General features: G+C 73.5%; 110 protein-coding genes, 1 tRNA gene and 1 riboswitch (1 of these 112 running past the window's edge). Of the genes, 51 read left to right on the forward strand and 60 right to left on the reverse strand.

The features are described from left to right. Positions 1–130: 130 nt before the first annotated feature. The 5 genes from ACIA8F_RS15770 to ACIA8F_RS15790 all read left to right on the forward strand — a co-directional run bounded on the left by ACIA8F_RS15770 (position 131) and on the right by ACIA8F_RS15790 (position 5,439). Entirely contained in the window at positions 131–649 is a 519-nt protein-coding gene (locus ACIA8F_RS15770; RefSeq protein WP_399379132.1) for a MerR family transcriptional regulator, read from the forward strand. 449 nt (positions 650–1,098) lie between these two features. Next, a complete protein-coding gene (locus tag ACIA8F_RS15775) occupies positions 1,099–2,298 on the forward strand; it encodes a sensor histidine kinase (RefSeq protein WP_399379133.1) in 1,200 nt (399 codons plus the stop codon). Beyond that, the gene (locus ACIA8F_RS15780; protein ID WP_389688257.1) at positions 2,295–2,975 is read left to right on the forward strand and encodes a response regulator; all 681 of its coding nucleotides are present in this window, start codon (positions 2,295–2,297) and stop codon (positions 2,973–2,975) included. The genes ACIA8F_RS15775 and ACIA8F_RS15780 overlap by 4 nt, the downstream gene beginning before the upstream one ends. A gap of 191 nt (positions 2,976–3,166) precedes the next feature. Further along, a complete protein-coding gene (locus tag ACIA8F_RS15785; protein ID WP_399379135.1) occupies positions 3,167–4,210 on the forward strand; it encodes an alpha/beta hydrolase in 1,044 nt (347 codons plus the stop codon). Then, positions 4,207–5,439 carry an acyltransferase gene (locus ACIA8F_RS15790; protein WP_399379137.1) on the forward strand — a complete coding sequence of 411 codons (1,233 nt, stop codon included), beginning with the start codon at positions 4,207–4,209 and terminating at the stop codon, positions 5,437–5,439. The genes ACIA8F_RS15785 and ACIA8F_RS15790 overlap by 4 nt, the downstream gene beginning before the upstream one ends. 92 nt (positions 5,440–5,531) lie before the next feature. Here ACIA8F_RS15790 and ACIA8F_RS15795 read toward each other — a convergent pair whose 3' ends face one another. Beyond that, positions 5,532–5,954, reverse strand: a complete 423-nt coding sequence (locus ACIA8F_RS15795; RefSeq protein ID WP_389688251.1) for a DUF350 domain-containing protein — start codon at positions 5,952–5,954, stop codon at positions 5,532–5,534. A 105-nt stretch (positions 5,955–6,059) separates the two neighbouring features. Here ACIA8F_RS15795 and ACIA8F_RS15800 point away from each other — a divergent pair, with 105 nt between their 5' ends. Then, on the forward strand, positions 6,060–7,922 hold the full coding sequence (locus tag ACIA8F_RS15800) for a GNAT family N-acetyltransferase (protein ID WP_399379139.1): 1,863 nt from the start codon (positions 6,060–6,062) through the stop codon (positions 7,920–7,922). A 62-nt stretch (positions 7,923–7,984) separates the two neighbouring features. Here the strand turns inward: ACIA8F_RS15800 and ACIA8F_RS15805 are convergent, their stop codons facing one another. Continuing rightward, entirely contained in the window at positions 7,985–10,171 is a 2,187-nt protein-coding gene (locus ACIA8F_RS15805; RefSeq protein WP_399379141.1) for an AMP-binding protein, read from the reverse strand. A 135-nt stretch (positions 10,172–10,306) separates the two neighbouring features. Between ACIA8F_RS15805 and ACIA8F_RS15810 the strand changes: the two genes are divergently transcribed. The 3 genes from ACIA8F_RS15810 to ACIA8F_RS15820 all read left to right on the forward strand — a co-directional run bounded on the left by ACIA8F_RS15810 (position 10,307) and on the right by ACIA8F_RS15820 (position 13,160). Next, the gene (locus ACIA8F_RS15810; protein ID WP_399379143.1) at positions 10,307–10,693 is read left to right on the forward strand and encodes a VOC family protein; all 387 of its coding nucleotides are present in this window, start codon (positions 10,307–10,309) and stop codon (positions 10,691–10,693) included. Positions 10,694–10,783: 90 nt separating this feature from the next. After that, a complete protein-coding gene (locus ACIA8F_RS15815; protein ID WP_399379145.1) occupies positions 10,784–12,712 on the forward strand; it encodes an ABC transporter ATP-binding protein in 1,929 nt (642 codons plus the stop codon). A gap of 64 nt (positions 12,713–12,776) precedes the next feature. Next, positions 12,777–13,160, forward strand: coding sequence for a VOC family protein (locus ACIA8F_RS15820; RefSeq protein WP_399379147.1), 384 nt, complete (start codon positions 12,777–12,779; stop codon positions 13,158–13,160). 21 nt (positions 13,161–13,181) lie between these two features. Here ACIA8F_RS15820 and ACIA8F_RS15825 read toward each other — a convergent pair whose 3' ends face one another. Further along, positions 13,182–13,526: an STAS domain-containing protein gene (locus ACIA8F_RS15825; protein ID WP_399379149.1), complete on the reverse strand. Its 345-nt coding sequence runs from the start codon at positions 13,524–13,526 to the stop codon at positions 13,182–13,184. 221 nt (positions 13,527–13,747) lie between these two features. On the opposite strand from ACIA8F_RS15825, the gene ACIA8F_RS15830 reads away from it, so the two are divergent. From ACIA8F_RS15830 to ACIA8F_RS15850, 5 genes are all read left to right on the forward strand, one after another. Continuing rightward, positions 13,748–14,671 (forward strand): SigB/SigF/SigG family RNA polymerase sigma factor, encoded by a 924-nt coding sequence (locus ACIA8F_RS15830; RefSeq protein ID WP_399379151.1) that lies wholly within the window; start codon positions 13,748–13,750, stop codon positions 14,669–14,671. Between the two features lie 167 nt (positions 14,672–14,838). Next, complete coding sequence (locus ACIA8F_RS15835) at positions 14,839–15,795, forward strand: anti-sigma factor RsbA family regulatory protein (RefSeq protein WP_399379152.1); 957 nt, start codon at positions 14,839–14,841, stop codon at positions 15,793–15,795. Between the two features lie 129 nt (positions 15,796–15,924). Then, a complete protein-coding gene (locus ACIA8F_RS15840) occupies positions 15,925–16,356 on the forward strand; it encodes an ATP-binding protein (protein ID WP_399379154.1) in 432 nt (143 codons plus the stop codon). A gap of 189 nt (positions 16,357–16,545) precedes the next feature. Further along, complete coding sequence (locus tag ACIA8F_RS15845) at positions 16,546–16,725, forward strand: hypothetical protein (RefSeq protein WP_399379155.1); 180 nt, start codon at positions 16,546–16,548, stop codon at positions 16,723–16,725. Positions 16,726–16,845: 120 nt separating this feature from the next. After that, complete coding sequence (locus ACIA8F_RS15850; RefSeq protein ID WP_399379157.1) at positions 16,846–17,235, forward strand: ATP-binding protein; 390 nt, start codon at positions 16,846–16,848, stop codon at positions 17,233–17,235. Between the two features lie 79 nt (positions 17,236–17,314). On the opposite strand, the gene ACIA8F_RS15855 is transcribed toward ACIA8F_RS15850, so the two are convergent. The 3 genes from ACIA8F_RS15855 to ACIA8F_RS15865 form a co-directional block, all read right to left on the reverse strand. Continuing rightward, a complete protein-coding gene (locus ACIA8F_RS15855) occupies positions 17,315–17,938 on the reverse strand; it encodes a GPP34 family phosphoprotein (protein ID WP_399379159.1) in 624 nt (207 codons plus the stop codon). 255 nt (positions 17,939–18,193) lie between these two features. Further along, positions 18,194–18,460, reverse strand: a complete 267-nt coding sequence (locus tag ACIA8F_RS15860) for a DUF4235 domain-containing protein (protein ID WP_399379160.1) — start codon at positions 18,458–18,460, stop codon at positions 18,194–18,196. Beyond that, positions 18,457–18,867: a DUF3618 domain-containing protein gene (locus ACIA8F_RS15865; protein WP_399379162.1), complete on the reverse strand. Its 411-nt coding sequence runs from the start codon at positions 18,865–18,867 to the stop codon at positions 18,457–18,459. The genes ACIA8F_RS15860 and ACIA8F_RS15865 overlap by 4 nt, the downstream gene beginning before the upstream one ends. 525 nt (positions 18,868–19,392) lie before the next feature. On the opposite strand from ACIA8F_RS15865, the gene ACIA8F_RS15870 reads away from it, so the two are divergent. From ACIA8F_RS15870 to ACIA8F_RS15885, 4 genes are all read left to right on the forward strand, one after another. Next, positions 19,393–19,764, forward strand: coding sequence for a hypothetical protein (locus ACIA8F_RS15870; RefSeq protein ID WP_399379164.1), 372 nt, complete (start codon positions 19,393–19,395; stop codon positions 19,762–19,764). A 103-nt stretch (positions 19,765–19,867) separates the two neighbouring features. Then, positions 19,868–20,155 carry a hypothetical protein gene (locus tag ACIA8F_RS15875; protein ID WP_399379166.1) on the forward strand — a complete coding sequence of 96 codons (288 nt, stop codon included), beginning with the start codon at positions 19,868–19,870 and terminating at the stop codon, positions 20,153–20,155. 107 nt (positions 20,156–20,262) lie between these two features. Beyond that, positions 20,263–20,520: a hypothetical protein gene (locus ACIA8F_RS15880; protein WP_399379168.1), complete on the forward strand. Its 258-nt coding sequence runs from the start codon at positions 20,263–20,265 to the stop codon at positions 20,518–20,520. Further along, the gene (locus tag ACIA8F_RS15885; protein WP_399379170.1) at positions 20,517–20,933 is read left to right on the forward strand and encodes a hypothetical protein; all 417 of its coding nucleotides are present in this window, start codon (positions 20,517–20,519) and stop codon (positions 20,931–20,933) included. Before ACIA8F_RS15880 ends, ACIA8F_RS15885 begins: the two co-directional genes overlap by 4 nt. 50 nt (positions 20,934–20,983) lie before the next feature. Here the strand turns inward: ACIA8F_RS15885 and ACIA8F_RS15890 are convergent, their stop codons facing one another. From ACIA8F_RS15890 to ACIA8F_RS15910, 5 genes are all read right to left on the reverse strand, one after another. Further along, positions 20,984–21,340 carry an SsgA family sporulation/cell division regulator gene (locus tag ACIA8F_RS15890; RefSeq protein ID WP_399379172.1) on the reverse strand — a complete coding sequence of 119 codons (357 nt, stop codon included), beginning with the start codon at positions 21,338–21,340 and terminating at the stop codon, positions 20,984–20,986. Positions 21,341–21,511: 171 nt separating this feature from the next. Next, a complete protein-coding gene (locus ACIA8F_RS15895; RefSeq protein ID WP_399379174.1) occupies positions 21,512–21,754 on the reverse strand; it encodes a protealysin inhibitor emfourin in 243 nt (80 codons plus the stop codon). Positions 21,755–22,030: 276 nt separating this feature from the next. Further along, positions 22,031–22,459, reverse strand: coding sequence for a hypothetical protein (locus ACIA8F_RS15900; RefSeq protein WP_399379176.1), 429 nt, complete (start codon positions 22,457–22,459; stop codon positions 22,031–22,033). Positions 22,460–22,501: 42 nt separating this feature from the next. Next, entirely contained in the window at positions 22,502–22,741 is a 240-nt protein-coding gene (locus ACIA8F_RS15905) for a hypothetical protein (RefSeq protein ID WP_399379178.1), read from the reverse strand. Between the two features lie 122 nt (positions 22,742–22,863). Next, positions 22,864–23,094, reverse strand: coding sequence for a DUF6479 family protein (locus tag ACIA8F_RS15910; protein WP_399379180.1), 231 nt, complete (start codon positions 23,092–23,094; stop codon positions 22,864–22,866). A 111-nt stretch (positions 23,095–23,205) separates the two neighbouring features. Between ACIA8F_RS15910 and ACIA8F_RS15915 the strand changes: the two genes are divergently transcribed. Continuing rightward, positions 23,206–24,201: a magnesium and cobalt transport protein CorA gene (locus ACIA8F_RS15915; RefSeq protein ID WP_399379182.1), complete on the forward strand. Its 996-nt coding sequence runs from the start codon at positions 23,206–23,208 to the stop codon at positions 24,199–24,201. A gap of 18 nt (positions 24,202–24,219) precedes the next feature. Here ACIA8F_RS15915 and ACIA8F_RS15920 read toward each other — a convergent pair whose 3' ends face one another. After that, positions 24,220–24,651, reverse strand: coding sequence for an ATP-binding protein (locus ACIA8F_RS15920; RefSeq protein WP_399379184.1), 432 nt, complete (start codon positions 24,649–24,651; stop codon positions 24,220–24,222). A gap of 393 nt (positions 24,652–25,044) precedes the next feature. Between ACIA8F_RS15920 and ACIA8F_RS15925 the strand changes: the two genes are divergently transcribed. After that, positions 25,045–25,827 (forward strand): ribonuclease BN, encoded by a 783-nt coding sequence (locus ACIA8F_RS15925; RefSeq protein ID WP_399379488.1) that lies wholly within the window; start codon positions 25,045–25,047, stop codon positions 25,825–25,827. 297 nt (positions 25,828–26,124) lie between these two features. Continuing rightward, positions 26,125–27,825 carry a SpoIIE family protein phosphatase gene (locus tag ACIA8F_RS15930; RefSeq protein WP_399379186.1) on the forward strand — a complete coding sequence of 567 codons (1,701 nt, stop codon included), beginning with the start codon at positions 26,125–26,127 and terminating at the stop codon, positions 27,823–27,825. A 19-nt stretch (positions 27,826–27,844) separates the two neighbouring features. Here ACIA8F_RS15930 and ACIA8F_RS15935 read toward each other — a convergent pair whose 3' ends face one another. Together ACIA8F_RS15935 and ACIA8F_RS15940 are read right to left on the reverse strand one after the other, a co-directional pair. Then, complete coding sequence (locus ACIA8F_RS15935) at positions 27,845–28,159, reverse strand: DUF6296 family protein (protein ID WP_399379187.1); 315 nt, start codon at positions 28,157–28,159, stop codon at positions 27,845–27,847. Positions 28,160–28,255: 96 nt separating this feature from the next. Next, positions 28,256–28,759 carry a hemerythrin domain-containing protein gene (locus ACIA8F_RS15940; RefSeq protein ID WP_399379189.1) on the reverse strand — a complete coding sequence of 168 codons (504 nt, stop codon included), beginning with the start codon at positions 28,757–28,759 and terminating at the stop codon, positions 28,256–28,258. Between the two features lie 170 nt (positions 28,760–28,929). Here ACIA8F_RS15940 and ACIA8F_RS15945 point away from each other — a divergent pair, with 170 nt between their 5' ends. Both ACIA8F_RS15945 and ACIA8F_RS15950 read left to right on the forward strand, forming a co-directional pair. Then, positions 28,930–29,472 (forward strand): hypothetical protein, encoded by a 543-nt coding sequence (locus ACIA8F_RS15945; RefSeq protein WP_399379191.1) that lies wholly within the window; start codon positions 28,930–28,932, stop codon positions 29,470–29,472. A gap of 1 nt (position 29,473) precedes the next feature. Then, entirely contained in the window at positions 29,474–30,133 is a 660-nt protein-coding gene (locus tag ACIA8F_RS15950) for a hypothetical protein (protein WP_399379193.1), read from the forward strand. 95 nt (positions 30,134–30,228) lie between these two features. Here the strand turns inward: ACIA8F_RS15950 and ACIA8F_RS15955 are convergent, their stop codons facing one another. From ACIA8F_RS15955 to ACIA8F_RS15985, 7 genes are all read right to left on the reverse strand, one after another. After that, the gene (locus ACIA8F_RS15955; RefSeq protein ID WP_399379195.1) at positions 30,229–31,605 is read right to left on the reverse strand and encodes a mycothione reductase; all 1,377 of its coding nucleotides are present in this window, start codon (positions 31,603–31,605) and stop codon (positions 30,229–30,231) included. 62 nt (positions 31,606–31,667) lie between these two features. Continuing rightward, positions 31,668–31,823: a DUF6131 family protein gene (locus ACIA8F_RS15960; protein WP_399379197.1), complete on the reverse strand. Its 156-nt coding sequence runs from the start codon at positions 31,821–31,823 to the stop codon at positions 31,668–31,670. Between the two features lie 133 nt (positions 31,824–31,956). Next, positions 31,957–32,259: a WhiB family transcriptional regulator gene (locus tag ACIA8F_RS15965; RefSeq protein WP_399379199.1), complete on the reverse strand. Its 303-nt coding sequence runs from the start codon at positions 32,257–32,259 to the stop codon at positions 31,957–31,959. Positions 32,260–32,414: 155 nt separating this feature from the next. After that, positions 32,415–33,614 (reverse strand): anhydro-N-acetylmuramic acid kinase, encoded by a 1,200-nt coding sequence (locus tag ACIA8F_RS15970; RefSeq protein ID WP_399379489.1) that lies wholly within the window; start codon positions 33,612–33,614, stop codon positions 32,415–32,417. A 50-nt stretch (positions 33,615–33,664) separates the two neighbouring features. Then, the gene (locus tag ACIA8F_RS15975; RefSeq protein ID WP_399379201.1) at positions 33,665–35,017 is read right to left on the reverse strand and encodes an MFS transporter; all 1,353 of its coding nucleotides are present in this window, start codon (positions 35,015–35,017) and stop codon (positions 33,665–33,667) included. A gap of 84 nt (positions 35,018–35,101) precedes the next feature. Then, complete coding sequence (locus ACIA8F_RS15980; RefSeq protein WP_399379202.1) at positions 35,102–35,950, reverse strand: restriction endonuclease; 849 nt, start codon at positions 35,948–35,950, stop codon at positions 35,102–35,104. Between the two features lie 293 nt (positions 35,951–36,243). Then, positions 36,244–36,417, reverse strand: coding sequence for a CsbD family protein (locus tag ACIA8F_RS15985; protein ID WP_399379204.1), 174 nt, complete (start codon positions 36,415–36,417; stop codon positions 36,244–36,246). Positions 36,418–36,611: 194 nt separating this feature from the next. Between ACIA8F_RS15985 and ACIA8F_RS15990 the strand changes: the two genes are divergently transcribed. Next, on the forward strand, positions 36,612–37,745 hold the full coding sequence (locus tag ACIA8F_RS15990; RefSeq protein ID WP_399379206.1) for a glutamate--cysteine ligase: 1,134 nt from the start codon (positions 36,612–36,614) through the stop codon (positions 37,743–37,745). Between the two features lie 27 nt (positions 37,746–37,772). Here the strand turns inward: ACIA8F_RS15990 and ACIA8F_RS15995 are convergent, their stop codons facing one another. The 5 genes from ACIA8F_RS15995 to ACIA8F_RS16015 all read right to left on the reverse strand — a co-directional run bounded on the left by ACIA8F_RS15995 (position 37,773) and on the right by ACIA8F_RS16015 (position 40,688). Continuing rightward, a complete protein-coding gene (locus ACIA8F_RS15995) occupies positions 37,773–38,873 on the reverse strand; it encodes an iron-containing redox enzyme family protein (protein ID WP_399379208.1) in 1,101 nt (366 codons plus the stop codon). Then, a complete protein-coding gene (locus ACIA8F_RS16000; RefSeq protein ID WP_399379491.1) occupies positions 38,870–39,085 on the reverse strand; it encodes a CDGSH iron-sulfur domain-containing protein in 216 nt (71 codons plus the stop codon). The genes ACIA8F_RS15995 and ACIA8F_RS16000 overlap by 4 nt, the downstream gene beginning before the upstream one ends. Positions 39,086–39,170: 85 nt before the next feature. Next, complete coding sequence (locus ACIA8F_RS16005) at positions 39,171–39,857, reverse strand: HemK2/MTQ2 family protein methyltransferase (RefSeq protein WP_399379209.1); 687 nt, start codon at positions 39,855–39,857, stop codon at positions 39,171–39,173. 228 nt (positions 39,858–40,085) lie between these two features. After that, positions 40,086–40,355, reverse strand: coding sequence for a GlsB/YeaQ/YmgE family stress response membrane protein (locus ACIA8F_RS16010; protein WP_399379211.1), 270 nt, complete (start codon positions 40,353–40,355; stop codon positions 40,086–40,088). Positions 40,356–40,496: 141 nt separating this feature from the next. Next, a complete protein-coding gene (locus ACIA8F_RS16015; RefSeq protein WP_399379214.1) occupies positions 40,497–40,688 on the reverse strand; it encodes a DUF4236 domain-containing protein in 192 nt (63 codons plus the stop codon). A gap of 349 nt (positions 40,689–41,037) precedes the next feature. Here ACIA8F_RS16015 and ACIA8F_RS16020 point away from each other — a divergent pair, with 349 nt between their 5' ends. Beyond that, positions 41,038–41,367, forward strand: a complete 330-nt coding sequence (locus ACIA8F_RS16020) for an STAS domain-containing protein (protein WP_399379215.1) — start codon at positions 41,038–41,040, stop codon at positions 41,365–41,367. A gap of 21 nt (positions 41,368–41,388) precedes the next feature. Here ACIA8F_RS16020 and ACIA8F_RS16025 read toward each other — a convergent pair whose 3' ends face one another. After that, the gene (locus ACIA8F_RS16025) at positions 41,389–41,766 is read right to left on the reverse strand and encodes an ATP-binding protein (RefSeq protein ID WP_399379217.1); all 378 of its coding nucleotides are present in this window, start codon (positions 41,764–41,766) and stop codon (positions 41,389–41,391) included. A gap of 128 nt (positions 41,767–41,894) precedes the next feature. On the opposite strand from ACIA8F_RS16025, the gene ACIA8F_RS16030 reads away from it, so the two are divergent. The 3 genes from ACIA8F_RS16030 to ACIA8F_RS16040 are packed head-to-tail and all read left to right on the forward strand — an operon-like array spanning position 41,895 to position 44,343. Next, positions 41,895–42,713, forward strand: coding sequence for an alpha/beta fold hydrolase (locus ACIA8F_RS16030; protein WP_399379218.1), 819 nt, complete (start codon positions 41,895–41,897; stop codon positions 42,711–42,713). Then, positions 42,713–43,990: a PP2C family protein-serine/threonine phosphatase gene (locus ACIA8F_RS16035; protein WP_399379220.1), complete on the forward strand. Its 1,278-nt coding sequence runs from the start codon at positions 42,713–42,715 to the stop codon at positions 43,988–43,990. The genes ACIA8F_RS16030 and ACIA8F_RS16035 overlap by 1 nt, the downstream gene beginning before the upstream one ends. Next, complete coding sequence (locus ACIA8F_RS16040; protein ID WP_399379222.1) at positions 43,987–44,343, forward strand: STAS domain-containing protein; 357 nt, start codon at positions 43,987–43,989, stop codon at positions 44,341–44,343. The genes ACIA8F_RS16035 and ACIA8F_RS16040 overlap by 4 nt, the downstream gene beginning before the upstream one ends. Positions 44,344–44,355: 12 nt before the next feature. Here ACIA8F_RS16040 and ACIA8F_RS16045 read toward each other — a convergent pair whose 3' ends face one another. The 3 genes from ACIA8F_RS16045 to ACIA8F_RS16055 all read right to left on the reverse strand — a co-directional run bounded on the left by ACIA8F_RS16045 (position 44,356) and on the right by ACIA8F_RS16055 (position 46,821). After that, a complete protein-coding gene (locus ACIA8F_RS16045; RefSeq protein WP_399379224.1) occupies positions 44,356–45,399 on the reverse strand; it encodes a hypothetical protein in 1,044 nt (347 codons plus the stop codon). Positions 45,400–45,426: 27 nt separating this feature from the next. Then, positions 45,427–45,972 carry a polyprenyl synthetase family protein gene (locus ACIA8F_RS16050; protein ID WP_399379225.1) on the reverse strand — a complete coding sequence of 182 codons (546 nt, stop codon included), beginning with the start codon at positions 45,970–45,972 and terminating at the stop codon, positions 45,427–45,429. Positions 45,973–46,107: 135 nt separating this feature from the next. After that, entirely contained in the window at positions 46,108–46,821 is a 714-nt protein-coding gene (locus ACIA8F_RS16055) for an SDR family oxidoreductase (protein ID WP_399379227.1), read from the reverse strand. A 150-nt stretch (positions 46,822–46,971) separates the two neighbouring features. On the opposite strand from ACIA8F_RS16055, the gene ACIA8F_RS16060 reads away from it, so the two are divergent. Both ACIA8F_RS16060 and ACIA8F_RS16065 read left to right on the forward strand, forming a co-directional pair. Beyond that, a complete protein-coding gene (locus ACIA8F_RS16060) occupies positions 46,972–47,286 on the forward strand; it encodes an ArsR/SmtB family transcription factor (RefSeq protein ID WP_399379228.1) in 315 nt (104 codons plus the stop codon). An 85-nt stretch (positions 47,287–47,371) separates the two neighbouring features. Continuing rightward, positions 47,372–48,232, forward strand: a complete 861-nt coding sequence (locus ACIA8F_RS16065) for an NAD(P)-dependent oxidoreductase (protein ID WP_399379230.1) — start codon at positions 47,372–47,374, stop codon at positions 48,230–48,232. A gap of 86 nt (positions 48,233–48,318) precedes the next feature. Here ACIA8F_RS16065 and ACIA8F_RS16070 read toward each other — a convergent pair whose 3' ends face one another. The 3 genes from ACIA8F_RS16070 to ACIA8F_RS16080 form a co-directional block, all read right to left on the reverse strand. After that, positions 48,319–50,400 carry an ATP-binding protein gene (locus tag ACIA8F_RS16070; protein WP_399379231.1) on the reverse strand — a complete coding sequence of 694 codons (2,082 nt, stop codon included), beginning with the start codon at positions 50,398–50,400 and terminating at the stop codon, positions 48,319–48,321. A gap of 64 nt (positions 50,401–50,464) precedes the next feature. Continuing rightward, positions 50,465–51,508, reverse strand: a complete 1,044-nt coding sequence (locus ACIA8F_RS16075) for a hypothetical protein (protein ID WP_399379233.1) — start codon at positions 51,506–51,508, stop codon at positions 50,465–50,467. Positions 51,509–53,679: 2,171 nt separating this feature from the next. Then, on the reverse strand, positions 53,680–54,456 hold the full coding sequence (locus ACIA8F_RS16080; protein ID WP_399379235.1) for an NAD(P)H-dependent oxidoreductase: 777 nt from the start codon (positions 54,454–54,456) through the stop codon (positions 53,680–53,682). Between the two features lie 149 nt (positions 54,457–54,605). Here ACIA8F_RS16080 and ACIA8F_RS16085 point away from each other — a divergent pair, with 149 nt between their 5' ends. Then, positions 54,606–55,460: a helix-turn-helix transcriptional regulator gene (locus ACIA8F_RS16085; RefSeq protein WP_399379236.1), complete on the forward strand. Its 855-nt coding sequence runs from the start codon at positions 54,606–54,608 to the stop codon at positions 55,458–55,460. On the opposite strand, the gene ACIA8F_RS16090 is transcribed toward ACIA8F_RS16085, so the two are convergent. Continuing rightward, on the reverse strand, positions 55,457–56,194 hold the full coding sequence (locus ACIA8F_RS16090; protein WP_399379237.1) for a FadR/GntR family transcriptional regulator: 738 nt from the start codon (positions 56,192–56,194) through the stop codon (positions 55,457–55,459). The two genes, ACIA8F_RS16085 and ACIA8F_RS16090, sit on opposite strands and share 4 nt — an antisense overlap. A 151-nt stretch (positions 56,195–56,345) precedes the next feature. Here ACIA8F_RS16090 and ACIA8F_RS16095 point away from each other — a divergent pair, with 151 nt between their 5' ends. Together ACIA8F_RS16095 and ACIA8F_RS16100 are read left to right on the forward strand one after the other, a co-directional pair. Beyond that, the gene (locus ACIA8F_RS16095; RefSeq protein ID WP_399379239.1) at positions 56,346–56,861 is read left to right on the forward strand and encodes a gluconokinase; all 516 of its coding nucleotides are present in this window, start codon (positions 56,346–56,348) and stop codon (positions 56,859–56,861) included. Between the two features lie 125 nt (positions 56,862–56,986). Next, positions 56,987–58,384, forward strand: a complete 1,398-nt coding sequence (locus ACIA8F_RS16100; protein ID WP_399379241.1) for a gluconate:H+ symporter — start codon at positions 56,987–56,989, stop codon at positions 58,382–58,384. A 25-nt stretch (positions 58,385–58,409) separates the two neighbouring features. Here ACIA8F_RS16100 and ACIA8F_RS16105 read toward each other — a convergent pair whose 3' ends face one another. From ACIA8F_RS16105 to ACIA8F_RS16135, 7 genes are all read right to left on the reverse strand, one after another. Then, positions 58,410–58,712 carry a hypothetical protein gene (locus ACIA8F_RS16105; RefSeq protein WP_399379242.1) on the reverse strand — a complete coding sequence of 101 codons (303 nt, stop codon included), beginning with the start codon at positions 58,710–58,712 and terminating at the stop codon, positions 58,410–58,412. Beyond that, the gene (locus ACIA8F_RS16110) at positions 58,709–59,884 is read right to left on the reverse strand and encodes a hypothetical protein (RefSeq protein WP_399379244.1); all 1,176 of its coding nucleotides are present in this window, start codon (positions 59,882–59,884) and stop codon (positions 58,709–58,711) included. Before ACIA8F_RS16110 ends, ACIA8F_RS16105 begins: the two co-directional genes overlap by 4 nt. Before the next feature lie 114 nt (positions 59,885–59,998). Further along, positions 59,999–61,273: a cytochrome P450 gene (locus ACIA8F_RS16115; protein WP_399379246.1), complete on the reverse strand. Its 1,275-nt coding sequence runs from the start codon at positions 61,271–61,273 to the stop codon at positions 59,999–60,001. 396 nt (positions 61,274–61,669) lie between these two features. After that, the gene (locus tag ACIA8F_RS16120) at positions 61,670–62,296 is read right to left on the reverse strand and encodes a hypothetical protein (protein ID WP_399379493.1); all 627 of its coding nucleotides are present in this window, start codon (positions 62,294–62,296) and stop codon (positions 61,670–61,672) included. Between the two features lie 78 nt (positions 62,297–62,374). Continuing rightward, positions 62,375–63,190 carry a hypothetical protein gene (locus ACIA8F_RS16125; protein WP_399379248.1) on the reverse strand — a complete coding sequence of 272 codons (816 nt, stop codon included), beginning with the start codon at positions 63,188–63,190 and terminating at the stop codon, positions 62,375–62,377. A 202-nt stretch (positions 63,191–63,392) separates the two neighbouring features. Next, complete coding sequence (locus ACIA8F_RS16130; protein ID WP_399379250.1) at positions 63,393–64,280, reverse strand: DUF4436 family protein; 888 nt, start codon at positions 64,278–64,280, stop codon at positions 63,393–63,395. Continuing rightward, positions 64,277–65,440: an agmatine deiminase family protein gene (locus tag ACIA8F_RS16135; RefSeq protein ID WP_399379252.1), complete on the reverse strand. Its 1,164-nt coding sequence runs from the start codon at positions 65,438–65,440 to the stop codon at positions 64,277–64,279. The genes ACIA8F_RS16130 and ACIA8F_RS16135 overlap by 4 nt, the downstream gene beginning before the upstream one ends. A gap of 278 nt (positions 65,441–65,718) precedes the next feature. On the opposite strand from ACIA8F_RS16135, the gene ACIA8F_RS16140 reads away from it, so the two are divergent. Together ACIA8F_RS16140 and ACIA8F_RS16145 are read left to right on the forward strand one after the other, a co-directional pair. Beyond that, complete coding sequence (locus ACIA8F_RS16140) at positions 65,719–67,347, forward strand: protein kinase (RefSeq protein ID WP_399379253.1); 1,629 nt, start codon at positions 65,719–65,721, stop codon at positions 67,345–67,347. A gap of 60 nt (positions 67,348–67,407) precedes the next feature. Then, on the forward strand, positions 67,408–68,139 hold the full coding sequence (locus tag ACIA8F_RS16145) for an ATP-grasp domain-containing protein (protein WP_399379255.1): 732 nt from the start codon (positions 67,408–67,410) through the stop codon (positions 68,137–68,139). A 68-nt stretch (positions 68,140–68,207) separates the two neighbouring features. Here ACIA8F_RS16145 and ACIA8F_RS16150 read toward each other — a convergent pair whose 3' ends face one another. Continuing rightward, positions 68,208–71,792, reverse strand: a complete 3,585-nt coding sequence (locus tag ACIA8F_RS16150) for a S8 family serine peptidase (RefSeq protein ID WP_399379257.1) — start codon at positions 71,790–71,792, stop codon at positions 68,208–68,210. Between the two features lie 153 nt (positions 71,793–71,945). On the opposite strand from ACIA8F_RS16150, the gene ACIA8F_RS16155 reads away from it, so the two are divergent. After that, positions 71,946–73,442, forward strand: coding sequence for an MFS transporter (locus ACIA8F_RS16155; RefSeq protein WP_399379258.1), 1,497 nt, complete (start codon positions 71,946–71,948; stop codon positions 73,440–73,442). A gap of 11 nt (positions 73,443–73,453) precedes the next feature. Here the strand turns inward: ACIA8F_RS16155 and ACIA8F_RS16160 are convergent, their stop codons facing one another. Then, positions 73,454–75,499 carry a glycosyl hydrolase family 28-related protein gene (locus ACIA8F_RS16160; protein ID WP_399379260.1) on the reverse strand — a complete coding sequence of 682 codons (2,046 nt, stop codon included), beginning with the start codon at positions 75,497–75,499 and terminating at the stop codon, positions 73,454–73,456. A gap of 137 nt (positions 75,500–75,636) precedes the next feature. Here ACIA8F_RS16160 and ACIA8F_RS16165 point away from each other — a divergent pair, with 137 nt between their 5' ends. Together ACIA8F_RS16165 and ACIA8F_RS16170 are read left to right on the forward strand one after the other, a co-directional pair. After that, entirely contained in the window at positions 75,637–76,293 is a 657-nt protein-coding gene (locus ACIA8F_RS16165) for a DUF6629 family protein (protein WP_399379262.1), read from the forward strand. A gap of 449 nt (positions 76,294–76,742) precedes the next feature. Further along, on the forward strand, positions 76,743–78,398 hold the full coding sequence (locus ACIA8F_RS16170; protein ID WP_399379263.1) for a GMC oxidoreductase: 1,656 nt from the start codon (positions 76,743–76,745) through the stop codon (positions 78,396–78,398). A 107-nt stretch (positions 78,399–78,505) separates the two neighbouring features. Here the strand turns inward: ACIA8F_RS16170 and ACIA8F_RS16175 are convergent, their stop codons facing one another. The 5 genes from ACIA8F_RS16175 to ACIA8F_RS16195 form a co-directional block, all read right to left on the reverse strand. Then, a complete protein-coding gene (locus tag ACIA8F_RS16175) occupies positions 78,506–78,985 on the reverse strand; it encodes a carboxymuconolactone decarboxylase family protein (protein WP_399379265.1) in 480 nt (159 codons plus the stop codon). Continuing rightward, positions 78,982–80,064, reverse strand: coding sequence for a dihydrodipicolinate reductase (locus ACIA8F_RS16180; protein ID WP_399379267.1), 1,083 nt, complete (start codon positions 80,062–80,064; stop codon positions 78,982–78,984). The genes ACIA8F_RS16175 and ACIA8F_RS16180 overlap by 4 nt, the downstream gene beginning before the upstream one ends. Positions 80,065–80,128: 64 nt before the next feature. After that, positions 80,129–80,284 carry a DUF6126 family protein gene (locus ACIA8F_RS16185; protein WP_399379269.1) on the reverse strand — a complete coding sequence of 52 codons (156 nt, stop codon included), beginning with the start codon at positions 80,282–80,284 and terminating at the stop codon, positions 80,129–80,131. Between the two features lie 16 nt (positions 80,285–80,300). Further along, on the reverse strand, positions 80,301–80,966 hold the full coding sequence (locus ACIA8F_RS16190) for a helix-turn-helix domain-containing protein (RefSeq protein WP_399379271.1): 666 nt from the start codon (positions 80,964–80,966) through the stop codon (positions 80,301–80,303). A 63-nt stretch (positions 80,967–81,029) separates the two neighbouring features. Continuing rightward, positions 81,030–82,598 carry an ATP-dependent DNA ligase gene (locus ACIA8F_RS16195; protein ID WP_399379273.1) on the reverse strand — a complete coding sequence of 523 codons (1,569 nt, stop codon included), beginning with the start codon at positions 82,596–82,598 and terminating at the stop codon, positions 81,030–81,032. An 879-nt stretch (positions 82,599–83,477) separates the two neighbouring features. Here ACIA8F_RS16195 and ACIA8F_RS16200 point away from each other — a divergent pair. Further along, positions 83,478–86,207, forward strand: coding sequence for an alpha/beta fold hydrolase (locus ACIA8F_RS16200; protein ID WP_399379275.1), 2,730 nt, complete (start codon positions 83,478–83,480; stop codon positions 86,205–86,207). Then, complete coding sequence (locus ACIA8F_RS16205) at positions 86,204–87,136, forward strand: ABC transporter permease (RefSeq protein WP_399379276.1); 933 nt, start codon at positions 86,204–86,206, stop codon at positions 87,134–87,136. Before ACIA8F_RS16200 ends, ACIA8F_RS16205 begins: the two co-directional genes overlap by 4 nt. A 190-nt stretch (positions 87,137–87,326) precedes the next feature. Here ACIA8F_RS16205 and ACIA8F_RS16210 read toward each other — a convergent pair whose 3' ends face one another. Next, a complete protein-coding gene (locus ACIA8F_RS16210; RefSeq protein ID WP_399379277.1) occupies positions 87,327–88,277 on the reverse strand; it encodes an aldo/keto reductase in 951 nt (316 codons plus the stop codon). Positions 88,278–88,650: 373 nt separating this feature from the next. On the opposite strand from ACIA8F_RS16210, the gene ACIA8F_RS16215 reads away from it, so the two are divergent. Together ACIA8F_RS16215 and ACIA8F_RS16220 are read left to right on the forward strand one after the other, a co-directional pair. Further along, positions 88,651–89,817, forward strand: coding sequence for a substrate-binding domain-containing protein (locus tag ACIA8F_RS16215; protein WP_399379279.1), 1,167 nt, complete (start codon positions 88,651–88,653; stop codon positions 89,815–89,817). Between the two features lie 330 nt (positions 89,818–90,147). Next, a complete protein-coding gene (locus ACIA8F_RS16220) occupies positions 90,148–91,140 on the forward strand; it encodes a hydroxyacid dehydrogenase (RefSeq protein ID WP_399379280.1) in 993 nt (330 codons plus the stop codon). 143 nt (positions 91,141–91,283) lie between these two features. Here the strand turns inward: ACIA8F_RS16220 and ACIA8F_RS16225 are convergent, their stop codons facing one another. Both ACIA8F_RS16225 and ACIA8F_RS16230 read right to left on the reverse strand, forming a co-directional pair. After that, on the reverse strand, positions 91,284–92,075 hold the full coding sequence (locus ACIA8F_RS16225; protein WP_399379281.1) for a sugar phosphate isomerase/epimerase family protein: 792 nt from the start codon (positions 92,073–92,075) through the stop codon (positions 91,284–91,286). Next, entirely contained in the window at positions 92,072–93,169 is a 1,098-nt protein-coding gene (locus tag ACIA8F_RS16230; RefSeq protein WP_399379283.1) for a LacI family DNA-binding transcriptional regulator, read from the reverse strand. Before ACIA8F_RS16230 ends, ACIA8F_RS16225 begins: the two co-directional genes overlap by 4 nt. A 240-nt stretch (positions 93,170–93,409) precedes the next feature. Between ACIA8F_RS16230 and ACIA8F_RS16235 the strand changes: the two genes are divergently transcribed. The 6 genes from ACIA8F_RS16235 to ACIA8F_RS16260 all read left to right on the forward strand — a co-directional run bounded on the left by ACIA8F_RS16235 (position 93,410) and on the right by ACIA8F_RS16260 (position 101,291). After that, entirely contained in the window at positions 93,410–94,534 is a 1,125-nt protein-coding gene (locus tag ACIA8F_RS16235) for a Gfo/Idh/MocA family protein (RefSeq protein ID WP_399379495.1), read from the forward strand. Beyond that, complete coding sequence (locus tag ACIA8F_RS16240) at positions 94,531–95,688, forward strand: dihydrodipicolinate synthase family protein (protein ID WP_399379285.1); 1,158 nt, start codon at positions 94,531–94,533, stop codon at positions 95,686–95,688. Before ACIA8F_RS16235 ends, ACIA8F_RS16240 begins: the two co-directional genes overlap by 4 nt. Continuing rightward, positions 95,685–96,524 carry a sugar phosphate isomerase/epimerase family protein gene (locus tag ACIA8F_RS16245; protein WP_399379287.1) on the forward strand — a complete coding sequence of 280 codons (840 nt, stop codon included), beginning with the start codon at positions 95,685–95,687 and terminating at the stop codon, positions 96,522–96,524. The genes ACIA8F_RS16240 and ACIA8F_RS16245 overlap by 4 nt, the downstream gene beginning before the upstream one ends. Positions 96,525–96,654: 130 nt before the next feature. After that, positions 96,655–99,048 (forward strand): polysaccharide lyase 8 family protein, encoded by a 2,394-nt coding sequence (locus ACIA8F_RS16250; RefSeq protein WP_399379288.1) that lies wholly within the window; start codon positions 96,655–96,657, stop codon positions 99,046–99,048. Positions 99,049–99,124: 76 nt separating this feature from the next. Beyond that, positions 99,125–100,750, forward strand: a complete 1,626-nt coding sequence (locus ACIA8F_RS16255) for a N,N-dimethylformamidase beta subunit family domain-containing protein (protein WP_399379289.1) — start codon at positions 99,125–99,127, stop codon at positions 100,748–100,750. A gap of 151 nt (positions 100,751–100,901) precedes the next feature. Then, a complete protein-coding gene (locus ACIA8F_RS16260; RefSeq protein ID WP_399379291.1) occupies positions 100,902–101,291 on the forward strand; it encodes a VOC family protein in 390 nt (129 codons plus the stop codon). A 45-nt stretch (positions 101,292–101,336) separates the two neighbouring features. On the opposite strand, the gene ACIA8F_RS16265 is transcribed toward ACIA8F_RS16260, so the two are convergent. The 4 genes from ACIA8F_RS16265 to ACIA8F_RS16280 all read right to left on the reverse strand — a co-directional run bounded on the left by ACIA8F_RS16265 (position 101,337) and on the right by ACIA8F_RS16280 (position 105,373). Then, positions 101,337–102,173, reverse strand: a complete 837-nt coding sequence (locus tag ACIA8F_RS16265) for an ABC transporter ATP-binding protein (protein ID WP_399379496.1) — start codon at positions 102,171–102,173, stop codon at positions 101,337–101,339. Between the two features lie 38 nt (positions 102,174–102,211). Then, positions 102,212–103,267: a FecCD family ABC transporter permease gene (locus tag ACIA8F_RS16270; RefSeq protein WP_399379292.1), complete on the reverse strand. Its 1,056-nt coding sequence runs from the start codon at positions 103,265–103,267 to the stop codon at positions 102,212–102,214. Next, positions 103,264–104,256: an ABC transporter substrate-binding protein gene (locus ACIA8F_RS16275; RefSeq protein WP_399379294.1), complete on the reverse strand. Its 993-nt coding sequence runs from the start codon at positions 104,254–104,256 to the stop codon at positions 103,264–103,266. The genes ACIA8F_RS16270 and ACIA8F_RS16275 overlap by 4 nt, the downstream gene beginning before the upstream one ends. Positions 104,257–104,313: 57 nt before the next feature. Next, positions 104,314–104,394, reverse strand: a riboswitch (cobalamin riboswitch). A gap of 46 nt (positions 104,395–104,440) precedes the next feature. Then, the gene (locus ACIA8F_RS16280) at positions 104,441–105,373 is read right to left on the reverse strand and encodes a helix-turn-helix domain-containing protein (RefSeq protein WP_399379296.1); all 933 of its coding nucleotides are present in this window, start codon (positions 105,371–105,373) and stop codon (positions 104,441–104,443) included. A gap of 220 nt (positions 105,374–105,593) precedes the next feature. On the opposite strand from ACIA8F_RS16280, the gene ACIA8F_RS16285 reads away from it, so the two are divergent. Then, entirely contained in the window at positions 105,594–106,040 is a 447-nt protein-coding gene (locus tag ACIA8F_RS16285; protein WP_399379297.1) for a hypothetical protein, read from the forward strand. Positions 106,041–106,259: 219 nt separating this feature from the next. Here the strand turns inward: ACIA8F_RS16285 and ACIA8F_RS16290 are convergent, their stop codons facing one another. From ACIA8F_RS16290 to ACIA8F_RS16310, 5 genes are all read right to left on the reverse strand, one after another. Next, on the reverse strand, positions 106,260–106,586 hold the full coding sequence (locus ACIA8F_RS16290; RefSeq protein WP_399379298.1) for a hypothetical protein: 327 nt from the start codon (positions 106,584–106,586) through the stop codon (positions 106,260–106,262). Positions 106,587–106,604: 18 nt separating this feature from the next. Further along, entirely contained in the window at positions 106,605–106,787 is a 183-nt protein-coding gene (locus ACIA8F_RS16295; protein ID WP_399379299.1) for a hypothetical protein, read from the reverse strand. 312 nt (positions 106,788–107,099) lie between these two features. Continuing rightward, positions 107,100–107,378, reverse strand: coding sequence for a hypothetical protein (locus tag ACIA8F_RS16300; RefSeq protein WP_399379301.1), 279 nt, complete (start codon positions 107,376–107,378; stop codon positions 107,100–107,102). 172 nt (positions 107,379–107,550) lie between these two features. Further along, positions 107,551–107,623 (reverse strand) — tRNA-Trp (locus ACIA8F_RS16305). Between the two features lie 54 nt (positions 107,624–107,677). After that, the gene (locus ACIA8F_RS16310) at positions 107,678–108,412 is read right to left on the reverse strand and encodes an ankyrin repeat domain-containing protein (RefSeq protein ID WP_399379303.1); all 735 of its coding nucleotides are present in this window, start codon (positions 108,410–108,412) and stop codon (positions 107,678–107,680) included. Positions 108,413–108,498: 86 nt separating this feature from the next. On the opposite strand from ACIA8F_RS16310, the gene ACIA8F_RS16315 reads away from it, so the two are divergent. Beyond that, positions 108,499–109,098 (forward strand): hypothetical protein, encoded by a 600-nt coding sequence (locus ACIA8F_RS16315; RefSeq protein ID WP_399379305.1) that lies wholly within the window; start codon positions 108,499–108,501, stop codon positions 109,096–109,098. A 176-nt stretch (positions 109,099–109,274) separates the two neighbouring features. Continuing rightward, positions 109,275–109,481, forward strand: partial view of a glycoside hydrolase family 18 protein gene (locus ACIA8F_RS16320; RefSeq protein ID WP_399379306.1) — the 5' portion only. It continues 1,125 nt past the right edge of the window; 207 of the gene's 1,332 nt are visible here — the first part of the coding sequence; the start codon lies at positions 109,275–109,277; the stop codon falls past the right edge of the window.

Here is a 109,481-nt window from a genome sequence, read left to right on the forward strand (position 1 = left end):
GTACACGGGCTTCCGCCCGGCACACCGAGAGCACGCACCGAACGCCGCGAGGGCGCCCTCCGGGCGCCCGGCGCCACTTTGCGGACACCCCCTAGCCTGCGGCGCGGGGAGACGAGGGGGGCCGCACGGGATGCGGATCGGTGACGCGGCGGCGGCAGCGGGAACCACACCAAGGGCGCTGCGGTTCTACGAACAGCGCGGACTGCTCACCCCCCAGGGCCGCAGCCCCTCCGGCCAGCGCGAGTACGGCCCTGCGGACGTGACCCGGATCCGGATCATCCGTGACCTGCTGGCCCACGGCTTCACCGTCGAGGACCTCCGCGGCGTGGCCGACCGCCTCCACCTCCTGGCGGCGACCCCACCACCGACCTGCGGCTCCGGCGGCGGCGTGGTCGCACACCGCCTCTCCGCCCTGGACTCGGAAATAGCCCGCCTCACCCACCTGCGCCAAGCCCTGGCCCACCGCACGGGCATCACCACCCCGGCCGCCGCCCAGGCGGCCGAGGAGGCGGCCGAGGCCAAACCGGAGCCGGGCCCGGACCCGCAGGCCGAGCCGGAGCCGGACAGGGCGGCGAAGGCCGGGCGGTCGTCGGTGGGCGCCGTCCGCGGCGCGGGCGGGGCGCGGACGCATACGCTGGACCGATCATGAGCGAGCGCGCCCGATCCCGATTCCGATCCCTCTTCCGAGCCAGGCCCGGATCCGGGGCCGAGGCCCGGCACGGATCTCCGCATGGGGCCCTCCCTGAATCTGCCTCCGGCTCCGAGTCCGAGTCCGAGTCCGAAGGGGCCCCGCCCGAGTCCCGGCCCGCTTCTCCGCCCGGGTCTCCGCCCGGCGACCTGCCCGAATCCGGGTCCCTGCCCGGCGATGTGCCCGGGGACCTGACCGAGTCCGGGTCTCCGCCCGGGGCCCGGCCCAAAGCGCCGTCCCGGGGCGCGGCCGAGCGACCGGGGGGCGGGGACGACCGCCCTCGTCGCCCGGGCGGCCGCCCGGGTCGCGCAGCCGGCGGCACAGACGGCCGTGCCGGATCCCGGGGGGCCCGGGGGGCCGGGCGGTTGGCCGTGGCGTTGCGGACGCCCGCTCGGGCTGCCGAGCCGTTGTTGGCGCAGGCGCCCGAGGCCTGGCAGCGGATGCTGCCGTACGCCGTGACCGCGATGTGCGTGCTGACGCTGATGCCGGTGACGATCGCGGTGCTGACCAACGACTACAAGGCGGGCGGCGGCTGGGCCGGGGCGCTGGGCGTGGCCCAGACGCTGCCGCTGCTGCTCGCCGTGACCCGGCCGGTGCCCGCCTGGGGCATGGTGCTGGTCGCCGACGTCGTGGGGGCGGCCGTCCTGACCCAGGCCGACCGGGTGGCCGGGCACGCCTGGCCCTGGACCCCGATGGTGATCATCGGCTACCTGGTGCTGATGGCCTGCCTGGGGCTGCGCGAGTCGATCCGGACCCTGGTCGGGGTGTGGCTGGCGACCGGGGTGGCCGGGGCGCTGCTGAGCGCCTTCCAGCCGGACGGGGCGACGAACACGGTCGCCCTGCTGTTCGTCCTGGCCGGGGTGGTGCTCGCGCTGACGGGAGCCCTGCGCGGGCTCGGTGACGCCCGCCAGGAGATCGCCGAGCAGGAGAGCATCAGCGAGGCCGAGCGGTCCCGGCGCACCCTGCTGGAGGAACGGGCCCGGATCGCAAGGGAGTTGCACGATGTGGTGGCCCACCACATGTCGGTCATCACGGTGCAGGCGGATTCGGCGCCGTACCGGCTGCCCGGCATGGCGGAGCCGGTGCGCGAGGAGTTCGCCGCCATCGCGTCGAGCGCGCGCGAATCGCTGGGCGAGATGCGGCGGCTGCTGACGGTGCTGCGCGGCGACGAGGCGAACGGCGCCGTCCGGACCCCGCAGCCGGGGCTCGGCCGGTTGCAGCAGCTGGTGGAGGCGACCGTACGGGCCGGGCAGCCGGTGGAGTTGGCGCTGGCCGCGGGTGCGGCCGGGGCGGCGCCGCCGGCCGTGGACCTGTCGGCGTACCGGATCGTCCAGGAGGCGCTGGCCAATGTGGTGCGGCACGCTCCGGGTGCACCGACGCGGGTCTCGGTGACCTTCGACGAGGAGGAGCTCCTCGTGCTCGTGGTCAACGGCCCGGCGCGGGACGCGGTGGTGGCGGTGGAGACCTCGGGCACCGGGCACGGACTGGTGGGGATGCGGGAGCGCGTACGGTTGACGGGCGGGACGCTGGACACCGGTCCGCTGCCCGACGGCGGCTTCCGGGTCGCCGCCCGCATGCCCATCAACACCGCTCCCGAGGAACCAAGTTGACCATCCGCGTGATCATCGTCGACGACCAGGCCATGGTGCGGGCGGGTTTCGCCGCGCTGTTGTCGGCGCAGGCCGACATCGACGTGGTGGGCGAGGCGCCCGACGGACGCCAGGGGATCCAGGTCTCCCGCACCGTCCACCCCGACGTGGTGCTGATGGACGTCCGGATGCCGGAGATGGACGGGCTGAGCGCCGCCCGCGAGCTCCTCGACCCCCCGCCGGGGGTGGTGCACCGGCCGAAGGTGCTGATGCTGACCACCTTCGACATCGACGACTACGTGTACGAGGCCCTGCGCGCGGGGGCTTCCGGGTTCCTGCTGAAGGACGCCCCGCCGGCGGACCTGATCGCGGCGGTCCGGGTGGTCGCCTCGGGCGAGGCGCTGCTGGCTCCGTCGGTGACCCGGCGGCTGATCGCGGACTTCGTCGAGCGGCGGCCCGCGCCCCGCCGCGATCCCGCGCTGCGGCTCAACGGGCTGACCCCGCGGGAGACCGAGGTGCTGGAGCTGATCGCGCGCGGGCTGTCGAACCAGGAGATCGCCGGTCACCTGGTGCTCGCCGAGCAGACGGTCAAGACGCACATCGGGCGGGTGCTGGGCAAGCTGGACCTGCGGGACCGGGCCCAGGCCGTGATCTTCGCCTACGAGGCGGGGCTGGTGCGGCCGGGCGACGGCGGCTGACCGACGCCGGCCGATCCGCGGCGGCCGATCGACAACAGCCGATCCGCGGCGGCTCGTCCAAGGCGCCGCGTCCCGCCGCGTCTCCTCCACCCCCTACCGGGGTATGACACCCGACTTGGCTCCACGGTGCGACGCCCGCTTCGGCACCTCCTTCTTACCTTCCTCCTCGTCACGAGGAGAGGAGAAGGGGCATGCGCCGCTTCGCAAGGACACTGGTCACGGCCGCACTGGCGGCGACCGTCGTCGCCGGCACGGCGGGATGGGCCTCCGCGGACGCCCAGACGGCGGTCACCGGCCCGCCGCCGGGCACCGCCGCCTGGCGGGCCGACACGGTGTCCGGGCGGCCGCTGCCGGATCCGGCGCGGGCGGAGCCGTCCGAGGTCGCGCGGTTCTTCGCCGGGCTGGACGGGCAACGGGTACGGGACCTCGTACGGGCCCACCCGCTGGTGGTGGGCAATCTGGACGGGGCTCCGCTCCCGCTCCGGTACGAGGCCAACCGGCTGGCCGTACTGGCGGGCGGCGAGGCCCGCTTCGCCTCCCTGGCCGCACCCGGCCGCCGGATCCTGGCCTTCGACCCGCGCGGCCGGGGCACGGTCGCCGAGGTGTTCGGGGACCTGGAGCGGTCCGCGCATGTGGCGGTGATCGTGCCGGGCTCCGACAACGACGCCACCACCTACGACCGGGCGCGGGCCGCCCACACCGGCCCGGCGGGCATGGCCCGTTCCCTGCGGTCCGCGACCGGGGAGAAGGCCGCCGTCATCGCGTGGACCGGTTACACCACCCCCGTCGGGGTGGGGCTGGACACCGCCCGGGGGCGGCTGGCGCAGGCGGGCGCGGTCCGCCTCGCCCGGTTCACCGAGGGACTCGACGCGGTCGGCGCACCCGACCCGGTGCTGTTCTGCCACAGCTACGGCTCGGTGGTCTGCGGGCTGGCGGCCCGGCACACGGACGCCAGCGACATCGTCGCCTTCGGCTCCCCCGGAATGCGCGCCGGCAGCGTCGCGGACCTGGGGACCGGGGCCCGGGTGTGGGCGGCCCGCGGACCCTCCGACTGGATCTCCGACGTGCCCAACGTGGAGTTCGCGGGGCTCGGCCACGGAGCCGATCCCACCTCGGCGGCCTTCGGCGCCCGCCGGATCGACGCCGCCGACGTGGCGGGCCACACCGGCTACTTCACCCCCGGCACCCGGTCCCTGAGGGCCTTCGCCGCGATCGCGACGGGAGCGGCCCGATGAGTACGGCGAGCCTCCTCACCACGGCACGCGCGGCCGCCGGCCGGATCGACTCGAAGACCCCCGCCCACCGGGACCGGGCCGTCGACGGGCTGCGGGCGCTGGCCCTGCTGGCCGTTCCGACCGGGCACTGGCTGCTCGGCGGCTTCACCCTCGACTCCGACGGGGCCCTGCACAACGCGAGCCCCCTCTCCGCCTTCGGCGGCCTGGCCCCAGCCAGTTGGGTGCTCCAGATGCTCGGCGTGTTCTTCCTGGTCGGCGGCTACGCCTCCGCGCTCTCCTTCCGGCGGCACACCGGATCGGCCGGGGCCTGGCTGAAGGGCAGGATCGCCCGGCTGGGGCGGCCGGTGCTCGGGGTCACGGCGGTGTGGGCGCTGGCCGCGCCCGTGCTGTACGCGGCCGGGGTGCCCGAGGCCACCTTGCGGACCGGGGCGAAGCTGGTGATCCAGCCGCTGTGGTTCGTCGGGGTGTACGTGGTGGTCACCGCGCTGACCCCGTACTGCGTGCGCGCCGCGCACCGGTTCGGCGGGTGGGCCGCGGCCCCGCTGCTCGCCTCGGTCGTCGCGGTGGACTTCCTGCGCTACGGGCCGTTCGCTGACTCGGTGCCCGGGTGGGTGGCGCTGGTGAACATCCTGCCGGGCTGGCTGTTCGCGTACCAGCTCGGGGTGGACTGGGGCGAGGGCCGGATCGGGCGGCGCGGGGCCTGGCTGCTGCTCGCGGGCGGGAGCGCGCTGTTCGCGGCCCTGCTGATGGTCTTCCATTACCCGGCGTCGATGGTCGGCGTGCCGGGCGAGGCCCGGACCAACTCGCATCCGCCGTCGCTGCTGGTCCTGGCCCTGGCCGCGGCCCAGTCGGGTGCGGCGATCCTGATGCGGGACCGGCTGGCGCGGCTGCTGTCCCGGCCGCTGCTGTGGGCGCCGGTGGTCGTGATCAACCTGTGCGCGATGACGATCCTGTGCTGGCACCAGACGGCGATGCTGGCGGCCGCGGTACCGGGGTCGTTCGCGGGCGGGCTGGCCGGGCTGACGACGGCGCCGGACAGCGTCGGGTGGATCGTGGCACGGCTGGCGTGGATGCCGGTGTTCGCTGTGCTGCTGGTGGGCATCGCCCGGTACGCGCGGCGGTTCGAGCGGCCTGCGACGGGCCTGACGCGGGCCACGACGGTGCGCCGGACCACCGTGGCGGGCCTGCTGGCGGCCGGGTTCGCGGTGTTCGCCCTGGGGCTGGCGTAGTAAAGCGGCGGCTGCCGGAGCACCCGTACGAAACGAGAGCGCCGCTCCCCTCGGGGAGCGGCGCTCTCGTGCGGTCTCGGCGGGGCCGAAGGCTAGGCGATGGAGGCGGCGACGATCGCGGCGACCGCGAGGTTGCAGGAGGCCGTCACCCACACCGCGGGGTGCGGCTCGGGGTCTACCACGATGGCGCCGAGCTTGCCCGGGGTCACCAGGTCCAGCACCAGGAAGGCCACGGCCATCAGGACCAGGCCGAGGATGCCGAACGCCGCCGTGGACAGCAGGCCCTTGCCGAAGCTGTCGTACGTGGTCCAGATCGAGGTGAACACGATGCCGCCGATGCCGAGCAGCGCCGAGGACAGCAGCACGGAGGCGTTGCGGTTGCGCTCTTCCCAGATCTGCTTCGGCAGCTTGCCGGGGGTCAGCACGTCCACCAGGACGATGCCGAGGATGAGCAGCACCAGACCGACGCCGCCGAATGCGGTGGTGCGGCCAAGTCCGTTGATGATGTCGCTCATTGGGAAGCCGTCTCCGGGGTGGGGTAGGAAGTACGTCGCGTGCCTGTCGGCGCGGTGGCCGAATCTATCGCACCGCATGGCACCCGACCATGGGGAGGTCAGGAAATGGCAAAGCTCAGGGCCGCGCGGGCCGGGGAGGCCGCGGAGCTGACGGAGCTGGTCATGCGGTCCAAGGCCCACTGGGGGTACGGGGCCGGGTTCCTTGCCGCGTGCGCGCCGGAGTTGCGGATCGGGGCCGGGGACGAGGTGCGGCGGCGGATCGTGGTCGCCGAGGGCGCGGCCGTGGCCGCCGGCGCCCGGTCCGGCGACGGCCCGGCCGTCGTGCTCGGGCTCGCCTCCCTGGACGGCGAGCCGCCGTTCGGGCGGCTGGGGCTGCTCTTCGTCGAACCGGCCGCCATCGGCGGGGGCGTGGGGCGCCTGCTGTACCGGGACCTGCTGCGGCGCGCCGCCGGACTCGGCTTCCGCCGGCTGCTGATCGACGCCGATCCGCACGCCGCCGGCTTCTACCGGGCCATGGGCGCGGTGGCAGTGGCAGCGGCTCCCCGTCCGGACGCCGTGGGCCGGCTGGTGCGCTTCGAGGTGGCGCCCGTGCCCCTGGCCGGCTGGGCGCGGGCCTGGACGGGCGGCCGGCCCGCCGTGCACGTGGGCAACGTCGCCGAGTACAACGCGCAGTTCGCGGACGCCTCCCTGGACCGGGAGCAGCGGGCCGCCCGCCACTACGCCTGTCTGGCCGCCTTCTACAGTCCGCGGCCGGCCGCCCTGGTGCTGCCGTGCCCGGTGCCGCCGGGCTGGATCTCCCTGCTGGGGCGCCAACTCGACTGGCCCGCCGGGGTGGAGGTGTACGACGGGCTCGCGGAGCCGGACGATCCGGGCCTCTCGGAGGCCGTACGGGCCCGGCCGGCGCTGGCCGCACGGCTGACGGGGGCCGGGAAGGGAGCCGGGCGCGGGAGGATGGCCGGGCCCGGGGCGCCGCCCCTCGTGCCGTGGGGCCCGACGGCTCCCTTCGCGCGGCTGGCGGGGCGCCCGTGGCGGCGGGACGAGCTGCGGTACGAGTCGAAGTCGGCGGCGCACGGGCTGTTCGGCCGGATCCTCGCGGCGGGCGGGCACCCCGCGATCACGCTGCCCGGGCAGTGGCGGGCGGACACCCGGTGGGCGGCGGTCCGGCTGCTGGCGTCCCGGACCAGGGCGGGGAAGAGCACCGTTCTCAAATCGGAGCACGGCGTCGGCGGCTCGGGCACCACGGTGCTGACCCCCGAGAGGGTCCGCGCGGCGGGCGGGGCCCGGGCGGTGGTCCGGGCGCTGCCGCGCGGGCCGCTGCTGGTGGAGGAGTACGTACGCGGTTCGGCGGATCCGGCCGCGCCGCGCGACCTCACGTACGACGGGTTCGTGGACCCGGGCGGCGGGGTCCACGAGGTCGGCGGGGCGGTGATGGACGTGGCGGACGGCGGGTACCGCGGTGCGACGGTGGGGCCGGGCGTGGTCCCGGGGTGGGCGGTGGAACCGCTGCTGGCCTTCGGCCGGGCGGTGGGCCGGGAGCTGTCGGCGGCGGGCTACCGGGGCTGGTTCGACGTGGACTTCGTGGCCGACGGCGCGGGCCGGCTCGCCCCGACGGAGACGAACCTGCGCCTGACCGGGCCCTCCGTCGCCTTCGTCGTGGCGGCCCGGCTCGACGAACTGCGGGGCGCGGGGCACTTCGTACGGATCGCCGACCGGGTGGAGCTGGGGGCCCGGCTGCCGGAGGCGGCCTTCGACGAGCTGTGCGAGCGACTGTCCCGGCGCTGTGCGGCGATGGGCGCGGTGTTCCTGCCCGCCATCCCCACCGGAGCGTTCGAACCGGCGCCCTGGATGGGCGCCCTGGTGGCCGCGACCGGCAGGGAGCTGCTGGACGCGGCCGAGCGGCTGGTGCGGGCGGAGGCGCTGTCCGTCGGGGCGATGTTCGGCCGGGCGGCCGTGGATCGCCCGGCCTGATCCCCGGCGGCCACGGCCGGAGCAGCCGCGGCCGGGGCAGCCACGGCCCGGCCGGCCCGGGCTCAGCCCACCGGATCGGCGGCCTCGGCCCCGTCCCGTCCCGGTCCCTGCGCCGGAACCACTGCCGATGCCGACCCCGGAGACGTCGACGCCGCCCCCGCCTCCGGCACGGCCGCCACCGGTTCTTCCGTGTCCGGCTCAACGTCGAACTCGCCGAGCGGCGGGCGGGAGGCGTAGACCGCCACGATCCCGGCGCAGATCATCAGCGGAATGTTGAAGGCGTAGACCAGTGCGGCCTGTTGGGGCCAGTCCCGCTTGGCCGCGAGCCGGTAGAAGTTGTCCTGGGGCCACCACGCGGCCAGCAGGTAGACGATCGCCAGATGGGCGGCGGCGGTGATGCGGGGGCCGCGGCGCCCGTGGCGGCGCATCCGGGAGCGGCCCGCGAACAGGAACCAGACACCGGCCGCGAACGCCCAGCACTCGCACATGTAGAGCAGGAAGAACATCGTCGCGTACGGGTTCGGGACCCCGGTGAGATCGGTGGAACCGGGCCAGAGGATCAAGGTCAGGATCATGACGAAGGCCGCCACCATGGTCAGCCCGACCAGGACGAAGAAGCCGACGCCGGCCCATCCGGCGACGTTGGGACCGGAGTCCCTGCCCGTGTACCTGCCGCCGTACTTGCCGCCGCCGACGCCGCCGCCACCGCTACGCTCGGCCCCGGCCCGTCCCGGCGGCATCGGGAGCGCGGCCCGCTGCTCGCGGCCGGCCCGGTCCCGGGGGATGCGGGGCAGCCGGTGGACGGCGCTCGGCATCATCGCCCCGGGGAGCCGGCCCGCCAGGTGGCGCCGGACCTCCGCGCCGTCGGGGAGGTCGGAGCCCGGGGGCCAGGTGTCGTCCTCCGCGGGCGGGGCGAGGAAGGCGACGAGCAGCGGCCGTGCGTTCACCCCCTTGCCCGCGCCCTCGACTTCGGCGAGCAGCGCTGCGCCGACCGCCTCGTGGCTGCGGATCGCGGACTCCACGGGATGCGGGTCGAGGGTCCTGCCGTCCACGGTGATCCGGTCGCGGATCCGGCCGCGGAACTCCAACAGCCCGTCGGGGCGCAGCACTCCGAGGTCCCCCGTCGGGACGGGTTCGCCGCCTCCGGGCACGGCGAGGTGGATCTCCCCGTCGCGCACGTCCAGTCGGCAGCCGGGGAAGGCGGTTCCGATCAGCGAGAGTTCCTCGGCCCCGTCCAAGGGGGCTGCGAGCTGCGGGAGTTCGAACCGGGCGCCGGTGCCCGCCGCTTCGGTGGGTCCGTAGACGTTGAGCAGCCGGGCGCCGGGGCGCAGCCGGGCGAGCAGGGCGGCCTGTTCGTCGAGGTGGAGGCGGTCGCCGGTGACCGCGACCATGCGCAGCGACCGCAGTCCCTCGTCGGGGCGGTGCAGGGTCCGTGCCAGGGTTGCCTCGCGGTCGCGCACGAGGAGCTGGGTGGCGGTGCCGGGGTCGGCGTGCAGGACGGTGACCCGCTCGGCGTCGACGGCTCGGCGCAGTGACTCCGGTGTCCAGCGCGGGCCTTCGGGCAGGACGAGGGCGCCGCCTTCGCACAGGGCCCGGGTCCAGCCGGCGGCGAAGCCGGTGAGGTCCGGGGCGGCGGTGATCAGGTGCCGGTCCTCGGGTACCGGACCGACGACCCGGGCCCACCCGTCGTGGGCCGCGAGGAGGCGTGCGTGGGAGAGCGGGACGGCCCGCCGCACCGCACCGCTGCTGAACAGCACGGCGGCCGCGTCCCCTCGCGGCACCCGGTCGGGCGGGTCGGTGGGCAGCCCGGCCGTGGCGGCCGGGTACTGCGCGCCGATCCGGATCACCCGCAGGTCGCCGCCGTCGTCGAGGCGGGCCTGGTCCGCCGCGTCGGCGAGCAGGGCGAAGGGGCGGGCGGCGGCGAGCTGGCGCTGTCCGGTGCGCGGGGCATCGACGTCGATGACGGTGTAGGCGGCGCCGGCCTTGAGGATGCCGAGGAGGAGGACGAGGAGCTCGGCCCGCGGGGCGGAGCACACGGCGACGACGGCCCGCTCGGGCAGTCCGCAGCCGAGCAGGTGACGGGCGGACTGGTTGGCGCGGGCGTCGAGTTGTCCGTAGGTGAGGCTTTCGGTGCCCGCGGCCACGGCCTGGGCTCCCGGGGTGTCGCGGGCCCAGCGTTCGAAGCGGGAGAGCACGGTGTCGTCGGGGCGCCGGCCGGAGTGCGTGAAGGGCTCTGATCCCTGCGTCATGGGCCGATTCTGGCACCGGGCACGGACGGGGACGAGGGCCGCGAAAATCCCTCGTACGAGCGAGGGATGATCCACTATCGTCCTGCGCTGGTGCCGGCCGGCACCGGTGGACAGGTTTCGCACGTGGGAGGGTTCATGGCCAAGGAGATCCAGGTGGCGTACGACTGCGCCGATCCGGGGGCGCAGGCCGCGTTCTGGGCGCAGGCGCTGGGCTACCGCCTGCAGCTGCCGCAGGAGGGCGCCGCCGACTGGGCGGCCATCTCGGATCCGGACGGCAAGGGGCCGCGGCTCTACTTCCAGAGGGTCCCGGAGGCCAGGACGGAGGCGAAGAACCGCCTGCACCTGGACGTGCGTTCGGCGCCGGGCCTGAAGGGGGACGAACGGATGGCCGTGCTGGAGGCGGAGGCCGCCAGGCTCGAGGAGCTGGGCGCGAAGCGCCTGTACCGCCTGGAGTCCGACGAGGTCAACGAAGGGATCATCGTGATGACCGATCCCGAGGAGAACATCTTCTGCCTCGACTGAGGTCACGTACGAGGTCGAACCGGTTTCCGTACGCCCCAGAGCCCCCCGCACCTTGACCTCAAGTTTGGTTGAGGTCCTACCGTTCGGCTCATGGATATGGAAGTCACCGCCTGGACCTCGCTCCACAGCGCGATCAACGCCCAGCAGGACCGGCGGCCGCTCTCGCGGGCCGGCCTGCGCCGGATCGCCGCCTTCGCCCGCCCGCACCGGCGCGGGCTGACCTTCTTCCTGCTGCTCAGCGTGGTGACCGCGCTGCTCGCGGTGGCCACCCCGGTGCTCGCGAGCCGCGTGGTCACGGCGATCGTCGAGGGCCGCGAAGGCGGTACGGTCACCCGCCTCGCCCTGCTGATCGCGCTGATCGCGGTCGCGGAGGCGGGGCTGGGGCTGGTCCTGCGCCGGCTCTCGTCCACCCTCGGCGAGGGGCTGATCCTGGATCTGCGGACGGCGGTCTTCGACCACGTGCAGCGGATGCCGGTGGCGTTCTTCACCCGGACCCGCACCGGGGCGCTCGTCAGCCGGCTCAACAACGATGTGATCGGCGCGCAGCGGGCGTTCAGCAACACCCTGTCGGGGGTGGTGTCCAACACCGTGACGCTGCTGCTGACCCTGACCGTGATGCTGGGCATCTCCTGGCAGATCACCCTGCTGGCCCTCGTGCTCCTGCCGGTGTTCGTGCTGCCCGCCCGCCGGATGGGGGTGCGGATGGCCGCCTTGCAGCGGGAGGCTTCGGCGCTGAACGCCTCGATGGGCACGCAGATGACCGAGCGCTTCTCCGCTCCCGGGGCCACGCTCGTCAAACTGTTCGGGCGCCCCGACGAGGAGTCGGCGGAGTTCGCGGCGCGTGCGGCCCGGGTGCGTGACATCGGGATCCGGACGGCGATGGCCCAGTCGGCCTTCATCACCGCCCTTACGCTGGTCTCCGCGCTGGCCCTGGCGCTCGTGTACGGGCTCGGCGGGCACTACGCGCTCGCCGGCACCCTGGACGCGGGCTCGGTCGTCGCCCTCGCCCTGCTCCTGACCCGGCTGTACGCACCCTTGACCGCGCTCGCCGGGGCGCGGGTGGAGGTGATGAGTGCGATGGTCAGCTTCGAGCGGGTCTTCGAGATCCTGGACCTGAAGCCGCTGATCTCCCAGAAGCCGGACGCCCGCCGGGTGCCCGAGGGGCCGGTGGCGGTCGAGTTCGACAAGGTCTCCTTCGGCTACCCCTCCCCCGACAAGGTGTCCCTGGCCTCCCTGGAGGAGGTGGCCACCCTCGACGCGCGGGGCGGCACCGAGGTGCTGCACGAGGTGTCCTTCCGCGCCGAGCCCGGGCAGATGATCGCCCTGGTCGGCTCCTCCGGCGCCGGCAAGTCGACCATCGCGCAGCTGCTGCCCCGGCTGTACGACACCGACGCGGGAGCCGTCCGCCTCGGCGGGATCGACGTACGCGACCTCACCGCGGACTCGATCCGCGAGACGCTGGGCATGGTCACGCAGGACGGGCACCTCTTCCACGAGTCGGTACGGGCCAACCTGCTGCTGGCCCGCCCGGAGGCGGGTGAGGAGGAGATCTGGGAGGCCCTGCGCCGGTCCCGTCTCGACGGGCTCGTGGCCTCGCTCCCGGACGGGCTGGACACGGTCGTCGGCGAGCGCGGCTACCGGCTCTCCGGCGGGGAGCGCCAGCGGCTGACGATCGCCCGGCTGCTGCTGGCCGGCCAGCGGGTGGTGATCCTGGACGAGGCCACCGCCCACCTGGACTCCACCTCGGAGGCGGCCGTCCAGGAGGCCCTGGCCGAGGCCCTGTCGGGCCGGACCGCCGTGGTGATCGCACACCGGTTGTCGACGGTGCAGGCGGCCGACCTGATCCTGGTGGTGGAGGACGGGCGGATCGTGGAACGCGGCACCCACGCCGAGCTGCTGGCCGTGGGCGGACGGTACGAGGAGCTGTACCGCACCCAGTTCGCGGGGGCCGGCCCGGACGGGGACACGCCGGCGGAGCAGGACGTTCCGGACGGCGCGGCGGCGGTCTCCGGCGGATGATGGCCGACGGGGCGGCCGGCGCCGGTCCCCCGCATCCACTGGGACAGGGAGTCAGGAGAAGCCGATGGACATCAAGCTGGAACTGGTCGCCGTACCGGTCACGGACATCGACCGGGCCAAGGCCTTCTACGAGCGCATCGGCTTCCACGCCGACCACGACATCACGGTCAGCGAGGAGATCCGCTTCGTCCAGCTGACCCCGCCCGGCTCGGCCTGTTCGATCGCCATCGGCAAGGGCCTGACCCGGATGACCCCCGGTTCGCTGGACAACATGCAGGTCGTGGTCGCGGACATCGAAGAGGCCTTCGCCGATCTCAAGGGCCGTGGCATCGAGGTGACGGAGATCGAGGACATGCCCTGGGGCTCCTTCGTCTACTTCTCGGACCCCGACGGCAACGGCTGGGCCGTCCAGCAGACCACCCCGCGCACGGCCGCCGGACCCCGGTAGCGGTCCGGCGGCCGTGCGCGCTCACGCCGCGAGGGCGTCCTCCACGTTCGCGCGTACGGACAGGACCGTATCGGCCCCGGTCACGGCGAAGAGCCGGCGCAGCTGCTCGCCGGGGGCGGCGATGCGCAGGGTCGTGAGGTGGTGCATCCGCAGGAGCAGGTTCAGGAAGGAGGAGTCCCCGAAGGTGATGGCGGCGGCGTCCAGCACCACCAGCGGGTACCGGTCCGCGGCAGTGGAGAGGGCCTCCTCAAGCGGTGCCAGCGTGTCCTGGTCCAGCTCCCCGCGGGCGGCCACCACCCACCCGGTGCCCGCCGGATGGCCGTCCCCGACCACACCTGGCTGAAACTCGTCCTCTGCTCCGCTCATGCCCGCCTCCCGGCTCGCCACCTGTAACGTCGTCTAACGTCGTCGCTCACGGAGTATGCCTGGTCGTTCGATCAACGACTCCGCCGCGGGTGCGTACGGCCCCCGGGACGGGGGGCTCCGTCAAAGAAAATCGAAGAAGTTCCGTGCGAAGTGTGTAGGACCAATGACCCGGGGCAAACGGTCCCGGGCAACCGTCAGCCAATCGGGAGGGAGTGGCCACCATGTCGCACTCGGCCACCGTCATAGGACCCATTCGTGCCACACACGCACAAGCTCCTGCCTGTGCCCCGGGCATCGAGGGAGCGCCCACGCCGGACATGGACCGCGTCGAGGTCGAGAACGCACGCGAAATGGCGCCGTCCGACGCCCGTGAACTGTCGCGGCACTTCTTCGCGAGACTGCGCACGCTGGAGGAGGGGACGCGCGAGTACCAGTACACGCGCAACACCCTGATCGAGATGAACCTCTCCCTCGTCCAGTTCGCCGCACGGCGTTTCCGGGCCCGCGTGCTCGGCGGCGGTCTCGACATGGACGACATCATCCAGGTGGGGACGATCGGCCTGATCAAGGCCATCGACCGCTACGACCTCGAACGGGAGGTCGAGTTCTCCACGCTCGCGCTTCCCTACATCATCGGTGAGATCAAGCGGTACTTCCGCGACACCACCTGGGCCGTGCACGTCCCGCGCCGGCTGCAGGAGCTGCGTACGGAGCTCGCCAAGGCACAGGAGTCCCTGAGCGACGACCTGGGCAGGGCGCCGACCGTCAAGGAACTCGCCCAGCACCTGAAGCTGTCCGAGGACGAGATCATCGACGGGCTGATCGCCGCGAACGGCTACACGAGCAGCTCGCTCGACGCCACCGCCGACAGCGACGAGACCTCCTCCGCGGGCCGCGGCGCCCGCCCGGCGGCGGAGCGGCACGGAGCCGTCGACCCCGGCATGGAGCTCTTCGAGGAGTTCCACACGCTCGCACCCCTGCTGGAGCAGCTGGACGAGCGCGACCGGCTCATCCTGCAGATGCGCTTCGGCCAGGAGCAGACCCAGGCCGAGATCGGCGCGGAGCTGGGCATCTCGCAGATGCAGGTGTCCCGCATCCTCTCCCGCACGCTGTCCCGGCTGCGCACCGGCATGCTCGCGGAGTAGGGAATGGATCCGGCGACGCCCGCGGCACGATCGGCTTCCATGACGCCGCTGTCCGCCCGGCCGCTGCGGGGCCTGCCCGCAGCGCTGCCGAGCGGCGGCTGCGCCCTGGATTCCCTCCGTGCCCCGGGCGCCGCACCGGGCCCCGCGACCGGGCTGAGGGACGCGGCATGAACCCCCTTCCCGCATCCGACGCTCACGAGGCCTTCGACCACCCCGCCCTCTTCTACCGGGACCTCCCGGAGTACGTGGCCGGGGTGGGCGCCTTCGTGCGCGCATCCCTGTCCGCCGGTGAGCCGGTGCTCGTCGCCGTGCCGGGCCCGCACCTGGACGCCCTGCGCGAGGGCCTCGGCGCGAGTGCGGCCGGGGTGACCTGGACGGACATGACCGAACTGGGCCGCAACCCCGGCCGCATCCTGGCCGCCCTGCAGGACTTCGCCGACATGGATCCGGGCCGGGCGGCCCGGATCGTCGGAGAACCCATCTGGCCCGGCCGCTCCCCCGCCGAGGTCCTGGAGGCCACCCGGCACGAGGCCCTCATCAACACGGCCTTCACCGGCCGGCCCGCCACGGTCCTGTGCCCCTACGACGCACGGGGGCTCGCGCCCGGCGTACTGGCCGACGCGCGGCGCACCCACCCCACCCTCATCGAGGACGGCCGGCCCCTGCCGAGCCCGGACCACGCCGACGCGCCCCGCGTGTCCGCGGAATGCGACCTCCCGCTGGCCGAACCCACGGGCGACATACCCCGTCTGCCCTACTCCCACGGAGATCTGGCCGAGGTGCGCGAGTACGCCGACGCCTGGGCCCGCGGGACCGCCCTGTCCCCGGCCTGCCGCGGCGATCTCGTCCTGGCCGTCAGCGAAGCGGCGGCCAACTCCCTCTCCCACGGAGGCGGGAAGGGCACCCTGCGGCTGTGGACAACCGGCGGCGCCCGGGCGGGAGTCGTCGCCGAGATCCGCGACGGCGGCCGCCTGACCGACCCCCTCGCGGGGCGCCGCCGGCCGTCCCTCGCCTCGGCGCACGGGGGCCGCGGCCTGTGGATGATCCACCAGCTCTGCGATCTCGTCGAGGTCCGCGCCACGGACACGGGACTGGTCCTGCGGCTGCACATGGCGACGCCGTGAGAAGACCGGTCGCCTACACTGTCACGGTGCGAGGCCAGGGAGCACAGAGAGCACAGAGAGCACGGAGCAGTGCCAACGTGGGGGTGAAAGACCTCGGTGGAGACCATCGGACCTGAAACGGGTGATCCGTTGAACGCGGGCCTTCCCACCGGAGGACAGCGCCGCAGGCTCGCCCTGACGGGCGTTCGCGGCGCCGTGGCCAAGAGCCGCGATTTCACGCGCGAGGCCCTGCGGGACTGGGGCTGGGACGGCACCGAGACCTCCGAGGACGCCCTGCTCCTCGTGTCCGAGCTGCTGACCAACGCCTCCCTGCACGCGGGCGGTTGTCACGAGCTCGTCCTCACCTCCGGGGAAACCCTGCGCATCGAGGTCTACGACGGCACGACGGACCTCCCCCTCCTCCACCCCGCCCCACGCCACGGCACCCCGGGCGGCCACGGACTGCACATCGTGGAACGCCTCTCCGACCGCTGGGGCACCCACACCCACCCCCACGGCAAGGCCGTCTGGGCCGAGATCGAAGCCTCCCGGCTCAAGTCCGGCAGGCCCACCAGCCGATAACCGGCCCGGCTCCGCCCGCGTACGCGTAGGGTCCGCCCGCCCGTAGGGTCGGCCCGCCCGCTCGCAGGCGCTGCCTCACGGCGTATGCCCAGCCACTGCCACACAAACGTCACCCACCGTGTTTAGTCGCGCGTAATTCGGTAACACCAAGTAATTACAAGCAATCAGAACCCGACGGGAGGCAGAAACATGACCCTCAGCATCGTCCTCATCATCGCCGCGGCCCTCGCGGTCATTGCGCTCCTCGGTCTGGCGCCCAGCGTCCCCGCACGACGCAATCCCTTCCCCGGCCGGCGGCGCCGGTCCCCCGCGCCCCACGGGCGCACCCGCAGGCACACCCGGCGGCTGAACCACGTACCCCATCAGTAGGAGCTCCCCGGGGCAGCCCGCATCCGACGGGTGCCCTCGCCGGCTCGGTCCGGGCAGTCCGAAGGACCCATGGAGCACCAGCAGGACCGGGCAGCGACAACCAGCGCCGAAGGAGACGTGATGAACACGATGAGCATCGCCCTCGCACCCGCCCGCGCCACGGCATCCGTCGCCGGCGCACGCGAGAACACCCGCCACTTCCTCCACGACCTCCTGCCGGTGGTCGCGGCCGAAGCCGCCGACGCCGTGGTCCTGGTCGTTTCCGAGCTCGTCACCAACGCCCTGCGCCACGGTGCCGGCATCTGCGTCCTGGACCTCACCGAGCATCCGGACGGGGTCGAGGTCGCCGTGCACGACGACAGTCCGCGGCCTCCGCAGATGCGCGCCCCCGACCTGATCGGCGGTGCCGGAGGATTCGGCTGGCCCATGGTCAACCACCTGGCCAGGGCCACGAGCATCACCCCGCGGCCGACGGGCGGCAAGACGGTGAGCGCCCTCCTCGCCCGGTAGCGCCACGGCGTCGCCGTGCGGGCGTCCCGCCGCGGGCCGGCGGCATCCGGTACGTTCCCGAATGCCGCCGGGCCGGGGTCTACGGGGCGCGCCAGACGTTGGCGAAGGCCGCGTTCTCGATGGAGCGCCGCTGCCTCACGGCTTCCAGCTCCGTCAGCGCGTCGTCGACGCTCGCCAGCACCGTGGCCACCGCTTCGTCCTCGACGACCGCTGCGTTCCGGTGCCCGCCTGCCTCCTCGTCGCGGGTGGCCACGACACCGGCGGCCGCGGCGAGGGCGAGGAGCGTGGGCTCGCCCGCCTCCCACCGGCTCCGGGCCCGGCGCCGGACGGGTGTCTCGGCCACTTCCAGGTGATCGTTTCCGAAGGGCAGCAGGGCGCGCCGTCCCCGCGTGAGCTGGCCGGCGGCTTCGAGGGATGCGTGGTAGGTCGCGGAAAGGTCCCGGCCGCGGCGCCACAGCCAGCCTTCGACGCTTTCGTAGGGCAGCTGCCGGATGAGCTCCGACAAGGCCTCCGCCACGAGCTCGTCATGCGGCTCGTACGGGCCGCCGGGCACGATGGAGTGGCCGTCCAGAGAAACGGCCTGCACGGCGAGGAGATCGATCAGTTCGGCGCCCGCGAGCACGAGCGACAAGTCGCCCTGCCCGACACCGGCCTCCGGCCCTTCGTCCATGGTGATGATGCACAAGTCCTTGGCCGTGCTCATGAGGGCTCCCGTCGCGGGTGGCAAGTGGGGCGGCGGCGGACTGCTCCGCGCCGGAGCCCGGGGTCTTCGGCAAAGCGCCCCGGGCTAACTTTGTCTCCTCCCCAGGTAGATTCCTACCCAGAGCGCCACAAGAGCACCGATCAGCAGGATGATTCCAGTAGGTCCGCTGGGGAACCACAGCACGGCCAGGTCCATTCGGAAGCCTTCCTCTCATGTCGTGTTCTCCGATGAGCGCGGCACCGTCACCCGGCCGGTCTACCCGGGCCAGGTGCCCGTGACCCGCCGGGTCGCGAGGGCCCCGGACCGGTCGACGGCGGCCTTGACGACGGCGAAGATCGCGCCCTGGAGAGCGGCCGCTATGAGGATCTCCTTCCAGGAGCGGTCCTCATCCGTGGCGTTCGGGGCGTCGCCCTCCCCTTCGATCGCCTTCCAGGCCTGCTTGAACGCCATCCCGGCCAGCATGCCGCTCGCCGCTCCCAGTGCCATTCCGACCGGCTTGTACGCGACCTTGGACACCTTCACTTGCGCCCCCGGCCACGACGCACCAACAGGACCACGAGCAGGGCGGCGCCGATGCCGATCAGCGGAGCGCGGTTGGCCCACGCCCTGGTGGCCACCCGTTCCGCCCCGTCGAGGACCGGGTCCGGGGTCTTGTCCTGCACGACATCCGCGGCCTGCTCCGTCACCGCGGACGCCTTCTGCACGGCTCGTGCCTGCAGGTCCCGGGCCTGGTCCTTGGCGTCGGCCGCCGCGTCCATGGCCTGGTCCTTGGCGTCGGCGGCCTTCTCCTTGGCGGCCTGGGCCTGCGCATCGGCCTTGGCCGCGAGGGCTTCGACGGACCGGCCGAGCTCGTCGCGGGTGTGCTCGATCCGGTCGCCGAGTCCCTCCTTCGAGGGGGTGAACTCACTGTTGTGGGGCTGGTTCGTCATCGGTGGACCCTCTCCTTGATCTCGGCCACATCGGCCTTGACGCTGTTCACGGTCTCCGCGCGCACGGGTGGGACGCTCCGGCAGTCGGCCATCGGCCCTCCTCGGGGAGACGGGTGAGGGGCCCGAACTCCGGGAGTTCGGGCCCCTCACGGGGAGTCAGGCGGGGCAGCCGCCATACCCGTCGTAGGTGCCCAGCACCTCGTGGCAGTCCGCGTCCCCCAGGTGCTTGTCCCGGTGGGACTCGGGAGCGCTCTCGACACGCGAAGACAACTCCTCCGGTAAGCGGAGTTCGACAGGGGGATCGCCCCCGCACCCCTCCCTTTCCGATGCCTTGCCGCGGACGGCTCCGCCCTCCGCATGGAATCCCGCCTGCCCCTGTCCGGGCACCCCATGCCTGCGTCGCCGAAGAGAATGCGGCACGACGCGTTCGGTGCTTGCGGGTCCTGACCGAGGAGACCGCGCATAACCGTCCGAGTCGCGGGCATCCGCACAGTGCCCAGCCGAGGGTGATCGTGAGGACAAGGAGTGTCTGTGCTGCCCTTCAACGTGACCGACAACGGTGTGCTGACCATCCGCCTGCGGGCCGATCTCGACATCGCCGGCCGGGCCGCGGCCGCCTGGGCGATCGACGGATACCTCGCCGCCCACCGATCGGCACCCGTCATGCTGGAGCTCTCGGACGCCCCGCTGAGCACCGCCGCGGTGAGCACCGTCGTACGAACCCAGCGCATGTGCCGGGCCTCGGGCGCCCCGCTGGCCGTCCTCGCGGCGACCGCCGCCACGCGCCGGGTGCTGGAGGCGCACACGGGGGCCGAGGGGCTGGCCGTCCGACCCACCCGCTCCCTGGCGGCCGCCGCGCTCTCGGCTGCCTCGACCCCGGTAGCCGCCGCAGCCTAAGCCGCACCCCGGCCCCGCCAGGGGCTCGTGCCACCCGGTCGCCCGCGTGCCCGTGGGTGGGGGCACGGCTTGCGCACGCTCCCTTGTACGAGGAGATCCCTTCATGAGCACCACCCCGGTCCTGGACGTCACCCCTCGCCGGCCGGTGCACGCAGCCGCCCGCATAGCCGTCGGGCTCCCGCATTCGGCGCTCGACGCGACGCTGGACGCCGCCTACGAGACGCACCGCCGTTTCCGGCACGGTGCCTTCGCCGAGCCCTGCCCGACCTGCCACGTCTCGGCGGGCGAGCTCTGCCTGGCGCGACGCAGCGTGCACGCGGCCCGCCGGCTGGCGCACCGCGCTCGGGGAGTGCAGAGCGGCCGGGGTTTCCCTCTTCTCGCAGCACGGTGACCCGCTGGCCACACCACATCAGGGCGGGGACGACAGCAACAAGCTGTCGTCCCCGCCCTGATGTGCTTGTCGGCGTTTAGCCCGCACGAGTGGGGTAGGCGGGCCGCATGCTCAAGCACCGAAGTGTTCGTGCGATTGCCGTACTCGTCATCAGCTGGGCGGCCTTGACGGTCGTCGAGCGTGTGGGCGAAGGAGCGTCCTGGCGGATGGCCCTGCTCAGCGCCCTGGTGTGGGGGATCGTGATAGCCGGCGCCTGGTGGTTTGCCGAATGGACCCAGATGGGCAGTCGCACCCGGAGCAACCGTGCAGCTCCGGCGGCCACCACCCGCCAGGACCCGAACGCGACGACGGGAAGCACCTCATGACGGATCGACGCCCCACCGCCCTACGTCTCACCGCCTGCCTGCCGCTCCGGCCGGCCGCGCTCGGGCCCCGTCTGCTGACGGAGGCCCTCGACGTCGTTGCACGCCGCGTACGGACCGGCCGCTCCGCAGGCGCCTCGGCCGTCTGTGCGGCTGCTTCCGGGTACCGGTCGCGCCCCGACCCGCAGGGCGGGTCCGCAGGGGGCTCCTCGGTCCTGGCCGGCCGCCGGAGCACCAGCACCCTCCCGGGCGCCACAGACCCGCATCAGGGCGCCAGAGAGGTGATCGAGTCCCGTACCACCAGCCCCGGGGACCTGGCCTCGCTCCTGGAGATGCTGGGCCTCGAGCCGACCGAGGAGCCGCTCGGGAACCGGGGCCGCAGCGAAAACGACCGGGGCCACCCCGGGCCTCGGTAACGGACAGCAAAGAGATGGCGGACGCCATCTCCCTGCTCCGATCGGGCCGTTCAGCGAGCCAGGAACTCGTCGAGGAGCTTGTCGAGGTCGAGGAACTCCTCCCCGGCAGCGACAGCGGCGTAGGTCTCCTCCAGGAAGCCCCTCAGCGCGGGGGCGTCCAGGAAGACGACGGCATGGTCCTGCCGGTCGTCGATCCGGCCGATCAGGTCGACGCGGAGTTCATCGCGGCCGAAGCTCCGAGCGGGGCGGAAGGCGACGTCGCCCTCCCCCACCGGATGGTGGAGCCCCTCGGACAGCATCTGCCGGTCGAAATGCCAGCCCGCCAGGACCTTGTCGCCGTCCAGGAACTCGGCCCGCACCACGTACGGGTCACCGCCGTCGTACGAGAAGCGGGAAAGAAAATACACGTGACCCGTCACCGTCTCGACGCGCACAACGATCAGAGCAGTTACGCAGGACATTGATACGCCTCCAAGATGGGCTGCACAGCTCCGCGCGTCTGCCCCGCTCCGTCTCCACCACACTGGACCGACCGGGGGAACCGCGAACCGACGTCGGTTACGGGCCCCTGGAGCGGGTCAGGCTCCTTCGCCGAGGACCGCGCGGATCAGATCGCGCTGGTCGTCGGTCAGGGCCGCCTCGTCGACGTCGACCGCCCGGCCGTCGATCGTGATCCGGTAGTGGAAGCCGTCCGCGACCGGCCGCACGGCGCGCCGCGCGAGACCCTCCCATTCCGCAGCATCCCGCCGGACGGAGGTGTCGATCTTCCGCATCGTGTCCGCGCCGGTGAAACCCCCGGAGCGACTGACAGTGATCAGCATGGCCGTTCTCCTTCGGATGGAGGAGCTGTTGCTGCTCGCCTGCCCCTGATCGGGCGCCGCTCCCCCGCCGGGCCCGCGCCGCGGGACCAATGGCTCGAACTCATCGGTGGCTGGCCGACAGTTGGCGGGCGGGGGCGGGCGGGGACGGGGGGGGAGTGCGACGGCCGGCGGATCCGCATCCCCCGTCGGGGTCCCGGTGGAGGTATCCCGGTGCCGTCGCTTCCTCGGACGGAGCTCCTCCACCGGGCCCGGGCCCCGGTGGTTCCTTCGCCTGCGTCAGAGTTCGGCGCGCGTGGCGGACTGGGCGGCCCGTACGGCGACGTTGGCCGCGTCCTCCAGGAGCGGCGCCCCCGGACTTTCCCCGCGGGTCAGGGTCCAGCCGCAGAGGGCCGCCCAGGCCAGCGCGGCCGCGGCTGCCTTGGCGCGCTCGTTCCGGTGCGGCAGGAAGGTGCCGAAGAGCAGCGCGTCCCCCGCATCGATGGCGACCCGGCACAGTACGGCCGTGCGCAGCGCGCCGCCTGCGGGGACGGCGACCATGGCCGCGCCGACGACGGCATCGCGGACGCCGAGGGCGCGGATCAGCAGTGCGGAGGAGCCCTGCTCCGCCAAGCCGCAGGGGCGGGCCAGTACCTTGGGCCGGCAGGCGACCGCCACGCCGTACCCGAGGGTGGCCACACCCATCACTCGTGCCGCTGTGGTGCGCATCAGGGATCGCTCCGTTTCATTGGTTCTGGCTCGCGTTCCGGCTCACGGGGTCCGGCCGGCCGAGGGCTTCGGGTCGTGCGGGCGGTCCTGCTCTTCGCGTCCGATGCCCGGACTCTGCTGCTTGGACTCGTGTCCGGCGGCATCCGCTTCGCCGTCGCCCCCCTCGGGACGCGGGACGACGGCTTCGTCGGCCTGCCGGCGGGCCTCGCGGTCGCCGCTCTCCCCCTCGGCTTCGGACGGGGTGGTGCGAGCGTGGCGCCGGGAATGCTCATGGGCTGTCATCTCGTCCTCCTTCGCTGGTGCGGTCTCCTTCCGGCGCCTACCCCGCGCCGTCGCCCTCAGTCGCTCCGCGCTCCCCCGTCGTGGGCCGCAGGCCCTCCGGACCGGGGCGGCGTACGGCGCGTTCAGGTGCGGGGTGTGTGGCCGGGGCCGTCGTCGTCGGGGGTCTGCCAGGAGTCCTGGCGAGCCCGTGCCTCGGGGTTCTGCTGGGCCGGGCGGGCGGGGGCCCTGCGCCGGGCGCTGCGTCGGCTGCCGTACCAGAAGGCGCCGGTCAGGAGGACGGCCACGAGGACTCCGACGATGATCAGGAGCAGGGAGCCGGTGGCTTCGGCCGCGAGGGGTTCGGTGGTCATCATGCGTAGCCCCTACCCCCGATCTGCACGTCTACGAGGCGACTGCCCCGTACGGCGGCACGCGGGTCGACTGCCCGCGTGCATGAAAAGGGCTGCGCGAAGCATCCGTAGAGGATGGAATGTGTTGTGTACGAGGAGCAGACCGGCCGTTCGGAGACGGTGGAGTGCGCGCTGGAGGACGAGGCGTGCCGACTGGTCCTCAAGAGGCTGCGCGGACTGGGTGACGGGGAGTTCGGCTGGGTGCGGCTGGCCGATCCGTCCGAGGACGAGGTCCTCCAGCTCGCCGATGAACTGGGCCTGCATCCGCTGGCGGTCGAGGACGCGGTGCATGCCCGTCAACGTCCCAAGCGCGAGCGCTTCGGCGATGTCCTGGCCGTCGCGCTGAAGACCATCTGGTACGTCGAGAAGGACGGGGCGGTCGAGACCGGCGAGGTGATGCTGTTCGTGGGCCCCCGCTTCGTCCTCACGGTGCGGCACGGATCGGTCGACCCCTGCGTCGAGGCCGCGCGCCGCCTCGACGCCGGTCCGGACATGCTCCGCTTCGGTACCTGGGCCGTTCTGCACGCCGTGCTCGACGTGGCCATCGACGGCTACGGGGACGCCGCCGCCGGCGTGCGCACCGCCTTGAACCGGCTGGAGGACCAGGTCTTCTCCTCCTCCCGCATCGACCACACCGGGAGCATCTACTCGCTCAAGCGTGAGGTCCGCGAGTTCCGCGACGCGGTCCAGCCGCTCGTCCCCGTGCTCCAGGGCCTGCTCACCGGTCTGGACGACCAGGCCCATCCGCTCAAGGCCGCACCGTACTTCCGCGACGTCACCGACCACTTGCACCGCACGGACGTGGAGGTGCGCACCCTCGACGAACTGCTGAACTCCGTTCTCGGCGCCCAACAGGCGCGCGTGGGGACCTGGCAGAACGACGACATGCGGCGCATCTCGGCCTGGGCCGCGATATTCGCCATCCCGACCATGGTCGCCGGGGTGTACGGAATGAACTTCGAGCACATGCCGGAACTCGGCTGGAGCTACGGCTATCCGCTCGCCGTCGCGCTCATGGCGGTCGCGTCGGGAATCCTCCACCGCGCCTTCCACCGCAACGGATGGCTGTGACGGCCGGCAGCTCTGCGATCACCGGCCGGGAACTCCCCGGGCGGTCAGGCGGGAGGAGTCGATCTCGGCCCAGACGACCTTGCCCGTGCCGGCGGGGTAGCAGCCCCAGCGGTCGGAGAGCCGCCGCACGAGGTGCAGGCCGTGGCCGCCGGGGACGCCCGGTCGGGGTACCGCCCCGGGGCGCGGCTGCTCCGTCACACCGTCGAGCACCTCGATCCGCAGGGTCTCGCCGGAGGTCAGGGCGAGCTCCTCGCAGCCGTGCGCGTGCAGGGCGGCGTTGGTGACCAGCTCGGAGACGACGAGCAGCGCGTCCTCGGCGCTCTCCCGCCCGTCCCACTCCCAGTCCCGCAGGGCCCGGCGAGTGAAATCACGCCCCTTGCCGACCGCGCCCCGGACACCGCCCAGGGCGAGCCGGCGCCGCTGGCCCACGACCGGGCCCCGCGCGCTCACATCCGCACCCGCGCCCGTGCTTGGGATCGCGCTCGTACCCGTGCTCGTACCCGTGCGCCGAGGATTGCCCTCGGCCTCTCCTGTCGGCTTCACTGCGGCTCCACCCCGACCGTCGACTCCATGTGTGCGTCCGGGCCGGACCGGCCGTCCCCCGGCCGTCGTCCCTGGTCCGCGTATGCCCGGCCTGATCGCCCGGACACGCACGTGAACGCCGTCCCGGCGGTGGATTCCCGGTCGGGAGGGTTCTACGGTGAAAGCAGCACCTGGAGCCGCCATGCCCATGCCCGTCACCCGACCTCCGGCTCATCCGGCCCGCCCGGCCCGCTCACCGCACCCGCCGCCGACGAGATGACCGGCTCCGGTACGCCCCGTCGGTTGTCGCCCCTCGCGCGGATGCGCAGGGCCGGCCGCCGGGCGCGGGCCGGACGGCGCTGGGTCCACGTCCGGGAGGTCGACCTGTGGCAGCGCTCCCTCGGGTTCGCGGCGCTCGGATTCCTGACCCTGGTACCGCTGCTCATCGTCGTGTCCGCGGCGGACACGCGCAGCGGTCAGGGTTTCGCGCAGTGGCTGGGAGACGGGCTCGGCGTATCGCCGGCCGCCAGGGCCGAGATCGAGCGGCTCTTCGCCCTGCCGGGCCAGGCCTGGCGGACCACGACGGCCTTCGGTCTCGCGCTGCTCGCCGTGTTCGGGCTGTCCTTCGGCACGATGCTGCAGAGCGGCTACGAACGGGTCTGGGACCTGCCTCCGTCCCGCTGGTGGGCCCGGTGGCGTCACGTGCTGTGGCTCGGCGTGCTGGTGGGGGTGCTCTTCCTCTCGGCGATCGCGCCGCCGTGGCGCGAGTCCCCCGCCCGCGGCTTCGTGACGGTGGTGATCGGCACCCTGTTCTTCTGGTGGTCCCAGCGTCTGCTGCTCGGCGGCCGGATCGCCTGGGCCGCCCTGTTCCCCGGGGCGGTGGCCACCATGCTCGGGCTGCTCGGGCTGCGGGTCTTCTCCCGGCTCGTCTTCTCGCCGCTGATCGCGTCCAGCGCCGTCACCTACGGCCCCTTCGGGACCGTGCTCGTCATCCAGACCTGGCTCGTCGGCATCGGCGTGGTCGTGTTCGGCGGCGCGCTCCTCGGCCGGCTGCTCCACGACGAGCTGCTGCGCCGGCCGCCTCCGGTGGAACCCGGCCCGTGAGGCGGAGGACACGCCCTAGGGGGTGTCTTGTCGATCAGGCCGGATCAGGGAGCGGGGTCTGGTGCCGTGGATCGCAAGGCGGAGGAGGGAGTCGACGCGAATGGGGTCTCCCCTGCTCGAGCGGAGCCGAGAGCTTGGGGAAGTCGGCGAGTGACGACAACGCGGCGAGGCGCGGTGCCAGACCCCGCGAGCCCGGCCTGATCGACAAGACACCCCCTAGGATGGTGGCCTGACCTGCGGGGTGCAGGTCAGGGGGCGGGCGGGTCCGGCCCCGGGTACGTGTGGGAGGGAAGACGGTTGAATCGGTTCGCCCGGCTTGCCACCCGCGTGCTCTCGGTCCCGCTGGGACTCGTACGCCTGGAGCCGGCCGGCGAGGCCGCCGGCGTGGTGCCCGAGTGCTGGCCGGCCGAGACCAGGCCCGACCAGGCCGTCCTGGAGTGCTGCCGCCGGGTAGCGCAGGACGGGCGGCCCCTGTTCCTGTCGAGGGCCGGTGACGGCGCCGCGGCCTTCTCCTTCGCCGGTGTTCCCCTGGTCGGGAGTTCCGGCGAGCTCCTCGGTGTCCTCGCCGTCATGGACCCCGCCCTGCGGGTCTGGAGCGAGGACGAGGTGCAGGACCTCTCGGACCTGGCCGCCGCGTGCAGCGCCCAGGCCCGGATGCGGATGCGCTCCGAGATCGGGCGTCAGGCCCGCGAAGCCGCCGAGGAGGAGGCCTCGCGGGTGCACGGGCTGCTCAACCGTTCGGAGCTGCTCCTACGGGCCTCCGAGGACCTCGCCGACACCCGCGGCCTGGACGACGTGCGCCAACGGGTCGGGGACCTGGTCAGCGGGGACCTCAAGCCCGCCCGGGTCGATCTGCTGCTGGTCCGGCAGGGGGTGTTCCACGGCGTGTCGAGTCCCGTCGACGGTGACGCGTCCCCCGGAGGCGTTCCCGAGCAGTTCGCCCTCGGGTCGCACTGGCCGGTCGCGCGGGCGGTGCGCGAGAACCGGATGGTGGTGGTCCCCGGGCCGCCCGCGGACTCCGGTGCCCCCGCCGGCACCTTGACGGACACCTTGGCGGGCCCGGGGTTCGACGCGCTGAACCTCCACACCGCCGCCTGCCTGCCCCTGCGCGGCACGCACGGCATGCTCGGCGCCCTCGTCCTGGGATGGGATGCGGCACACGAGATCGGCTTGAACGAACGGGCGATGCTGACCACGATCGCCGGGTACACGGCCCAGGCGGTCGAACGCGCGCTCCACCTCGACGACCGCGTGACGGCGGCCAGCCAGCTCCAGCGGGCCATGCTCACGGATCTCCCCGACACCCCGGGTCTGGAACTGGCCGCCTTGTACCGGCCCGCGGCACGGGACGACATGGTCGGCGGAGACTGGTACGACGCCTACCCCTTGCCCCGCGTACCGGACGGCGGCGCCTCAGGGGCGCTCGCCCTCACGGTCGGCGACATCACCGGGCACGACATGCGGGCCGCCGCCCTCATGGGGCAGGTCCGCAGCATGCTGCGCCAGGCGGACCACGACCACCCCGGCGAGGGACCCGAAGAGGCCCTAGGCGCCCTCGAACGGGCCTGCCGGCGCCTGGACCTGCCGGCCAGCGGCACCGCCGTCCACGCCTACGTCCGCCCGGTGGCGGACGGTCACTGGCACCTGAAGTGGAGCAACGCCGGCCATCCCGCCCCGCTCTTGCTGACCCCGGACGGCGCGGTGGAGAGCCTCACCGAGCACGACGTCCTGCTGCACCACGCCCTGCCGCCCGGGCCCCGCACCTGCGGAACCCGTTCGCTTCCCCCGGGCAGCACGCTGCTGCTGTACACCGACGGGCTGATCGAGGAGCGGGGCACCGACATCGACGAGAACGTCGAGCGGCTCGCCCGCGAGCTCGCCGCGGCCCCGCCGGGGATCCGGCTGCACGCGCTGCTGCGTTCGCTCCTGGACGCCGTCGGGCCTCGGGAGGCCGAGGACGACACCGTGCTGTTCGCGGTGCGCGTCCCCGCTCCCTGAATCCCGGCCGGGTGGCGGATCACCCAGGCACGGGCCGGGCCGTGACCCCGGCAGCCGGTTCCTGACCGGCCCCGGTGGCCAGCACGCGTACCTCCGACAGCTCGCTGATCTCCGCCTGGATGATGCCCGTGGAGTCCTCGTAGACCGGGTTGCCTCCCGGCCCCGACCGGTCCGTGGCGGTCACCCGCACGACGTCCGGGCCGCCCTCGGTCACACCGGGGAACACCAGTTCGTACACGCGCCGCAGCTCGTCTTCCGGCTCGCCCGCCGCCGGATCCGCGTGTCCCATCACCCACTCCCCTCTGCGCCGGTGCCGGCGCGGGACAGTCGTCATGAGTCCTTCCGTTTCATCCTCCCCCCGCGGGCCCGATGCCGCTGGTCGTGGCGGACGGTGCCGACGGCAGCGCTGCGACCACTGCCGTCGGGGCCGTCATCCCCGTACGGCCGCGCGCACGTTCTCGACGCTGCCGCAGTCGGCGGCGAGGTGCCGCTCCCGCTCCTTGAGGAACGCCGCCCCGAGCTCGGCGCGCCTCTCGTCCGGGACGTTCTCCCGGGCATCGTTGAGGATGGTCCGCTCCTCCTCGTCGAGGTGGTGGGTCACCGCTTTGACCAGGTCCTCCAGACGCGCGTCCCAGGCGTCGGAGCCCACCTCGGCCACCTCCAGCAGGGCGAGCAGCGCTTCGTTGCCCTCGGCGTGCTCCTTCGCCCCGTGCTCGACCTCCGCGTTGTCCACGTCCTTGAACCGCTTCAGCGCGCCGTACACCTCGGACTCCTCGGCCTCGCCGTGCGCGACGAGGAGCGCGGAGAACTTCGCGAGGGCGCCCGCGCGGTTCGCCTCCACGCTGCGCATGCCGCGGAGCAGGTCCTCCATGGTGCGGTGGTCCTTGAGAATCACGGCGACGACGTCCTGGGTCTCCTGCTTGTCCGCGGCCATGCCACGTTCCTTCCGTTCGGCCCCTTTGCGGGGGGTTGGGTACGCAGGGCGCCTGCTCGAAGGCGTGCGGTTGAAACCCGGAACCCCCGACCACCACCCGTTCGTTTGCGCGCCACCCGGCGGGGCAGCCGCGCCGACAGACACGATGAGCCCCCGGACGAAGGCAGAAGATGTCAACCAATGCGCTGATAGCCGTCATCGTCGTGGCGGTGGTCGTCATGCTCGCGCTCGCGACACTGGTGTGGGCGCTGGGCCGACGACGCCACCTGCGTGAACGGTTCGGACCGGAGTACGAACGCACCGTAGAGGAACAGGGCGACAAGCGGGCCGCCGAGCGGGAGCTGCGCGACCGTGAGCAGCGGCACGGCCGCCTCGGCATCAAGGAACTCTCCCCCGACCGCCGTCAGCAGTACGCGGACGAGTGGACCGGTGTGCAGCGGCAGTTCGTGGACGGGCCCGAGGAAGCGGTCAAGGGGGCCGACGAGCTGGTCACCCGGGTGATGGGCGAGCGCGGCTATCCCACCGAGCGGTACGAGGACCAGGTGCGCGATCTCTCGGTGGAGCACGGCCGCACGCTGGAGCAGTACCGGACGGCGCACGCGGCGAAGATGCGCAGCGATGCGGGACAGGCGACGACAGAGGAGCTGCGCGGGGCGATGGTCCATTACCGCGCCCTGTTCGAAGAGCTGCTTGCCGACCAGAGGAGCCGATGACATGCAGAACCAGAACCTGAACGAGAACCGCAACAACGAGAACCGGGACGAGAACGAGAAGCACGACGCCGACACCGCGGGCCGGATACCGGACCGCGTCCTGACCGCGGAGGATCTCGCACGCCCCGCACCGACGGCCGGTGAGGGTTTCGAAGGGGCTCGCGGAGCCGGCCGGGAAGCCGTCGTGCCCGATCCGCGGGAGGCACCGAAGGACGGGCCGCGGGAGGAACCGCCGGCCATACCCATACCGCTGGACATCCCGCAGCCCCTGCCGCAGGACGAGCCGCAGGCCGTACGGCGGGACGAGCCGCGGGACGAGCCGCAGGCCGTACCGCGGGGCGTACCGGGAACCGATCCGGCGGATTCGGTCCACGCCGTCGGGAGCGACGAGGAACCGCTGATGGGAACCGCCGGAGCCGAGCGCTACCGCGCCCGGTGGGGCGAGATCCAGGGCCGGTTCGTGGACGACCCGCAGGAGGCGGTCCGGGAGGCGGACACCCTGATGGCCGAGGTGGTGCAGTCGTTCGCCGACACCCTCTCCGAACACCGGAGCGGGCTCGGGAAGCAGTGGGAGGACCGCGGCGAGCAGGTGGCCACCGAGGATCTGCGGCAGACCCTGCAGGCCTACCGCTCGCTGGTCAACCGGCTCCTGGACACCTGAGTCGCCCGGTACCGGCGCAGGCCTCGCGCCGCACCTCCCCGCATGCCACGTCCCCCAGCCCTGGTCCGGGCTGGGGGACGTGGCATGCGGGGGTGTCAGTCGAGGTCGAGGTCGAGGTCGAGGAGAGCCTTCTCCACGACCTCGGTGAGCGCCGGGTGGATCCAGTACGCGGATCGGGCCAGCGCGGACGCGTCGATGCCCAGGGTCATCGCCAGGACGAGGGGCTGGATGAGCGTGGCGGCCTGCGGGCCCATGAGGTGCGCGCCGAGCAGCCGGCCGGTGCCGCGTTCGGCGAGCACCTTGCAGAATCCGGTGGAGTCCTCCATCGCCCAGCCGTACGCGACATCCGCGTACCGGGCCTCGCCCACCAGGGGATCGAGGCCCCGGTCGCGGCAGTCCTGCGCGGTGGCGCCGATGGAGGCGATCTGGGGGCTGGTGAAGACGGCCGCGGGCACCAGGTCGTGGTCGGCCGCGATCAGGTCCTCGGGGTGGCGGAGGTTGTGGGCGACGACCTGCGCCTCCCGGTTCGCCACGTGCTTGAGCGGTACGGGAGTGCAGATGTCACCGAGCGCGAAGACGCCGTCCGCCGTGGTGCGCTGGTACGCATCGACGACGATGCGTCCGTCGTCGTGGGTGGCGACGCCCGCGGCGTCGAGGTTCAGCCGGTCGCTGTTGGGCACGCGGCCCGCGGCGACCAGCAGCAGGTCCGCCTCGACCGTGGAGGCGTCGTCCAGGGTCAGCCGCAGGGCGCCCGGGCGGCCGTCCACGGCGGTCACTTCCCGGCCGAGTCGCAGGTCGTAGCGGGAACGGACCAGTTCGGTGAACCGTTCGGCGACCGTCTCGTCCTGGGGGCCGAGGAGCCGGTCCTCCTTCTCCACGATGACCACGGAGCTGCCGGCCGCCGCGAACACCTCCGCGAGCTCGGCCGCGACGTAGCCGCCGCCGAGGACGGCCAGGCGCCGGGGCGGGGCTTCGACCCGCATGACGGTGTCGGAGGTCTCGTACGGCAGCGAGGAGCGGAGTACGGGCGGGGGTACCAGCGGGCGGCCGCCGGCGGCGATGACGATCTGCCGGGCGCCGATGTCGACGAAGCCGTCGGCGCGCTCGATCCGCAGCTCCCGGGGGCCGGTGAAACGCGCCGTTCCCTCGTACACGGTGACGGAGCCGTCCTCGAGGCGTCCCCGGCGGCCCTCCTCGCGCTCGGCGTCCAAGCGCCCGAACACGCGGTCCCGCATGGCCCGCCAGCGCATGCCGAGCAGCTCCGCGTCCACGTCGTACGTACCGGCTTCGCCGACGGTGCGGGCCACGTGCGCCGCGTGGGCGAGCATCTTGCTGGGGATGCAGCCGGCGTTCAGGCAGGTTCCGCCGAACCATTTCTCCTCGACGATCGCCACGTCGAGACCGGTGAACGCATCGTCGATGACGGCGTTGCCGGATCCCGCACCGATGACGACAAGATCGTGCTGGCGCATCGGGCCAGGCTACGGGCCCGGGGGCCGCCGCGCATCGGCTGGCGGCCCCCGGTGCACACCGGTTACCAGTAGTGGCGTCGTCCGCCGACCGCGTGGCCCACCGAGCCGAGGATCCAGAGCACTGCGCCTATGACGAGCAGAACGATGCCTATGGTCCACAGAATGGAGATTCCGGTCAGGAATCCGATGAGCAGGAGGATGAGTCCGACGAAAATCATGTTGTCCTCGTTCTCAGTCGGGAATTCGACGAAACGGTTGATCCGCCGGTGTGATTCATTTTGCGTGTACCCGAGAATTTCGGCCTTAGCTGTCGATCATCCGAGGAGCTTTCGCCGAGGTGGTCTGCCCAGGTCATGCGGTGGAAGGCACCGGGCGCTCCGCTTCCTCGGTGCGCAGCCGGCGCCTCTCGCGTACGGTGAGGCCGCCCCAGATCCCGAAGGGCTCGGCGACCTTCAGTGCGTGTCGCAGGCAGTCGCGCTGCACCGGGCACAGCGCGCACACCTCTTTCGCCGCCTCGTCCCGCCGTTCGCGGTTCGGGCCCTGCTCGCCCCTGGGGTGGAAGAACAGGCCGGAGCCCAGTTCACGGCAGGCGGCCTCCTCCTGCCACAGCCAGTGGTGCTCGGCACGGCCGGGCAGACGCGACACGTTTCGCACCTCGGAACCTCCATCGGGATGCGCACCACGTTCGAATGCGCGATCCCTTCCCGTCTGGCCTGTACGACGGAGCTCAAACGGCGAGCAGGAGGTGCGGTGCGGCACACTCCTGAGCCGCGTCGGCCGCTCCGACCGTCCGGGACCGCTCCGACCGTTCAGTACGTGCGCGGGGCGCGGACGACCAGGCGGGCGGGTGCCGTCGTGAGCGGTGCGGGCAGGGTCCGGCCGGCCGCCCCGGGGGTGAGCGAGCCGAGGACGCTGGGGTGCCGGGCGCCGGTGCACGAGGGCAGGGTCGCGGGCAGACCGTGCGCCGTGAGCCAGCCCAGGACGGCGAAGGCGTACGCCTCCTTCGTGCCGGACGGCAGTCCGAGCTCGTCCGACGTCCGCAGCGGTACGCCCGCGCCGCCCCCGCCCAGTTCCTCCCGCAGCCACCGCATCAGCACCGGATTGCGGGTGCCGCCGCCCGAGGCGATCACCTCCGTCGCTCCGAAGGGCCGGACGGCGTCGGCGACGGTCCGTGCCGTGAGCCGGGTCAGGGTGGCGACGACGTCCTCGGCGGGCAGCGGCCCGCAGGTGTCCAGCGCCGCGCGCAGATGGGGCAGGTGGAAGAGTTCCTTGCCCGTCGTCTTCGGTGCGGGCAGGGCGTAGTACGGCTCTTCCAGCAGGTTCCGCAGCAGCCCCGGGTGCACGGTTCCGCGTGCGGCGAGCGCGCCGTCCACGTCCATGGACCGCTCCCCGCCCGCGAGCTCCCGTACCGCCGCGTCGATCAGCGCGTTCGCGGGTCCGGTGTCGAAGGCCAGTGGTGCGCCGCCCGCCCCGTCCCCGACCACCGTCACGTTCGCGATGCCGCCCAGGTTGAGCGCCACGGGGACGCCCGGGCGCCCGCGCAGCCACATGACGTCGAAGACGCTCACCAGGGGCGCCCCCTGTCCCCCGGCGGCCACGTCCCGCGTGCGGAAGCCGGAGACCACGGGCCGGCCCGTCGCTTCGGCGATCCAGGCGGGCTCCCCGATCTGGAGCGTGCCGTGCACCCGGCCGGCTTCGGCCCAGTGGTAGACGGTCTGCCCGTGCGAGGCGATCACGTCGGCCCGCCCTTCGCACAGTTCGAGGTCGGCCCGGACGGCCGCGGCGGCGAAGGCCCGTCCGATGCGCGTGTCGAGCCTGCACACCGTGGCCAGGTCCGTCGCGGCGGGTGGCAGCGCTCCTGCCAGCTCCGCCCGCAGACCGTCCTCGTACGCGGTACTGATCATGCCGAGCGGAGTGAGCACCAGCGTGTCCCCGTCCAGGCCGAGGTCGGCGGCGGCCGCATCGATGGCGTCGTACGAGGTGCCCGACATGAGCCCCACCACGCGCAGGGCGCCGGGCCCGCGCATGCCCGTCGGCGGGGCGGTCACCGGCGGGCCGCTCACCGGAGCGCCCGCTCGTGGTCGTCGCCGCGCAGGGTCAGCAGCGCGGCGACGCTGACCGCGCAGGCGGCCGCGGCGTAGTACGCCGGGATGTCGGCGTCCCCGGTCCACGCGACGGCCCTGGTGATGATCAGCCCCGCGCATCCCGAGAACACGGCGTTGGACAGCGCGTACGCCAGTCCCAGCCCCGTGTAGCGCACCGTGGTCGGGAACATCTCGGACAGCATGGCAGGACCGGGTCCGGCCATCAGCCCGACGGCGGCCCCCGCGGCGAAGAGCGCGGCCCCCTTCGTGTAGGCCGGCGCGCCCGGGTCCTGGACCAGGTTCAGCAGCGGCAGTGCGAGCACGGCCACCAGCAGGGCTCCGGCCACCATCACCGTGCGCCGCCCGAGCCGGTCGCTCACCGCTCCGGCGGGCAGGATGGCCGCCGCGAACCCCAGGTTCGCCAGCACGGTCGCCACGAGCGCCTGCTGGAACGTGGCGCTCAGGGTGTTCTGGAGGTAGGAGGGCAGCACCACCAGGAAGGTGTACCCGGCCGCCGACCAGCCCATGACCCGCCCTGCGCCCAGCGCTACGGCCCTGACGGTCTCCCCGGCGGGCGGCCGCCGGGGAGGTCCGCCCTCCGGGGGTCCGCCCTCCGGGGAGGATCCCGCCGCGGAGGCGGCCGAGACGAAGGCGGGCGTCTCGTCCAGGCGCACGCGCAGCCAGAGTGCGGCGAGCCCGAGCGGCAGCGTCAGCAGGAAGGGCACCCGCCAGCCCCAGGCGTTCAGCGCGGAGGGGGTCAGTACGGTCGCCAGGAGCGCCGTCGTACCGGCGCCCGCGAGCAGCCCGAGCGCGACGGTGAAGGACTGCCACGCCCCGTACCGCCCGCGGCGACCGGGCGGGGCGCTCTCCGTCATGACCGAGACCGCTCCCCCGAACTCCCCTCCCGCCGAAAACCCTTGCACGATCCGCAGCAGCGTCAGCAGCCACGGCGCGGCCGCGCCGATGGTCGCGTAGGTGGGGAGCGCGCCGATGAGCGCGGTGGCGCCGGTCATCAGGCAGATGACCAGGACGAGCGTCGGCCGTCGGCCGATCCTGTCACCGAGCCGCCCGAACACCGCCGCGCCGACGGGCCGGAAGAAGAACGCCAGGGCGAAGGAGGCGTACGTCTTGACGAGCCCCTCCGCCTCGCTGCCACCCTCGGGGGTGAAGAAGTGCGCCGCGATGACGGTGGCGAGGTAGCCGTAGACGCCGAACTCGTACCACTCGATGAAGTTGCCGACGCATCCGCCGAGCAGCGCCCGGCGGGAACCGGCCCGCCGGGCCGCTTCCCCGCAGGAGCGGACCGGTCCGGGGGCGGGTGAGAGCATGGGGCAAGCCTGCTGAGCGCGCGGGCGCTCCACAAGTTCCGTCCGCCATCTGCCGTACGGGGCGGCCGGCCGCGGAGGGGCCGGTCAGGCGGTGGGCACCTGCTCGGCGGGCTCACGGACGTCCTGCTCCCAGGGCGGGGCCACGGCGGAATCGGTCCAGGCGGCCAGCTCCTCGCCGTCGACGCAGATGATGCCGCACGCGGCGGCGTACTCCAGGGCCGGTGCGGTGTAGGAGCTCGTGGTGACGAGGATGGCCACGTCCGCGTCGTGCACGGCGAAGCAGGTGCCGCCGAAGCGCTGCAGGTCCTGCGAGCCGACGCGGTTCGTGTCGGCGTAGTGCTTGCACTGGACGACGACGCGCAGCCCGTCCGGGGTCGTGGCGATCACGTCGGCGCCCAAGTCACCTGCGCCGCCCACCACTTCGACCGGCGTGCAGCCGTCGCGCGCGCACAGCGCGGCTATCGCGTGCTCGAAGCCGTCGGCGTCGACCGCGGCGTGGTCCAGCGCCCCGGCATCGACGTCCGGCACCCCTGCGGCGGCGGGGGCGTCGAGTACCGCCGTCATCTCGATCCCGTACGGATCCTGGTGCGCGGGCGCGGCCCCGTACGCGTACGGATCGCCGCCCGCGTAGGGATCCCCGTGCTCGTACGCATCCCCGCCCGTGTACGGATCCCAGTGCGCGGGCGGTACGGGCGCCCCGGGGGCGGTGGGGCGCCGGCGGCCGGGGGACGCGCTCCACTTGGCCAGCATCACCCCGACCGCGAGGACCACGGCGCAGGCGACGGGTACGGCCCATGACCCCGCGGTGGTCTTGAGGAAGACGGCCAGCCCGCCGACGGAGATCCCCACGAGCCCCACGGCCAGCACCACATCGCGCGCGAGCGGCGCGGAACCGCCCCCGGCCTTCCTTGCGCCTTCCCCCGGCAACGTCATGCGGGAGCCCTCCCTCGTTCGTTTCGGACGCGCCGCGGTGCCCGCCCCCCCGGGGGGCGGGGCCCCGGCGGGGGGCGCCCGGGGGGGCGGGGGCGGGGTGTAGAAGGGCGGTATTTTTTGGGTTTGCGGGGGGGGGGGGCCCCGAGCCCGCGCGCCCCGCCCCCCCCCCCGCCTGACCTGGCCCCCCCCCCCCGCACGTCCCGGGGGCCCCCCCCCGGGTGTGGTGGCGCCCCCCCGGGGGCCCCCCCCCGGGGGGGCCCCCCCCCCGCGGCGGTGGACGCCGGGCGTGCCGGTCAGTGCTTGAAGACGTCCTTGATCTTTTCCTTGGCCTGGCGGGCGTCGCCCTTCGCCTGCTCGGCGCGGCCCTCGGCCGTCAGTCGCTCGTTGCCCACCAGCCGGCCGGCCGTCTCCTTGAGCTTGCCCTTGGCCTGCTCGGTCTTGGCCTGGGTCTTCTCGTCGTTCGACACAGCTGATCACTCCCTGGGGGGGGCTGGGAACTCCTTGCCCGTCCTCGTCTGACCCGGATCGCGTCCCTCAAACACCCCGGCCGAACACCCCGGCGACCGCACGGCCCGGGCGAGCGCCCGGCCGTCGTCCGCATGGTCGCGACGGGGCGGGGCAGGCGCGGGGCGATGTGAACGGCGGATCGATGGGCGGCGGCATGCGGAGCGTAGGCGTAGAAGAAGAGCTGTTGCTGGTGGACGCCGGCAGCGGTGAGCCGCTGGCTCTGGCGGGGACGCTGCTGGCGGCCGCGGACCGGTCCGTGGCCCAGCAGCCGCAGGGCCACGGCGCCGGCGACGAACCGCAGGGGCACACCTTCGAGAAGGAGCTCCAGGAAGAGCAGGTGGAGTTCGCCACCAAACCGGTGACCGAGATGGGCGAGCTCCTGAAGGAGATCACCCGCTGGCGCGGCGAAGCCGCCCGGCACGCCGCGTCCGAGGGGGCGCTCGTCGCGGCCCTCGGCACCTCCCCGCTGCCGGTCCGGCCCTCGATGAGCGCGGGCAAGCGGTACGAGTGGGTCGGCGAGCAGTTCGGCCTGACCGCGCAGGAGCAGCTGACCTGCGGCTGCCACATCCACGTCTCGGTCGAGTCGGACGAGGAGGGGGTCGCCGTCCTGGACCGGATCCGCCCGTGGCTGCCCGTACTCACCGCGATGAGTGCGAACTCTCCGTTCTGGCAGGGTGAGGACAGCGGGTACGCCAGCTATCGCAGCCGGGTCTGGAACCGGCTGCCGTCGGCCGGGCCCACGGACCTCTTCGGGTCCGCCGACCGCTACCACGAGCAGGTGAGCGCCATGCTCGACACCGGCGTGCTGCGCGACAAGGGGATGATGTACTTCGACGCCCGGCTGTCCGCCGCCTACCCGACGGTGGAGGTCAGGGTCGCGGACGTCTGCCTGGAGGCGTCGACACCGGTCCTCCTGGCCGCCCTGGTGCGCGGACTGGTCGAGACGGCCGCCCGCGCCTGGCAGGACGGGCAGCCCCCGGCCCGGATCAACACGGGCCTGCTCCGGCTGGCGGCCTGGCGTGCCGGCCGCTCCGGGCTGGACGGTCCGCTCGTCGACCCCCGGACCATGCGCGAGACATCGCCCGCCACGGCCGTCGAAGCGCTGTACGCCCACGTACGCGAGGCCCTGGCCGACCACGGCGACGAGGAACGCGTCCGGGAGGGCATCACCCGCCTCCTGGAGCGCGGCAACGGCGCCCGCGTCCAGCGCGCGCTGCTCCGTACGGAGGGCACGCTCGGAGCCATGACCACCCGCTGCGCGGAGATCACCACGGGCGCCCCTGCCTGAGCCGGCCGGACCCGAGGGCCGACCTCGCTACGGCGCGCCCGCTCCGGCGGCGCAGCTCGGCGCAGACTCGGGCAGGGGGCTGCGCAGGGCGCTGCGCCCGCGCTGCCAGGCCGTACGGATGTGGGTCTCCAGACGGTCCTCGAGGAGGACGGTCGCCGCGCAGCCGAAGGCGATGTCCTCCTCCAGGGCCGGTTCGTCCTCGAGGAGACCGCCGACGACCTCGTGGCGCACGACCTGCTCGTGGACGGCGTCGGCTTCGACGTGCTCGGCGTAGAAGTGCTCGGCGGCCGGACCGGCCCCGCAGCGCCGCATGGCACGGGCCAGGCGCCGGGAGCCGGGGGAAGAGGTGATCTCCACGCACGCGAAGTGGCCGACGAGCGCACCGCGCAGCGCCCGGTGCAGGCCGAAGAGGGACATCAGGTTGACCGTCGCGAGCAGGGGCGCCGGCGCCTGTTCCACGTAGCGTCCGTAGGCGGGGTCGAGGCCGAGGTCGGTCATCAGGTCCGCGAAGAGCCGCGCGTGGATGCGGTCGGCATGGCCGGCGCCGAACTCGTCGTACTCGATGGCCGCCATGGCGGCCTTCGCACGGCCGGTCAGCCTTGGGATCACCCACACGTGCGGGTCGGCCTCTTTGAGGTGGTAGAGGGAGCGCAGGGCCGCGTACTCGCGCAGCTGCCACAGCTCCCCCTCGGTTTCGAGGTGGTGGCTGAGGCTGCCGGAGAGGTCCACGGGTTCCACGAGGAGCGGGGCGAAGGCGTCCTCGACGGTCCTGGGTGCCTTCGGGAGCTCGGTGCGCAGGGCGTGCAGGAAGCGGGCTTCGAGGGCTTGGCGCAGCCGCAGCAGGTCCGGGTCCCATTCCCGGGCGTCATCCACTCCTTCGAAGCCCCGGTAGTGCGGTTCGTACATCAGGTACAGGGCGAGCTGGAGGTCTTCGCCCCAGGGATCGGCCTTCAGTACGGCGCCCGGGGTGTACACGGGCGGGGTACCGGACCCCAGGGCCCGGACCACGGCGTCGGAGAGCTCGCCCCGCCCCTCGACGAGGGGCGCGCCGCCGGGAGACGCGCCGCCGGGGGTCGTGGGGGCGGGGGTCGTGGCGGTGCTCGGGCCGGGCGGGGTCGTCAAGGTCATCGCGCATCCCTGTCTTCGGTCGGTGCATCGGATCGTTCGCGGCGGCGGTGGCTGGTGTCGCACCAGGGATACGTACGGCTGCGGCGGCAGGTGCACACCGCGGCCATGAAGCGGTCTGACCGGGCCACCGTCCCGTCGTCCAGGACGATCTCGACCGGTCCCTCGATCAGCACCGGGCCGTGGGGCTCGACCGAGACCCTGCGGGCGGGCACCTCCGCGGCGTGGTCCTTGCGGCTGCCAGAGGTGTCGACAGAGTTGACGTCAGGGGTGACGTCAGAGGTGTCGACAGGGGTGTCGTCAGGGACGCTGGGCACGGATGACCACCAGCTCTTCCCATTCCTCGGCCTCGGCCGCCAGGCCCTGCCCTTCCAGCCAGGACCGCCGCGAGCGCAGTACGGGTCCCCACGGAACGGTGGCCGTGAGGGTGATCTCCGCGGCGAGCCCCTCCCCCGCCAGCCGGTCGAGGGTCTCTCCGGCACCGCACATCGCCGAGTGGACCATGAGCAGAATCCCTCCGGGGCGCAGCAGGGCCGGGGCGTCCGCGCAGATCCGGTCGATGACCGCGCGCCCGTCCCGACCGGCGTCCCAGGCCCGCGCCGACCCGCGCGACGGCGGCCGGCTCTCGGGGGCGGGGACGTAGGGGGGATTGGAGACGACCAGGTCGAACCTGCGCCCCGCCGCCCTGGTCTCGTAGTCGCCGTGCAGGACCCGCAGGGGGAGCCGGCGCCTGAAGGCGTTCAGCCGGGCCGTGGCCACGGCCGGCCAGGACACGTCGACCGCCGTGACCCGGGCGCCCCTGGCCGCCGCCTGCAGGGCCAGGGCGCCGGTTCCCGTCCCGATCTCCAGGAGTTCCTTGCCCGGCCCGAGGTCCTCGTGGGTCAGGGCCTCGGCGAGCAGTCGGGTGTCCGCCTGCGGCTGGTAGACACCGGTCAGGGTGATGAGGCCTGCGGGCCATGCCGACACGGACAGAGCGGTACTGGGCACTCATACCTCCGGTGTTACGCGGCCCCGTTTCGAGCCACATGGTGATTTAGAGCCACATGGTGATGAGGTAGGGCGCCTGCCCTGACCCGGGCTTCCCATCCGGCACATCGACGACCTTCGGAGGATCGAACGAAAAACGGCTGCGCCACTCACGAACGGCTCCGCCACGCACGAACGGCTCCGCCCTCCGAAGAGGGGGAGCCGTTTCCGTACGGAGCGACGCGGTCGTCAGGCGCGGCGCCCGTTTCCGGCGACCAGCCGGTAGGCAGCCAGGAGGATGAGGGAGCCGACGATGGCGGCGATCCAGGTGGAGAGGTCGAAGAAGCCGTCGATGGAGTCGACGCCGAAGATGACCTTGCCGAGCCAGCCGCCGAGCAGGCCGCCCGCGATACCGATGAGCATGGTGATGATGATGCCGCCCGGGTCCCTGCCCGGCATGAGTGCCTTGGCGATGATGCCCGCGAGCAAGCCTATGAGGATCCAGGCCAGAATGCCCATGATGCGTCTCCTACCTCGGTGGATAAGGCTGGTGTCAGCAATCGTCTGCGCCGTGCGAACGATTCCAAACGTGCCGAACACTTGATCGTTTCCGTGAGCCGGGCGAGGGTTCGTCGGCCCGTTGGCCCGCCGGCCCGCCGGTCAGCCGCGGCGGGTCGTCTTGCGCCAGCCGAAGGGGCCGGGCAGATCCCACGACGTCGTCCGGCGTCCGGTGCTGCTGTGCGTGCGGCGGGGGCCGTGCTTGCCGCCGGTCGTGATCGACCAGGACTTGCGGTTGATGTTGAGCCGGACACCCGGCAGGATCCTGAAGCTCTTGCGGAATGTGAGCGGCATGGCGTCTCGCTTCCTCGGTACGTAGTCCGGCGGCCCAACTGCTCTTGCGTTCGGGCCAGTTGGCATACGTGTGACCAGCGCCGACCGTTCCATGCAGGTAAAGTCCGGGATTTTCACGGAGCAGGCACGGTGCGCGGGCCGGGTGGGGCCGGCGGCAGCCGGTCCTCCTCGGCCGGAAGACCGCGCGGCTCGCGCCGATCGAATCAGCCGTCTGACGCGCCGGTTCCCGCGCTTCTGAGTCCGACGGCGTGCACGTAACCTTCACATGGGCCGTCAGCACGCGACGCCCGAGGCCAGACCGTCCCGGGGATTCCGCTGCCTCCCCGGCAAGCCGCAACAGGGGGCTCCCATGGAACAGCACGTGAAGGTCTCACCGGACGTCGACGGCGTCCGCGTGATCACCTGCGCAGGCGAGTTCGACCAGGACACCCTCGAACCGCTGCGCCAGGCCATCGCGGGCGCTCTCGCCGATCCCGTGGACACGATCGTGCTGGACGTCAGCGAGGTCGCCTTCGCCGACTCCTCCATGCTCAACGAGATGCTCCGCCTGCGGCGCACCGGCCGCCCTCTGGTTCTGGCCGGGCCCTTGAACCCGCAGATGGCGCGGCTCTTCGAGCTCACCTCGGCGGACCAGATCTTCACCATCGCCGACAGTGTCGAGGCGGCGCTCACCCTGTAGGGGGGAGCAGGGCCGTCCGGGTCACCCGGCCAGGGCGGTGAGCGGCAGATAGGCGGTGATCGTCTTCCCTTCGCGCCCGGACCGGATCTCCGTGCGGTGGGCGAGCTTGGTCACCAGGAGCCAGCCGAACCCTCCCGGCACCGAGACCGGCGTCCCCGGCGAGCCCGGCAGGAGCGGGGAGGCGTCCGACACCTCGATCGCCACGGCCTCGGGCAGTGGCCGGATCCGGAAACCGGTAACGCCGCCCGCATGTCTGATCGCGTTGGTCACGAGTTCCGCCACCACCGTCAGCACGTCGTCCAGCGCACGCTGGCCCACTCCGAGACCGGCCAGAGCCTCCCGGGCGACCCGTCGTGCATCCGCGCACCTGAGGACGGACATCCGTTCCACGCCTGCCATCATCACTCCTCTCACTCCCCTCCCCCTCCCGTCTTCCCCCGCAGCGCGACAAAACCCGGCCCGGGACGGTTTCCTTCGTGATCGATCAAAGGCCGGGACCGCTTCCGAGGTCTGCGAGGATGTGGCGCATGGATGTGCGGAGCAGGAACCACGTGAGGGTCACCGGGCGGACTGGTGGGCCGGTGGTGGTGCTGGCGCACGGGTTCGGGTGCGATCAGAACATGTGGCGCCTGGTGGCGCCGGTGCTGGAGCGCGATGCCACCGTGGTCGTCTTCGACCACGTCGGTTCGGGGCACTCGGACCTGTCGTCGTGGAGCCGTGAGCGGTACGCGACGCTCGACGGCTACGTCGACGACGTGCTGGAGATCTGCCGGGACCTGGCACTCGGCCCCGTGGTCTTCGTGGGGCACTCGGTGAGCGCCATGATGGGCGTGCTCGCCGCGGCACGGGAACCCGAGGCGTTCGCCGGCCTGGTGCTGCTGGCCCCCTCTCCGTGCTTCATCGACGATCCGGCCACCGGCTACCGGGGCGGGTTCAGCGCGCAGGACATCGACGAACTGCTCGAATCGCTGGACTCGAACTATCTCGGCTGGTCGGGCGCCATGGCTCCGGTGATCATGGGCAATCCGGACCGTCCCGAGCTGGGGGAAGAGCTGACCAACAGCTTCTGCCGCACCGATCCGGAGATCGCGCGGGCCTTCGCCCGGGTGACGTTCCTGTCGGACCACCGCGCCGACCTCGCCTGCGTGACGGTCCCGACGCTGATCGCGCAGTGTTCCAGCGATGCGATCGCTCCCCCGGAGATCGGCCCGTTCATCCAGGGCGAGATCCCGGGCAGCCGCCTGGTGACGCTGAACGCGACCGGCCACTGCCCGCAGCTGGCCGCCCCGGAGGAGACCGCCGCGGCGATCGCCGAATTCGCCGCGTCCACCGCGAGTGCCCGGTGATGTCCAAGACCAGCGACGAGGAAGCGGAAGACGAGGGCGCCCCGGGAAGGGACCCGGAGCCGACCACCGAACGGGCGCTCTTCTCGGCGCTGCTGGAAGACAGTGCCGAGGACCTGTACGAGCACGCGCCCTGCGGGTACCTCTCCACCCTGCTCGACGGCCGGATCGCGAAGATCAACACCACCCTGCTGGACTGGCTCGGCCACCGGCGCGAGGACCTCGTCGGCCGCAGGACCTTCTCGGACCTCCTGACGGTCGGCGGGCGCCTCTACCACGAGACGCACTTCGCGCCGCTGCTGCTCATGCAGGGCGAGATCAGCGGCATCGCCCTGGAAATGAAGGCCGCCGACGGCACCCGTCTTCCGGTGCTGGTGACCTCCACCGTCAAGACGGGCGGCGACGGACAGCCCCTCCTGATCCGCACCACCGTCTTCGACGCCCGCGACCGCCGCGCCTACGAGACCGAGCTGCTGCGCGCCCGCGAGGAATCGGAGCGCGAGCGGGAGCGTCTCCAGCGGCTGAACACCGCCCTGCAACGGACGCTGCTGCCCCCGGTGCTGGCCGGCGTACCCGGACTGGAGGTGGCCGCGCAGTACCACGTCGCCTCCCTCGACGAGGTCGGCGGCGACTTCTACGACCTGTTCCCGCTGGCCGGCGGGACCTGGGGGATGTTCCTGGGTGACGTGTGCGGCAAGGGCGCCGCCGCTGCGGCCGTCACCTCCCTCGCCCGCTACACCCTGCGCGCGGCGGCCGTCTACGATCCGGACCCGGCCGCGGTCCTGGCCAACCTGAACACCGTGCTCAACCACGAGTACAACGGCGCCGACCCCCGCTACTGCACCGTCATCTTCGGCCTCCTCACCCCCGCCCCCGTGCAGGGCGGCTTCCACGTCACCCTGGCCGGCGGCGGCCATCCCCCGGCCCTGCTGATGCGCGCCGACGGCTCCGCCGACTACCTGCCGACGCCCGGCGGCCAGCTCATCGGGGTCCTGCCCGACGCCCACATCGCCACCACGAGCGTGCAACTCGCCCCCGGCGACACCCTGCTGCTCTACAGCGACGGCCTCACCGAGGCCCGTGTTCCCCGAACGGCGGGCGACGGCCGTTACGGTGACGAGGCCCTCCTCGGCTTCGCCCGCTCCCTCGCTCCCACCACCGCGTCGCGGGCCGTCACGGCGATCAGCGGCCTGCTCGACTCCTTCGGCACGGGCGTCGACGACGACACCGCGGTCCTGGCGCTCCACGTGCCCCCGATCCCCAGTGAAGAGCGCCCGTGACCCAGCAGCTGAGCGTGAGCACCCGTACGACCACCACCGGTGCGGTCATGGCACTCGCAGGGGAACTCGACCACCACACCGCCCCCGAGGTCAGCGCCGCCCTGGCCCGTCTCGGCCTGCACGCCGGCCAGCAGCTCGTCCTGGACCTGGGCGCTCTCACCTTCTGCGACTCCAGCGGCATCACCGTGATCATCGCCGCCCGCAACCACGCCCTCGCCGCGCACGCCGGAATCGCCCTCGCCGCCGTCCCGGAGCGCGTCAGCCGCATCTTCCGCATCGTCGGCCTCGAGCAGGTCTTCCCCGCCCACCCCACCGCGGAGGCCGCCGAAGCGGCATGGACGCGGGGACGCTGAGGGACCGGTGCACTAACGGGAACTCGGGAAGGGGGCGTCGTCAGAGAACTCGCCCGGCTGCCAGGCGGTGTAGCGAGGAGACTGGTGGTACCAGTCGATGGTGCCGCGCATGAGGGTGCGCAGGGTGCCGAACAGGGTGGCAACCTGTTTGGTTTCCTGCACGCCCAGGACCGAGTCCGAGTAGCTCAGCATCATGGACTCCATTTCCAGGACGGTTCGCACGGAGCGATTGCAGAGTCCTATGACCTCAAGGACGGCGTCTTGGATACCGAGGCCCTCCTCCTGCTTGATGAGGACACCGTTGTGCGTTTTCCCGAGCAAAAGGTCTCGGTCAAGGGAGCAGAGGTCGTTGACGAGTCCACCGTGGAGCATGGTCAGCTCGTTGGCCTTCTTCACGATCGGATGCTGCCAAAATTTTGCACAGGGGTCGAGCCCCATTTCCATCGCGGCGATCTCCGTGACGTACCACTGGCCGTAGGTGTACACGCGCTGGGCACAGTAGACCTCGAACGATGGAATCGCGTGCCGATGGCTGGAGAACTTTTCCGTGAGATCGCCGTGAAATGAGCCGAGAAGATTCTCGGACAGACGGCTGCGCCAGAATTTACCGTGCTTCTGCTCGATTTCCTTGAACATCTCGTCGAGACGGCCGATGAAAGGCGACGTGTTGCCTGCTGGGGTCACGCCGGCGAGGCATGCGTGCAGGGCGTTTCCCGTCTCCTGCAAGAAGCCGTCGAAGGAGTCTTCGCCATAGGAATCGAACAGCATTTCCCATACCATGCCCCACGCCCACCAGCGATTGATGAGGGCGCGCCCCGCCGGAGATACCTCAGGGAGGCAGAGTGCCGTCCAGAGTGGAATGTCGATGTGCCGGGCGAGCTGTGCGCGCTCACTGTCACGGGGGAAAAATCCCATGTCCGCGCACCATTGGATAATTTCGTCGCGCTCTCCAGGGGCGACTTCAGCCGACGCCGGGTGCTGTGGGCGGTGTAACTTTGCCAGCCGGGATAAATAATCGTTACGCAGCCCGCTTGCGCCGGGTTCCCTTTCGTTCATCACCGACATCCTTTCATTGGTGAGGTTCTAGGCGTTCCTGGCGATGGCGGCATCGGCGAGGGTGGCGCCGAGGTGCAGGGGGCGTTCGACCGTGTACTTGGCGGTCTTGTAGCGGGCGATGTCCAGGGCTCTGTCCGTGTCCGGGCCGGGCCGGCCGGTGGCGAGCAGGTCGAGGTACTGGCCGCGCGTGATCTCGGTGCGCATGCGGTCGATCACCGGGAGGACATGGGCGAGCCGGGCGGAGGTGAGGCCGGCGGTGTGCAGGATTTCATCGGACCAGGCCAGGGCGAGGTCGCCGATGAGGATGGCCGTGTTGACCCCGAACCGGGCTGCGTCGCTGCGGGCGGCATGGCGGGCGGCGAGAACGCGGTGGACGGTCGGGGAGAGCAGCGGCCGCAGGCGCTTGCCGCCGGCGAAGACGAAGTCACGCAGGACTTTGATGATCTCAGTGGGAAACCCGTCGGCCGCAGCCTCACAGGCCTTGCGGTCCAGGAACTCGGCCAGCGCGGCATCGACCCGATTGCGCATGAACGCCATGTCTGTCAGCTCGGTCGTCCGGGAGGGCACGGCCACGGGCGCTTCTTCCCCTACGGCGACCGGCCGACTACCGGTGGGCGAGCTGAAAGTAACCACTTGGTTGTCAAGCGTCAAGAGCGGTCTCGGGCCCTGACCTGGGATCCCCTCTGGGGCTCACTTCGGCTGGACCCCTCAGAGGGACCTGGCCGCGCCGCCGTCGATGCGGATGGACTCGCCGTTGACGTACGCGGCGTCCGGGGACACCAGGAAGCGGGCCAGCTTGCCCACCTCGGCCACCGTGGCGTAGCGCCCCGCCGGGATCTTCGCGAGGAAGGCGGGGTCCTCCGGCCAGCTGTCCACGAAGCCCGGCATCAGGCTGTTCATGCGGATGCCGGCCGCCGCGTACTGGTCGGCGTACAGCTTCGTGAAGGAGGTCAGGGCGGCGCGCAGGCTGGAGTTGACGGGGATCAGACCCATCGGCTCGAAGGCCGTGTAAGAGGAGAGGTTGACGAAGGCCCCGCCGCCCGCCGCCTCCATGTGGGGCGTGACGAGCCGGGCCATGCGGACCACGCTGAGCAGCAGCATGTCGAGGCCGTCGTGCCAGTCCTGGTCCGTGACCTTGAGCAGTTCGTCGTTGCGGGCGTGGCCGGCGCCGTTGACCACCGCGTCGATCCGCCCGTACCGGGCCAGTGTCCCGTCGACCAGCCGGCGCAGGTCCGCGGGCTCGGTGAGCGAGCCGATCATGGCCGTCCCTCCGAGCTCCGCCGCCAGCTCCTCGACGCCGGGGTCGATGTCGAACAGCGAGACGCGGTGTCCGCCCGCGGCGAGCTCGGCGGCTATGCCGCGGCCGATGCCGGAGCCCGCGGCGGTGACGATGGCGACGGGCTGGTGGGGGGTGGTGCTCACGGGAAGGACCTCTCGTCCGGGGCTGTCGGGAGTGGCTGTGGGGAGCCTCGCTCCATCTGTACGACAATCAACGTACAGTCGTACGGAGGCCCGGGCAAATCGGGCAACCGACCCGACTCTCCGTACGGAAGGCGTCGTACCATCGACCCCATGTCCACGTACCACCCTGTCCGCGAGCAGCTGCTCGTCGAGGACGTCCTCGCCGCCCTCGGCAACCCCGTGCGCCTCGGCATCGTGCGCGAGCTGGCCGCCTCCCCCGGCGAGCGGACCTGCGGCAGCCTCCCCCTGGAGGTCACCAAGGCGACCGCCACCCACCACTGGCGGGTCCTGCGCGAGTCGGGGATCACCCGTGAGCACAAGATCGGCCGCTACAAGGCCGTCTCGCTGCGCCGCGAAGACCTGGCCGGCCGGTTTCCCGGGCTGCTCGAAGCGGTGCTCTCGGCGACTCCCCCGGCGGTGAGTTGAGACCCCGGTGACGGGATCGGTCGCCGCGCCCGTGGAGACTGTCCCCCGGGGACACCTGAGGGATCACCGGAAGGGAAGTACCGCCATGAGCACCGTCGCGCTGCTGGGGACCGGAATCATGGGGTCGGGCATGGCCCGCAACCTGCTGAGGTCCGGGCAGGAGGTCCGGGTCTGGAACCGCACCCGGGAGAAGGCCGCGGCGCTGGCCGCGGACGGTGCGGTGGTCGCGGACAGCCCGGCCGAGGCGGTGGCCGGGGCGGACGTGGTGATCACCATGCTGGCCGACGGCGCGGCCGTGAGCCGGGCCATGGCCGCCGCCGTGGACGGCCTGAGCGCCGGTCAGGTGTGGGCGCAGATGGGCACGGTCGGCCTCGCCTCCCTGGCGGAACTGGCCGTCTTCGCCGCGGCACACGGGCTGGTCTTCGTCGACGCCCCGGTGCAGGGCACCCGCCAGCCCGCCGAGGCAGGGACCCTGGTGGTCCTGGTGGGCGGCCCGGCCGATCCGAGGCTGGACCCGGTGTTCGCCGCCGTCGGGAGCAAGGTGCTGCGGGCCGGGGACGAGCCGGGAGCGGCGACCCGGCTGAAGCTGGCCACCGTCGGATACGCGATCACGGTGACGGCGGCCGTCGGCGAGGCCCTGGCGCTGGCCGAGGGGCTCGGGGTGGACCCGGACCTGTTCGCGCAGGCCGTGACCGGCGGCCCGATGGACAACCCGTACCTCCAGGCCAAGATGAAGGCCGTACTGGACCGCGACTTCACGCCGAGCTTCACGGTGCGCGGCGCCGAGAAGGACACCGGTCTGATCGCCGAGGCCGCGGAGTCGGCCGGGGTGTCCGTGGACCTGGCCGTGGCCGCGCGGGCCCGATTCCACCGGGCCGACGCCCTGGGGTACGGAGACGAGGACATGGCGGCCGGCTACTTCGCGGGCTTCCCCGACCAGCCCTGAGCCCGGCGGCCCTGAGCCCGGGCGGCCCTGACCGGCGGCCCCGAGGCTGCCCGGCCCTGGGTCCGGTCAGCCTTTGCTCCGGCCGTTCAACTCCCGTACGGATGGGGGCGGGTGCGCAGGGCGTGGCCGTTGCGGAGGCCCTCGCGGAAGGCCTCCTCGTACGCCTGGTCGCCGAGCGCTCCGCGCGCCGTACGCTCGAACTCCTCTCGCACGGAGGCCAGTTCGGGTGTGCCGCGCTGCGGATGGCCGACCGCCTGCCAGTAGGCCTGACCGGTGCCGTACGCGCGCGCCGCGCCGGCCCCGTCCCCGGTCGCCGCGCGGGCCGCCGCGAGCAGGTCGAGGCCCAGGGCCGTGCCGAAGCTGTCGCCCAGTTCCCGCTTGCTCTCCAGCATCGCGCGGGCGTGGACGGCGGATTCGGCGGGGCGGCCCTCGAAGAGGCAGATCAGGGCCAGTTGGTAGTCGGCGTAGGCCCGGGTCCAGTGTTCGCCCCGCTCGACGCAGCCGGCTCGCAGCAGTTCGGCCTCGTCCCGGGCATCGGTGAACAGGCCGGTGCCGGTGAGCGCGAAGACCCGTACGAGGTGGCAGCGGATCCGGGGTCCCGAGTCGAAGGGCGTTCCGGGAAAGGCCTCCAGGGCGTTGTCGGAGACGATCCGCGCGGCCAGCGGCCGGCCGGCCAGCAGGTGGCTCAGGCCCAACAGGTACGCGGCGTCCAGCGCCGGGCCGCTGTCCCCGTCGATCGCCGCGGCCAGGGCCTCGCAGCCGACGGCGATCCGGTGGGCCTCCTGCTGCTCGCCCTGGAGCAGCAGGGTCACTCCGAGGGCCCACAGGGCGCGCACCCGGACCCGCGGGTCCACTCCCTCGGGCCGCGCGGCGGCCAGCGCCCGCTCCAAGTAGGCGCGCGCGGCGTGCAGATGGCCGCAGCAGGCCCAGTAGAAGCCGGCCCTGGAGGCCAGGTCCAGTGCCCGCTCCGGGGCGGTGGCCAGGTAGTGGTCGAGGGCCGCGCACAGGTCTCCGTGCACCGCCTCCACGCGCCGGTACCCGGTCCGCTGGGTGGGACCGAGCCATTCCCGCTCGGCGGCGTACACGAGCTCGGTGACGTACGCGGCGTGCGCCTCCCGCAGTGCCTCGCGCTCCCCGGCCTCGTCGCGCCACATGGCCCCGTACTCCCGGATCGTGTCCAGCATCCGGTACGAGCCGTCCGCGCCCCGGCGTACGACGGACTTGGCGACCAGCGCGTCGAGCAGCGCGGGGACGTCCGCCCCGGCGAGCGGGGCGGCGGAGCAGACGGCGCGCGCGGCCGCCAGGTCGAAGGCGCCCCCGAACACGGACAGCCTGAGCCACAACAGCCGTTCGCGCGGTGCGCACCACTCGTGGCTCCAGCCGATGGCGGTGCGCAGCGCGCCGTGGCGGGACGGCTGGACGGGGGCCGGTGCGGACAGCGGGCCGATCCTGCGGGCGAGCCGCGCGGCCAGCTCCTCGACGGTGTGGTCGGTCAGCTGAGCGGCGGCCAGTTCGAGCGCGAGGGGGATCCCTTCGAGGCGGGCGCACACGGACCGGGCGGCCGCGAGCCGCGCCTCGGTCCAGGGCGGGGCCTGCCCCGGCGCGGCAGCGGCGGCCCGCCGGGTGAACAGGGCGAGGGCCTCCTCGGGGCCGGACGGGTCGACGGCGTGCGGCAACGGGCCAACGTCCAGGACGCGTTCGTCCGGAAGCCCGAGCGGCTGCCGGCTGGTGAGCAGCAGGACCAGGTGCGGGGCCGCGTCGAGCAGTTCCCGTACGAGGTCCCGTACGGCGGTCACCAGGTGCTCGCAGCAGTCCAGTACGAGGAGCAGCCAGCGCGCGCCGATCCACTGGCACACCGCTGCGGCCGGGGTACGGGCGGTGTGGTCCGCGAGGTCGAGAGCGTCGGCCACGGTGGCCACGAGCAGCCGCTCGTCGGGCAGCGGGGAGAGATCGGCCCAGTGCACCCCGTCGGGGAAGGTGCCGGCCGGCGCCGGACCCGCCCGGCCGGCCGCGCGGCGGGCCAGGCGGGTCTTGCCGACGCCTCCCGGCCCGGTCAGGGTGATCAGCCGATCCTTACGCAAAGCCCGTTCGAGCGCGGCCAGTTCACCGGTCCGCCCCACGAAGGAGGCGGACTCCGCGGCCTCGTACCCATCGCCATGTCCCAGCACCCGCCCAGTGTGGCGTACGGGGCGGGCGCCGGGGCGCGGTCGGGAACGGACGGGGTCCCCCGGGTCAGGCCGCCGGCGGCGGGGGCGGCACGGTTCCGGGCTGCGGATGCACGGGCGCCCAGGGTGCGTCGCAGATGACGGAGCGCCCGTTGCTGACGCAGTGGGTGTGGTAGAGCATGCCCGTCTTGGTGACTGCCTTGATCTTCACGTCGTTGCCGTGGATGGCCAGGGCGACCGTGCAGACGCCGGCGGGGTAGCCGGTGACCGGTGCCACGGTGAGGTCGGTCCAGGCGAAGTCGCCCCACTGGCCCGCCATGTCGCGGGTGCGGCGGCCGAGGTAGGTCTTGCCGTCCTTGAGGACGAGCGCGAATTCCTCGGAGTTGTTGGGCATCTGGTTGTCCACCGAGGAGCAGGGGCCCATCGGGCCGGGCACCCCCTGCGGTCCCACCGGGCCCAGCGGCCCGACCGGTCCGGTGGCGCCGGTGGGTCCCGGAGCCCCCTCCCGCCCGGACGGTCCCCCGAACCCCTGCGGCCCGGCGGTTCCGGGGAGCCCCGGCAGCCCCTGCGTGCCCGCCGGACCGGCCGGGCCCGCGGGCCCCTGCTGCCCCTGCGGCCCGGCCGCCCCGGCGTCTCCGGTCCGTCCGACGTCCCCCTTGGGCCCCGGGTCGCCCTTGCGCCCGACCGCCCCGCGGTCCCCCTTCGGCCCGGCGACCCCCTTCTCGCCCTGCTCGCCCTTGGCCCCGGGCGGCCCGGCATCGCCCTTGGGCCCGGGCGGCCCCGCATCGCCCTTGGGCCCGGCGCTCCCCGGCTCCCCCTGGAGTCCCGGCGGCCCGGCATCGCCCTTGGCGCCGGTGCTGCCCTTCCCGCCGGGCTCGCCCCGGGGACCCGGCGGACCCGCGTCCCCCTTGGGCCCGGCGCCGCCCTTCTCCCCCTTGGCCCCCTTCGGCCCCCGCGGCCCCTGGGCCCCGGCCGGCGCGGGGCAGGGGTGCCCGCCCTCGGGAACCGCCTCGGCACGCTGCAGCCCGCAGTTCCCGTCGGGCCCGACGGGAACCCCCTCCGCCGCCCGCCCCGCAGCACGCGGCACCCCCGCCCCCGGGTCAGCGTGCACCGGGTGCTCCGCGTCCGGAGCGGACCGCTCCCGAGCCCCGAACCCACCACCACCGGCCACCCCCACGCCTCGAGCAGCCCGCCCCCCGAGCCCGGGCGCCCCCTCCACGGAAGCACCCGTCACCCCCCTCTCAGCCACCGGCACGCCCCCTGGGCCGCCCCCGGGCACGCCACCTCGCCCCCGCCCGTTCCCCACACCCTCCGCCACCGACTCCACGCCCCGCCCGACCGCGTGCGCCCTGCCCTGCACGGACTCCAGCGCCTTACCGCTCCCCACTTCCGGCGCCGTGCCCCGCCCGGAGCGCGGAACCGTGCCCTTCTCCGCCGTCGGCTCCACGCCCCGCCCGGCCGCGTGCGCCCTGCCCTGCACGGACTCCAGCGCCTTACCGCTCCCCGCTTCCGGCGCAGTGTCCCGCCCGGAGTACGGAACCGTGCCCTTCTCCGCCGTCGGCTCCACGCCCCGCCCGGCCGCGTGCGCCCTGCCCTCCACGGACCCCGACGCCTTACCGCTCCCCACTTCCGGCGCCGTGCCCCGCCCGGAGTGCGGAGCCGTGCCCTTCTCCGGCATCGGCTCCGCGTCCCGCCCCGCCTTGGTCACCGTGCCCGTCCCGGCTTCCGGCGCCGCGCCCCTGCCCGACTCGGCCTCCACGCCCTGCCCGGACGCCGTAGCCGTACCCAGCTCCGCCGTCGGCTCCGCGCCCAGCCCGGACGCGTGTGGCGTGCCCTGCACGGACTCCGGCGCCGCGCCGCTCCCCGCTTCCGACACCGCGCCCCGTCCTGAGTGCGGAGCCGTGCCACCGTCCGAGGCCGGCGCGCCGGCCTCGACGGCCGACACCGCACCGCCGCCGGAGGTCACCGGCCCACCCTCGGAGGCTGCCGCCGGGACCGTGAATCCGCCGAGCGCGACGGCCACGGGCAGTACGAGGCCGCCGGCCAGCCGGGCCCTTCGTCCGGTTCTTGCTGTGGAAGACATGCGAGTACCCCTTCGCCGCACGGAAATGGTCGTCTGCTCCGGCCGAAGCGAGGGGGAGCATCTCCCGGAAGGCGGTCCGACGAAGATCAAAAACGCTCATGCCGCGGCAGCGTCAACGAGTTGGTCCAACGACACGCGGTACCGGTACGCCGGACGGCGGGGGCACCCGCACCACCCGCCCCGCCCCTCCGGCCCACCGGCCCCCGTCACCCGCCCGAAGCAACACACCGACCCCACCGGCCCAACCACCGCACATGACCCACCGACCCGCGCTCCCACCGCCCTCCGCCGTCCCCACTGCACCCCGGACCACCGCCCCGCCGACCCACCGAGCCCACTGGCCCCACCGAGCCCAACGGCCCACCGGTACACCGCCCCACTGGCTCCACCGCCCCACCGAGCCCGCTGACTCACCGGCTCCCCGGCTCCCCGGCTCACCGGCCGACTGCCCCACCGACCGACTGGTCCCAGCCGCCCACCGACCCACCGAGCCCACTGGCCTGTCCACTCACAGGCCGAGTGGCCCACCGGCCTACTGCCCCACCGGCCCTCGGCCTGTCTGCTCACCGGCCGACTGGCCCACCGGCTCACAGGCCTACTGCCCCACTGGCACAGCGCCCAGCCGCCGACCCGCCCACCGGCCCGCCGGCCCCACCGGCCGACGGGCCCGCCGACCGGCACGACCGGTCCGACTAACCAACACGGCCGTGCGGGTGGCACGGAGAGCCCGACCAGCACGCCAGCCCAACCAGCCAGGTCCACACGGGAGCCCACCAAGCCCGGTCAGCTCGACCAAGCCGGCCAGCACAGCCAGCCCGGCGAGTCCGGCCAGTCCGGCCAGTCCGGCCAGCACAGCCAGTCCGGCCCGCAAGGTCGGCGCGACCAGCAACGTCGGCACGACCAGCGCTGCCAGCACCGCCAGTACGGCAGCCCAACAAGCCCGGTCAGCTCGACAAGTCCAGTCGGCCAGCCACTCCGGCCGGCACAGCCGGCACAGCCGGCACAGCAACCCAACGAGCCCGGTCGGCACGGCCGGCACCGCCCGTCGAGTGGTCCCGGCCAGCCCCACCCGCCCGGTCCGCACGGCCGGCACCGCCAGTCGGGTCGGCCCGGCCAGCCCAACCCGCCCGGTCGGCACGACCAACCCAGTCAGCCCGACCAGCAAGGTCAGCCCGACCAGTCCACCCCGCGGCCAGCGGTCACCGCACGTGGAGGCCGAATCCCGTCCGCCCCGCCCGCTCCAGGCCCTCCTTCAGGTGCAGCGAGGGGATCTCGTAGTCCCCGAAGTTCTGCCGCCGGAAGGCGATGGGTTCGGTCGACTCCAGGGTGAGCAGGCGTTCCACCCACGCCTTGGCGACGTCGGCGTAGTCCGCGTCGCCCATCCGGTCGCTGCCGTACCGCACGAACGGCGGCAGCGGCTCGATGCCGGGGTAGTAGAGGATCCCGTGGTGGATCGGGAACAGCAGGTCGTCGATGGGGCCGTTGATCCCGCGGGCGGCGTAGTGCGATTCGGGGCCGCCGACGGTCACGGACAGCAGGGCCCGGCGGCCGGCGAGGGTGCCTTCGCCGAAGCGTTCCCCGTAATTGGTGGCGCTGTGCTCGCCTACTCCGTACGCGAAGCGGTAGGTGAACACCCGGTCCACCCAGCCCTTGAGGATCGCGGGCATCGAGTACCACCACAGCGGGAACTGGAAGATGACCGTGTCGGCCCACAGCAGCTTCTCCTGCTCGGCGAGCACGTCCGCCGTGAGCTCCCCGGCCTCGAAGGCCCGGCCCGAGTCCAGGGCGACCTTCAGCGGGCTCGACGCGTGGGGGCCGTAGTCCCCGGCGTCCACGGCCGCCTTCCAGTTCATGGCGTACAGGTCGCTCACCCGGACCTCGTGCCCGGCGGCCTCCAGCGTGGACACCGCCAGGTCCTTCAGCGAGCCGTTGAGCGACCGCGGGTCGGGGTGGGCGTGGACGATCAGCGTCTTCACGGGAACTCCTCGGGATCGGATGCCCCGATCCTGGCCGCCGCGACGCCCCGTGTTCAGGGGCGCCGCTTCCGTCGGACCGGCCTTCCTGGTACCGGCAGGGCCACCCTCGCTGGCTCCACCACGGGGGCCGCCGCGGCCATACTGGGCCCATGGACGATCTTGCGGGCTTCCTGCGGACCCGGCGCGCACGGGTCGACCCGGCGGCCGTCGGCATACCCACCGACAGCCGCAGACGGGTCGAAGGCCTGCGCCGCGAGGAGGTCGCGCACCTGTCCGGGGTGAGCGTCGACTACTACGTGCGCCTGGAGCAGGGCCGTGCGACCCAGCCCTCCGAGCAGGTGCTCGACGCGCTCGCCCGTGTCCTCGGCCTCGACGAGACCGAGCGCGAGCACCTGTACCGGCTCGCGCGGCAGCGCCGCCGCCGCGCGAAGGCGCCGTCCGGGCGGATCCGCCCGGAAGTGCTGCGCGTCCTCGACCTGGTCTCCGGCGCACCCGCACTGATCATGGACCACCGCCTGGACGTGCTGGCCGGGAACCGCCTCGCCGGGCTCCTCTTCGGCCGGCCGATGCCGGGCCTGAACACGGCCCGGCACCTGTTCCTGGAGGAGGCCGAGCGCGGCCTGTACGCGGACTGGGACCAGTGCACCCTCGACGTGGTCGGCCACCTCCGGCTGGCCGCGGGCCAGTACCCGGACGACCCCGGACTGGCCTCGCTCATCGGTGAACTGGCCATGGGCAGCGAGCGGTTCCGCCGCCTGTGGGCCCGCGCGGACGTGCGCGCCCGCACCCACGGCCGCAAGGCGTTCAGCCACCCGCTGGTCGGCCTGCTGGAGCTGCACCAGGAGAACTTCGCACTGCCCGGCGAGTCGGGCATGGAACTGCTGGTCCTCTCCGCGGCCCCCGGCACCCCCGCCGAGGACGGACTGCGTCTGCTCGCCGGCCTGGGCACGGACCGCGCCGCCGCGCGTCCCCCGGTGAAGGCTTCCAGCGGCCCGACAGGCTAGGGCGCCAGTACGTCGAGTTCCTCCAGCGCGCCCACCGCGATCTGCCGCGTCAGTGCCTCCGCGGCGGCCGCGTCGCCCTCCCGTACGGCCTCGGCCACCCGTACGTGCAGGGTGACGGCCGCCGGGTCGGGGTCGTGGAACATCACCGCGTGCTGGGTGCGCCCGGTCAGGACCTCGGCGACGACGTCACCGAGGCGCGCGAACATCTCGTTGCCGGAGGCGTTGAGGACGATCCGGTGGAAGGCGATGTCGTGGTGGAGGTAGCCCTCGAGCTGGTGGCCGCGTGAGGTGCGGACCATGCCCAGCGCCGCCTCGGTGAGCTCGGCGCACTGCTCCGGGGTGGCCCGGACCGCCGCGAGTCCGGCCGCGACCGGTTCGACGGCCGAGCGCAGCACGGTGAGGGAGCGCAGCTGCCGGGGTCGGTCAGCGCCGGCCAGGCGCCAGCGGATGACGCGCGGGTCGTAGACGTTCCACTCCTCGGTGGGGCGGACGGTGACGCCGACCCGGCGGCGGGATTCGACCAGTTGCATCGATTCCAGCACGCGGACCACCTCGCGGACCACGGTCCGGGAGGCGCCGAAGCGCTCCGCGATCTCGTCCGTGCGCAGCACGCTGCCCGGTGGATGGTCCCCGGCCGTGATCGCCAGGCCGATGGTGTCCAGTACGCGGGAGTGGAGCCCTTGGCCGCCCGGCCCGTCCGGTCCGCCCGGTCCGCCCGGCCCTTCAGTGGTCATGGCGCAAGCGTACGGTCACCGCCGAACCGCCAAAAGATGTGATGTTTTACCGACGAACCCTTGAATAAGTACTACGTAATAGGTTTCAGTGGTGCCCAGGTCCTCCGGGCCGATGTCAACGAGGACGAGCACGACGAAAAAGAGGTGCGCAATGACGCGCGTCATTGTGGTGATGGGCGTGGCCGGGACGGGAAAGACGACCGTGGGCCGACTGCTCGCCGAAGCGCTCGCCCTCCCCTACGCGGAGGGCGACGCCTTCCACCCGGCGGCCAACGTCGCCAAGATGTCGGCCGGCACCCCCCTGGACGACGCCGACCGCCGGCCCTGGCTGGACGCGATCGGCGAGTGGATGCGCAACCGGGCCCGTGTCGGCGGCGGGGTCGTCTCGGCCTCCTCCCTCAAGCGGTCCTACCGCGACCGGCTCCGGGCCGTCGCGCCGGACACCGTCTTCGTCCACCTCACCGGCGACCGTCCGCTGATCGAGGAGCGCATGGCCGCGCGCAAGGGACACTTCATGCCCACCACGCTGCTGGACTCGCAGTTCGCCACTCTGGAGCCGCTCCAGCGGGACGAACGCGGCGTACGCGTCGACGTGTCCGGTACCCCGGAGGAGATCACCGCCCGGGCACTGGCGGCCCTGCGCACCCTCCCGGCGCAGGCCGCGTAACCGGTCGGCCGCGTCACCGGCCGGTCGCGTCACCGCCCGGCCCGGCCCCGTGCTGCCCGGCCCCGCGCCGCCACATACCACCCTGCCCCTGCCCCTGAACGAGAACGAACGAAGGAACCGTCACCGTGACCAGTCTCAGCGTCGAGACTCTGGCAGCGGCCGCCGCCGAGCCGATCACCTCGGCCGGCAACATCCAGCTGGGGATAGCCGTCCTCGCGGGCATCGCCGTCATCGTCCTGCTCATCACCCGCCTCAAGCTGCACGCCTTCCTGGCGCTGACGCTCGGCTCGCTCGCCCTCGGGGTGTTCGCCGGCGCCCCGCTGGCCAAGACCGTCTCCAGCTTCACCGCCGGACTCGGCTCCACCGTCGCGGGTGTCGGCGTCCTCATCGCGCTCGGCGCCATCCTCGGGAAGCTCCTCGCCGACTCGGGCGGCGCGGACGAGATCGTGGACACCATCCTGGCGCGCGCCAAGGGCCGGGCCATGCCCTGGGCGATGGTGGTGATCGCCTCGGTGATCGGGCTCCCGCTCTTCTTCGAGGTCGGCATCGTGCTGCTGATCCCAGTGGTCCTGCTGGTCGCCAAGCGGGGCAACTACTCGCTCATGCGGATCGGCATCCCCGCCCTGGCCGGACTGTCCGTGATGCACGGGCTGATCCCTCCGCACCCCGGCCCGCTGGTGGCCATCGACGCGCTCGACGCCAACCTGGGCCTCACCCTCGCGCTCGGCGTGCTCGTCGCCATCCCGACCGTCGTCATCGCGGGTCCGCTGTTCTCCCGGTACGCGGCCCGCTGGGTGGACATCCCGGCGCCCGAGCACATGGTCCCGCAGCGGCCCTCGGCCGAGCTGGAGCACCGGCCGCGCTTCGGTGCCACGGTCTTCACCGTGCTGCTGCCGGTGGCGCTGATGCTGATGAAGGCGCTGGTCGACATCGTGGTCAACGACCCGGCCAACGGGGTCCAGCGGGTCACCGACGTGGCGGGCTCCCCGCTGATCGCGCTGCTCGCGGCGGTGCTCGTGGGCATGTTCACCCTCGGCCGGGCGGCCGGCTTCACCAAGGCCCGGCTGTCCGTGACGGTGGAGAAGTCGCTGGCCCCGATCGCGGGCATCCTGCTGATCGTGGGAGCGGGCGGCGGTTTCAAGGCGACGCTGATCGACGTGGGCGTCGGCCAGATGATCATGGACCTGTCCGAGAACTGGGCGATACCCACCCTCCTGCTGGCCTGGCTCATCGCGGTGACCATCCGTCTGGCGACCGGCTCGGCCACGGTCGCCACCATCTCGGCGGCCGGCCTGGTGGCCCCGCTCGCGGCTGGCCTGCCGTCCACCGAGACCGCCCTGCTGGTCCTCGCCATCGGCGCCGGTTCGCTCTTCTTCAGCCACGTCAACGACGCCGGTTTCTGGCTCGTGAAGGAGTACTTCGGCATGACCGTCGGCCAGACCCTCAAGACCTGGTCGGTGATGGAGACCATCATCTCGGTGGTCGGCCTGGGCTTCGTCCTGCTGCTGTCGCTGGTCCTCTGACCGTCCCCTCCCCACCTGCCTCCGGTCAGCCGGTCAGCCGGTCACCGGGTCGGCCCCTGCGCCGGTGCCCGCCCCGGGTCCCCTCCCGGGGCCCGGGGCGGGCCAGTTGGGCCGCCGCCAGGTCGAAGCCGCCGGCCGCGGTCACGCAGCGGTCGGCCAGCGACGCCACCTCGGCGCGGAAAGCGTCGCCCCCCGGTCCCTGCCAGCGCAGGTCTCCGGCGGCCCGGCGCAGCCGCTCGGCGTGCGACCGCAGCGCGGCCGAGTGGGCGCGCAGGCCCTCCGCCGGACCGGTCCCGGCCCGCAGTGCGGGCCCGTCGGCGTCCGTCACTGGGGCCTCCCCGGAACGTAGACGTCGGGGTGGCCGGGCAGCCGTACGAGGTGGCTCCCGGTGACCCGGCCCCCGAAGGCGGCGAGGGCCGCCACCGGACCCGGCTCGGTGCCGGAACCCACCCAGGTGACCCGGTAGACGGTGGTGAACTCCCGGCTCGCGGCGAGCCGTCCGGCCGTCCGGGCACCCGGACCGTGGCCGAGCAGGGCGAGTTCGGTCCCGGACGGCACGAGGCGGCGTACGGTCGCGGCCACGTCCAGGACGTGCGCGGCGGGCTCTGCGTGCTCTGCGTGCTCGGCGGACGGGGCCTCGGTGCGGCCGGACTCCGTTGGCGGTCCGGCGAGTTGGAGCACGCACCGCTCGGTCCCGTCCGGGCCGACGACCTGCTGGATCAGCACCGCACCCGGGGAGCCGCCGATCCGCTCGGCATTGCCCCGGTACCCGGCCGGGGTCCCGGTGGTGTCCAGTTCGGCGAGCAGGCTGCTCCCCGGCCCGGAGCAGGCGGGGCCCCGGTCGAAGAAGGCCCGCAGGGCGGCGCCGATCCCGAGGAGCGGCTCGGCGGCCGCGGCCCGGCCGGTGGCGACCTGCCAGCCGGCGTGGTCGTTGAACGGGTTGTCGTCGGTCAGCGCGTTCCAGGCCAGGATGTCGGCGAAGGAGGGGTTCAGCAGCGCGAAGGCGGGCCCCTCGCCGCGTCGGCGCACGAGCTCGCGGAACGCCCGGACGGCGTCCGCCTGCCGGTCCTCCTCCACCGCGAGGAACACCTCGGCGGCGGCCGGGTCGGCCGATCTGGCCGGGTTACGGGTGCTCTCGGCCCGGATCCGGCCCTTGAGGCCGCACACCGCGAGGGTGACGGCGAGGCTCTCCCGGCCGGTGAAGACCCCCGCGAGCCACCCGGCCCGCGCCACGCCCCGCCCCCGGGCGGCCCAGCCGAGTCCGTCCGGGTCGCTCAGGGCGCGCAGCAGCGTGCGCCAGGCCGCGCGGCGGCGGCTGCCGAGGCCCAGCGCGGTGACCGGGAGCCGGGAGCCGAGGGCGAGCCCGGAGGCGTAGCGGGCGGCTTCGCCGACGGCGTCGGCCGCCTCGGCCAGCTCCCGGCACAGGGCGTCCAGTTGATCGGCGTCCGGGTCGGTGGGCACGGAGGTCGCGGAGGTCCCGGGGGTCGCGGCGTCGGACATGGATTCCTCGTCGGGTCGGGTGAACTTCGGGCAGGAGGGGGCGGGACGAACGGGTGGGGCGCCGGCCGGGCAGGGCCGGTAGCGGATTGCGCGGGTTCAGCGGATTCAGCGGATTCAGCGGCGGGTCAGGCGCAGCCGGATGCCCTGCGGATCCAGCGTCGCGGGGAGCGGGCCGAGGGGGTCGAGCAGGGGCCGGACGGGCCGGACCCGGTGTCCGCGCAGCACCTCCGCGCAGAGCGCCGCGGTGATCAGCAGTCCGAGCTGTTCGCCAGGGCAGCGGCCGCCGGCATGGCTGAACGGGGCCATCCGGACGTCCAGGTCCGCTTCGCGCGAGGCCCACCGTCCGGGTACGAAGACGTGCGCGGCGGGCACGTGTTCGGGGTCGCGCTGGTGGAACAGCACGGGCAGCACCACGCAGGTGCCGGCGGGATGCCGCACGCCCCGCCATGCGGTCTCGGCCCGGGTGATCCGTATCAGGTCGGGCACGGCCGGATAGAGGCGCAGCGATTCCCGGACGCAGGCCCGCAGCCGGGGCAGCTCGCCCTGGGCGCTGCCCTGCGCCAATCCCGCGGCCCGGGCCTCGGCGGCGACGGCGTCCTGTTCGGCCGGGTGCGCGCCGAGGAGGAGCAGGGTGCGCAGCAGGACGCCGGGGACGAGGTCGAAGGCGGCCAGCCACTGGCGGACCTGTCCGACCAGGTCCGGGCCGCCCGAGTCCGGGCCGCCCGGGTCCGGTCCGCCCGGTCCGCGGAAGGGCTCCGCGTGGCGGCGGGCCCGCCCGATGAGGGTGTGCGGCTCCGCGAGGTCGGCGTACGCGGCGATCCGTGCGCCGGCCCTGTCGTGGGAACGCCCGAGCCTGCGGCCGAGTTCCGTGTCCTCGGCGGCCGCGTCGCCCAGCACGATGCGGCGGGCCGCGCGGGCCACGGAGTGCCGGACGCGGGCGAGTTCGAGGGAGCCGCCGGCCGTCAGGTGCCGGGCCTCGTCGGCGAGGACCGAGAGGAACGCCCCGCACGAGGGGTGCACGGTCAGCCCCGCGGCGAGCACGGCGTCGTCGACCGAACGCCGCTCGGCGGGGAGCCCGGCGTGGGCGCAGTCGCCCGTTCCGGCGGCGGGCCGGACGGGCGAGCCGACGGGTTCGGCGTAGAACTGCCGGATGTCCTGCGGATCGAGGATGAGCAGGACGGTGCCGGTCAGCCCCCGTACGAGTACGGGCGCCCCGCCGTGCCGCTCGCGCAGGGCCCGCAGGGTGGCGGCGGACCAGCGGGGCCGGCCCGGCCCGGCGTGCCCGCGCACCGGCCGGGGCCGGGCGTTCACGAAGCCCCGCATCAGCGCGGGCAGCGTGTGGGCGGCGGCGAACCGGGCGCTCTCGCCGCGCCCCGCCCCCGCCGTCATGCGGGCGCCTCCGCGGCCGGGGCCGGTGGCGTGCGCGCATCGCGGGCGGTCTCGTGTGCCGTACGCATCCGTGTACCTCCGCGCAGCCTGGACTCGACGGTCGGTGATCCCGCGCTCACCGTACGTCGCCCACCCCGGCTCCGCGCCCCGAGGACCACGAGGGGGGTACGGATCGCCCGCGGGCGGGCTACGGACGGGACGGCGCGCCCGGTTCGGGGCCGTGACCACGGCGCTGACCGGGACGGTGACCGTGCCGAAGCGCAGTGCGCCGTGAGCGGGGCGGCGGCCGGCCCACCAGGCGGCCCGGGGTTCCGCGCGCGGATCGGCCCGCCGCGGGCCGGGGACCCGGGCGGGTGACGCGACGAGCGGAGCGGCCGGCCAGGAGGTCGTCCCCGCCTACGGCTGTGGCCGCGCGGCCGGTGCGGGAAGGTCGAGCGCGCGGGCGAGCGCGGCGGTGACCGGGCCGCGGTGGCCGGGCAGGTGGTGCGGCATCCAGTCGGTGGCCAGCGCGAGGAAACCGGCCAAGTGGCGCTCCGCGACGTCGAGCAGGCCGAGGAGCTCGGCGACGGACAGCTCGATCACGGGGCTGTCGCCCTGCTGCTCGTTGACGGTGAGCCGGACGGTGCGACCGGACCGCTCGGCCACGGGTGACACGGGGTCGTGGCCGAATCCCAGCAGGCTCCCACCGTCGGCCAACCGGTGCCAGTCCCGCCAGTCCTCCAGCCCGTCGCAGCACCCCGGCTGGAAGGTGACACCCGCGGCCGTATCCGTGACCTCCAGACCGCCGGCGACAAAGAGCTCGTCGAGGGTCAGCAGCCCGTGGAGGAACGAGGCGAGCGGGTCGGCCGGCCGAGGCGGTAGGCGGGCGTCGGCGTCGTTCCAACCGGCGATGCTCGCAACCGCTGCCCCGACCTCGGCGGGTGAGAGCTCGCCGCCGAGGGGCAGGAAGGCGAACCGCTGCAACTCGGCGACCTGCCAGAGGTCGAAGCCTTCGGGGATGAGAATCTGCACCACGGGCCGCATCACGATCACCCTGCGGAGTGTTCCGCACCCCGTGCCCGCAGCGCCTCCCATTACGTGCGGCACCGGTGGCATCGCGGTTCAGCCGAAGGCGGCCTCACGGAAGGCGGTACGAAGCGGGGCCGACGGGGTCGTGGGCAGGAGGGCCGCCCAGCGGTGGGCGCGGGGAGAGATCCACAGGGTGGGGCCTTCGCCGTGGGACCAGGATCCGTGGGGGCCCGGGTGCCAGAGGAGGCCCCGGGCGGGCAGGAGTTCGCCGGTGCGGATGCGGAGCGACTGCGCCGTCCAGGCCGGGCTGACGGGGCCGCCCCGCGGGGCGAGGAGGTGGCTCAGGAACCGGCCGAGGTCGGCGGCGGGCGCGCGCAGGGTGCCGTCGGCGGCGAAGCCCGTCCGGGCCATCCCGAGCGGGCCCCAGACCCGTTCGGCGGCGAATCCCGCGAGGGGGCTGCCGCACAGCCGCTCGGCGAGTCCGACGAGCGCGGGCGACACCCCGGAGCCGTGGGTGAGCAGCTGGTGCGCGGTGGTCCCGGCGGGCAGGCCGTCGCCCGCCCCGTAGGCGGTGAGCGGGGTGTGCAGGGCCAGCTCCCCCGCGTCCACGAGCATCCCGATGACGGGCCAGACGACCAGCACCCCCGCCAGCCCGCCGGCGTCGGGGGCGGAGCCCTCGGGTCCGAGTCCGGGGCCGGACCCGTTCCCGGCACCGGCCTCGACCACCGCGTCCGGACCGTCGGGACCGTCCGGACCGCCGGTCGCCCAGCCCGCCCCCGGGTCCGCGTCCCGTACGAGTGCCGCGATCCGTTCCGCGGCCCCGGCCAGGGCCGGGCCGGGAGCTGCGGCCGTCTGCGTGAGCGTCTCGTGCTGCTCGGCCTGTCCGGCCCGGTCGCTCTGGAGCGTCATGGTCAGCCACGGTACGGCGCCCGCCGCACCGGCTCCGGCGCGTCGCGCGGTCCGGCCCCGCCGGGCCACCCGAATGCCCCCGCGGTCCGCCCGGTGCCGCCGCCGGGGATGCGGGGGCCCCGGGGCCCGGGCCCGTACGCCCGTTCAAGCCGGCGGGGAGGCGGGGTCCCGGGGCCGTAGGAACCCGGGACCCTAAGCCCCTTCACGCCGCCGCCGGCGCCTCCCCCACGTCCACCGGGGGCTCCGCTCGGATGCCCGTGACCACCACGGTGATCAGGCAGAACGCGATGAGGATCTCCGCCCACAGGAAGGCGAGGTAGTCGAGCAGGCAGCCGATCGGCGGGGTGCCCGGGGCGGTGTTGCGGAAGGCGGCCAGGGCGAACAGGGTGGCGGCCATCCAGCCGAGGGCGGGCCAGGTGAGTCCCTTGCGGCGGGTGACGAGGTACCACGCGCCGATCAGGACGGACACGGCGAGCGCCCACATCGCGATCATCATGAACACCGCGAACACGAGCACGCTGTTGGAGCGGGCCAGCCCGATGTCGAGGACGCTGGCGCCGTCCTTCGCCGTCAAGGCCTCCACCGTGGACGAGAAGAGCACGTCGTTGTTGGAGAACAGGACCCGCACCGGAACCTTCTCGTGGCCCAGTACGGCCGCGAACTCCACGTCCGCCCCGTAGGCGTCGAACGGGTAGTCCGTGATGGAGCCGCCCGTCAGGGCCACCGGCACGTCCAGCGTGGAGATGCGCTGGTGGGCCTTGAAGGTCAGGTCGCCGCGGGTGGCCGTCGAGGTCTGGAGCGTGAGGTCGTCGGCGGGTGCGATCCCGCCCGCCTCGGCCAGCGCCCCGCGGGGCGTGACCAGGACCCGCAGGACCAGCTCGCGCCCGGCTGCGTCGACGCGCTGCACGGTCGCCTCGACGTCCACCCGGTCCGGATCGGCCCGTCCCGTGGTGTGGACGGTGTCCTGGGCCTGGCGTTCACCGAACTGCAGCCAGGCCCCCACCCCGACCGCCGCCACGATGGCGAGCAGGAGGAGGCCGGGCAGCAGCGGGAAGCGCCGCCCGGCCGGGCGGCGTCGCACTGCGCTCACGCGGCGGGCTTGCCGGGCTGGTCGTGAGTCGAGCAGTGGATGCCGCCGCCGCCCGAGGCGATCGTGTCGATCGCGACGGGGACGACGTCCCGCTTGGGGAAGTGCTCCTGCAGGATGCCGCGGGCCCGGTCGTCGGCCTGGCGGTCCCCGAACTTCGGCATGAAGACGGCGCCGTTGGCCACGTAGAAGTTGGCGTAGGTCGACACGAAGTCGTCGCCCCGGCCCGTGATCTTGTCCAGGTCGGGCTGCGGCAGGTCGATGACCTCGAACTTCCGGCCGCGGGCGTCGGTGGCCTTCGACAGGACCGCCTTCGCCTGGTCCGCCGAGCGGGACCAGGAGTCCTTCGGGGTGTTCGGGTGCGCGCGGTCCAGCAGGACGACGCCGGGGGCGGTGAACCGTACGAGGCTGTCCACGTGGGCGTCGGTGATGTCCTCGCCGCGCACGCCGGCCAGCCAGACCACCTTCTCGACGCCGAGGGTCTGCTTGAGCTCGGCCTCGATCTGGTCCCGGCTCTTCCCGCGGTTGCGGTTGTCGTTGACGATCGAGCTCTCGGTGACCAGAAGGGTGCCTTCGCCGTCCGTCTCGAAGGAGCCGCCCTCGGCCACGAGGGGGGCCTGGACCCGGGGGATCCCGTACTTCTGGAGCAGGAGCCGGCCGACCTGGGCGTCGTTCTTGTGCTCCTGCTTGTTGCCCCAGCCGCTGAAGTTGAAGTCGACGCCGATGACCTTGCCCCCCTCTTCGACGAAGACGGGAACGGTGTCACGGGCCCACAGGTCGTCCACGGCCAGCGGGATCACCTCGACCTCGGACCCGCAGGCCTTCTGCGCCGCGTCGACCTGCTCGGGCCGGGCCATCATGACGACCTCCTCGAACCCGCCGACGGCCCGGGCGATCCGCGCGATGTCCTCGCGGACGTAGCGCAGGTCCTCCATCCAGACGGCGTCCAGCGCGGGCCAGGCCATGAAGGTGCGGGTGTGGCTCTCCCACTCGGCTCCGAGCCGGCGCTCGGCACCGGCCGGGGACGGCTGGGCGGAGCCCTCGGGGGCCTGGGAGCGCGGGGCGCTCTGGGAGGGGCCGCAGGCGGCGGCGCCGAAGGCGAGGGCGCCGATCCCGGCGAAGGTGCGGAGGGCGGTCCGGCGCGTGGGGGGCAGGTGGGACACGAGAGGGCTCCGATCAAGGGCTGACGGGACGCACTGCATCCGGCCAGGACGGGCGCGGGAGGCACGGCACGGGCCGACCGTCCCGGGCCCCTGTGACAAGGGTGCGCCCTCCGTCCGCGAAGGGCCGTCACGCAGGGCCGTCACGCAGGGCGGATGGTGCGGGCACGTGTCCTCCACTCTGGCACTGACTGAATTTTCAGTCAATTCATGGCACGATGCGCGCAGGCCCCTGCCGCATCGCGGCGCGGCGCGTTCCGCCTCGTTGAAAGAGCCCCCGTATGTCCGACCAGCACTCCGGCGCACAGCCGGCCCCGACGGCCCTGTCCGCCGACGACCCCAGGGAGATCGGCGGCTACCGCCTGCACGCCCGGCTCGGCGCCGGCGGCATGGGCGTGGTCTACCTGGCCCACACTCCCGGCGGCCGCCCCATCGCGCTGAAGGCGGTCCGCAGGGAGCTCGCCTCCGATCCCGAGTTCCGCCGTCGGTTCGCCCAGGAGGTGGCCAGCGCCCGCAGGATCCACGGCCTGTTCACGGCCCAGGTGATCGACTCCGGGGTCGAGGACCCCACGCCGTGGCTCGCCACCGCGTACGTGCCCGGCCCCTCGCTGCACGAGGTCGTACGGCGGCACGGGCCGCTGCCGGCCCGCACGGTCCTGCTGCTCCTCGCGGGCATAGCCGAGGCGCTCCAGGCCATCCACGGAGCGGGCGTCGTCCACCGCGACCTGAAGCCGGCCAACGTGCTCCTCGCGGGGGACGGCCCCCGCGTGATCGACTTCGGCATCGCCCGGGCGGCCGACGCCGCCGCGCTGACCGGTACGGGGCTGCGCATCGGCACCGCGGCGTTCATGGCGCCCGAGCAGGCGCTCGGCCGGCCGACGACGCCGGCGACCGACGTCTTCGCGCTCGGGACGCTGGCCGCGTACGTCGCCTGCGGGATCGCCCCCTTCGGCAACGGGCCGGAGTCCAGCGCCCTCTACCGGGTCGTCCACGAGCATCCCGACCTCGCCCGGGTGCCGCACGAGCTGTACGGCCTGGTCTCGTGGTGCCTCGCCAAGCGCCCCGAGGACCGTCCGCAGCCGGCCGAGGTGATCGCCTCCGTACGGGCGCACCCGCTGGTCTGCGGGCAACCGGAGTTCGCCGACGGCTGGCTGCCCCGGCCGGTCCGGGAGGAACTCGGGGGCGACACCGTCCGGCCCGCGCCCGCGCCTGAGCCGTTCCAGGCGACCAGGACGGCCACCGCGGTTCCGGGCCGGGCAGGCGTCACCCCGGCCTTCCCCGCGCCGGGCTCCCCCGCTGGTGCCGCCGCACCCGCACCGCCTTCCGCCCCCGCACCGGGCCGCGGACGCCGGCTTCCCGTACGGCCCGCCCTGCTGGTGGTCGGCGCCCTGCTGGCCGCCGCCGGAACCGTGTACTACCTGGACACCCCCGCGGGCGAGGCCCCGAGCACCGGCGCCCCGCCCGCCGACCCCAAGGCCTCGGCATCCGCGCGTCCCACGCCCACGGCCGGTGCCCCCTCGGCCGACCCCGCCGCCGCGTACCTGCCCGGCTACGCGCAGGCCCGGCTCACCGCCCCCGACTCCGGATACGAGTTCGACCTGAAGGCCGGGAAGGTGGTGCCCGCGGAGTCGGCCGCCTGGTACCTGGCGCACGACGGCCGGTCCCTGCTCCCCTCCGAGGAGTCGGACTCCTTCGTCTCCGACGCCGGCTCCGGAGAGCTGTCGGTGGCCGCCTGCCTCGAGGGCATCGAGACCCGCCCGGCCGCGGCCCTGCCCTTCGCCGGGCTCGCGAAATCCCGGCCGTTCTGCGTGCGCAGCCCCGACCGGAGCGAGCTGGCGATCGTCAGACTGGCCGAGGCCCCGGCCGACGGATCCGTCACGATCCTGGTGGACCAGTACCGCCGCGGCTGACGCCCCGTCCGGCGGCGAAACCCGGATGACGCCGGCCCTGGCCCCCGGCAGGATCTCCCCATGACCCTGCTGCTCCCGCCCCGTGTCACCGCGTCCGCCGCCCGGCTCCGGGACGCGGCGCACGCACGCGGGCTGGCCACCGTACGACTGGACGGCTTCGCCGTGCCCGAGGGGCTGCGGGCCGATCACGTGCACGCCGGGCCGCGGTTCGCCGATGCCGTGGCGCCCGGGCTCGGCATCGGTCTGCTGGAGGCCCCGTCCGACTGGCTGGCGCGGCTGCCGCAGGAGTTCACCGGGCGGGAGGTCGGGCTGATCCCGATCCGTGAGGCGTACGGGCTGCGCAGGCCCGTCTTCGTGAAGTCGCCGAACGACAAGGACATCCCGGCCCTCGTCTACGCCGACGGCTCCCGCCTGCCGGGGCCGGACGCCGTGGATGCGCAGACGCGGGTGCTGGTCAGCGACGTGGTCCGCTTCACGGCGGAGCACCGGCTGTTCCTGCTGGACGGGGCCGTGCACACGGCGAGCCGCTATGCCGAGGACGGTCGCCTCAGTCTCGGCCCGGCCTCGGCCGGCGCGCTCGCCTTCGCGGCCGGCCTGCCCTTCTCCACCCTCCCGTCCGCGATCGTGGTCGACGTGGGCCTCACCGGCGGCCGGTGGTCGGTGATCGAGGCCAATGCCGCGTGGGCCAGTGGTACGTACGCCTGCGACCCGGGCCGCGCCCTGGACGTGGTCCTGCGTGCCGCGGCCCCGCTCGCCTCCTTCGCCGGCCGCGACCGGATGTTCCTGCGGTGACCTCCGGGGCGTGACAGCACAGGGCGGGGCGCCCGGAAGGCGCCCCGCCCGTCGTGCTGCCGGCCGGGTCAGGTCTTGTCGGGGCGGTCCGTCACGCGCAGGGAGTTCAGCAGGGGTTTGCCGAAGCCGGTGTGGGTGACGAAGCGGACGTTGAGGGTGCCGTCCGTGACGGTGACCGTGTAGGTGCGGGTCAGGGCCGTGTAGGAGCCGGCCTCCAGGGCGATGTCCAGGGAGGGCAGTACTTGGGTGCCTTCCGCCAGGACGTCGAAGACGCGCTTGTTCGGTTTGGTGGAGGAGAGCTCGGCGAAGCCCAGTTCCACGGTGTAGGTGCCGTTGGGGACGTTGTCGAAGCGGTATTCGTACATGCCCTCACGGGCGTTGCGGAACAGCTTCTGGTCGTCCGTGCCCGCGATCGTGCGGCTGGTGGACTGGGCCGAGGCGCTGCCCTGGTAGCCGTAGGAGCCCGTCGTGTACTTGCGGTCCGGGGACCAGCCGTCGCCGAGCGCATCGGTGCTCGCGGCCGTGGCGCCGGCGTCGAGGGCGACCTGGTAGCGCGGGACGACGAGCTTGACGGGGACGGTGAGCACCGGGGTCCGGCCGCTGGCCGAGGTGATCTTCAGGTCGGCGGTGAGGACGGTGCCCGGGGTCAGGCCCGTGGTGTCCACGGACAGGGTCAGCGGGGCCTTCCCGCCCGTCGGGAGGTCCCCGGAGCCCGGGGTCACGGTCAGCCAGGCCGCGTCCTCGGCCGCCGTGAAGGCCGTGCCGAGACCGGGGTTGGTGAGGTCGAGGGTCCGCGTCCGCTTCTGCCCGGGCGGCAGGACGATCTCCACCGCCTGCTTCGAGGGGGTCGCCTTGCCGGTGCGCAGGGACCGGGTCACCTGGGTGACGTCGGCCGCCTTGACGTCCACGGTGGCCGTCGCGGTCTCGTACTGGGCGGCGGTCAGGGCGAGTTCCCGTGCTCCCGAGGGGCTCTGGACCACGTACCCGCCGTCGGCCGCCGTGGTGGCGGAGACCGCGGTGGCGCCCGTGCCGAGGGTCACGGTGGCTCCGGCGATCCCGTTGCCGTCGTTCGCGTCGAGCACCCGGCCCGCGACCACGCCGCTCTTGGTGGTGCGGAAGGAGACGGACAGGCCGTCGGTGATCACGGGCGTGTTGAAGGAGTACTTGTAGGCGTCGGTGCCGGTGGCGTTCTCGACGCCGACCGTGGCGGTGGAGCCGCCCTTGATGCCGGTGCCGCCGGTGCCTTTGTAGGTGTACCGGACGGTGCCGTCCTCGCCGATCGCCACCGAGAAGGAGAACGCGTCGGACTGCGCCGACCAGTGCGCCACCTGGCGCCATTCGATGACGTAGCTGCGGTGCGGCGCCGTGCCGGTGACCGCGGTGAAGACTCCGGATCCGCTGTCGGCGGCGCCGACGACCAGGTCGTCCCAGAACGGGTAGAGCGCCGCGTTGGGCGTGGCCGTGCTCGGGATGTCCCCGTTGACGTCGCCGGTGTTGTTCCCGCCGAGGCTGACCGTGCCGTTCGTGCCGATCCAGGCCTGCCCGTACGTCTTGCCGTAGAGCGGCAGCGGGAAGGGCAGGTCGACGCGCTCGGTGGTGTTGTCGCCGGTCAGCGCGAGCCGCCGGTCGCCCGGCTGGTAGGGGGCGGTGTTCGAGGTGGCGCAGGCGTAGCCGTAGCCGTCGGTGCGTTCGGGCAGGGTCACGGCGACGGTGGTGTCCCCGGCGACGGTGACCGCGGCCGCGCCGGCGGTGAGGCAGCGGGAGGAGTGGGTGGCGTTCACGGTGTAGCTGCCGTGCGGGAGGGTGACCTCGAAGCGCCCCTGGGCGTCGGTGGTCGCGGTCACCGGGGTGTCGGCGACGGTCACCGCGGCGCCGGGTACCGGGCCCGCGGCGGAGGAGACGGTGCCGGTGAGCTTGCCGGAGTCGGCCTGGGCGAGGTCGATGTCGCCGGTGGCGGTGGCGTTCTCGGTCACCTCCGCGCTCGCGGCCTGCTGTCCGTAGCCGAACTTCGAGGCGGTGAGCGCGTACGTCCCCACGGACAGCGTGGGGAAGCGGTACGTGCCGTCGGCCGCGGTGGTCGTCGTGCGGTCGATGGGGCCGTCGGCGGCGACCTTCACCCCGGCGACGGGCTGCCCGCCGGAGCGGACGGTGCCGGCGAGCGCGCCGAGGGCGCCGCGCGGTGCGGCGTTGACGGCGGCGAGCACGTCGAGCTTGCCCTCGCCGAAGACGTTGTTGTCGGCGGCGCTGCCGCCGCACTGGCTGCTGTCGGTGTCCTGCGCGGTGCCGTCGAGCAGCGCTTCGGTCTGCGCGACGTCGCCTTCGAGGGCGGGTGCGGCCGACCAGATCAGGGCCACGGCCGCGGCGGTGTGCGGGGAGGCCATGGAGGTGCCGGAGAAGGAGGCGTAGCCGCCGCCGGGGACGGAGGAGCGCACGTTCACCCCGGGGGCCGCGATGTTCGGCTTGATGATCCCGCCGGGGCCGGCGCCGCGCGAGGAGAAGGAGGCGATGGCGCCGTTGATGTCGAAGGCGCCGGTGCTGTAGGAGCTCGCGTAGTCCCCGGGCGATCCGCTGGTGGTGCAGCCGGGTCCGGAGTTGCCGTTGGAGAAGGCCGGGAAGATCCCGGCGGCCCGCCAGGTGTCGACGATCTGCTGGTACCAGGTGTCGCCGCCGGGGCCGCCCCAGGAGTTGTTGACGATGTGGGGGGCCAGGTCGGGGCGCGGGTTCTGGCCGTTCAGGTCGGTCGGGGCGACGATCCACTGGCCCGCGGCGAGCAGCGAGGCCTCGGAGCAGGAGGTGGTCTCGCAGCCCTTGGCGGCGATCCACTTCGCGCCCGGGGCGACGCCGGTCTTGTTGGCGCCGCCGTCGTCGCCGACCATCGTGCCCATGGTGTGGGTGCCGTGGTCGTTGTTGTCGCAGGGGGCAGCGGTGGGGCAGACCCCGGCCGGGTCGAACCAGTTGTAGTTGTGGTCGTAGGACCCGTCCGCGGCCCTGCCGCGGTACTGGTTGGCCACGGCGGGGTGGGTGAAGTCCACGCCGCTGTCGATGTTGGCGACGACGATGCCCTCGCCGCGGACGCCGAGCTGGTCCCAGACCTGTGGTGCCTTGATCCGGTCGACGTTCCATTCGACGGCGTCGGCCGCCGTCTTCTCCCGGGTCCCCTCCGCGGGCTTCGCCAGCGTGATCCGGTCGTCGGCGTCGATCCGGGCGACCTCGGGGCGCTGGGCCAGGGTGGTGGCGAGCTTCTCGGTGCCGACGACGCGGACCGCGTTGACGATCCAGTACGAGGTGTACTCGGCGTGCGTGCCCTCCAGGGCCTTGATGACCTCGGTCTGGCTGCGTGCGGCCTGCTCCTTCTTGAGCCGCAGCACCGTCGCGGCCTTCGCCGCGCGGGTCGGCTGCGCGGCCGCGGCGGTGAGGTCGGCGGCGCTGTCGAGGTAGACCCAGAAGACCGCCTTGGCGGAACCGTCGAGCTGGGCCCGCAGACCCGGCTCGATCTTGCGCTCGGCCGCTCCGGGGGCGGGGGCCGAATTGGGGGCGGCCGCTGCCGCTCCCGCGCTCAGGGGCAGCAGCAGGGCCGCGGTGAGGGCGGCCAGTCCTGCGCGCAGGGGTCGTAATCGTGCCCGGGAGGTTCGCCGGCTGTCGCTTTGTGCCACGTGTGGTCTCCTCGTACGCCGTGTGCAGAACGTGCGGAAAGGGTGTGCGTGACGTGCGCGGGCCATGGTGCGGGAGATGTCATGACCCGTACAAGGGTGCCTAATGAGCCGCACCGGGTGGCCGTTCCGGCCCGCGCGGGCCAGCCTGGGGGAATGACCGCCCCCGCCCCTGCCGCCGCCCCGTCCCCCGTCCCCGGGGTACGGCTCGGGACCGCGCAGGGCCGGTGGATCGTGCTGACCACCGTGCTCGGATCCGCCATGGCGCTGCTCGACTCGACCGTGGTCAATGTGGCCCTGCCCGCCATCGGGCGGGATCTCGGCGCCGATCTGGCGGTGCTCCAGTGGACGGTCAACGCCTATCTGCTGACCCTCGCGGGGCTGATCCTGGTCGGCGGTGCGCTCGGGGACCGGTTCGGGCGCCGCCGGATCTTCGTGCTCGGGGTGGTGTGGTTCGCGGTGGGCTCCCTGCTGTGCGGGATCGCGCCGAACGCCGGGGTGCTCATCGCCGCCCGCGCCCTGCAGGGCATCGGCGGGGCGCTGCTGACGCCCGGTTCGCTCGCGCTGATCCAGGGGTCCGTCCATGCGGACGACCGGGCCCGCGCGGTGGGCCTGTGGTCGGGGTTCGGCGGGGTGGGCGCCGCCGTGGGGCCGTTCCTGGGCGGCTGGCTGGTGGACGGTCCGGGCTGGCGCTGGGTCTTCCTGCTGAACGTGCCGGTGGCCGCGCTCTGTGTCCCGGTCGCGCTGCGGCACGTACCGGAATCGCGGGATCCGGCGGCGCACGGCCGGTTCGACGTGGCCGGGGCGGTCCTCGGGGCGGCCTCGCTCGCCCTGCTGACCTATGCGCTCATCGAGGCCCGTTCCGGTACCGCGCTGGTGGCGGGCGCCGCCGTGGGCGGTGTGCTGCTGGCCGGGGTCTTCGTGGTGGTGGAGCGGCGGCGGGCCGATCCGATGGTGCCCCCGGACATCTTCTCCTCGCGCCAGTTCACCGCCGTCAACCTGGTCACCCTGTGCGTGTACGCGGCCTTCGGCGGGTTCTTCTTCCTCGTGGTGCTCCAGCTCCAGGTGGTCTCCGGGTACTCGGCGCTGGGCGCCGGCGCCGCCCTGCTGCCCACCACGGCCCTGATGCTGCTGCTGTCGGCCCGTTCCGCGCAGCTCGGGGAGCGGATCGGGCCGCGGATCCCGCTGACCGCGGGGCCGCTGCTGTGCGCGGCGGGGATGCTGCTGATGCTGCGGGTGGGCCCGCAGGCCTCGTACGTACGGGACGTGCTGCCGGCCCTGCTCGTGATGGGCCTGGGCATGGCGGCCCTGGTGGCCCCGCTGACGGCGACCGTCCTGTCCTCGGTGGACCCGGGCCGGGCCGGCCTGGCCAGCGGCATCAACAACGCGGCCGCGCGCGCCGCCGGACTCCTCGCGGTGGCGGCGCTGCCGCTGCTGGCCGGGATGGGGCCGGACGCGTACCTCTCGGCCGGGGCCTTCGACGCGTCCTTCGGGCGGGCGATGTTCTGGTGCGCGGGGGTGCTGGTGGCCGGGGCCGTCCTGGCCTGGGCCACCGTACGGTCCCCCAGGCCCGGGGCCTGTCACCCGCAGTGCCGTACGAACTGCGCGGTGACCGCTCCGCCGCTCGAACCCCCGGGAGCGGCGGAGCGGTGATCGACCGGCGTCTACCAGGGGCTCGGCGCCGGCGGGGCGACGACCGGCGGGCGGTCGTCGCAGGTGATGGTGTTGGGCAGTTCCCAGCCAGCCAGCCAGGGGCCCGTGGTGCCGCCGCCGTCGTTGCCGCCGCGGTCCGTCAGGGTGAACTCCGAGCCGGTGCCGGGGAAGTTGAACGAGCCGCAGTTGTTGACGCCGACGGCCCCGACGCCCCGGGCATCGACGTTCTCGAAGCTCGCCGACCCGGCCACGCGCGCGCTGACCACGGAGGTGCCGGTGCCGTCGACGCGGACGTCCTTGAAGTGGACGTTCTCGATGCGGACCTTGTCCTTCACCGGCCAGTCGCTGACCAGCATGATCGCGTTGTAGGTGCTGTCGAGGAAGGAGTTGCCGGTGACCTGGATGTCGGCCTGGTCGATGCTGCGGTCCAGGGCGTAGAACCAGATCGCGCCGAGCCCGATGTTCCAGTTCAGTTCGTACGTGCCCGCGCGCACGGTGGTGTTGCCGTCGATCCGCAGGCTGCCGGTGAAGGGTTCGGCGCCGAAGCGGGAGCCGACGTGCAGGGCGCTGCCCTCTCGGACCGGGTCGGCCACGAGGTTGGCGGTGACGGTGGTGTCGGCGCCGCCGTAGATCGCGATGCCGTTGGCCAGCGTGGGGCTCTGCACGGTGTTGTGGTCGAAGGTGTTGCGGGCGTTCGTGGTCTTCTCCGCCCACAGGGCGAGGCCGTCGTCGCCGGTGTTGCGGACGAAGTTGTCCTGGACGAGGGAGTCGGTGACTCCGGTGTGGAAGTTCAGGCCGTCGGCGATCTGGTCGGTGATGACGTTGCGGGTGACCTTCACGTTGCTCATCGGCCCGTCGAACCAGAGGCCGACCTTGGTGTGGTGGATGTAGAGCGAGTCGATGGTGGAGTCGCTCATCGCGCCGCCGACCCCGTTGACCTGGTCGGTGTCCACGCGTTCGCGGACGTCGCCCTCGACGGCGAAGCGGGAGAGGTGGACGCCCCGGCTGCCGCCGTCGGCGGCCTCCTTGCCGTAGAAGCCGACGCCCTTGCCCTTGACGGTCGTGTACCAGCTGCCGGCGCCGGTGACCGTGACCCCGTCCACGATGATGTGCCGGTTGACCTGGTAGGTGCCCGGCGGCAGGTAGACCGGGAGCCGGTGGCGCTTGGCGAAGGCGATGGCCCGGTCGATGGCGTCGGCGGAGTCCCGGCGGCCCGTCGGGTCGGCGCCGAACAGGAGGGCGTTGGCGGCGACCGCCTCCACGTGCGGGGCGCCGACGCGCTGGGAGTCGAGCAGGTCGATGACCGTCCAGGCGGCGGGGCTGCCGGCCGGGACGGTGAGCCGGACCTTGTCGCCCGCCCGGTAGGTGCGGCCCAGGAGCAGGCGCTGCTCGTCGTACATGTGGGTGGGGCGGAAGGGCTTGGCGATGACCGGGGCCGGCGTGGTGGCCGCCGGGACGCAGGCGCACTCGGTGATCCACCAGTCGGGGTGCAGGAGGCCGGCCTGCGGGTCGTTGCTGAAGGGGTACTGGTTGTACAGCCAGGAGTACTGCGAGGTCAGCGTCATGGAGCGGCGGTTCTGGCCGTTGACGGTGACGTCGAGCGGAGCGGTGATCCCGCCGCCGGCCGGAGCGTCGGGGAGGCTGTAGCGGACGGTGAGGGCGTCGGCGGCCGCGGGCAGGGTGAACTCCACGTACTGGCCCGGCGCCAGCTTCACCGCCTTGCGGCCGGAGGCCTCGGCGGGCAGGGAGTACGCGGTGCGGTCGGGGCCGATGAGCGTGCCGGAGGTGGCGGCGTTCTCCGCCTCCTGCTCGGCGAAGTCCACCCGGGCTCCGCGGCCCTCGGCCAGTGCGGGGTCGAGGGCGGCCCGGGTGACGGCCGCGGGGTCCGCGGCGGCGGGGCGGGCCTCGGCCGCGCCCGCGCCCAGGGCGCCGAGGCCGAGGGCGGACGCGGTGAGCGCCGCCAGGGCGGCGGCGGCCCGTGCGGGGACGGCTCTTCTGCTCGCTGCGCCGGCTGCGGCTCGGCCTGCTGCTCGGCTTGCGGCTCTTCTTGGGGGCATGGCCGGGACAGTAGGACCCCGCACGGAAACACGGCAAGACTCGTGCAGAAATCTTCTGCATCCTGTCGAGTTTTTCCAAAGATCCGTGGTGTGGCAGACGTCCGCGCCTCGGCCTACCGTGAGACCGGGAGGGCGCCATGTGCTGGAGCGCGACGGCCGACCTGACGGCGGGCACGGTCATCACCGCCGTCGGGATCGCCTGCCTCGCCCGGACCCGGCGCGCCCGGGACCTGCCCGTCGCGGCGCTCCCGCTGATCCTGGGCGCCCACCAGCTGATCGAAGCCGCCGTCTGGCGCTCCGGCGGCGGCTGCGGCCCGGCGACCACCGCCTGGGCGGTGATCGCGCTGCCGCTGCTGCCCGTATGGGTGCCGCTCGGGGTGCTGCTCGCCGCCGCGCCCGAGGTCAGAGCCCGGCTGTACCCGCCCGCTGCCGCCGGGATCGCCACCGGCGCGTACCTCGCGTACTGCCTGGCGACCCGCCCGGTGAGCGCCGAGATCCGCGGCCACACCCTCGGATACGGCGTGAACGTCCCGTGGATGCCCTTGGCCCTCGCGGGCTACCTGTTCGCCACGCTCGGCGCCCTGCTCCTCGCGGGGGACCGCCGGCTGCGCCTGCTCGGCCTCCTCATGGCGGCCGGGGCGCTCGTCTGCGCCGTGCTGTGGAGGCTGGAGTTCGCCTCGACCTGGTGCGCCTTCGCGGCGGCCGCCTCGACGCTGATCCTGGTCTGGACCGGCGAACGCGCGCGTTCCCCTTCTGTACGCGAGGGCGCCGGACGGGGTGCGCCGGACCTGTAACACCGGCCGGGGCGCCGAACAGGAGCGCCAGCCGAAGGTAAAAAGATTCGAGCGGTGATCACGGGCCCACCTTGCGGTTTGTCGCTTTTCGGCCGCGGGGCCCACGGGATGCAGCCACGACGGAGTGGCTGGGTGCGGCGAGGGTACCGGCGAGGCGCCGCGGTGCGCCTTCCCGTAACGCGTTCGACTTCTGACGTGGTGGATTGGACCGGTCACGGCTCCCCCGCAAGATCCTCCACGGAGGCTCTTCCGTCACTCCAGGATCGCCGTCCGGCCACAGCGGGTGCTCGTTCCCACCGCCCGATGGGACCTTCGACGCCCTTCAGCGGAGCCGGAAACGAGGCGGGCCGCGACCTCCGCCGACGAAATACGCCTTGACGTATCTAGTGACTTCGCAAGCACTCGGCAGTAGAACTCGTTCTCATTCCGCCTAGAGTGAGGAAGCTCACATGAGCGACAAAGGCCTGCACAAAACGAACCAGAACGGCGTTTCCCGTCGAGGATTTCTCGGTAGAACGAGTTCCATCCTGGGTGCAATGGCCCTCTCCGGTCAGATCGCCCCGGCCATGGCCCGGGCCGCCACGGCCGGCGCGGCCGCCGCCGGCCCGATCGACAACGGAGCGCACGTACCGGCCCTCGTGATCGGTACCGGGTACGGCGGTTCCGTCGCCGCCCTGCGGCTCGCCCAGGCCGGGGTCGACGTCCACATGATCGAGATGGGCATGGCCTGGGACACCCCCGGCTCGGACGGCAAGATCTTCTGCAACACCACCAAGCCGGACTACCGCGCCTACTGGCTCCGGACCAAGACGAAGGCGCCGCTGAGCAACTTCCTGGGCTTCCCCATCGACTCGGCCGTCCCGCGCTACACGGGCATCCTGGACGCCGAGGAGATGGGCGGGATCATCGTCTACCAGGGCCGCGGCGTGGGCGGCGGCTCGCTGGTCAACGGCGGCATGGCGGTCACCCCGAAGCGCGAGAACTTCGGCGCCGTCCTGCCGACCGTGGACGCGGAGGAGATGTACAGCACCTACTACCCGCGCGCCAACGCGGGCCTGGGGGTCGGCCTGATCGACCCGGCGTGGTTCGACACCGTCGACTGCTACCAGTTCGCCCGCGTCGGCCGCAAGCACGCCCAGCGCGCCGGGTTCCCCTTCGTCTTCGTCCCCGACGTATACGACTGGGACTACATGAAGCAGGAAGCGGCCGGGACCGTCCCGAAGTCCGCCGTCGCCGGCGAGATCCTCTACGGCAACAACGCCGGCAAGAAGTCCCTCCAGAAGACCTACATCGCCCAGGCCAAGGCCACCGGCAAGGTCACCATCTCGCCCCTGCACAAGGTGACCTCGGTGTCCCCCGCCTCCGGCGGCGGGTACACGGTCGTCATCGACCAGATCAACACCACCGGCGACACCGTGGGCACCAAGACCGTCGTCGCGGACAAGGTGTTCTTCGCGGCCGGCAGCGTCGGCACCAGCAAGCTGCTCGTCCGGCTCAAGGCCACCGGCGCCCTGCCCAACCTGAACGGCGAGATCGGCAAGGGCTGGGGCGACAACGGCAACGTCATGGTCGGACGCGCCAACCACATGTGGGACGCGACCGGCAAGGTGCAGGCCTCCATCCCCTGCGGCGGCATCGACAACTGGGACGCGGGCGGCGCCTTCGCCGAGGTGGCCCCGCTGCCCACCGGCATCGAGACCTACGCCTCGTTCTACCTGTCCATCACGAAGAACCCGAACCGCGCGGAGTTCACGTACAACGCCTCCACGGGCGGGGTCGAGCTGAACTGGCAGACGGCGTGGAAGCAGCCGTCGATCGACATGGCGAAGACCATCTTCGACAAGATCAACAAGAAGGAGGGGACGATCTACCGGACCGACCTCTTCGGCACCAACAAGATCTGGGGCGACCACCTCACCTACCACCCCCTCGGCGGCGCCGTCCTGGGCAAGGCCACCGACAACTACGGCCGCCTGCACGGCTACACGGGCCTGTACGTCATCGACGGCGCGCTGATCCCCGGCAACACCAGCGTCAACCCGTTCGTCACCATCACGGCGCTCGCCGAGCGCAACATCGAGAAGATCATCGCCACCGACCTCTAGGTCGTCCCTGGCGCGGACAGCACGAAGGCCGGGGCCGTCGGATCATCCGACGGCCCCGGCCCCGTGTGCGCACCGCACGCGCACCGCACGCGCTCCGCGCCCCGCGCTCAGTGGCCCGGCAGCACGCAGACGCTGTCGAGGCCGAGCACGTGGTTGAGCCGGCCGAAGGCCAGCCAGGAGCCGATGCTCATCGTCAGCTCCACGATCTCCACCTGGCTGTAGCGGGCCGTCATCCGGTCCCAGAACTCCTCGTCCAGGCCGTGGTGGTCCAGGCAGTACCGCTCCGCGTACTCCGCGGCGAGCCGGGTCCGCTCGTCGAACCGGTCCGTGGTGCGCCAGTCGGTGACGGCGTCGGGGAACTCGTCCTCGACCTTCTCGCCGTCCCGGTCCGTGCGCCAGTCCAGGCAGAAGACGCAGCCGTTGATCTGCGCGACGCGCAGCCGTGCCGCCTCGAACTCCCGCAGCCCCAGGGTGGTGTGGGCGTACACCGACAGGGAGAAGTTGGCGGCGGCCATCCCGATCCCGGGGACCAGATCGCCCCACACGTACTCGATGGGGTGCTGGCCTTCGGGTATGTCGATCCTCATGACAGTTTCCTTCCGAGTTTGCCGACGGCGGGGCGCAGCGGGACGTCCAGGGCGTCGTAGAGGCCCGGTTCGGCCTCCACCAGCCAGTCGATGGCTCCGACGAGGCGTCCGACGGCGGTGGCGTTGCCGCCGGCGGAGCGGTTCTCGCCCTCGTCGGTGGCCTCGATGGTGACCTCGATGTGCGGGCGGCCCTCGATGATCACCCGGTGGGCGCCGTCGCCGCCGTCGGGCGGGGACGGCCAGTCGGGGGCGCAGGAGGCGTGGATGCGGGTGACGTGCTCGATGACGATGCGGGGTTCGCCCTCGACGATCCCCTGGACCTCGAAGCGGATGGCTCCCTGGGTGCCCCCTTCGAACTCCCCCATCGTGCGCGTGGTGACGGTGGTGTCGAGGGCGCGGCGCTCCACGGTCTCGCGGATGTCGTCGAGTTCGACGCCCAGCGCCCGGGCCATCATCCGGATCTGCCCGCCCCACACCATGGTCGGGATGGACGGCATGAGCATCATCGGCTCGTAGTCCATGGGCTGGCCCATGCCGATGAGGTAGCGCACGGAGTCCGGCTGGTCGTAGGTGGAGTAGTCGAAGATCTCCTGGCAGCGGATCACGTCGATCCGGGTGCCGAGCCCGCTGAGCAGCAGCGGGAGGACGTCGTTGCCCCAGCCGGGGTCGACGCCGGAGGCGAACAGCGAACCGCCGCCCTCCGCGACCGCGGCGGTCACCGGATCGAGGAACTCCGGCGGCGCGCTGCGGTAGTCGTAGAGCGGATAGAGGGCGGGGCTCACCACGACGGCGCCGGAGCGGATCGCCCGGGTGATGTCGGCGAGGGCGTCGTCGGGGCGGATGTCGCCGGAGGCCGCGTAGACGACCGCCTGCGGACGGGCCGCGAGGACCGCTTCGATGTCGTCGGTGGCCGCGACGCCCGTCTCGTAGTCGAGTTCGCCGAGTTCACCGGCGTCGCGGCCGACCTTTTCTGGATTGTGGACGATGACGGCGGCCAACTTCAGCGCCGGATGGGCCTCTACGGCACGGATGGCCAAACGGCCGACGTTGCCGGTACCCCAGACAACCGTGGAAATCATGCGCGGAGGGTAGCTTCAGGACCTGTAGGTTCCTAGAGCCGTGTACGGAAATTCCGGCCTGCTGTCACTGGTTTTGCGCACCCAGGACGAAGAGCAGGTAGACGAAGAACGCGAACAAGTGCCCCACGAACAAATAGGCGATGAGCCGGATGACGAGACCGCGCGGAAACTTCGACTGCTGCTTCTGCCGGGTCTGTTCGGGCAGCTGCGTATCGGGCATGGCGTACGGCTCCTCGCTATCGGTCGTGTGTGGTCGTACGGGTGCCGCCGCCGAGGCACAGGCCGGCGAGGCTGCTCTGCAGCAGGGTGTGGACGAACAGCAGGTCCGCCCCGGCCGCCGAGGCCGCGCCGATCCGGTGCGCGGTGAGCGAGTCGAAGTGGGCGCTGTCCCCGGGCTCCAGCAGGTACTCGGTCTCCCCCAGGTGCAGCCGCAGGCGCCCCTGGAGCACGTACAGCCACTCCTCCCCGGGATGTACGCGGACCAGCTCGCCCTGGCTGCGGCCGTAGGGGACGTGCACGCGCAGCGCCTGCATCCCGCGGCCGGAGCCGCCCGCCTGCCAGTACGTCCAGCCGTCCGCCTCGCGGGCGCCCGGGCCGCCGGCCCGTACGATGGGATCCGCGACGGCCGGGGTCTCCCCGAGCAGCTCCGAGACCGTCGTGCCGTACGTGCGGGCGAGTCCGAGCAGCAGCGGCAGCGAGGGCTGGCGGCGGCCGGTCTCCAGCCGCGACAGGTGCGCCGGCGAGAGCCGGGCCCTGGCGGCGGCGGCCTCCAGGGTCAGCCCGGCCCGGCGGCGCAGATCGCGCAGCTGCGGGGCCACGGTGGGCAGCTCGGCGTCGGGAGTGGTGTCGCCGGGATTCGGGTCGCCGGGATTCGGGTCGCCGGGGGCAGGACCGGTTGTCATGCCCCGATTGAGCCAGATCCTTACCTCTCTGGCAATCCGCTTTGCCTCTGAGGTAAATCGGCCCTACGGAGCTGCGTCCGGTCCGGGCCCGGAGGCGGGTGCCGCCGGACCGCCGAGCACCGTCTCCACGGTATCCGCGTCCTGCGCCCGTTTGTCGGGCCGGTGGCGCAGGACGCGCGCGAAGCGCAGGGCGACCCCGGCCGGGTAGCGCGGGGAGCGCTGCAGGCCGTCGTAGGCGATCTCCACCACCAGTTCGGGGCGCACCCGGACCGTGTGGCCGTCGTCCTCGACGGCGAGCTCGCCGAGCCGCTCGGTCTGCCAGCGCAGCATCGCGTCGGTCAGCCCCTTGAAGGTCTTGCCGAGCATCGCGTAGCCGCCGTCGGCGGTACGGGCGCCCAGGTGCAGGTTGGACAGCAGGCCGGTGCGCCGTCCGTGGCCCCGCTCGACGGCGAGCACGACCAGGTCGAGGGTGTGCACCGGTTTCACCTTGAGCCAGTGTTTGCCGCGCCGGCCGGCCGCGTAGGCGGAGTCGAGGGCCTTGAGCATCACGCCCTCGTGCCCCCGGCCCAGGGTCCGCGTCCAGAACTCCTCCGCCTCGGCCGCCTGCCCGGCCGGGTCCTCGACCACGAGCCGGCCGACCCGGAACTCCTCCGGCACCAGGGCGGTGAGCGCCGCGTGCCGTTCGCGCACCGGCTGGTCGAGGAGGACGCGGTCCCCCGCGACCAGCACGTCGAAGAAGTAGGGGACGACCGGGAGGGTCCGCCGGGCGGCCTCGACGTCGGAGCGGGAGCCGACCCGGCTCGCCACCTCCTGGAACGGCACCGGCCGCCCGTCCGCCGCGGAGCGTCCGATGACCTCCCCGTCGAGGATGAACCGCTCCCCGGGAAGGGACCGGGCCAGCTCGGCCACTTCCGGCAGCCGGCCGGTGATCTCGTCCAGGGAGCGCGTGTACACCCGTACGTCGTCCCCCTCGCGGTGGACCTGCACCCGGATCCCGTCGAGCTTCTCCTCGATCGCACACGGCCCGAGCGCGGCCAGGGCCTCGGCCACCGACTTCGCGGTGTTCGCCAGCATCGGCTGTACGGGCTGCCCCACGCGCAGGGTGACCCCGCGCAGGGCCGCCTCCCCGTCGGCGAGCACGGCCGCCGCCACCCGGGGCAGGGAGCCGTCGAGCATGGCGGCCCGGCGCAGCGCGGCGGCGGGCACTCCGGCCGCGGCGGCCACCCCGTCCAGGGCCACGGCGTCGAGCGCGCCCTGGCGCACCTCCCCGCCGAGCAGGCTGCGCAGGAACCGCTGCTCGTCCTCGGTGGCGGCGCCGAGCAGCGCGTCCAGGATCCGGCGCCGTTCGGCCTGGGCACCGGCCCCGGCCACGGCCGCGAGCCGGGTCACGGCCTCGTCGACGGCGGTCACGGTCAGGGTGGGTCCGGCGGCCGGTGCGCTCTGCGCGGCGAGCGCGCGCCAGCCGATCCCCGGCCGGCCCTGCGGGAGCCGCCCGGCGAGGTAGGAGACGACCAGGGCCGCCTCCTCGGGAGGCGCGGCGGCGAACAGCTCCGCGAGCAGGGCGGTCTTCCCCGACCTGGCGGAGGTCTCGGCGACCTCCCGGGACACGCGCGCAACCTCGGCCAGCAGCATGCGGCCATCCTCCCGCCCCACGGCAAACGCCGCAGCCCGGCACACCCGTCCCGGCTGGCGTTCGAGCCGCGGGGCCGCGGCGCAGCCAGCCGGGACAGGCGCAGCCAGGCCGGCATCCGAGGCGCGGGGCCTGAGCGAAGCCCGGCGGGCAGGCGCAGCCCCGCCTTGGGCGCAGCCCGGCGGGAGGGCACGGCCCCGCCTTGGGCGCAGCCCGGCGGGAGGGCACGGCCCCGCCTTGGGCGCAGCCCGCCGGGAGGGCACGGCCCCGCCTTGGGCGCAGCCCGCCGGGGGGCACGGACCGAGGGGCACAACCAGCCCTGTCGGCATCTGAGGCGCGGGGCCTGGGCGAAGCCCGGCGGGCAGGCGCAGCCCCACCCTGGGCACAGCCCGCCGGGGAGGGGGGCACAGCCCGACCTGGGCACAACCAGCCCCGCCGGCACCTGAGGCGCAGGGTCTGGGGCGGAGCCCAGCGAGCAGGCCCAGCCCCGGCCTGGGCACAGCCCGCCGGGGGGCACAGCCCGACCTGGGCACAACCAGCCCCGCCGGCGTTTGAGGCGCGGGGTCTGGGGCGGAAGCCCCGGTTTCGGGAAGGGGCGGGGTGGGGGAAGAAGCAGCCCGGCCCCCGACCCCCGGCCCTGCGTCCCGTTCCGGCGGGGTACGGGCACGTCCGGCCGCAGCCCTGCCCGGCCGGGCGGCCCGGCTCCGGCGAGGGCGGCTGCCCGGAGGGCCGGGCGGACTCGGCACCCGCCCGGCCCCGCCGGGCCGGGCCGGGCATACCGCAGGCGCGGTACACGCGGCAGGACGCGTAGTCCTTGAGGACGTCGACGGTTCAGCCTGCGGGAGCGCGGCCACCGGCGGCCTGGCGCTTAGGGTTCCCGTATGAAGCTCCGACTGCCCCGGCGCCGCCGAAGCCGCCTGCTCGCCGGCGCCGCCGCGCTCGCCGTCGTCGCGGGGGCGGGCACCCTCACCGCCACCGCCGCGGCCGGCGACGCCCCGTCCGTGCGCCGCGAGGACAAGGTCCTCGACATGCCCGGCGCCGGGATCGACATCTCGTACTTCACGGCCGGGGAGGACGGCGGGCGGAAGCGTCCCGCGGTCCTCCTCGCCCACGGTTTCGGCGGCAGCAAGGAGGACATGCGCCCGCAGGCCGAGCGCCTCGCCCGCGACGGCTACGCCGTGCTGACCTGGTCGGCGCGCGGCTTCGGCCGCTCCGGCGGGAAGATCGGGCTGAACGACCCCGACTACGAGGTCAAGGACGTCTCCCGGCTGATCGACTGGATCGCCGCCCGGCCGGGGGTGCGGCTCGACGCGGCGGGAGATCCGCGCGTCGGCATCGCGGGCGGCTCGTACGGCGGGGCGGTCTCGCTGCTCGCCGCCGGAACCGACCCCCGCGTGGACGCCATCGCCCCCTCGATCACCTACTGGAACCTCGCGGACTCCCTCTTCCCGAACGGCGTCTTCAAGAAGCTGTGGGCGGGGCTCTTCTTCACCACCGGTTCCGCGGGCGGCCTGCAGCCGGGGGCCTCCGGCCCGGGCGCAGCCCCGCAGGCGACCCCGCAGGCGGCCCCGCCCGCGCCCGGTTGCGGACGTTTCCAGCCCGAGCTGTGCGCCATGTACGAACGGGTCGCGGTGGCCGGAAAGCCGGACCCCGAGGCCCGCGCGCTGCTGGAGCGGCGCAGTCCCTCGGCGGTCGGCGGCGCGATCAAGGTGCCGACCCTGATCACGCAGGGCCAGGACGACTCCCTCTTCCCGCTGGACCAGGCCGATGCCATGGCCCGGGCGATCGCCGCCAACGGTGCGCCCGTCTCCGTGGACTGGGCCGCCGGCGGCCACGACGGGGGCATGCGCGAGGCGGACCGGGTCGAGGACCGGGTGAAGACCTGGTTCGACCGCTACCTCAAGGACGACACGGCCGTGGACACCGGCCCCGCCTTCCGCGTCTCGCGCTCCGGCGGCATCGACTCCACCGACGGCCGGGTCACCCTGCGCGGAGCGAGCGGCTCCACGTATCCCGGGCTGCTGTCCGGGCCGCGCGAGTTCGCCCTGGCCGGCCGGGAGCAGACCTTCGCGAACCCGGCGGGCGGGGCCCCGCCCGCGCTGTCCGCGCTGCCGGGCATCGGCGGGCAGCTCGCCGCCCTCGGGGGCGGCCTCTCGCTGGACTTCCCCGGGCAGAACGCCCGGTTCGAATCGGAGCCGCTGACGGCGGAGACCCGGATCACCGGGACCTCGACCATCACCCTAAAGGTGAGGTCTACGGCTGAGGACGGTTCGGCCGTCCTGTTCGGCAAGGTGTACGACGTCAGCCCCGACGGCCGCCAGCAGGTGCTGCCGAGCCAGCTGGTGGCCCCGGTACGGGTGGAGGGCGCGCAGCAGGACAAGACCGTCGAGCTGCGGCTGCCCGCGATCGACCACGCGGTCGAGGCCGGGCACCGGCTGCGGCTCGTCGTCGCCGCCACCGACCTCGGCTACGCCTCCCCCGCCGCCCCGGCGACGTACACCGTCTCGGCGCAGGGTCCGCTGGCCGTGCCCGTCGCGGGCGGGGTTCGCACGGCCTCCACCGGGCTGCCCGCCTGGACCTGGTGGATGCCGCTCGGGGCCGCGCTGCTGGCCGCGGTGCTGGTGGGGCTCCGCAGGACCGGCCGGGGGCCGGGCGGTGGCCGGGCCGGCGGGTCGCAGCCCGACCCGGCGCTGGCCGGCGTACCGCTGGAGATCACCGGGCTGACCAAGCGCTACGCCAAGGCGCAGGACCGGTACGCCGTACGGGACCTGTCGTTCCGGGTGGAGCGGGGCCAGGTGCTCGGCCTGCTCGGACCGAACGGCGCGGGCAAGACCACGACCCTGCGGATGCTGATGGGCCTGATCACTCCGGACGCCGGGGAGATCAGGGTCTTCGGGCACCAGGTCCGGGCCGGTGCGCCCGTGCTCTCGCGGGTGGGGGCGTTCGTGGAGGGTGCCGGCTTCCTGCCGCACCTGACGGGGCGCGCCAACCTGGAGCTGTACTGGCAGGCCACGGGCCGCCCGGCCGGGGACTCCCACATGGAGGAGGCCCTGGAGATCGCCGGGCTCGGCGACGCGCTGGAGCGGGCGGTACGGACGTACTCGCAGGGCATGCGCCAGCGCCTCGCGATCGCGCAGGCCATGCTCGGCATGCCGGACCTGCTGATCCTCGACGAGCCGACCAACGGCCTGGACCCGCCGCAGATCCGCGAGATGCGCGACGTGATGATCCGGTACGCGGCCGGCGGGCGGACGGTCATCGTCTCCAGCCACCTCCTCTCGGAGGTCGAGCAGTCCTGCACCCACCTGGTCGTCATGGACCGCGGCCGGCTCGTCCAGGCGGGCGAGGTCGCCGAGATCACCGGCGGCGGCGACGTCCTGCTGGTGTCCCTGGCCGAGCCGGTGGACGAGGCGGTCGTCGGGAAGATCGCCGCACTGGAGGGAGTGGAGTCCGTGGCGAGCGCCGAGGACGGTCTGCTCGTACGGCTGGACGGCGCGAGCGCCGCCGAGCTGATCGCCGAACTCGTACGGCTGGAGGTGCCGGTCTCGGGAGTGGGACCGCACCGGCGGCTGGAAGACGCGTTCCTCACCCTGATCGGAGGCGCGGCATGAACACCGTGACGGATGCGACTGCCCAGCCGAACGCGGGTTCGCCTGTGCCCGGCGACGTGACGCCGGACGGCATCGGCCGCGAGGTCGCCCACGGCTACCGGGCGAACCGGACGCTGCCGCTGCGCGTGGAGGCACTGCGGCAGTGGCGCCGGCGGCGGACGCTGGTGATGGGCGGGATCCTGGCGGCGCTGCCCTTCATCCTGATGATCGCCTTCGCGGTCGGCGGCGGCCCCGGCAGCCGCGGGGGCAACGACGGCCGGATCACCCTCATCGACACGGCGACGGCCTCGGGCGCGAACTTCGCGGCCACCTGCCTGTTCGTGTCGGCCGGGTTCCTGCTGGTGGTGCCGGTGGCGCTGTTCTGCGGGGACACGGTGGCCTCGGAGGCCAGCTGGTCCTCGCTGCGGTACCTGCTGGCCTCGCCCGTGCCCAGGGCCCGGCTGCTGTGGAGCAAGCTGGTGGTGGCCCTCGGGTTCAGCCTGGCCGCGATGGTGCTGCTACCCCTGGTGGCGCTCGCCGCGGGTACGGCGGCCTACGGGTGGGGGCCGCTGGAACTCCCCGCGGGCGGCTCGCTGCCGGCCGGGGACACGATCGGTCGGCTCGCGATCGCCGTGGCGTTCGTCTTCGTGTCGCAGCTGGTCACGGCCGGGCTGGCGTTCTGGCTGTCGACGCGGACGGACGCCCCGCTCGGCGCGGTGGGCGGGGCGGTCGGCCTCACCATCGTCGGCAACGTGCTCGACGCGGTGACCGCGCTGGGGTCCTGGCGGGAGTTCCTGCCGGCGCACTGGCAGTTCGCGTGGGCCGACGCCTTGCAGCCGCAGCTCGAATGGGGCGGCATGATCAAGGGAACGGTGGTGTCGGTCTCGTACGCGGTGGTGCTGTTCGCGCTCGCGTTCCGCGGGTTCGCCCGCAAGGACATCGTGTCCTGAGGTTCGGCCGTCGGGGCGACCCGGGCGGCCCCGGGTGCGCCTTCGGCACCCGGGGCCCGGGTCCCCGAGAACGGTCCCCTCACGTCGGCCACCCCGCTGATCATGGTTCTCGGGCACCAGCGCCGCGGGGCCGTCGAGCGGTCCGCTTCCGGCAGTCCGTCTCCCGCGGCCTCCTGAGGGCGGGTTCCGGTCAGCCGGCGGTGGCCGCCGCGACGGCGTCGACCTCCGCCAGGAGTTCGGCGTCGAGCGGCCGGTCGGCGACGGCCGCGTTGGCACGCACCTGCTCGGCCGAGGTCGCGCCCGCGATGACGGAGGCGCAGCCGGGCTGGGCGGAGAGCCAGCCGACGGCGAGTTCCAGGACGGTGCGCCCGTGCTTGTCGGCCAGCGCCGCGAGGGCTTCCACGGTGTCGAGGCGCTCGTCGGTGAGGTAGGCGTCGCGGCCTTCGAGGCGGGAGCCCGCCGGGACGGGGGCGCCGCGGCGGATCTTGCCGGTCAGCAGTCCGTTGGCCAGCGGGAAGTACGGCAGGACGCCGACTCCGTAGTGCACGGCGGCCGGGACCAGCTCGCGCTCCGCCGAGCGCTGGAGCAGTGACCATTCGTTCTGGGCCGATACGAAGGGTGCCGCGCCGGTCTCGCGGGCCACGTGGGCGGCTTCGGCGAGCTGCCAGCCGCTGAAGTTGGAGTGGCCGATGTAGCGGATCTTGCCTTCGGTGACGAGTTCGGTGAGCGCGGCGAGGGTTTCGGCCACGGGAACGGCCGGGTCGGGGCTGTGGAGTTGGTAGAGGTCGATGTGGTCGGTCTGCAGGCGGGTCAGCGAGGCCTCGACGGCGCGCCGGATGTAGGCCCGGCCGCCACGGGAGCCGGCGGCGGGTCCGTAGCCCATGTCCACGCCGTCGTAGCCGAACTTGGTGGCCAGGACCACCTGGTCCCGGCGCCCCTTGAGGGCCTCGCCGAGGTGGCTTTCGGAGCCCCCGGCGCCCCCGTAGATGTCGGCGGTGTCGAGGAGGGTGATGCCCGCGTCGAGGGCGGCGTCGACGACGGCGCGGGTGGCCCGGGCGTCGAGGCGGCCGCCGAAGTTGTTGCAGCCGAGCCCGATCGCCGAGACCTGGAGACCTGAACTGCCCAGGGGGAGATGGCGCATGGTTTTCGTTCCTCCGCACTCGTCCGGCACATGATCGACAGGACCGCAGTGTAGATCCCCCCCCCGAGAGGGGACGGGCGCGGCCCGGGAGGGGACGGGAGGCGGCCCGGACCTCCTACGGCTCCCTTGGCGGGCAGCCTCAGGCCAGATCGGAGGTCGCGTAGAAGTTCACACGATCGCAAAGGACTTCGCGGATGTCGGCCGTGAACAGCATGCGGTCGACGCCGCGTTCGGGCGGCACCTGCTCGAACACGGCCCCGAAGCTCACTGACCGGTTGACCGGGTTCGATCGAATCGATCGCTTCGGCATTCTGTGGTGGAATCGAGCGGCACGGACCACGGACACGGACCAGGCACATCCGCAGGGGGATCCTTGAGACCACACGTCGACCAGCGTCAGGCCCACGTGCTCGCCCTCGTCCGGGCCCGGGGCAGCGCACGGGTCGGGGACCTCGCCAGGGAGCTGGGCATCTCCCCCGTGACCCTGCGGCGGGACGTCGAGGTGATGGCGGCGCGGGGCGAGATCCGGCGCATGCACGGGGTGATCAGCCGGCTCCCGTCCGACCCTGCGGGGCCGGCTCAGGGCGGTCCGGGTACCGGCCCGGGTACGGGTACGGCCTCGGGTACGGGCAGGAGCGGCGGCGGGCTGGTCGTCGGGATGGTCGTGCCGACCACCGATTACTACTACGCGGACGTCGTACGGGGCGCCCGCGAGGTGGTCGAGGCGCGGGGTGCCCGGCTCGCCGTGGGGCTGACCCGGTACCTGGCGGGCGAGGACCGCACGCAGGCGGACCGGCTGCTCTCCACGGGGGCCGACGGGCTGCTGCTGACCCCGAACTGGGCGGCCGGGACTCCGGGACCGGGCGAGGGGGCCTGGACGGCCGAACTGCCGGTGCCGACCGTCCTGGTTGAGCGGTGGGCCCCGCCGGGTCATCCGGCGGCGGCCCTGGACCGGGTGGCCTCCGACCACGCGGACGGTGCGGCACGGGCCGTGGCGCACCTGGCGGAACGGGGACACAAGCGGATCGCGCTCGCCTGCCGGGAGACCCCGACGTCGGGGCGGCTGCGGACCGGTTTCGCGGCGGCCGTGGCCACCCTCGGACTGGAGCCCGCGCCTGCCTGGCCGGCGGCGGGGGCGCGGCAGCCCGCGGCCGGGGTGGGCACGGCGGACACGGCGGCCGGGGCGGCCTCGCCCCCGGAGGCGGAGGCCTTCGCGCGGACCCTGGACTACCTGTGCGCGGCGGTGGCCGAGGGGGGCGTGACCGCTGCCCTCATCCACAGCGACACCGACGCGATCATGCTGATCCCGCGGCTCCAGGCGCGGGGGGTGCGGGTGCCGGAGGACCTGGCGGTGATCACGTACGACGACGAGGTGGCCGAGCTGGCCGACGTCCCCCTGTCGGCGGTGGCTCCGGCCAAGCGCGAGGTGGGGGCGCGGGCGGCGGGCATGCTGCTGGACCGGCTGGAGGACCGCGGGTCGGGGCGGGAGGGGCCGCGGCAGCATCTGGACCTGCTCCCCCGGCTGACCGTCCGCCCGTAGCCCGGTTGTGCGTTTTGAGTGTGCGTTTCGATCACATCGCACATTCGCTCTTGACGTCATGATCACCTGCGCAAAGGATGAGCCCGCGAACAGCTCCGGGGCCGCCTCTTTGGGGAGCGGCGGCCCCGGGGCCACCTCGCCCCGTGAGGACCGGCCGGCGCCTGGCCACGTGTCGGTCCCGCCGCCGCGGCCGGGGTTTGTGACCATCGGGACTCCGGATCTCACCGCAGGAGCCGTCAAGTGACCCACCCCTCCTCCGACTCCGCCCCATCCCCATCTTCCGCCTCCGCCCCTCTCGCCGCGCCCCGCCGACCGGTCACCGTGCTCGCCATGAGTGCCGGGACCCGGGCGGCCGTCCTCGGTGAGCGGATCCTTCCGGAGCTGCTCAGGGTCGCCGATGTGGACCCCGGGCTGCTCGTCACCGACTTCGGCTCCGCCCGTTCCGAGGACGCCCTGAGGCAGCGGATCGCCGTGGCCGAGGTCCTGTTCACCGGGTGGGGCTGCCCTCCGCTGGATGCGCGGGCGCTGGAGCTGATGCCGGAGCTCCGGGCGGTCGTGCATGCTGCGGGCAGTGTCAAACACCATGTCACCGAAGCCTGTTGGGAGCGGGGGCTGCTCGTCTCCAGCTCGGCCGCCGCGAACGCCCTGCCGGTCGCGGAGTACACGCTCGCCGCCATCCTGTTCGCCAACAAGCGCGTCCTGGACTCCGCGCACGCCTACCGGACCGCCCGCGACCGCGTCGACCCGCTGCGCCACTACCCCGCCGTCGGCAACTACCGCCGCACCGTCGGCCTGGTCGGCGCCTCGCTCATCGGCCGCCGCGTGCTGGAGCTGCTGCGCCCGTTCGACCTGCGGGTGCTCGTGCACGATCCGTACGCCGATCCGGCCGAGCTGTCCGCCCTCGGCGCCGAGGCCGTCTCCCTGGACGCACTGCTCTCCCGCAGCGACGTCGTGAGCCTGCACGCTCCCGGACTTCCCCAGACCCGACGCCTGCTGGATGCGTCCCGGCTGGCCCTGATGCCCGACGGGGCCACCCTCGTGAACACCGCGCGGGGCTCGCTCGTCGACACCGCGGCACTGACCGCCGAGCTGGTCTCGGGGCGGCTGCACGCGGTGCTCGACCACACCGAGCCGGAGGTGCTGCCCGCCGACTCGCCGCTGTACGACCTGCCCAACGTGCTGCTCACCCCGCACGTGGCCGGCTCCCTGGGCGGCGAGCTGGACCGGCTGGCGGCCTCGGCGGTCGAGGAGGTGGAGCGGTACGCCCGGGGGTCCGGCTTCCGCCATGCCGTCGACCGGTCCCGGCTCGGCCACTCGGCCTAGTCCGGCCCTCTCGGTTCTCAGTGCTCCGTGCTCCGTGGAAGCCGGACTGGCCGGAGGCCGAGCACGGTCGGACCGCCACCCCGTGGATCCGCCACCGTGCCACCCGTGCCGACCCGGCAGGACCCGAACCAGACGGACACCCCCTAGCGGCCCGCCGCGCGGACCAGCCGCTCCAGGTATGCGCGGCCCGGCCCGAGCCGCTCCGGGAGTTCGTCCGCGCCGGGGTACCAGCGCTTCTCGTACTCCCAGCAGAGCCAGCCCTCCGGTGGTGCGAGGGCCACCGCCTCGGCGAGGGGCAGTGCTCCCCCACCGAGTCCGAGCGGGGTCAGCTCCTGCGCGGAGGCCACGTCCTTGACCTGGACGTACCCCAGGTGCCCGGCGAGGGCACGACTCGACTCGGCCGGTGACTCGCCCCCGAGCCAGGTGTGCAGTACGTCCCACAGCGCGCCCGCGCCCGGATGCGCGACCCGGTCGAGGACCCGGGCCGTGGCGGCGGCGGTGCGGTGCGAGTCGTGGGTCTCCAGCAGGATCCGCACCCCGTGCCGTTCGGCGAAGGGTGCCGCGGTCCGGAGTCGGCGGACCGCGCGGTCGTCGGCTTCGGCCGGGAGCGGGTCACCGCCGCCGGGGAAGACCCGTACGTAGGGGGCCTGGAGGTCGGCGGCGAGCCGGACCAGGTCCAGGATCTCGGCGAGCACCGGCTCGTCGGGGCCGGGTGCGGCCACCCGGGCGTAGCCCGCGACTCCGAGGACGGTGACGCCCGCGGCGGTCAGGGTGCGCAGGCCGGCCGCGCGGTCCCCGGCGGAGCTGGCGGGGTGCAGGGGCTCCTCGGGGTGGGCCCGCAGTTCGAGGCCCTGGTAGCCGTGCGTGGCGGCGAGCTCCGCGCTGTGCTCCAGCGGGGTGCCGGGCAGGCCGAGGGTGGAGAAGGCGTACCTCACGGGCGGCCTGCTGCGGTGGTGGCGGGGAGCCCGGTGGCGGGGGGCGGTGCGGTGGAGGCGCGCACCGTCAGCTCGGCGGGCAGGGTGGTGATGCCGCCCGGCGGCAGAGCTCTGCGTCCCGTGACGAGCTGGGCCGCGAGCACCCCGGCCTCGCGCAACGGCAACCGGACGGTGGTGAGGGCGGGGGCGGTGTCGACGCAGACGGGCAGGTCGTCGAAACCGGCGACGGAGACGTCCTCCGGTATCCGCAGGCCGGCCTCGCGCAGGGCTGCCGCCACCCCGGTGGCGACGGTGTCGTTGGCGGCGGCCACCGCGGTGAAGGGCGCCCCGCGGCGGAGCAGTTCACGGGTGGCGTCGTATCCGGCGGACCGCTCGAACCCCGCGTGCACGGTGAGGTCCGCGCAGTGCGCGGGCAGTGCGGGGTCGTGGTCGCGCAGGGCGTCCTGGTGTCCGGCGAGCCGCTCCCGGGTGGTGCTCAGTCCGGGCGGGCCGGCCACGTAGGCGATGTTGCGGTGGCCGAGCGTCAGCAGGTGCTCGGTGAGCCGGAAGGCGCCGCCCCGGTCGTCGAACATGACGGTGGCCACGGGGAGTCCGGCGGGCAGGGGCAGCGGGGGCCGCCCGCAGAGCACCACCGGGGCGCCGGTGGCCGCGATGCGGGCGAGGCGGGCGGCGAGCGCCCGGGTGTGCTCCGGCTCCTCGACGGCGCCGCCGGTCAGGACGACCCCGCCGGCCCGCTGGCCTTCCAGGAGGGCCAGGTAGTCGAGCTCCGCGGCTGGTGCGCCCTCGGTGTTGCAGACGACGGCGAGGCGGCGCGCGCCGCCCGGCCCGCCGGGTGCCAGGGCGCTCTGCAGGGATCCGGCGAGGATCCCGAAGAAGCTGTCCGCGACGTCGTGGACGAGCACGCCGATCAGGTCGGAGGTCGCCGCGGCGAGGGCCCGCGCGGGGCCGTTGGCGATGTAGCCGAGGTCCTCGACCGCCTGCTCCACGCGGGTTCTGGTGGTGCCCGCCACCGGGTACCCGCCGTTGAGCACGCGCGAGACCGTGGCGGGCGATACGCCCGCGTGCGCCGCCACTTCGGCGAGTGTGACCGCCATCGTCCCCTCCTTCCGTTCCGTCCCGGGTCATCGTCTCACCCGCTGTGTGGATCTCCATAGTCACCGATGAAGAAAGCGCTTTCCATCACCCGTACGAGTCTTGCACAGGGCGCCGCGCGGCCCTTAGCCTGATGCGAGAGAAAGCGCTTTCTATGCTGTTTTCTCGAGAACCCCGCACGAGGAACACCGCAACAAGACGAAGGAGGGGACACCGTGCAGCGCAGGACGATCAAGGTCGCCATGAACGGCGTCACCGGGCGGATGGGATACCGCCAGCACCTGGTCCGCTCCCTGCTCGCCCTGCGCGAGCAGGGAGGGCTCGACCTCGGCGACGGCACGGTGCTGTGGCCCGAGCCGGTGCTGGTCGGCCGCCGCGAGGAGGCCCTGCGGGCCATCGCGAACCGGCACGGCCTGGAGCACGTGAGCACGGACCTGGCCGCGGTGCTGGCCGATCCCGAGGTCGAGATCTACTTCGACGCCCAGGTGACCAGCGCCCGCGAGGCGGCCGTGCGCCAGGCCGTGGCGGCCGGCAAGCACGTGTACTGCGAGAAGCCCACCGCCCTCACCTTCGAGTCCTCGCTCGAGATCGCGCGGCTGGCCGACGCGGCCGGGGTCAAGCACGGCGTGGTGCAGGACAAGCTGTTCCTGCCGGGCCTGCTGAAGCTCAAGCGGCTCATCGACGGCGGCTTCTTCGGCGAGATCCTGTCCGTGCGCGGGGAGTTCGGCTACTGGGTCTTCGAGGGCGACTGGCAGTCCGCCCAGCGCCCGTCCTGGAACTACCGCTCCCAGGACGGCGGCGGCATCGTCGCCGACATGTTCCCGCACTGGGAGTACCTGCTGCACGAGCTGTTCGGCCGGGTCCGCACGGTGCAGGCGCTGACGCGCACCCACATCGGCCGCCGCTGGGACGAGGAGGGCAAGCCGTACGAGGCCACCGCGGACGATGCGGCGTACGGGATCTTCGAGCTGGAGGGGGGCGCCGTCGCGCAGATCAACTCCTCCTGGGCGGTGCGGGTCAACCGCGACGAGCTCGTGGAGTTCCAGGTGGACGGGACGCACGGCTCGGCGGTCGCGGGGCTGCGCGGCTGCCGGATCCAGCACCGTGCGACGACCCCGAAGCCGGTGTGGAATCCGGACCTGCCGCTGACCGAGAAGTTCCGCGACCAATGGCAGGAGGTCCCGGACAACACCCCCGCCGATAACGGCTTCAAGGCCCAGTGGGAGCTGTTCCTGCGCCATGTCGTACGGGACGATCCCTGGCAGTGGGACCTGCTGGCCGGGGCCCGCGGGGTGCAGCTGGCCGATCTCGGGCTGCGTTCCTCGGCCGAGGGCCGGCGGCTCGTGGTCCCGGAGGTGGCGCTGTGAGCATCCGGCTCCCCGCCGCGGACGGCGGGCTGCGCCTCCACTCGCCCTCGACGGCTCCGCTGGCTCCGGTGACCTGCGGCCCGGCCCGCAGCCGCACCTTCTACTCGGCCGCGCACGTGGTGGCCGACCCCCTCGCCGCCTCGGCCGAATCCGGCCCGGTGATCGACTGGGACTCCACGCTGGCCTTCCGGCACGCGCTGTGGTCGCAGGGCCTCGGGGTCGCCGAGGCCATGGACACGGCGCAGCGCGGGATGGGCATGGACTGGCCGGCTGCTGCGGAGCTGATCCGCCGTTCGACCGCCGAAGCCCGGTCGGTGGGCGGCCGCATCGTCTGCGGCGCGGGCACCGACCAGCTGGCTCCTGACGTCCCGCACGCCCTGGCCGCCGTCACCGCGGCGTACGAGGAGCAGCTGGCGCACGTCGAGGAGTGCGGGGCGACGGCCGTACTGATGGCCTCCCGGGCGCTGGCCGCGGCGGCGCGCGGCCCGGAGGACTATCTGGAGGTGTACGGCAGCCTGCTGGGGCAGAGCTCCCGGCCGGTGGTCCTGCACTGGCTGGGGCCGATGTTCGACCCGGCGCTGGAGGGGTACTGGGGGCACGCGGACCTGGACGCGGCCACGGACGTCTTCCTGAAGATCATTTCCGAGTACCCGGAGAAGGTCGACGGCATCAAGGTCTCGCTGCTGGACGCGGAGCGCGAGGTCGACATCCGGCGGCGGCTGCCCGCGGGCGTGCGCTGCTACACGGGCGACGACTACCACTACCCGGAACTGATCGCCGGGGACGGCGAGCTGGCCAGCGACGCGCTCCTGGGAATCTTCGACCCGATCGCCCCGATCGCCGCGCGGGCGGCGCTCGCCCTCGACCAGGGCGATGCGGCCGGATTCCGGGAGCTGCTGGATCCGACGGTGAGACTGTCCCGGCACCTGTTCGCCCCGCCCACCCGCTACTACAAGACGGGCGTCGTGCTGCTGGCCTGGCTCGCCGGGCACCAGGAGCACTTCGCGATGGTGGGCGGACTGCACTCGGCACGCTCACTCCCCCATCTGGCCACCGCCTACGAACTGGCCGACGACCTCGGCCTGTTCCCGGACAGGGAGCTCGCCGAGGCCCGGATGCGACGGCTGCTCGCCCTGCACGGGGTGGCCGCGTGAGCCCGGCCGCGGCGCCCGCCCGGTTCAGCCTGAACCAGGAGACGATCCGCCAGTGGTCCCTTCCCGAGCTGGTGGCCGGCTGCACCGCGACCGGGGTCGGGGCGGTCGGGCTGTGGCGCGATCCCGTACAGCGGTTCGGGCTCCGGGAGACCGCGAAGCTGGTCGCCGGGGCCGGACTGCGGGTCAGCTCGCTGTGCCGGGGCGGCTTCTTCACCGCCGCCGATCCCGACGGGCGGGCGGCAGCCCTGGCCGACAACCGCCGTGCCGTGGAGGAGGCCGCCGAGCTGGGCGCCGACACGCTGGTCCTGGTTTCCGGCGGTCTGCCGGCCGGCGACCGGGACCTGCCGGGAGCCCGGCGTCGGATCGTCGACATCCTGGGCGAGCTGGTCCCGTACGCCGCCGGACTCGGGGTGCGCCTGGGCATCGAGCCGCTGCACCCGATGTACGCGGCGGACCGCTGCGTGGTCTCCACCCTCGGTCAGGCCCTGGACATCGCCGAGGAGTTCCCGGCGGAGCGCGTCGGGGTGGTCGTCGACTCCTACCACCTGTGGTGGGACGAGCGGTTGCCTTCCGAGGTCCGGCGAGCCGGAGAGGGCGGGCGGATCGTGTCCGTCCAGGTCGCCGACTGGGTGACACCGCTCCCCGAGGGCGTGCTGCTGGGGCGGGGACAGCTGGGTGACGGTTCGATCGACCTGAGGGCCTTCCGGGAGCTGACCGACTCCGCGGGGTACCTGGGACCGGTCGAGGTGGAGATCTTCCATCCCGGACTGTGGGCCCGCGACGGCGAAGAGGTGCTGCGGGAGGTGATCGACCGCTACCGCGAGCACGTCGCGTGAGGTGACGGGGGGGGTGCCTGAGCTGAAGTACACGGGGGTCGCAGTACACGGGGCCGAGTACACGGGGGCGCAAGTACACGGGGGCCGCAGCGTTTCGGGCGAATCAGCGTTCCAGTCAAAGGAGACTGTGATGACAGATGTGTGGAGCCGCCGTGCCTTCCTCACGGCGGTCGGTGGCAGCGTGGTGCTGCTCGGCACCCCCGTCCTCCCGGCGAGCGCCGGGACCGTGACCTCGGTGCACGCCGCCATGCGCGCGGTGTGGCAGGGCCTCGTCCTGGGGACCGTGTCCTCCCCCACCGCGGAGCCCTTCCGCACCCGGCTGGCCGCACTGGGCGCGCAGGCCGGCCAGTGGCGTTCCTCGATGGCACCGGCCACCGGTTCGCTCTGGCCCGACCAGGTCTTCACCACCGACCCCGAGTGGATGGCGCAGAGCTACTACCGGCTGCGCGGCATGGCCGAGGCCTACGTCAGACCGGGCACGGGGCTCACCGGAGACGCCGCGCTGCGCACGGCCGTGCTGACCGGGCTGGACCACCTCAACGCCCAGGTCTACAACGCCGGCCAGGCGCGGTACGGAAACTGGTGGTGCTGGCAGATCGGCGCCCCCCAGGCGCTGCTGGACACGGTCGTCCTGATGTACGGCCAGCTCTCCACCGCCCAGCTCTCCGCGTACTGCGCCGCCGTGGACCACTTCGTACCGGATTCCACGGTCGGCTCGTACACGGGGACCAGCACCGGGGCGAACCGAGTGGACCTGTGCCGGGTGCTCGCGCTGCGCGGTGTGGTCGGCGGGGACGACGCGAAGATCGCGCTGGCCCGGGACGCGCTCACCCCGGTGTTCCCGTACGTGACCTCCGGCGACGGGCTCTACCGGGACGGCTCCTTCATCCAGCACACCTACGTCGCGTACACCGGTTCGTACGGTTCGGTCATGCTCGGCGGACTGGGCATGCTGTTCGGCCTGTTGAAGGGGACGGCCTGGGAGGTCACCGACCCCGGCGCGCAGATCGTCTTCGACGCGGTGGAGCACGCGTGGGCCCCGTTCCTCTACAACGGGCTGATGATGGACGCCGTATCGGGGCGGGCCCCCAGCCGGGGGGTCCAGATCGCCGATCCGCTCCAGGCACAACTGGACGACCACACCCGCGGGCATTCCGTCCTGGCGGCGATCCTGCTCCTCGCCGAGGGGGCGAGCACCGCCGAACGGACGCGCTGGCGCGGCCTGGTGAAGGGATGGACGGCACGGGACTACTACGCCCCTCCGCTGTCGGACCCCACACAGAGCCTGTCGGCCCTGGCCCGGCTCTCCGAGGTGGCGGCGGACGCCACGGTCACGGCCCTGCCCGAGCCGGTGGCGCACCGGCTGTTCCCCTCGATGGACCGGGCCACGCACCGCAGGCCGGCGTGGGCGGCCTCCCTGTCCATGGCCTCGAAGCGGATCACGCACTACGAGACGGGCAACGGCGAGAACCTGCGCGGCTGGCACACGGGCAGCGGCATGCTCTCCTGGTGGGGCTCCACCTACGGCAACGGCCAGTACGCGGACGGGTTCTGGCCCACGGTCGATCCCTACCGGCTGCCCGGAACCACCGCCTCCCGCAAACCACTGGCCGACGGGGCCGGGGGCGACTGGGGCGCCTCCCGGCCGGACGTCACCTGGGTGGGCGGCACGACCGACGGGGAGTTCGCCTCGGTGGGCCAGCACCTGAAGGGTCTGGGCAGCACGCTCACGGCCCGCAAGTCCTGGTTCTTCCTCGACGACACCGTGGTCTGCCTGGGCGCCGGGATCAGCTCCACCGACGGCGCCGGTGTGGACACGGTCATCGACAACCGGAACCTGGGCGCGACCGGCGCCCACGCCCTGACCGTGAGCGGCACGCTCCAGCCGGCCACCCTGGGCTGGACGGCCTCCTTCCCCGGGCCGGGCTGGGCGCACCTGGCGGGCTTCGGCGGCTATGTGATGTCGGGGTCGGGCACCTTCCGGGCACTGCGGGAGGCCCGCACCGGCCGGTGGAGCGACATCAACCGGAGCGCGTCCACCACGGCTCTCACCCGGCGCTACCTCACCCTCTGGTACGACCACGGGACGAACCCGACGGCCGGCAGCTACGTCTACCAGCTGATGCCGGGCGCCTCGGCCGCCCAGACCTCGGCGCGGTCCGCCGCCACCGGATGGCTGACGGTGCTCGCCAACAACCCGACCGCCCAAGGGGTGGCGGTGGGCTCGCTGGGCTTCACCGGGGTGAACTTCTGGCAGCCCGCGACGATCGGCGCCCTCCAGGCGAGCGCGCCGTGTTCGGTGACGGTGCGGGAGCCCGGCGACGGCACGGCCGTGGTGTGCGTCTCGGACCCGACCCGCACCCTGGCGGGGCTGACCCTCGTCTGGAACCGGCCCGTCGCCCAGGTGCTGTCCCAGCCCGCGAGCGTGGTCTCCGCGAGCACCGGGACCGCGCTCCGGCTCGGGTTCGGCAGCCTCACCGCGCTGGAGGGGGCGAGCCAGGTGGTGAAGGTGAGGCTGGGGTGATCACCGGCCTCCCGGATCCGCGGGCGCCCGCGGGGCGGTAGAAGCGGAGCCCACAGGGTGACATAGCGTGACCTGCATGGATCAGGAGCACATATCCGGGGACGGCGAAGGCGCGGGCAGGCGGCGGTTCCTCGCCCTGGCGACGGGGGCGGCCGCCACCGCCGCCGGGCTGGGGGCCGTGGCCGGCTGCGCGAACCCGGACTCCGGGAAGCCGGTCGGGGCGGACGAGGCGGGCCCGGGCGGGAGTCCGGAGCCGTCCGGTTCCCCGCGGCAGAAGGAGGGGCCCCACGGCTTCGACGTCCGGGCGGAGAACGCCCGCCCGGGGAACGCCGACTGGCAGGTCTCCAAGGCCGGCCCGGCCCGCGCCATCGAGGGCTTCACCGACCGGGTCAGCGTCCTGCCCGGCGAATCCTTCGGCCTGCACGTCTCCACCACCGCGCCCCGGTTCACCGTCTCCGCGTACCGCATGGGCTGGTACGGCGGCGCCCGCGCCCGGCTGGTCTGGCGCTCCGAAGCCCTGCCCGGGGTGCGCCAGCCCGACCATACGGTGGAGGCCCCGACGCGTACGGTCCGCACCCGGTGGGCCCGTAGCACCACCGTCGAGACCAAGGACTGGCCCGAGGGCTGCTACCTGCTGCGCCTCGACGCACAGGGCGGCGAGGGCCAGCGGTTCGTCCCCGTCACCGTGCGGTCCGCCGCCACGGCCGGGCGTACCGTCGTGGTCAACGCGGTGGCGACCTGGCAGGCCTACAACCGCTGGGGCGGCTACGGCAGTTACGACGGCCCGAGCGGCGGATACGCCTCGCGCTCGCTCGCCGTGACCTTCGACCGCCCCTACGAGTACGACGACGGCGCGGGCCTCTTCCTCGTGTACGAGGCTCCGCTCCTCGCGCTCGCCGAGCGGCTCGGCATCCCCCTGGCGTACACGACGACCACCGACGTGGCCCGGGAGAAGCGGCTGCTGGAGGGAGCCGCGGCGGTCCTCTCCCTCGGACACGACGAGTACTGGTCGCCCGAGCAGCGCGCGCACGTCACGGCGGCCCGGGACGCGGGCACCAACATCGCGATCCTGGGAGCCAACTGCTGCTACCGCCGGATCCGGCTGGAGGCCTCCGAGCTCGGGCCGGACCGCACGGTGGTCTGCTACAAGTCCTCCTACGAGCAGGATCCCGGCTTCAAGCGCGGCCACCCCGCCACCGTCGACTTCCGTTCCCCGCCGGGAGCCGATCCGGAGAGCTCGCTGCTCGGCGTGATCTACGACGGTTACCCGGTGGACGCCCCGTACGTGGTGACCAACCCGGGCCACTGGCTCTTCGAGGGCACCGGCGCGAAGGCCGGCGACAGCTTCCCGCACCTGGTCGGCGTGGAGTACGACAAGGTCAACACCGGTTTCACCACCCCGCGCCCGATCGAGATCCTGGCCCACTCCCCCGTGGTCTGCGACGGCCGGCCCAGCCACCAGGACACGGCGTACTACACGACCCCGAGCGGAGCCGCCGTCTTCGCGACGGGAACGATGCGCTGGGTGGAGGCCCTCGACGCGAAGGGCGACGGCCGCAGCGGGGCCAACCACGGCCTGGACGCACGCGCGGGCGCCCTGACCACGCGGGTCACGGAGAACCTGCTCCGTGCCTTCGCGGCCGGCCCGGCGGGACGGACACATCCGGCGCAGGACAACGTGAAGGCGGTGTACGGGGGTTAGCCCGTCATGGTCGGAGCCCGCCGGGCCGGCGCCGAACGCACTGGACTCCGCCCGTAAGGGGTGTTTAGGATCATGTCGCGGCATCGCGTGTCGGTCACCGGCTGGGTGAGGCATGGAGGTGCCGGGACGTGCCTTTCGGAGGCATCCACTCATGACGGTTCAGCTCAACCACACGATCATCCACTCCCGTGACCACCGGGAGTCGGCCGAATTCCTCGCGTACTTCCTCGGCCTGGAGGTCGGAGCCCCCTGGGGCCCCTTCATCCCGGTCGAGACCGCCAACGGCGTCACCCTGGACTTCGCGACCATCGCCGCCGAGTCCATCACCCCGCAGCACTACGCCTTCCTCGTCTCCGAGGCCGAGTTCGACGAGGCCTTCGAGAAGATCAAGCGGGCGAAGATCACCTACTTCGCCGACCCGCACGGACGGCACCCCGGCGAGATCAACCACAACGACGGCGGCCGCGGCGTCTACTTCCAGGATCCCTCGGGCCACGGCATGGAACTGATCACCGTCCCGTACGGCGGCTTCAAGCAGTAGCGGCCCTGCCTGTCGGCCCGCCCGGCGAGGCCGGGCGGGCCGCGGTCATGCCCCCGGGAGGTACACGATGTGCGGCGCGCCCGTCGTCGGGTGGGTGCCGATACGGGTGCGGACACCGTAGACCTCGGCCAGCAGCGCGTCTGTCAGCACCTCCGCCGGGGTACCGGAGGCCGCCACCCGCCCGCCGGCCAGGACGTACAGGCGGTCGCAGTACATCGCCGCCAGGTTGAGGTCGTGCAGGACCAGCAGGGAGGTGGCCGGCAGGGCGCGGACCAGGCCGAGGATCTCCAGCTGGTAGCGGATGTCCAGGTGGTTGGTCGGTTCGTCCAGGGCGAGCAGGCCGGGGTCCTGGACGAGGGCGCGGGCCACCAGGGCGCGCTGGCGCTCGCCGCCCGAGAGCCCGTCGAAGCGCCGGTCCGCGAGGCCGGCCGCGCCGACGGTGTCCAGGGCCCGCGCGACGCGGCGTACGTCCTCGGGTCCGTCCTGCTCCCAGAACCGCTTGTGCGGGCTGCGGCCCATGGCGACCACCTCGCGCACGGTCAGCCCGAAGGTGCCGGTCGCGTCCTGGGGCACCACGGCCACCCGCCGGGCCCGGGTCTTGACGCCCAGCGAGGCCGCGTCCGTGCCGTCCAGCAGGACGCGCCCGCCGGTCGGGCGCAGGGCGCCGTAGACGCAGCGCAGCAGGGTCGTCTTGCCGCTGCCGTTGGGGCCGACGACTCCGACCGTCTCGCCGGGGCGCGCGCCGAGGTCGATCCCGTGCAGCAACGGCTGCCCGTCGATCTCGTACCGCAGGCCCTCGACGGCGAGTTCCGCGGCCTCGGCTGCCTCCGCGGCCTCTCCTGCCTCCCCCGCCAGTACTGCCTCTTCTGCCCCGGCTGACATGCCCGGCCCGGCCGCCGGATGCTCCGGCTGCCCCGCCCTCATCCCACGACCCCTTCGGTACGGGTGGACCTGCGCAGCATCCACAGGAAGAACGGCCCTCCGACGAGCGCCGTGACCACGCCCACCGGGATCTCCTCCGGCGCGGCGGCGGTACGGGCGATCAGGTCGGCCAGGGTCAGGAAGACCGCCCCGCCCAGCGCGGCCACCGGCAGCAGCGCCCGGTGCCCGGCGCCGACGACCATCCGGGCGGCGTGCGGAACCATCAGCCCCACGAAGCCGATCGCCCCGCTATAGGCCACCAGGACGCCGATGACGAGCGAGGTCAGTACGAACACGGCGGCCCGGAACCGGCCCGTGTCCAGGCCGAGCGTCTGGGCACCTTCCTCCCCCGCGAGCAGCAGGTCGAGCGGCCTGGCCAGGGCGACGAGCAGCCCAGTGCCCAGGAGCAGCGCTCCGGCGGGCAGGGCCAGTTCGCTCCAGCGCGCCCCGCCGAGCCCGCCGAGGGTCCAGAACATCACGCTGCGGATCTGATCGGGGTGTGCGGCCAGCACCAGGACCAGGCTGGTCAGGGCGGACAGCACGTACTGGACGGCGACTCCGGCGAGGATCAGCCGGCCGGTGGTCATGGCCCCGCCGCGCCGGGCCATGGCGTAGACGGCGACGAGCGCGCCCATCGACCCGGCGAAGGCGGCGAGCGGTACCGCGGTCCCGCCCGCGAAGCCGAGGAACCCGGCGCCGAAGACGATCACCAGCACCGCCCCGGCCGAGGCCCCGGAGGAGGCCCCGAGCAGGAACGGGTCGGCGAGCGGATTGCGCACGAGGGCCTGGAGCACGGTGCCCGCGACGGCGAGGCCCGCTCCGACCACGGCACCGAGCAGGACCCGCGGCATGCGGACGTCCCACACGATCGCTCCGAAGGCGCCCGCTCCGCTCCGGGGCCCCGGTCCCGCGAGCACGATGTCGAGCACCTGCCCGGGAGGGATCCGTACCGGCCCCAGGGCCAGCCCCGCCAGGGCCGACGCGGCCAGGGCGGCGGCGAGCAGGGCCAGTACGACGGGCGTACGGGTGGACGCGCGGGCGGCCCGGAGCCTCACGCGGGGTCGGGGTGGAGCTGGCCGGCCAGGGATTCGACGGCGTCGGCGACGCGTACGCCGAGCACGGCGGAGGACAGCGGCAGCACGACGAACCGCTGGTTCCTGACCGCGGGGACCTGCGCCAGCGCCGGGTCGTTCAGCAGGCGCTGCTTCTTGGCCTCGACGGTGGTGCCGCCGTAGTCGTAGATGAGGACGACCTCGGGCTTCCGCTCGATGACCTTCTCCCACGACACGTCGCCGAAGGTGTCGTCGAGGTCGGCGAACACGTTCGTCCCGCCCGCCAGCGAGACGATCTCGTTGCCGATGCCCTTGCCTCCCGAGGTGAAGGCGGAGGCCTCGCCCGAGTCGTAGACGAAGACGGCCGGCCTGGCCTTGTCCTTCAGGCGCGCGCCGACGGTCTCGATGCGGCGCTGTTCGTCCGCGACGAGCCGCTCGCCGCGCTCGGGCACGCCGAAGGTCCGCGCCACCTCGGTGATCTCGGTCCTGAGCTGATCGAGGCCGACTTTGCCCTCGGTGCAGTACTCCACGCTGAGGCGGGAGTTGATGCCGGACTTCGCGAGCCCCTCGCGGTCGCGGCCCTGCGCCTTGTCGAAGGCGCTGGAGTAACCCCCGTACACGAAGTCGGGGTTGGCGCCGAGGAGGACCTCCTTGGAGGGGTACTCCTTCGCCAGCACCTTGATCTTGTCGTACGCGGGCCGGTAGGCGGGCAGTACGGCGTCGTCCAGGTAAGCCGTGCCTACCGTCTTCCCCTCCAGTCCGAGGGCCAGCAGGATCTCGGTGGCGTGCTGGTTCATCGCGACCGCACGCTGCGGAGGCGCCTGATAGGTGCTGGTGACACCGCAGTTGGTGACCGTGTACGGGAACCCGGGCGCGGCTCCCGCCGCCGGCTTCGCGTCCTGCGCCGCGGGCGATCCTCCGCACGCGGCCAGCGGTATCAGGAGGGGGACGGGCAGGAGCGCGCGCAGCAGCGCACGGGGGTACGAAGACATGGTGGAGCCTCTCCGGGGGATCCGCGTCCCCTGGTCGAACCGGAAGAGGCGGTGCGTCAGTGTCTGACTCCCGGGTCCCCGCACGGGGTTGTCCGGTCACAGTGGCGGGACCGCACCGGATTCGCACCGGTTTCCTGTCCTGCACCGCCTGGATGACCCGGCCCAGTCTGCCAGAAGGCCGACGTCAGCGGCGCGCGCGCCCCGCTCCGGCCGCCCGGGAGCCGAGGGACCGCAGCGCCTCGTCGGCGGGTGATCCCGGCTCGGCCGTGTAGAGGTAGAGGGTCTGGTCGGGATCGTCCGGGAAGGCCAGCGACTCGTATTCCAGGGCCAGTTCACCGACCAGGGGATGCCGGAAGCGCTTGGTCCCGTGGGTGTGCTCCAGCACGTCGTGCCCGGCCCACCAACGCCGGAAGTCCCCGTCGAGCGCACCCAGTTCCTCGACGAGCGGGCTCACCCCGGGATCGTACGGGTGCCGGCCCGCGTAGAACCGCAGCGCGGCCACGGCTCCGCGCGCGGCGCCCTCCCAGTCGGCGAAGACCCCGCGGGCGGCGGGGTCGAGGAAGAGGAACCGCGCCAGATTGCGGCCGCCCGGGGCGGACCTGCCCGTGCGCGGCACGCCGAAGTCGGCGTACAGGGCCTCGGCGAGCCGGTTCGCGGCCAGCACCTCGAGCCGGCGCCCCATGATCATCGCCGGTGTGCCGTCCTCCAGGGCGTCCAGCACCCGGTACAGCCCCGCCCGGACCCGCTGCGGGCCGGCGGCCTCCGCGGGGCCGGGGGCACCGGCCGCAGCGCCGGCGGCGCGCCCGGTCCCCGGGGCACGCTTCGGCCGGGCCAGGTCGAAGAGGTGGGACCGCTCGGTGGCGTCGAGCCGCAGTGCCCGGGCCACGGCGTCGAGGACCTCGTCGGACACCTGCAGGGTGCGCCCCTGCTCCAGCCGGGTGTAGTAGTCGACGCTGACCCCCGCGAGCTGCGCGACCTCTTCCCGCCGCAGCCCGGGCACCCGCCGCCTCCCGGGGTGGGCGGCGGCCCCCACCTCCTCGGGACCGATCCGGGCGCGCCGGGAACGCAGGAACTCCCGCAGGTCGGAACGGGGCTCACGCCCCGTGGTACCGGTCATCCCCCCAGGCTAGGCGCTCCCCCACACTCCTCGGGCACACCCACACCGGAGCCGTCCGCACCGGAGCCGTCCGCACCGGACCCTCCCGCAACGGACCCGTCCCGTCCCACCCCTCCACCGGGTCGCTCCGGCGAGGCGGCTGCGGGCCGCGGAGCTCCGCATCCGTCACAGCCCGGTCACAGCGCCCCCACGGGTCCCGGCCCCGGGCCACGATGACCCGATGCGCAGACACCACGCGATCCTCGCCCTCACCGGCGCCGGAATCCTCGCCCTCGCCGGCTGCGGCAGCGACTCCGAGACGCCGGCCCCCGCCATGCCCTCCACCTCGACCGTGCCGAGCGCCGATCCGAGCGGCCGACCCGGCGCGGACCCCACGGCGGCCCGCCCCGACAGCGGCCTCCCGCCGAGCCCCGCACCCGCGCAGCGCGCCGCCTACCTGGCGGCGCTGAACGCGATCGACCCGGAGATCGTCAACGGCCAGGACGACAAGGCCGTCTCGCGCGGCCTCGACCAGTGCCAGTCGATGAAGGGCGAGAAGGACCCGACCAAGCGGGTGGCGGGCGCGAACCAGCGCTTCATCGGCCCCAACCACCCCAACGGCTTCGGCCCCGTCAAGTCCACCCTGATCGTCGCGGCCACCCAGACCAACCTCTGCCCGGCCTACTGAGCCACCCCGAAGACGAGACGGCGCCGCCCGCGGCCACTGGACGCGATCCGGCTGGAGCCCGGCGCCGACTTGGCCGCGGTCACCACCGACCAGGTCAGAAACGCCCGCCGCAGGGCGGCCGCCCGCCCCGGCGCGGCGGCGGCCGCACACGCTCAGCTCCGCCTCGCCCGCCCTCTCGCGCCCCGCACGCCACCACAAGGGGAACGAAGCCCAGACCCGTCATGACCGATGCAACACCGGGGCAGGCGGATCTCGCCCATCCAGTACATGGACCCAGGTGACTGCGGACTGAGACGAATCGATACCCAGCAGAAACACCGCCTCCGCTGCACGTTCCAGCGCGATGACCCACGGCGAGGGCGTCCCCTCTGGAGCCGTCAACACGTAGCCGCGGCGGATCCCGTGAAAGGGCAGGCCCGAAATCGTGTCCGCGATCGGGTCTCCAGGTCGCGACTCCCGCAGGAGGGCAACTATCTCGCCAACGAGATCAGGCCAGACGTCCGCCAGACGCAGCAAGCTCTTCTCGGGACTCTCGCGGGACTCCATGCCGCGAAGCTTGCCAGGTCAGAGGTTGTCCCAGAAGCGGCGCCAGAAGTTGGCGCGCACGTCGCTGATCCAGTGCCCGGTGTCGCAGTGCAGCTTGCGCACCAACGGGAAGCGCTGCGGAACGGGGCGTCCGCACCACTGGCACGGCTTCATACGCGGCGCCGAAGGGCCCGGCGCGCCTGCAGGGTCGGTCTCGGTCATGACCCCAGTGAACCGACCCCCGGCCGGAGGTACCACGGCGCTCCTACTCAGTCCCCGCGCGCGTGATACTCACGCCGCGCACGTCAACGCGGACGACCGCCGGGATCCCCGCGCCGGGAGCCGCCGCGTCCGGGGCCGCGTCCGGGACGTGGCGAGGGCCGCGAGGAACCGTTCGCCCGGTTCGGCGGCCTGCCGACGCGCCGCGGCGAGGAGCTCTACGGTCCGGCGCCCGGCGCCCCCGAGGCCGCCCAGATCCTCGCCTCCACGCGCAGGGCCCTCCACAAGGTCCTCGCAGGCGATCATTCCCGCGGTTCAAACAGGCGGTTGCCCGCTGCCGGTGAAGGCGATCTCCCCTGGCCTGCTGCCGGGTCCGTCGCTGGGCCTGATGGATCCCTCCTTGCCGTCCGGCATCCGCAGGATGGCCGTGCGTGCGTTCCGCAGATCCCCCTCCAGCCCTGGTTCGGCGGAGCGGATGGAGCCGAACCACGTCTTCGCCCTAGCGCCGTCGTCGAAGATGGAGACCCGGGCGTAGACGGCCCGTTCGGTCCCGTCGATCACCAGTACTGCGTCGCTATCAAGTTGTCTCGGCATGCCGCAAGTGTGCACCCGAAGATCAGCGGCCGGCGCCAACCGCAGCGCGGCTCCGCCCAACGGCGCACAAGAGCGCCCTGCTCCACGGCCACAGTGCACCCGGACACAGCAAAGCCCAGGTCCAGATTGCTCTGGCCTGGGCTTTGGAGTGAAGCGCACTTACTTCATCGTGCAGGGGTGGCAGGGCTCGAACCTACGACAACCGGTTTTGGAGACCGGTGCTCTACCAACTGAGCTACACCCCTTCGGTGAGACCAACCATGTCATGGAGCACGCCGAAGATCCACTGAATTCGGTGGTCAAACGCGAGGAATTTCGTCCCGAGTGCGGGCACCCGCGGCCTTGAGCCATTCGAGGAGCGGGCCGTCCTCGCTGGTCAGGGCGATGTCCAGGGGGGTCAGTCCGCCGTGGCCCGGGCTGTTGAGGTCCGCGCCTTGAGACAACAGGTATTGAGCAGTGGACAGTTGGCCCCCGTGGCACGCCGCCCAGAAGGCGTCGGTGATCTCCTCGGGGGCGGCGCCCGCTGCGACGGAAGTCTCGACCGCGGGGAGCAGGCCGAGGGCGGCCGCGTCGTGGAGGGTCGGGCGGGCTCCGAGTGCGAGGAGCCTGCGGGCCGCCGCCCACTGTCCGAAGCCGGTCGCGTCGGCCAGGGGTGCCCCGCCGCCCAGGACCGAGCCCGGGGCTTCGAGGTCAGCCCCGGCTTCGACCAGAGCGTCGATCGCGGCGACGTCGTCGTTGCTCGCGGCCCAGTGCAGCGGGGTTTCCCGGTGCGCGCCGACGAAGCGGGCCCCCGGATCGGCTCCGGCGGCGACGAGGGTGCGGATGACCTCGGCGGTCACGGGGTAGTGGCCGGGCCAGTCCACGGCGACGTGCAGCAGGCTGCGCTCGCCGGCCGCCTCGCCCCGCTTCACGATCCGGCCCCCGGCCAGCCCGGGGTGCGCGGCCAGCAGCCGCCGGAGTGCGGTCAGGTCACCGCCCCGGATCGCGGCCGTGACGGCGACGGCGAGCGGGTCGTCCGAGGCGAGAGCGAGCATGCGGCCCAGCCTACGAGCCCCGGCGGCCCGGGGTCCTGTCGGTGCGGCCGGCGTGCGGGTCGCGGGGCCCGTCCCCGTGGAGGATCGTGGAGGGGGTGAAGAGCGGTGCGGCCGTGTCCGGTTCCGCCCGGCACGGGTCCGCCCGGCGGGGCCCCGCCGGGTGGCGCCGCCCGCGCACGCTCGCCGCCCTGAGCGTGCTGAGCGCGTTCACCGCAGCCCTGCTCGTGGGAGCCGCACCTCCCGAGTCCGGCGCCGGGCGCGGCCCGGACACCTCCGGCGAGACCGTCTCCCTCACCGGGTCCGGCCCCGGCGAGCGGCTCAACGTGACCCTCACGCGGGTGTCCGACCCCGTCGACCCGGCGGGCCCCGCGCTGGGCGGCGCGGACCGGCTGGTCTCCGTAGAGCTGCGTCTGAAGAACACCGGGACGGCCGTGTACGAGGATTCGCCGGCCGCCGCCACGCATCTGCTGGACTCCGGGGGGCACCGGTTCGCCGGGCTGGATGCTTCGACCGAAGCCGGTGCGCACGGTGCCGCCGCCTTCCCCGGCACCCTCACGCTCGACCCCGGGTCCGCGGCGGCCGGCTCCGTCGTCTTCCGGCTGCCGAAGGGCGCGGGCCTCGCCGCGGTCCAGTTCGCCCTGGAAGGCGGCCTCGGCGACGACGTCGCCCAGTGGAGCCTGCCCTGATCCCCGCCCCCTCCCCCCGGGCACCCCCCGCCCGCCCCCGGCCTCCCGCCCCGGACTCCCTCTCCTCCGCACCGAGTTGTCCCGCCCCCCTTGACCCACTGTGGTCCAGACCAATAGTTTCCGCATGCACAGCGCACGCGCCCCGGCACCACTCACCGCATCCGCAAAGGAAGCCCATGCGCCGCAGCATGCTCGGCAGGCTGGCGATCGCCGCCTGCTCCCTCTCCCTGCTGACCGCCTTCGCCCCCGCCCACGACGGCTCCGGCCACGAGGCCTCCGGGCACGGCCGCTCGTACAAGAAGGTCGGCTACTTCACCCAATGGGGCGTCTACGGAAGGGACTTCCAGGTCCAGGACCTGGAGAAGAACGGCAGCGCGAGCAAG

It is taken from the genome of Streptomyces sp. NPDC051563, from assembly GCF_044454225.1.
Classification (GTDB): domain Bacteria; phylum Actinomycetota; class Actinomycetes; order Streptomycetales; family Streptomycetaceae; genus Streptomyces.

Excerpts from the sequence above, each read along its gene's own strand:
- ACIA8F_RS15770 (WP_399379132.1), top strand. The coding sequence starts at position 131 with ATGCGGATCGGTGACGCGGCGGCGGCAGCGGGAACCACACCAAGGGCG.
- ACIA8F_RS15785 (WP_399379135.1), top strand. The coding sequence starts at position 3,167 with ATGCGCCGCTTCGCAAGGACACTGGTCACGGCCGCACTGGCGGCGACC.
- ACIA8F_RS15790 (WP_399379137.1), top strand. The coding sequence starts at position 4,207 with ATGAGTACGGCGAGCCTCCTCACCACGGCACGCGCGGCCGCCGGCCGG.
- ACIA8F_RS15795 (WP_389688251.1), bottom strand. The coding sequence starts at position 5,954 with ATGAGCGACATCATCAACGGACTTGGCCGCACCACCGCATTCGGCGGC.
- ACIA8F_RS15800 (WP_399379139.1), top strand. The coding sequence starts at position 6,060 with ATGGCAAAGCTCAGGGCCGCGCGGGCCGGGGAGGCCGCGGAGCTGACG.
- ACIA8F_RS15805 (WP_399379141.1), bottom strand. The coding sequence starts at position 10,171 with ATGACGCAGGGATCAGAGCCCTTCACGCACTCCGGCCGGCGCCCCGAC.
- ACIA8F_RS15810 (WP_399379143.1), top strand. The coding sequence starts at position 10,307 with ATGGCCAAGGAGATCCAGGTGGCGTACGACTGCGCCGATCCGGGGGCG.
- ACIA8F_RS15815 (WP_399379145.1), top strand. The coding sequence starts at position 10,784 with ATGGATATGGAAGTCACCGCCTGGACCTCGCTCCACAGCGCGATCAAC.
- ACIA8F_RS15820 (WP_399379147.1), top strand. The coding sequence starts at position 12,777 with ATGGACATCAAGCTGGAACTGGTCGCCGTACCGGTCACGGACATCGAC.
- ACIA8F_RS15825 (WP_399379149.1), bottom strand. The coding sequence starts at position 13,526 with ATGAGCGGAGCAGAGGACGAGTTTCAGCCAGGTGTGGTCGGGGACGGC.
- ACIA8F_RS15830 (WP_399379151.1), top strand. The coding sequence starts at position 13,748 with ATGTCGCACTCGGCCACCGTCATAGGACCCATTCGTGCCACACACGCA.
- ACIA8F_RS15835 (WP_399379152.1), top strand. The coding sequence starts at position 14,839 with ATGAACCCCCTTCCCGCATCCGACGCTCACGAGGCCTTCGACCACCCC.
- ACIA8F_RS15845 (WP_399379155.1), top strand. The coding sequence starts at position 16,546 with ATGACCCTCAGCATCGTCCTCATCATCGCCGCGGCCCTCGCGGTCATT.
- ACIA8F_RS15850 (WP_399379157.1), top strand. The coding sequence starts at position 16,846 with ATGAACACGATGAGCATCGCCCTCGCACCCGCCCGCGCCACGGCATCC.
- ACIA8F_RS15855 (WP_399379159.1), bottom strand. The coding sequence starts at position 17,938 with ATGAGCACGGCCAAGGACTTGTGCATCATCACCATGGACGAAGGGCCG.
- ACIA8F_RS15865 (WP_399379162.1), bottom strand. The coding sequence starts at position 18,867 with ATGACGAACCAGCCCCACAACAGTGAGTTCACCCCCTCGAAGGAGGGA.
- ACIA8F_RS15875 (WP_399379166.1), top strand. The coding sequence starts at position 19,868 with ATGAGCACCACCCCGGTCCTGGACGTCACCCCTCGCCGGCCGGTGCAC.
- ACIA8F_RS15880 (WP_399379168.1), top strand. The coding sequence starts at position 20,263 with ATGCTCAAGCACCGAAGTGTTCGTGCGATTGCCGTACTCGTCATCAGC.
- ACIA8F_RS15885 (WP_399379170.1), top strand. The coding sequence starts at position 20,517 with ATGACGGATCGACGCCCCACCGCCCTACGTCTCACCGCCTGCCTGCCG.
- ACIA8F_RS15895 (WP_399379174.1), bottom strand. The coding sequence starts at position 21,754 with ATGCTGATCACTGTCAGTCGCTCCGGGGGTTTCACCGGCGCGGACACG.
- ACIA8F_RS15900 (WP_399379176.1), bottom strand. The coding sequence starts at position 22,459 with ATGCGCACCACAGCGGCACGAGTGATGGGTGTGGCCACCCTCGGGTAC.
- ACIA8F_RS15905 (WP_399379178.1), bottom strand. The coding sequence starts at position 22,741 with ATGACAGCCCATGAGCATTCCCGGCGCCACGCTCGCACCACCCCGTCC.
- ACIA8F_RS15910 (WP_399379180.1), bottom strand. The coding sequence starts at position 23,094 with ATGATGACCACCGAACCCCTCGCGGCCGAAGCCACCGGCTCCCTGCTC.
- ACIA8F_RS15915 (WP_399379182.1), top strand. The coding sequence starts at position 23,206 with ATGGAATGTGTTGTGTACGAGGAGCAGACCGGCCGTTCGGAGACGGTG.
- ACIA8F_RS15925 (WP_399379488.1), top strand. The coding sequence starts at position 25,045 with ATGCGCAGGGCCGGCCGCCGGGCGCGGGCCGGACGGCGCTGGGTCCAC.
- ACIA8F_RS15935 (WP_399379187.1), bottom strand. The coding sequence starts at position 28,159 with ATGACGACTGTCCCGCGCCGGCACCGGCGCAGAGGGGAGTGGGTGATG.
- ACIA8F_RS15940 (WP_399379189.1), bottom strand. The coding sequence starts at position 28,759 with ATGGCCGCGGACAAGCAGGAGACCCAGGACGTCGTCGCCGTGATTCTC.
- ACIA8F_RS15945 (WP_399379191.1), top strand. The coding sequence starts at position 28,930 with ATGTCAACCAATGCGCTGATAGCCGTCATCGTCGTGGCGGTGGTCGTC.
- ACIA8F_RS15950 (WP_399379193.1), top strand. The coding sequence starts at position 29,474 with ATGCAGAACCAGAACCTGAACGAGAACCGCAACAACGAGAACCGGGAC.
- ACIA8F_RS15955 (WP_399379195.1), bottom strand. The coding sequence starts at position 31,605 with ATGCGCCAGCACGATCTTGTCGTCATCGGTGCGGGATCCGGCAACGCC.
- ACIA8F_RS15960 (WP_399379197.1), bottom strand. The coding sequence starts at position 31,823 with ATGATTTTCGTCGGACTCATCCTCCTGCTCATCGGATTCCTGACCGGA.
- ACIA8F_RS15975 (WP_399379201.1), bottom strand. The coding sequence starts at position 35,017 with ATGCTCTCACCCGCCCCCGGACCGGTCCGCTCCTGCGGGGAAGCGGCC.
- ACIA8F_RS15980 (WP_399379202.1), bottom strand. The coding sequence starts at position 35,950 with ATGACGTTGCCGGGGGAAGGCGCAAGGAAGGCCGGGGGCGGTTCCGCG.
- ACIA8F_RS15990 (WP_399379206.1), top strand. The coding sequence starts at position 36,612 with ATGCGGAGCGTAGGCGTAGAAGAAGAGCTGTTGCTGGTGGACGCCGGC.
- ACIA8F_RS15995 (WP_399379208.1), bottom strand. The coding sequence starts at position 38,873 with ATGACCTTGACGACCCCGCCCGGCCCGAGCACCGCCACGACCCCCGCC.
- ACIA8F_RS16010 (WP_399379211.1), bottom strand. The coding sequence starts at position 40,355 with ATGGGCATTCTGGCCTGGATCCTCATAGGCTTGCTCGCGGGCATCATC.
- ACIA8F_RS16015 (WP_399379214.1), bottom strand. The coding sequence starts at position 40,688 with ATGCCGCTCACATTCCGCAAGAGCTTCAGGATCCTGCCGGGTGTCCGG.
- ACIA8F_RS16020 (WP_399379215.1), top strand. The coding sequence starts at position 41,038 with ATGGAACAGCACGTGAAGGTCTCACCGGACGTCGACGGCGTCCGCGTG.
- ACIA8F_RS16025 (WP_399379217.1), bottom strand. The coding sequence starts at position 41,766 with ATGGCAGGCGTGGAACGGATGTCCGTCCTCAGGTGCGCGGATGCACGA.
- ACIA8F_RS16030 (WP_399379218.1), top strand. The coding sequence starts at position 41,895 with ATGGATGTGCGGAGCAGGAACCACGTGAGGGTCACCGGGCGGACTGGT.
- ACIA8F_RS16035 (WP_399379220.1), top strand. The coding sequence starts at position 42,713 with ATGTCCAAGACCAGCGACGAGGAAGCGGAAGACGAGGGCGCCCCGGGA.
- ACIA8F_RS16045 (WP_399379224.1), bottom strand. The coding sequence starts at position 45,399 with ATGAACGAAAGGGAACCCGGCGCAAGCGGGCTGCGTAACGATTATTTA.
- ACIA8F_RS16060 (WP_399379228.1), top strand. The coding sequence starts at position 46,972 with ATGTCCACGTACCACCCTGTCCGCGAGCAGCTGCTCGTCGAGGACGTC.
- ACIA8F_RS16065 (WP_399379230.1), top strand. The coding sequence starts at position 47,372 with ATGAGCACCGTCGCGCTGCTGGGGACCGGAATCATGGGGTCGGGCATG.
- ACIA8F_RS16085 (WP_399379236.1), top strand. The coding sequence starts at position 54,606 with ATGGACGATCTTGCGGGCTTCCTGCGGACCCGGCGCGCACGGGTCGAC.
- ACIA8F_RS16090 (WP_399379237.1), bottom strand. The coding sequence starts at position 56,194 with ATGACCACTGAAGGGCCGGGCGGACCGGGCGGACCGGACGGGCCGGGC.
- ACIA8F_RS16095 (WP_399379239.1), top strand. The coding sequence starts at position 56,346 with ATGACGCGCGTCATTGTGGTGATGGGCGTGGCCGGGACGGGAAAGACG.
- ACIA8F_RS16110 (WP_399379244.1), bottom strand. The coding sequence starts at position 59,884 with ATGTCCGACGCCGCGACCCCCGGGACCTCCGCGACCTCCGTGCCCACC.
- ACIA8F_RS16115 (WP_399379246.1), bottom strand. The coding sequence starts at position 61,273 with ATGACGGCGGGGGCGGGGCGCGGCGAGAGCGCCCGGTTCGCCGCCGCC.
- ACIA8F_RS16120 (WP_399379493.1), bottom strand. The coding sequence starts at position 62,296 with ATGCGGCCCGTGGTGCAGATTCTCATCCCCGAAGGCTTCGACCTCTGG.
- ACIA8F_RS16125 (WP_399379248.1), bottom strand. The coding sequence starts at position 63,190 with ATGACGCTCCAGAGCGACCGGGCCGGACAGGCCGAGCAGCACGAGACG.
- ACIA8F_RS16140 (WP_399379253.1), top strand. The coding sequence starts at position 65,719 with ATGTCCGACCAGCACTCCGGCGCACAGCCGGCCCCGACGGCCCTGTCC.
- ACIA8F_RS16145 (WP_399379255.1), top strand. The coding sequence starts at position 67,408 with ATGACCCTGCTGCTCCCGCCCCGTGTCACCGCGTCCGCCGCCCGGCTC.
- ACIA8F_RS16155 (WP_399379258.1), top strand. The coding sequence starts at position 71,946 with ATGACCGCCCCCGCCCCTGCCGCCGCCCCGTCCCCCGTCCCCGGGGTA.
- ACIA8F_RS16160 (WP_399379260.1), bottom strand. The coding sequence starts at position 75,499 with ATGCCCCCAAGAAGAGCCGCAAGCCGAGCAGCAGGCCGAGCCGCAGCC.
- ACIA8F_RS16165 (WP_399379262.1), top strand. The coding sequence starts at position 75,637 with ATGTGCTGGAGCGCGACGGCCGACCTGACGGCGGGCACGGTCATCACC.
- ACIA8F_RS16170 (WP_399379263.1), top strand. The coding sequence starts at position 76,743 with ATGAGCGACAAAGGCCTGCACAAAACGAACCAGAACGGCGTTTCCCGT.
- ACIA8F_RS16175 (WP_399379265.1), bottom strand. The coding sequence starts at position 78,985 with ATGAGGATCGACATACCCGAAGGCCAGCACCCCATCGAGTACGTGTGG.
- ACIA8F_RS16180 (WP_399379267.1), bottom strand. The coding sequence starts at position 80,064 with ATGATTTCCACGGTTGTCTGGGGTACCGGCAACGTCGGCCGTTTGGCC.
- ACIA8F_RS16185 (WP_399379269.1), bottom strand. The coding sequence starts at position 80,284 with ATGCCCGATACGCAGCTGCCCGAACAGACCCGGCAGAAGCAGCAGTCG.
- ACIA8F_RS16190 (WP_399379271.1), bottom strand. The coding sequence starts at position 80,966 with ATGACAACCGGTCCTGCCCCCGGCGACCCGAATCCCGGCGACCCGAAT.
- ACIA8F_RS16195 (WP_399379273.1), bottom strand. The coding sequence starts at position 82,598 with ATGCTGCTGGCCGAGGTTGCGCGCGTGTCCCGGGAGGTCGCCGAGACC.
- ACIA8F_RS16200 (WP_399379275.1), top strand. The coding sequence starts at position 83,478 with ATGAAGCTCCGACTGCCCCGGCGCCGCCGAAGCCGCCTGCTCGCCGGC.
- ACIA8F_RS16205 (WP_399379276.1), top strand. The coding sequence starts at position 86,204 with ATGAACACCGTGACGGATGCGACTGCCCAGCCGAACGCGGGTTCGCCT.
- ACIA8F_RS16210 (WP_399379277.1), bottom strand. The coding sequence starts at position 88,277 with ATGCGCCATCTCCCCCTGGGCAGTTCAGGTCTCCAGGTCTCGGCGATC.
- ACIA8F_RS16220 (WP_399379280.1), top strand. The coding sequence starts at position 90,148 with ATGAGTGCCGGGACCCGGGCGGCCGTCCTCGGTGAGCGGATCCTTCCG.
- ACIA8F_RS16230 (WP_399379283.1), bottom strand. The coding sequence starts at position 93,169 with ATGGCGGTCACACTCGCCGAAGTGGCGGCGCACGCGGGCGTATCGCCC.
- ACIA8F_RS16235 (WP_399379495.1), top strand. The coding sequence starts at position 93,410 with ATGAACGGCGTCACCGGGCGGATGGGATACCGCCAGCACCTGGTCCGC.
- ACIA8F_RS16250 (WP_399379288.1), top strand. The coding sequence starts at position 96,655 with ATGACAGATGTGTGGAGCCGCCGTGCCTTCCTCACGGCGGTCGGTGGC.
- ACIA8F_RS16255 (WP_399379289.1), top strand. The coding sequence starts at position 99,125 with ATGGATCAGGAGCACATATCCGGGGACGGCGAAGGCGCGGGCAGGCGG.
- ACIA8F_RS16260 (WP_399379291.1), top strand. The coding sequence starts at position 100,902 with ATGACGGTTCAGCTCAACCACACGATCATCCACTCCCGTGACCACCGG.
- ACIA8F_RS16265 (WP_399379496.1), bottom strand. The coding sequence starts at position 102,173 with ATGTCAGCCGGGGCAGAAGAGGCAGTACTGGCGGGGGAGGCAGGAGAG.
- ACIA8F_RS16275 (WP_399379294.1), bottom strand. The coding sequence starts at position 104,256 with ATGTCTTCGTACCCCCGTGCGCTGCTGCGCGCGCTCCTGCCCGTCCCC.
- ACIA8F_RS16280 (WP_399379296.1), bottom strand. The coding sequence starts at position 105,373 with ATGACCGGTACCACGGGGCGTGAGCCCCGTTCCGACCTGCGGGAGTTC.
- ACIA8F_RS16285 (WP_399379297.1), top strand. The coding sequence starts at position 105,594 with ATGCGCAGACACCACGCGATCCTCGCCCTCACCGGCGCCGGAATCCTC.
- ACIA8F_RS16290 (WP_399379298.1), bottom strand. The coding sequence starts at position 106,586 with ATGGAGTCCCGCGAGAGTCCCGAGAAGAGCTTGCTGCGTCTGGCGGAC.
- ACIA8F_RS16295 (WP_399379299.1), bottom strand. The coding sequence starts at position 106,787 with ATGACCGAGACCGACCCTGCAGGCGCGCCGGGCCCTTCGGCGCCGCGT.
- ACIA8F_RS16300 (WP_399379301.1), bottom strand. The coding sequence starts at position 107,378 with ATGCCGAGACAACTTGATAGCGACGCAGTACTGGTGATCGACGGGACC.
- ACIA8F_RS16310 (WP_399379303.1), bottom strand. The coding sequence starts at position 108,412 with ATGCTCGCTCTCGCCTCGGACGACCCGCTCGCCGTCGCCGTCACGGCC.